Origin of the sequence: Nonomuraea mangrovi (assembly GCF_042681425.1) — a bacterium.
GTDB lineage: Bacteria > Actinomycetota > Actinomycetes > Streptosporangiales > Streptosporangiaceae > Nonomuraea > Nonomuraea mangrovi.
This window is the reverse complement of record NZ_JBHUFV010000061.1, coordinates 671,166-782,624: the sequence shown is the minus strand read 5'-3', so window position 1 is coordinate 782,624 and position 111,459 is coordinate 671,166. Positions and strand designations below refer to the sequence as shown.

Here is a 111,459-nt window from a genome sequence, read left to right as displayed (position 1 = left end):
GCCGGCCTCGGTGAGGAGCGGCCCGTACACCGGGTCGTTGTGCTTGCCGTTGAGGTCGAAGGCGCCGCCAGGGCCGCGCTGGGAGGTGTCCAGGTAGTTGACGTGCGAGTCGGAGTTGGCGCTGATCCACCACGCCTTGCCCTCGGCGAGGAGGCTGTCCCAGAGCCCGCCCACGGTGGCGGTCATCCAGTCGAAGCCTCCCCAGGTGCGGTAGCTCTCCAGCGGGTAGCCGGGAAACGACGCGGCGGACGGGTTGTTGTCGTAGTAGCCGCGGGCCCGACCTGCGCTCGCCCGTGGCAGGCCGGCGGCCTGGTGGCCGGGGGCGCCCTCCATACCGATCGCCACGGTGGGGTCGGCGTCGCGCCAGCCGCGCACCTCGTGCGGCGAGTCGATCCCACGCCGCGCCGGGTGGTTGGCCAGGAAGAGCGCGCCGTCGATGCGGCGTTTGCGCACCTGCTCGCCGAGGAACCTGATGCCGGCGACGGCGAGCGCCTCGTTGGCCGGCGTCGAGTCGCCGGCGCCCCTGACGGAGCCGTCGTAGGCGTTCTCGAACTCCTTGAGCACCGCCACCTCGTCGCGCCCGGGGTGGACGAAGACGGTGGCGTGCTCGGCGGCCGGGATGTTCCACTCCAGGCCCTGGTAGATCAGCAGGTCCTTGAGCTGCTCGCGGGCGGCGACGATGTCCGGGTTGACCTTCTCCACCCCGATCTTCGCGTGCGCGGCGCTGCCGTGGTCGGTGACGACCATCCAGTCCAGCCCATAGGCCTGCGCGTGCCTGGCCTGGTCCACGACCCGGTACTGGCCGTCCGAGCTGTACTGGGTGTGGATGTGGTGGTCGCCGGCGAGCCACAGGAACCCGCCCTTCTCGCCGCGGTCCCTGCCGCCGTCGCCACTCGATGTCCGCGCGTGCGCCGGATCCGGGGCCGACAGGACCGTCGCCGCGGCGCCGGCGCCGAGCAGGCCGGTACGGCGGAGGAATCCGCGGCGGGAGGAGTCGGCAGGGGACAGCTCGCTGTCCGGGACGGAAAGGTCGAGTGCCGGGGGAACGTCCGTACCGGTTCCACCCTGATCGGGGCCATGGTGGTGGTGGGGGTGGCCGTGGCCCATGTGTGCTCCCTTTGAGCGATAGCCCATGTGTTGCTCCGTCTGAGAGACGGAGACGCCCGGACCAATCTCACGGAGCATGAGGAACGGCACGTTTTCGGATCGCGACGCCGCCGCGAACAGGAGATTTCGGGCGTGCGCGGGGCCGACGCGGCCGGACGGCGTGCGGGGCGGCCGCCCGTGTCAGGTGAGGAGCCCGGCCAGGTGCTCGGTCGCCATGACCACCCACTCGGGGTCACCGTGGAGGCGGCCCCAGTGAGCGGCCGTCACGGCGCGGGCCTGCGTCCAGCGGCGAGCCCGCTCGCGGTCCACCTCCGCGGCGTCGGCGAAGAGGTCCAGGCGGCGCAGTACGGCGGCCCGCAGGTCATCGGCCGCGAGCAGGTCCTCGAAGCGGCCGCGCAGCAAGGTGATGGCATCGTAGGCGGGGTCGCCGACATACCCCTTCGCGTCGATGGCCAGCCAGGGTTCGCGACCGGCCTGGAGCACGTTCGCGTAGTGCAGATCGCCGTGGACGAGGGTGTCGGGCTGGTCGCGGCCGAGGTCACGGACCGTCGCGATCGCGGCGTCCAGCACATGTGCCGGTAGGGGCCGCCCCAGCAGCTCGGCGTCCTTGCGCAGTTCCTCCTCCCATTCCCCGGCCCGCTCGCTCAACCGCGGCAGCCCGGGCGGTGCCGGTACGGCCAGCCGCCTGGCCAGCCGCCCGGCGGCGGTGACGGCCGCGTCGACGTCGTCGAGATCGGCCAGGGTTCGCCGTCCGGCCCGCTCCAGCAGCATGGCGAAGACCGCGTCGTCCCGCTCGTACAGCCGCACGGCGCCGCGCCCGCCCCATGCCGCGAACGCGGCGGGCTCGTGAACGTTGCCTGGATGCGGGAAGGAGATCTTCACGACGGCGGGCGTGCCGTCGCTCCGCCGTACCGGCAGGACGACCCCGACCTGCCCGTGCATGACGGGTCCTGCGAGTGTGCAGCCCCACCGGGCCAGCAGGCCTTCGGCCAGGTCGGCCAGGGACGCGATCCAGACCTTGCCCGGCTCTCCTTCACGGTCGACGGTGTCACGCGCGAATCCCTCAGGTATCTCGATCATCCCGGTACCCTACGGCCGCCCAGGCCCGTCGCCGTCGGCGTTTTCGCGGCGGGACCGCCGCCAACAGCCTCGTTGCGCGCCCCTGCTGGTGGTCGGCCGAGGTCCCGGCGGGTCGCGTGCGCGGTCCCGGTGAGGGGCGGGCCGAACGGCGCGCCGGCCAGGAGGGCGACGAGGGGGTGCGTATGGCAGCAAAACCTACTGATCAACTTCGGATCGCTACGAACACCGGTGAAACGGCGCCGGCGTGATGGTCCCGACGGCGTTCGGGCCGGGGCGGACGGCACGGGTGATCGGCGGTGGACCGCTCTCCGCAAGTTCCTGGAGCGCCAAGACCTCCCGGAAGATGTGAAGGCCTCTCGTAAAGCGTTCTGACGTGCGAGAGTAAGCGCACTGTGATTGCTTCCCCTCCGCTTCCTGTTGACCTCGTCGCCATGCCCAACGGCGACGTCCTCGTGCTGCCCGCCGTCTGGCCGGTACGGCTGACGCCTGAGCAGAGGAAACAGCTGGGCGTGCTGCTCCTGGCCGGTGACGTGCCGGAAGACCGGACTCCGGCCGCCGGCGGAACGTGATCACGTCGCATCACCGCTCCGCGGCCACCGGACGCTCAGGGATGAAGATCACGTCGGTCGGCGTCAGCTCTTCCAGGCGTAGCATTCGACTTCGGCCCGGCGGAAGGTCAGCCCCTTCGAGACGGAGTCCTTGACACATGCGCGCTCGGCCGGGCCCAGCCTCAGCTCGCCGCACACGGTCACGCCGGAGTAGGTGCGGCAGTCCAGTGCGGGGTCGGCCTTCCCGACGCGGTACTGCTTCCTGACCTGTGAGCGGCACTGGGCCCGGGCGCTCGGCGTGTCCGCGTACCGGCACTGACCGATCAGGATCTGGTACTGCTGCTCGCTCACCTCGTGCCGTTGGTCCGTCCCGCCTCGGGCGGAGCCTGAGAACAGTCCGAGAGCGGCCACCATCCCGAGCCCGGCGACGACGATTTTCTTCATGGTTCCCCCTACATGCGAGGTACCGCCAAGAGTCACCGCCAAACATGACTCAGAGGAGGTTTGGCTCGCCTTCGACGGGCCAGGGCGACCCGCGTGACGCTGTGACGGCCGGGGCGGCTCCTCGGCTCGCCCGCACCGGCCCTTCGTTGGCCGCGGCTGGTCCGCCGAGGTCATCTCTGTGGCCTGATTCGTGAGCGCGCGGGTTGTTCGGCGTGAGACGGTTCTCGGCGCTCACCGGCGAGGACGCGGGCCAGGGCGTGCAGGGTCTCCGGGGGAGTGCCAGGCGGCGGGGAGACCCGCAGCACGGGTTCGCGCAGGTCCAGCGGCGCCCTGCCGGTCGGCACGACGCTGACCAGAAGGGACGCCGCGGCGGCCCTGGCAGCGGCGTTCTCGGCCGTGTCGCCCGGCGGGGGCGTGAGCGTGACCAGGGCGGACGGCTCGTCGAGCGGTTCGGCCACGCGCCAGCCCCCGGCCCCGTCGAGCAGGTCGCGGGCCGTGCGGCCCAGGTCGGCCAGGTGCTCGTGGACCCCTGACGGGCCGAGCGCGTGGTGCTCGAGGACGGCCACACCGAGGCCGACCCTGGCCGCGATCGCCCCCTCCGAACTCTCGTATCGGGCGGCGCCGGGCAGCGGCACCGGCAGGGTGTGCTCACTGCCCGATGGCGACGGTCCGTTCCAGACGTGCCCGCCGAGGGTGGGCGCCGCGGCGTCCATGGCGGTCGTGGGGCCGGGCACGATCAGGAAGCCGACGCCGCGCGGCCCCGCCAGCCACTTGCGGGAGGTGCCCACGTACGCGCTCGCGCCCGCGCCGCGTACCTCCACGTGCCCGAGCGACTGGCAGACGTCCAGCACGAGCGGGACCTGCGCCGCGCGGCACAGCGTCCCGATCTCGCTCGCCGGCTGCACGACGCCGCGATGGGAGCCGATATGAGAGACGACCACCAGGTCCAGGCCCGCCACCAGACCGGCTCGCAGGCCGTCCAGGTCGAGGCGCGCGTCGCCGTCCACGGGCAGTTCGACGAGACTCCAGCCGCGCAGGACCGCGAGGTGGCGCAGCAGCATCAGCGTGCCGCCGTACTCGGTGCGCGCGTGGCCGACCCGGCTGCCCTGCGCGAGGCGCCACCCGCCCAGCAGCGCCGCCATCGCCGCCGTCCCGCTCTCCAGGAACGCCACGTCCCCGGGGCCGGCGCCGACCAGCGCGGCCAGGGCCGCCTTCGGCGTGGTGAGGTCCGGGACGGCCGCGTAGCCGCCGCGCTCCCGTTCCAGCCGCAGGTGCGCCATGACCGCGTCGAGCACCCGGTCACTGGGCACGTTGCAGCCGGCCGCGTCGAGATACCCGGGCGGGACCACGCTCCGCGCACCCCGCCACGCCCCGGCGGCCCGTGCCGCCGGCCCGGTGTGCCGCTCGGCCTGCCCGGTGTGCCGCTCCGCTCGCTCCATGCGCGAGGAACCGGCTCCGGCGCTCACGCCTCGGCCAGGACCAGCGCGAAGTCCCCCGCGGGATCGGTGTAGCGGCGGCGCACCTCGAACCCCGCGGCGGCGAGCTCCTCCCGCAACCCCTCCGGCCGGAACTTGGCGCTGATCTCGGTGCGCATCTCCTCTCCCTGAGCGAAGTCCACGGCCAGCCCGAGCCCGCCGATCCGTACGCGCATGTCCCGGTTCGCCCGCAGCCGCATCTCGATCCAGTCGTGGCGCGCGTCGTACAGCGCCACGTGCCCGAACGCCTCCGGCTCGAAGTCCGCGCCGAGCTCCCGGTTGATCACCCGCAGCACGTTCCTGTTGAAGGCGGCCGTCACCCCCGCCGCGTCGTCGTAGGCCGCCACCAGCCGCCCGGTGTCCTTCACCAGGTCCGCTCCGAGCAGGAACGTGTCGCCTGGCCGGAGCGTGGCCCGCAGCTCCTTCATGAACACCTCGCGGGCGACCGGCTCGAGGTTCCCGATCGTGCCGCCGAGGAAGGCCACCATCCGCCGCCCGGCGCGCGGCAGCAACGCCAGATGCCGCTCGAAGTCGGCGCACACCGGCGTGACGGCCAGCCCGGGGAAGCGCTCGGCGAGTCGCCGTGCGGCCGATTCGAGGGTGACCGCGTCGACGTCCACCGGCGTGTAGGTGCGCAGCGTGCCCGCCGCGGCGAGCGCCTCCAGCAGCAGGACGGTCTTCTCGCTGGTGCCCGAGCCCAGCTCGACCAGCGTGTCCGCACCGGAAGCCGCAGCCAGTTCGGCGGCACGCGCCCGCAGGATGGCCAGCTCGCGCCGGGTCGGGTAGTACTCCGGCAGACGGGTGATGCGGGAGAACAGCTCGCTGCCTGCGGCGTCGTAGAACCACTTGGGCGGCAGCCACTTGGGCGACGACGTCAGCCCGGTCCTGACGTCGTGTTCGAGCGACTGGCGCAGGTAGTCGCGGTCGAGATGGTTGATCACATGCACGGTCGGCAGGCTGACGAACACGGGGCCTCCTGAGGTGAGATCACAACGGCTGGACGCATACGTCGTCGCGGGTGGCCGTCAGCAGGCTGCGCTCGGGAACGGCCTGCCATCCGGGCCGGTCGTCGAGCGGTTCGCTGGCCACGAGCACGCCGTCGTGGAGTCGGTGGTAGAAGAGCGTGTCGCCCCAGACGGTCGCGGCGATCGACGCGCCGTCGCAGGCGAGCAGGTTCAGGCGGGCGACGGGGTCCTTCTCCCCGGCGCGGACGACGACCTCGGCCATGGCCTCGCCCAGGCCGAATCCTGCGCGCCCGCGCAGGAACACGGCGGCGGCCACCCAGGCGGCGTCGCACGCGCTCTCCGCCCGGTCGGGCAGATCGTCGGCGAGATCGCGCAGCGCGTCCCTGATGACGCGCCCGTTGTGGCTGAGCAGCCACCCGCGGTCGGTGAACGGCGCCGTGGCGCTCTCCTCGATCGGCATGCCCACGGTGGCCGAGCGCACGGCCGCCAGCAGGCAGGTCGAGCGGGCGACCTGCGCGAGCGCGGGCAGGTTGGCGTCGGTCCAGATGGGCACGGCACGGCGGTACCGCACGGGCTCGGCACGCCCGGGGGCGTACCAGCCCATGCCGTACCCGTCGGCGTTGACCAGGCCTGCGCGCTGGCGCCGTGGTGCGTACGACTGCTTGAGCAGGCCGTACTCGGGTTCGTGGATGAGCCAGGTGAGCGGGCGGGCGGCGCCCAGCCACGCGGCGTGCCTGCACACCTCAGACCAGCTCCGAACGGGCGCAGCGGAAGCCGGTGAAGATCTGCCTGCGGATCGGGTAGTCCCAGTTCCTGAACGTGGTCCGCACCGCCGCAGGGTCGGCCGCCCACGAGCCGCCGCGCAGCACCCGGTACTGCTCGCCGAAGAACACCTCGCTGTACTCCTTGTACGGGAAGCTGCGGAAGCCGTCGTAAGGCTGGAACCAGGAGCCGGTCCACTCCCACACGTCTCCCACCATCTGCTCGGCCCCGTACGCGCTGGCCCCGGCCGGGTAGGCGCCCAGCGGGGCGGGGTGGGAGGCGCGGTGGCCCAGGTTGGCCCGCTCAGCGGCCGGGGCCTCCTCGCCCCACGGGTACCGGCGCGCCGTGCCGGTCCCCGGGTCCCAGCCGCAGGCCTTCTCCCATTCGGCCTCGGTGGGCAGCCGCTTGCCCGCCCAGCGCGCGTAGGCGTCGGCCTCGTACCAGGACACGTGCTGGACCGGCTCGTCCATCGGGACGGGTTCGGTACGGCCGAAGCGGGTGCGCCACCAGGCGTCGCCGTCCCTGACCCAGAACAGGGGGGCGAAGGCGCCGCTCCGCTGCTTCCACTGCCGGCCCTCCGCGGACCACCAGCGGGCGTCGTCGTAGCCGCCGTCCTCGATGAACGCCGCGTAGGCCCGGTTGCCGACGGGGAGCCGGTCGATCCAGTACGCGGGCAGGTCCACCCGGTGGGCGGGCCGTTCGTTGTCATACGCCCAGGGCAGGGTGCCGGTGCCCATGAGGAAGGGGCCGGCGGGCACGAACACCTCTTCGGGGCCCTCGCTCCGGCCCGGCGGCAGGTCGCCGTCGCGCACCAGGCCGACCTGCCCGGACAGCTGCAGCGTGGCGAGCATGGTCTCGTCGTGCTGGTGCTCGTGCTGGATCACCAGGCCGAACACGAAGCCGTCGCGGTGCAGCGGGTCGGGACCGTCCAGCTCGATCGTGTCGAGGACGTCGAGCACGCGCCCGCGCACGCCCTCGATGTAGCGGCGGGCCTCGGCCGGGCCCAGGATGGGCAGGCTCGGGCGGTCCTTGCGCGGAGTCTTGAACGCGTCGTAGATGTCGTCGATCTCGGGGCGCAGCGGGTCGATGCCGGCCGCCTCGCGCAGCACCCAGAGCTCCTCGTAGTTGCCCACGTGCGCCAGGTCCCACACCAGCGGAGACATCAGCGGCGAGTGCTGGCGGACCAGCAGGTCGTCGTCCGCCTCCGTGTAGGCGAGCGAGCGGTCGCGCACCGCGATGAGCTCGGCCGCGATACGTTCCTTGAAGTCGTTCATCCTCATCCCTCGTCGTTCAGCCAGGTCGGAACGCGCCCTTTCGACATCGGAGCCATCAGGTCGGCCGCGGGGGAGCGGCCGGTCGTCACATGTCGGTCGGCGAACGCGGCCACCTCGGCGACCAGGCCGTTCGTCACGCCGAGGCGAGGCAGCGCCTCCAACGCGGCGCGGAAGCACGCCTCGGCGGCCCGGTGAAGGCGCGGGTCGGCCAGCCCGCACCGCGCCGCCACCTCCCACAGCTGCCGGCACAGGAGCGGCTCCATGGCGGCCAGCGCCGCGTCGGCCGCCCGGTCGTCGGTGACGAGGGCGTGGGTCACGGCCACGCAGACCGGCCAGGTCGCCGGATGCTGGGCGTCGAGGTAGCGGATCTCGAGCCAGCCCCTGGGGCGCACCGGGGGGAAGAGCGTCGTGGCGTGATAGAGAAGATCCTCGGCTGTGGGCCGCCGCTCGCCGTCGGCGTCGAGCCAGTCGCGGAACGTCGAGCCGTCGCGGATCGGGCGATAGCGTTCCTCGTCCTCCCGCACCAGCATGAGCCGGGCGTCCAGCAGGTACTCGGCCCAGTCCGCGGCAGGATCGCCCGAGGTGGGCACGAGCGAGGTCCTGGTGCGGTCGAGGTGGTCCCATACGGCCTGGCGGCCCGACATCCAGCCGCACGGCCTGCCGCCGCTCAGCGGCGAGTTGGCGAAGGCGGCCATCAGCACGGGCCCGAACGCGTGCGCCCGTTCCCAGCGGGTCGCCGGCCGCGCGCCCAGGTCCAGGTTGACCTGGATCGACGCGGTCGAGCACATCATCAGCGGCCCGTACGGCACGCCGAGGAACTCGGCCATCGCCTCGTAGCGGGGCAGGCGCAGCTGGCGGAAGGCCGGCCGTACCGGGTCGAGGCCGACCCCAGCCAGCGCCAGCCCCGCCGCGCGGAGGGCCTCGCGCACGGCGGTTACGTCGGCGGACAGGAGAGCGATCGCGTCACGCAGCGGGCCGGGCGGGCCGGACAGCTCGAGCTGGCCGCCCGGCTCGAACGTCACGCGGCTGCCGCCCGGCAGCGCGGGCAGCGCACGCTCGACGCGGGCCAGCGGCACGTGGCCGGCCGTCGCCGCACGGTCGAAAACCAGGAACTCCAGCTCGACGCCCACGCGGTCCGCCGCGGCGGGACGGAAGCAGCGGCGCGCGAACTCCGCCACCTCCGAGGCCTCCCGCAGCGGCGTGCCCTCGGCGGTCAGCCCCGTCATCGTGTCCCCTTCGCACGGCGCATAGGTCTACAGACCCGCGAACCGCGCGAGCGTTACAGACGGATTCGGGTGCGGCGGAGTTCGGCGCGGCGGTCGGCTGTGAGGCGACCCGGTTCGGGGTGCGGCGGAGTTCGGTGTGGCGGTCGGCTGTGAGGCGACCCGGTTCGGGGTGCGGCGGAGTTCGGTGTGGCGGTCGGCTGTGAGGCCACCCGAGGGGAAGGGGCCTCGCCTACGACCGCTGCCGCTCGCGGAAGGAGGACATGAGCCGGTCGCGCACGTCGGCCTGCAGCTTCTCCGGAGGCGGGTCGCCGAGCACGCCGATGGTCGCCCGGAACTGCTCGACGTAGCGCTCGCATCCCTCGCAGCGGGCCAGATGCGCCCGCATGCCGTCGCGCGCCGACCGGTCGAGGGCGTCCTCAAGGTAGGCGGTGATGACTTCCACCAGTTCGTCGCAGGTGAACCGCTTCACGACGTGACCGCCCCTTACCGCATGGAGATGAACCGTTTCACTTATTGTGGCTCCTCCACGGCAGGAAAGAGCACGCGAAATTATTCTGGCTGCTTCACGAACTCGAAATAGTCCGCCAGCCGGTCGCGCACCGTGGCACGGGCGCGATGCAGCAGGACCCGCTGGTTGGCCGCCGAGATCTCCAGGATCTCGCACACCTCGTCGGAGGTGCACCCCTCGACGTCGCGCAGGGTGATCACGATCCGCTGCCGAGGAGGCAGCCTGGTCAGGGCCTCGGCGATCAGCTCGCGCACCTCCGAGGCCAGCGCCTCGCCCTCGGGCGTCGGCCACGCCGCCGGGACCTCCTTCCAGCCGCCCGGTGGCACGGGGCCCAGGCCCGCGGACCCGCCGTCCTGCTCGAAGGCGCTCCACGGCAGCGTACGGCTCTCGCGCACGCCCCGCTTCTTCGCGGTGTTGACCAGGATCCGGTACACCCACGTCTTGACCGAGGAACGACCCTCGAAGCAGTCGATCCCGCCGATCACCGCCAGCCACGTGTCCTGGACGACCTCCTCCGCCGAGTGGTCGGTGGACACATAGGACCTGGCCACCCGAAGCAAGCCCCCTGACCAGGTGTCCAGCAGCACCGCGAACATCGCCTCATCGCCCGCGCGCAGGGCCGTGACGACGACGTCATCCGGGGGCAGCCCTCCGCCCGCGAAAGACCCCACGATCGCTTCCCCCCCGGTCGAACGCTGGGACATCCATCACCTGGGGCCGAGCCGAAGCCCGGCGTCGCCCGCGGCAGGACGACACAGCCCAGGCTAATCTCTCCCACCGACGTTCTTCCCTCCCGGGCGGGTGCGAGCACCTTGTGCGTATTCTCGGAGAGGGAGGCGTCCGCCTCGGTGCGTGGTCTTGGGAGGCGTCCGCCTCGGCGCGTGGGCTCGGAGTGGGAGGCGTCCGCCTCGGTGCGTGGTCTCGGAGAGCAGGTCCCGGCGAATCGGTGAGGAGCATCCCATGCGACGGTCGGAAAGGCTGCTCTACGCGGCCAACGGGGTCGATCTTCGCGTCGTGGACGTCGCGCTGACCGACGGCGGGCATGTCGAGCGACCCTTCGTCCGCATGCCTCGCGCCGCTGGAGCGGTGGTCCTCCATGGCGGGCGCGTCCTGCTCCTGTGGCGGCACCATCTCGTCACCGACACGTGGGGTTGGGAGATCCCGCTCGGCGAGATCGGCGAGGGCGAGGAGCCAGAGGCGGCCGCGGCCCGTCACGTGGAGGAACAGACCGGCTGGCGGCCTGGGCCGCTGCTGCCGTTGATGCGGGTCCGTCCCGCCGAGGACGTCGCCGACTGCGACCACCTGATCTTCGTCGCCCACCAGGCGTCCTCCGGCACCGCGCCGGCCGGTGGCCAGGAGGACGGGCGGGCCGAGTGGTTGCCGATGCTGGGCGTCCGGCAACTGATCGAGGAGCAGGCCATCACCTCGGCGACCACGTCGGCCGCCCTGCTGCACTTCCTGACCGACCTCCTGCAGGCCCGCGCGTCACATTAGGCAAGCCGCCGCCCGTGCCCGCTCCCCAGGCTGCCTCGCCTGGCCGGCTTCCCCAGGCCGCCTTCCCCAGGCCGCCGCCCGTGCCCGCTCCCCAGGCTGCCTCGCCTGGCCGGCTTCCCCAGGCCGCCTTCCCCAGGCCGCCGCCCGTGCCCGCTCCCCAGGCTGCCTCGCCTGGCCGGCTTCCCCAGGCTGCCTCGCGTGGCCGGCACGCCTGGCCGGCTGCCTGCGGGCGTCCTGCCGCGCTCGTGGGCAGGTCCGGCCGCACTGCCTGCCACCACCCGGTGGACGCCGCCCCGACCGTCGCCGCTGATCGGGTCGGCGCGTCAGCCGAAGCGCTCGGCCGCCCAGGCGTCCCACGCGGCCTGCTCGTCGTGATCGGCGAAGTTCTGGTGGCCGAGCACGAGGGCGTCTCCGCGGGCGGTACCGGAGTGGATGAAACGGTACAGACCCTCGTCCGTCCGGACGCCCAGGTTGACGGGCAGGTTCGCGTAGTAGACGACCCCGGAGGAGCCGTCCGGGAGCCGGACGCCGTCGCCCTCGCCGACGTCGGGCGTGACGCCCAGCGACTCCGTGACGATCTTCCAGACGGTGTCAGGGCCGCCCGCTCCCGGCCGGACGACCGTGGCGACCGACGGGGTACGGCCGGCGAAGTACGTGAGGTACTGCTTGAGGGTCTCCAGGTAGATGGGCCAGCCGGCCTTCATCGCCTCGAACTCGGTCTCCCAGTCGTCGCCGAGCATGCCGCTCTGCACGAGCCGCAGCACGGTCGTGCCGCCGCCGCGTCCCTCGATCAGATACTCGAGCGCCATGAACCGCCCGTCGGGGGCCTCCTCTCCGCGGGTGGCGAGGCGTGCGCCCGGCTCGTAGGCGGTGATCGTGGACCGCTCGGTGTGGCCCATCATCGTGAGACCTGCGGGAGCGCCGACGGACGTGCCGAGCTCGGTGCGTCCCATGAACCACGAGTCGACGCCCGGCCCGGTCGCGATCGCGTCCCAGACCTGCTCAGGAGTGGCGTCGAGTTCGATCTCCTGGCTCAGTTCGAACGGGTGAGTCATCGGGCTTCCCTCGTACTCGGATGGACGGCGACGTCGGATGGCCGCTCCCTCACGCCGGCCAGTGTCTCGATGCTCTCACCGAAACCACCCCGTAGCTCCCGGAACGCGTCAACGCGGTCGAACCCAGCGACTTGCGGCCCTGTCAAGGCTTGTGTCGTGGCGGATCCCCGCCGATCATCAGAGGCAAACGGGAGGAACCCATGGTTCGCAGCAAGCCGGCGCAGTGCGTCGTCGTGGCTCTGGCCGCGACCACCCTCATCGCGTTACCCGCCGACGCCGCCACCGGATACACCCCCGAAGGGATCTGCGGCAACGGTTTCGGCAGGGTCGACGACGGCACCCGGGCCGTGGTCGACGGCCGCGGCATCGTCTTCGGCCATGTCTACCTGCTGTACAGCGCGCGGACCGGGGAGAACTGCGCCGTCACCATCAAGACCAAGTACGTCGGAGAGCCCACCTGGACCGGCGTGAGCCTGGCCCGCCGGGGTCTCGACAAGCGGCAGGACGCCAACTACTTCACGCACTACGCCGGCCCCGTGAAGGCGTACGCGAAGGGCAGGTGCGTCGCCTACCAGGGGGTGGTCACCGGACTGAGAGCCGGCGACCGTTTCGTCAGCAGCACGCCGCGGGCCCTCGGCGAGCGTACGGCCTGGGGCAACTGCGGCTGACACCCCACCGGCCAGCGGCTGACACCCCACCGGCCAGCGGCTGACACCCCACCGGCCAGGGAAACCTCCAGCGTGCCTCTCGTGAAAGGGGCGTGCCGTTCCTTTCACGAGAGCGACCCGGGAGGCTGGGAGCCCGAGCAGACGTGGAAGACCTCCCCTGGCCTGACTTGGGGGACGGATTCATCACCGATGTGCTCACCTCGGACGGCGTGACCCGCGTCCTCCGGACGGCATGACCCGCGTCCTCCGGACGGCCGGATCGCGTCTTCCGGGCGAGGGCGAGGAGGTCATCGTGGCGGTCTTCGTCCGCCTGGCCGAGGACGCGCCGTCCACCGTCCTGTGAGTGCGCGCGAGCGTGACCGGGCCGCGCGGAGGCGGTCACCCGCGCCCAGACTTTCGTGACATAAGTCATGAATTGACCACAAAAAGGGACGTAAGGTATACAAAAGGGCAAGACTCCTCCTCAAGGAAGGGGTCTCGTCCCAGCGCGCCTTCGAGTGATCGCAAAGACCCCCTCTCGGCCCTCGCCCTGAGCCCCTTCGCGGGCCCCCCAGGAGGCGCCTCCCACGATCATGCAGATGTCGCGCCCGTCATCCCACCGGAAAGCCGCGCCATGAGCCACCACAGCAACAGCGCACACGCCGTCTTCGAGTTCGACCTCACCACGGACGAGACTCGCCGGCGGGCCGCCGTCATGACGGCGCTCGGAGCGAACTGGGATCCTCCGGCGGTGATGCGAGGTGAGGAGGAGGCCTACGACCTCCTCTACTCGGGCCTCGACGAGCGGCAGCAGGAGGCCTACGACATGCTCGTGGCGGCCGGGGTGCTCCCGCGAAGGGGGCAGGGCCATGCTGCCGATTGATCCGCACGCCGATCTGGGGCGCAGGGCATGGGTGTCGTGCCCCGGCTGCTTCGACAACAGGGAGTGCGGGGAATGCAGCGGCGGCCGGAACTGCGGGGCGCACTGGCGCTACCTGCTCGGCACCACCGGAAGCAGGCTGCACCTCCAGTGCCCCGGATGCACCCACGTGTGGGACCACGAGACCCGCTTCGGCGCGGGCGGGACCACGCCGTTCTGACGAATCTTCGTCCGCGGACCCGGTAGAGGGCTCGGCCCCGCCCCCCGCTTCCCCTGGCGTCCCGCGCCTCGCCTGACGCCGTCCTTCGCCTCGCCTCACCAGCCGCGGACACTGGCCCGTGCACGCACCATCCGCGCACGCGCCATCCGTGCACGCGCCGTCCGCGTGGGGCCGTCCGTGCACGCACCATCCGCGCACGCGCCATCCGTGCACGCGCCGTCCGCGTGGGGCCGTCCGTGCACGCGCTGTCCGTGCACGCGCTGTCCGTGCACGCGCTGTCAGCGTGGGGTCGTCCGCGTGGGGGCGTCCGCGCGGGCCGCCTGCACGAGGCCGTCTGCGTGGGGTCGTCTGCGTGGGGCGTCCGCGTGGGCTATCCGTGCGGGATCGTTCGCTCGGGGTCAATGGTGGGCGGGGATGTCTCCGACGCCGATCCTGCGGCGGAAGACCCAGTAGGTCCAGCTCTGGTAGAGCAACACCAGCGGCAAGAAGATCACCGCGACCCAGGTCATGATGCCGAGCGTCTTCGGCGTCGCGGCCGCGTTCTCGACGGTCAGGCTGTAGGCCGGGTTGACGGTCGACGGCAGGACGTTGGGGTAGAGGACCGCGAACAGGCTGATCACGGTCACGCCGATGGCGACCGCCGACAGAAGGAACGCCCAGCCCTGGCGGCCCTTGGCGATGGCGCCGAGGGCGGCCGCGAAGGACAGGACGGCGACGGCGGACAGGATCACCGTGCCGAGCGTGCCGCCCTGGATCTGCGTCCAGGTCAGGAAGGCCACCGCGAGCACGGCCGCCGCCACGCCCGTCCTCAGCGCCAGCACGGCCGCGCGGCCGCTGATCTCCCCCGTGGTCTTCAACGCCAGGAAGACCGCGCCGTGCGTGGCGCACAGCGCCAGCGTCGTCAGCCCGCCGAGCAGCGCGTAGGGGTTGAGCAGGTCCCAGAACGTGCCGACGTACTCGTGCCGGGCGTCGAGCTTCACGCCCCGCACGATGTTCGCGAACGCGATCCCCCACAGCAGGGCGGGAGCGAACGAGCCGGCCACGATGCATGCGTCCCAGCGCCGCCGCCACGTCATGGAGTCTCGCTTGGCGCGGTACTCGAAGGCCACCCCGCGCACGATCAGCGCCAGCAGTATCAGCAGCAGGGGTAGGTAGAACCCGCTGAACAGCGAGGCGTACCACTCGGGGAAGGCGGCGAACGTGGCGCCTCCCGCGGTGATCAGCCACACCTCGTTGCCGTCCCAGACGGGGCCGATCGTGTTGATCATCACCCGGCGTTCGGTCTCGTTCCTGGCCATGACGGGCAGCAGCATGCCCACGCCGAAGTCGAACCCCTCCAGGACGAAATAGCCGACCCACAGGACGGTGATCGCCACGAACCAGATGTCGGTGAGCTCCACTGCGCGATCCTCCTAGTAGGCGAACGACATCTCGCCACCGTCGCGCGGCTCCGCCTGGTCGGCGGGCGGCGGGGCCACTCGGGCGTACTTGATCATGAGGCCGACCTCCACCAGGGCCAGCACGCCGTACAGGACGGTGAAGACGATCAGCGAGGTGAGCGCGGTGCCCGCGCCGACGGTGGGGGAGACGCCGTCGACGGTCTTCATCTGGCTGAAGACGATCCACGGCTGCCGGGCCATCTCGGTGAAGATCCACCCGAAGCTGTGCGCCAGGAAGGGCAGCACCACCGACCAGACCGCGGCCTTCCAGAGCAGGCTCTTGCCGCGGACCTGCCGCCCGCGGGTCATCCAGAGCAGGACGAGTGCGACCAGGGCGGCCAGCATGCCGAAGCCGATCATCAGCCGGAAACCCCAGTAGGCGATCGGGATGTAGGGGCGGTAGTCGCCGGGGCCGAACCTCTTCTGGTACTCCGCCTGGAGGTCGTTGATGCCCTGGACCTTCCCGTCGAACGAGCCGGTGGCCAACTGCGACAGCAGGCCGGGGATCTCCAGCTGGAAGATCGGCTCCGTGCCGTCGAGCGTCCCGATGGTGAACAGGGAGAACGGCGCGGGCTGCCGGGTCTCGTAGAGCGCCTCGGCGGCGGCCATCTTCATCGGCTGGGTCTGGGTCATCGTCTTGCCGAGGAGGTCGCCGGAGACGGTAACGCCGAGCGCGCCCACCAGCACCGCGATCACGCCGAGCCGGAGGGAGGGACGGAAGACGTCGAGATCCCTCCCCCTGGCCAGATGCCAGGAGGAGACCGCCATCAGGATCACGCCTCCGGCCAGCCAGCAGCCGAAGATCGTGTGCGGGAAGGTGGCCAGCAGGACCTTGTTGGTCAGCACGGCCCCGAAGTCGACCAGCTCCGCCCGCCCGTTGATCTTGAAGCCCACCGGCCACTGCATGAACGAGTTGGCGGCCAGGATGAAGTAGGCGGACAGCATCGTGCCGATCGCGACGATCCAGATGCAGGCGAGATGCACCCGCTTCGGCAGCCGGCCCCACCCGAAGATCCACAGGCCCAGGAACGTCGACTCCAGGAAGAAGGCGAGCAGCGCCTCCAGCGCGAGCGGGGCGCCGAAGATGTCGCCGACGAACCTGGAGTAGGAGCTCCAGTTCATCCCGAACTGGAACTCCTGAACGAGCCCCGTCACCACGCCCATGGCGAAGTTGATCAGGAAGAGCGTGCCGAAGAACTTGGTGGCGCGAAGGTAGGCGGGGTTGCCGGTGCGTACCCAGGCCGTGTTCAGGATCGCCACCAACAGTGACATCCCTATCGTGACGGGCACGAACAGGAAGTGGTACACCGTCGTAACCCCGAACTGCCAGCGTGCGAGATCCAAGGCGTCCATGGCGATGACTCTAAGTGTCCGATCATGCGCGTCTTGTCATGACGCGCCGGGTGATCGCGGACCGCGCGGCCACCCTCTGCTTCGGCTGACTGACGCCCCCGGCATCCGGCCGTCCTCGGGGCGAGTTCCCTCCAGGCTACGCCTCCTTCGCCCGGCCGGCAGGGACGCCCCCTGGGCACGGCCGATCAGCGCCGCGGTGTGGAATCGTCCGGGCAGAACTCCGCCTGCAGCACGTCGGTGAAGATGCCGATGGGGTCCTTCCAGCCGTCGCCGGCCCAGTCGCCGTTGATGTTGGTCGCGACCATGCGCCGGCCGTCACGGGTGCCGTAGGCGTACGACCACGATCCATGGATGGCGCCGCCCATGCCCCAGACCGTCGTGCCGCATGGCAGCTTCACCGAGGAGACGCCGAGGCCGTAGGTGGTGTCGGGGATCCAGTTCCTGTTCTCCACCGGGATCGCGCCCCTCGGGGTGATCGGGTGGGCGCCCGAACCGGCGCCTCAAGGGCCCTGCCGCACGAGCCCGGAACGTCGCGCAACGCGGCAAGGCGGACGAATCCACGTGAAACCCCTGCCGAGTCTTTGACACGGGCAGACCCAGGTGGGCATCACGCTTACCTAGGCTTTGGCCGTCGGACGAGTCGCAACAGCGGGAGGCTGAAGTGACCACAGAAGACTTCGGGACGGCCCCGCACGCCCGGTACCTGCCCATTTCGGACCATGGTCTGATCGGAGACCTGCGCACGACGGCGCTGGTGGGCACGAACGGCACGATCGACTGGTACTGCTGTCCGAGGTTCGACGCTCCGAGCGTGTTCGCTTCGCTGCTGGACTCCGACAAGGGCGGGTCGTTCGAACTGGCCGCCAATGTGCCCGCGAGGACCAAACAGTTCTACTTTCCCGACACCAACGTACTGATCACCCGCTTCTACTCCGAGGACGGACTGGGTGAGATCCAGGACTTCATGCCCGTCGCCGACGAATCGCTCGAGCCCGATCGCCACCGGCTGATCCGCCGGGTGTCCTGCGTCCGGGGATCGCTTCCGTTCCGGGTGCGGGTGGCGCCGCGGTTCGACTACGGCGCCCAGCCGCACACGGTACGCCTGGTGAACGGCCAGGCGGTCTTCGAGTCGGCGTCCCTCTCCCTCGCGTTGACCGCCACCGTGCCGCTGGAGGTCGACGGCATGGACGTGTGGGCGGAGTTCAAGGTCGAGGAGGGTGACTGCGTCGTCTTCGCTCTCGACAGGGTCGGCGAGGGGATCGCACCCCGGTCGTGCGTGAGCACCGAGGCCGAGGAGCAGTTCACCGCCACCGTGGCCTTCTGGCGGCGATGGCTGTCCGCGTCGCGGTACCGCGGCCGGTGGCGCGAGATGGTGCACCGTTCGGCGCTGGTCCTGAAGCTCCTCACCTACGCTCCGAGCGGCGGCATCGTCGCCGCGCCGACGACCAGCCTGCCGGAGGTGGTCGGTGGCGAGCGCAACTGGGACTACCGCTATGTGTGGGTCCGCGACGCCGCGTTCTGCGTGTACGCGCTGCTCAGGCTCGGCTTCACCGAGGAGGCCGACGCGTTCATTCGGTTCCTGACCAGGAGCGCCGCCACGGGCGCGCCTGGAGAGTCGGGACCCCTGCAGGTCATGTACGGCATCGACGGGCGCTGCCAGCTGCCCGAACGTCAGCTCGACCACCTCGAGGGCTTCGAGGGCTCCTGCCCCGTACGCGTCGGGAACGCCGCCGTCGGGCAACTGCAGCTCGACATCTACGGGGCCCTCATCGACGCCATCTACCTCTACGACCACTGGGGCAAGCCCATCTCCAGCGGCAGCTGGGACTATGTCGGCACCCTCGTGGACTGGGTCTGCGACAACTGGGACCAGCCCGACGAGGGCATCTGGGAGACCCGCGGCGGGCGCAAGAACTTCCTCTACTCGCGGCTCATGTGCTGGGTGGCCATCGAACGGGCCATGCGCATGGCCACCCGTCGCGGGCTGCCCGCCGACATGGCGCGCTGGCAGCACACACGCGACACGATCTACCGGCAGATCATGACGCGCGGCTGGTCGCCCAGGCTGGAGGCGTTCGTCCAGGACCTCGCCGGCGAGGTCCTGGACGCCTCGGTGCTGATGATGCCGCTGGCCAAGTTCATCTCGCCCACCGACCCCAAGTGGCTGTCCACGCTCACGGCGCTCGGCAACCACCTGGTGTCGGACTCGCTGGTCTACCGCTACGACCCGGAGGCGAGCCCGGACGGGCTGCAGGGCGCGGAGGGCACCTTCTCGATCTGCTCCTTCTGGTACGTCGAGGCGCTCGCCCGCGCCGGCCGGGTCGACGAGGCCAGGCTGGCCTTCGAGAAGATGCTCACCTACGCCAACCACGTCGGGCTCTTCGCCGAGGAGATCGGCGTCGCGGGTGAACAGCGCGGCAACTTCCCGCAGGCGTTCACCCACCTCGCGTTGATCAGCGCGGCGTTCAACCTCGACCGCGCCCTCGGCTAGCCGGCCGTACCGGCCCTGGCAGGTCAGGGACCCGGATCCGTCACCGCACGCGGGTCCTGGAGGCCGCCGTGCCTCCTGTTCGCGCCTGCCATCCGGCGACCACCACAGGGTGGGCGCCCGTGGCACGGCTCAGCGGCACGCGCACGGTCGTGGTACCCCCGCCGGAGACGGTGACGACGCGGCTGCCCGCTGTCCCCTGGGCGTCACGGACGAACAGGTGCGCCCTGCCGGCGGAGCCGGCGCGCAGCGTCACCTTCACGGCGTCCCGCGCGCCCGCGGCGAAGGTGACCGAGCCGCTCTCGGACGGCTTGGCCGCGGGACCGCCCGCGAGCGGCAGGCCGAGGAGGACCGCCTGCTCCAGCGACTGCGGCGAGTCCAGGCTGGACAGGCCGGTGTCGGGGATCACCGGGTCGGGCGGGGTGGTCGGCCGCCCGGCCGGAGGAAGGTAGCCCGGCAGCGTCGCGATGCCCCATCGATACGGGTCGCCCTGGACGCCGCCCCACGTCGACCAGCCGATCCTGGTCTGGCCGGTCCTGTCCTGGGTGTCGGAGTCATACACCAGGACGTTCAGCCCGAGGTGCGCGGGATCGACCGCGCCCGGCAGGACCTCCATCGGCACGGCCATCTCCACGGCGTACTCCCCGGTGGAGACCTTCGAGGCCACCCTCATCCCGGGGGCGGTCTCCGCGCCCGGTCCCTGATGGTTGTCGGCGTCCCGCTCGAAGCACGGCGGACCCTCCGCCGTCACCGGCAGCACCGCGGTCTTGAACGTCGTGGCGGTGTTCTCCGACGTGCCGCGCGGGTCGAGGGTCACCTCGACGGCGTCGGTGCGCCAGTGCCGCTTGCAGTCGGAGGCCGGCAGGCGGGTGCCGATCACGTCGTCCTTCACCTGGACCAGCAGGAACAGCGTGTCGTCACGCCAGGCGACCTTGGCCGTGCCCGAGCAGTCCGCCGCCGACGAGCACGCCGAGCCCTCCCAGAGGCGGGAGACGTCGAGGGAGGGGCCGGTGTACTCGCCCTCGCCCGCGACGCCGTCGACGACGGGCGCCGACGTGGCCCGCGGGATGGACGTCGCCGGGACGAGTTCGAGCGCGGGCCTGCTCAGGCTGGATCCGTCCCGGCCGGTGGTCGTGATGGTGTAGAAGTAGTCGCCGCCGTCGTTGGAGGTCTTCAGCGAGGTGTCGGTGTTGGTGACGGTGAACGGCACCGTCGTCGAGGCCCCGGCCCTCAGGCCGCTGTAGGGCGCTTCGGCGCGGTCGGCGGTGAAGCCCGCGGGCAGGTCCAGCCGTACGGATCCGGACTGGGTGGTGTCGCTCACGTTCGTGACCACGACGCCCACCTGGCGGGAGCCGCCGGACGGGAGGGTGAGCACGGGGGTGACCAGGCCGCGAAGCTGCGGCGCGTCGAGTTCCGCGGCCCACTTCTCGTACTGCTCGACCTGGGGAAGCAGCCGCTGCCCCCCGCGTACGGCCGGGCTCACCTCGACCTGCCGGTCGGTGTAGCCGCGGCCCCGTTCGGTGGTGAGCGCCGCCGCGAGGCGCGCCCGCTCGCCTGGTGCCGCGCCCTGGGGCGGCGTCACCGTGAACGTCGCCGATCCCGTGCGCCCGGGGGCGAGCCTGCCTAGCTCGCCGGACCCGCTGACCTGCCAGCCTTCGGGGACGCGCAGCGCCACGGCCGAGCGGCCGAGCGGCTCACGGGAAGGAGCGGCCGCGGTGACCTTGACGGTGAACGCCGTGCCTGGGCGGACGTCGAACGTGCTGGGACGCAGGTCGAGCATGGTGCCGAGCGGGACGGCACCCGCCGTCCTGACCAGCGCGCCGTCGAAGACCGCCGTCGGCGCCGCCGCGGCCGCGGTGCCGGGTCCGGGGAACGGCACGCGCGAGTCCACCAGGGTGAAGAAGTCGCAGCCGAGCTGGGCGGGGTCGGACGGCACGTCGGGGAAGACGGCCCAGCCCTGGGAGGCGTACACGCGCTGGGCGTCGCGCTCGATGGCGGCCCATGTCCTGCCCTGGCTCGGCGAGACGCGGCCGCTCCACACGCCGAACACGTTCTGCGCCGGGTTGGCGGGGCGGAACGTCGAGGCGCAGTCGGGGCCGTTCTGGGAGGTGCCGCGCGCCCTGCCGAGGAACAGGCGAGCGGGCGCGAAGGGGCGCAGCCCCTCGCGGGTGATCTGCTCGGGAAAGGCCAGGGGATCGGCTGCGGCGTAGAACGCCTCGGCGGCCAGCCGCGCCGCCTGCTGGTGGTTTCCGTGGTTGCCGGGGGACGGGGCCGGATCCATGGTCAGCAGGATCTCGGGCCGGGTCTGGCGGACGACCCGCACGACCTTCTCCAGTGTGTCCTCGCCCCAGATCCGGTGCGTCAGCGGGGCGCTCACCGTGTAGTAGAAGTCGACCTCGTCGAGGTTGAACACCTCGCGCACGCCGGCCTTGGCGACCGCCGCGCGCTCCTCGGCCTCTCTCAGCAGGCCGAGGGCGGGGCCCTCCTCCGGCCCGACGGCGTTGCCGCCGCCCTCACCCCTGGTGACCGTGAGGACGCCGGTGCGCAGGTCGTGGTCCTCGCTCCACTGCCCGAGCGTCGACAGCGTGAAGGCCTCGTCGTCGGGATGGGCGCCCACGAACAGCGCGTCGAGATCGGCGGGCGGGCCGGAGGAGGCCGCGAAGGAGGCGGGCGGGCCGGAGGAGCCCGAAAGGGTGGCGGAGGCGGCCGGGCCGGGCGGAGGAACGACCCCTGTCGGCGCGGGGGCGGAGGGCGCGAGGACGAGTACGGCCGCGGCGGCGAGCGACACCAGGCGTCCAGGAGGACCCGACGCAGGCGAGCCCGACAGAAGCGAACCCGGCACAGGCGAACCCGACAGAAGCATGGAACCTCCGGGAGTTATTCGCGCACCGCCCCTTGGAGCAGCCCGCGGATGAAGTGACGCTGGAGGAACAAGTAGAAGATCACGACCGGGGTCGCGACGATGACCGACCCGGCCGCGAGCAGGGTGAAGCCGGAGGTGTACTGGCCCTGGAAGAAGGCCAGCCCCAGCGGCGCGGTCCGCAGCGACTCGCTGGTCACCATGATCAGCGGGATGAGGAACTCGTTCCACGTCCACATGAAGACCAGGACGGTCAGGGTGACGACCGCGGGACGGGCGGGGGGCACCAGCACCTGCCACAGGATGCGCCACGTCGAGGCGCCGTCGATGCGGGCGGCCTCGACGATCGCGCGGCTGCTGGTGCGGAAGTAGGCCCGCATCCAGAAGGTGCCGAACGCCACCGACAGGGCGACCTGCGGCAGCGCGACCGCCCAGAACGTGTCGATCAGGCCGAGGGAACGCAGATCGAAGTAGAGGGGGACCGCGATCGCCTCGCTCGGCATCATGATCCCGAGCAGGAACAGGTAGAACAGCACTCCCTGGCCGCGGAAGCGCATGGTGCCGAACGCGTAGCCGCTCATGATCGACAGCACGACGCTGACCACCACGACGAACGACGACACCGCCAGGCTGGTTCGCAAGTACGTGCCGAACCGCCCGACCTCCCAGGCCTCGGCGAAGTTGCCGACGTGCAGCCCCGCGATGCTGAGCCCCTGCCCCGCCGAGCCTGCGGCGTCGTCGGGGCCGAGCGCGGCCGACAGGATCGTCAGGACGGGGAACAGCGCGAACGCGGCGAACACCGACAGGATGACGTAGTTGGCGAGCCGCTCACCACGAGAGATCACGAGAAACCCCTGTCGGCGAAGCGGTTGATCACGAACGAGATCGCGAAGATGACGACGGTGAGGGTGACGCCGATCGCCGCCGCCGAGCCGACCTGCCCGAGCTCGAAGGCCCGATGGTAGACCTCGTACGACGGAACCGACGTCGAGTCGCCCGGGCCGCCCCGCGTGGTGACGTACACCAGGTCGAACGTCCGCAACGCGGCGATCACGGTCAGCGTCAGCGCGACCGCGATCTCCCCTCGCACCGAGGGCAGGGTGACCGAGAAGAACTCTCTGAGGGCGCCCGCCCCGTCGAGCCGGGCCGCCTCGTACAGCTCCGCGGGGACGCGGCTCATGCCCGCCAGCAGCAGCACGGTCACCAGACCGGTCTCGAACCAGGTGCCGACCACGCCGACCGCCGGCAGCGCGAACGTGTAGTCGCCCAGCCACCCCCTGGTGAGCGAGTCGAGCCCGAGCGCGCCGAGCAGGCCGTTGAGCGTGCCGTCGGGCGAGTACACGCGCCGCCAGGCGACGGCCACCACGACCATCGCGACGACCTGCGGCAGGAACACCACCGTCCGGAAGAATCCGAGCCCGCGCACCTTGGCGTGGTTGAGTATCGCGGCCAGCGTCAGCCCGATGACCAGCGGCGCCAGGGCGTAGAACACGACGAGGACCAGGGCGTGGGCGAAGGCGGCCCTCAGCCTCTCGTCCGCGACGATCGCGGCGTAGTTGGCCGCGCCTGCCCACCGGCCGAGGCTCAGCCCGTCCCAGTCGTACAGCGAGAGCTGCACCGCGCGGCCGATGGGGTAAAGCAGGAACGCCGCGTAGACGGCGAACGCCGGCAACAGGTAGAGGTAGGCGACGCGGCTGGGCTCGCCTGGCGGGCGGCCCGCTCGGGCCCTCCCTGATGGGGTCACCTCTGCCTCCGCCCGCGGCCCGCGCGCCTGGGCCGTGCGCCCGTGCTCACTCGTTGCTTTCGACGAAGGTCTTGTAGTCCTTCTCCAGCGTGGCCAGGAACTCCTGCGGCGTCGACTTCTTCGCCAGCAGGTCCTGTACCGCCGCGCCGAGCGTGTCGGCGAAGGTGGGGGTGGCGTAGTCGAGGTAGGGAACCAGGCCGTCCTTCTTGGTGACGGTGCCGAAGGCGGTGAACATGTCCTGCTGCGAGCCTGCCTTCACGCTCTGCCGGTCGGTGTCGGCGATCGGCAGGAGGCCGTTGGCGGTGAGGACCTTCATGGCGTCGGCGTCGGTGATGAAGTCGATGTAGGCCGCCGCGGCGTCGGGGTTGGGGCTCTTGGCCGTGATGGCGAACGGCAGGCCCGTGCCGCCGGTCGCGAGGGGTGTGGCGCCTGGCGGGAGGAGGAAGCGCAGGTCCTCGTGCATGACCTTCTCCAGGTCGGCGATCAGCCACGTGCCTCCGATCAGGAAGACACCTTCGCCCTTGCCGAACGCCTGCCAGGCCGCGTCGTACCCCTGCCCGTTGAAGCCCTGGTTGAAGTAGCCCTTGTCCACCCAGTCGACGAGCTGCTGGGCGGCCTCGGCGTTGTCCGGCGTGGTCCACGAGGCGCCCTTGCGGCCGAATCCCAGCGTGGTGATCTGGTCGGCGGGGACGTGCCGTCCCTGTACGGTGCCGAACACGTGGACGCCCGGCCACTTGTCGAGGTTGCCCAGCTGGATCGGCACCTCACCGGCGGCCTTGGCCTTGGCCAGCGCGACCTCGAACTCCTCCCAGGTCGTCGGCGGACGCAGGCCGAGCTTGGTCAGCTTGGCGGCGTTGTAGAGGATGCCGACGACCTCGCCGACCTGGGGCAGGCCGTACACGTTGCCCTCGCCGAAGATCTTGCCGTCGGCGCTGTAGCTCACGTACTGCAGGACCGACTGCGGATAGCGCTCCTTCCACCCGTACGCGTCGGCGTAGGCGTTCAGCGGGCGGAGATAGCCGGCCTTCACGTAGGCGCCCATCTGGGGCCGGCCGTTGTTGGCCTGCACCACGTCCGGCGGCTCGTTGCCACTCAGCGCGAGGCGCAGGGTGGTGTTGAGGTCGTCGAAGGAACGGGACACCCGCTTGAGCTCGATGTTGGGGTACTTCGCCTCGAACGCGGCGTTGAGCTGCTTCATCTGGGCGGCCTGGCCGCCGCGCACCTCCTGGTCCCAGATGGTGAGGGTCACGTCGCCGAGGGCGGCGGCGTCGGTTCTCACCGCCGAGCCGCTCGGCTGCGCGGAGGATCCCGCGGGCGGAGCCGACGACCCCGGCGCGCACGCGGCGGCGGCGAGGGCCACGACACCGGCGGCGAGGACGGCGCGCACCCTGGCGCCGCGCGGGTTGCGCTTCTGGAGCTCGCTCGTCGAGGCGATCATGGTGTTACTCCTTCTGGGCAGGCACGCGAGGGGTCTCCGGGTCCTCGGGTTCGCCGTTCCCGCCCGGCGGGGCGGCGGCCTCGGACGCGGCGCGTGGCTCGTGCTTCCCTGGCTCTTCGTGCCCCCCGTACGGCTCGGTGGAGCGGGCCGGCGCGGCCTGTGTCTCCCCGGCGGAACGGGTGGTGGCGGCCGGGGACTCCGGGGCGGCCGTCGAAGCCATGCCCAGGTCGGCGTGCCGGGCGATGGTCGCGGCGGCCCGCCGTACCGCGCCGACGGGAGAGGTGGGCACCAGCCTGTCGAGGAAGGCGTACCTGCGCGCCAGCGAGTCGGCGTAGGCGCCGCTGTGACCGGCCGCCGCCCGCACGTCGTGCCACCAGTCGGCGATGTCCCCCCACCCGGGCGCGGCCAGCGATCCGCCGAACTGCTGCACGGCCAGCGCCGCGCAGACCCCCGCGAACGCGAGCCTGTCGGCCAGCGGCCAGTGGCACAGCGTGCCGAGCACGATGCCCGCGCCGAAGACGTCCCCCGCGCCGGTCGGATCGAGCGCGGTGACCCGCGGCGCGGGAACGTAGGCCTCCTCGCCGGTGATGGAGTCGATGGCCATGGCGCCGTTGGCCCCGTCGGTGACCACGGCGAGGGGAACCCGGTCGGCCAGCTCGTACAGCGCGTCGCGCGGGGTGTCGGCGCCGGTGTAGGCCATCGCCTCGACCGCGTTGGGCATGAACGCGTGGCAGGCGGAGAGCTGGTCCAGCAGGGCCGGCGACCAGTTGCCCGAGGGGTCCCAGCCCACGTCGGCGAAGATGAGCGCCCCGTTGCGGTGCGCCAGCTCGGCCCACGAGCACTTGTCGGGCACGCCGAGCGGCTCCTCGGCCGACAGCGCCACGATGACGGCCCTGGAGCGCAGCGGGGAGCCGATCATCTCCGACGCCGACATGGGGGCAGGGTGGCCGTGGGTGACCATGCTGCGGTCACGGTCGACGGCCATGGAGACCGTCACCGGTGAGTGCCAGTGCTCGAAGCGTCGTGACCTGGACAGGTCTACCGATTCCTGCTCCGCGAGGATGCGCCAGCAGAAGTCGCCGTAGTCGTCGTCGCCGAACGCGGCGGCCAGCGAGGTGCGCAGGCCCAGCCGGCTGGTCGCGATGGCGAGGTTGGCGATGCCGCCGGGGCACGATCCCATGCCCTCGGCCCACATCTCGGTGCCCGCTGCGGGCATCGCGGGCAGTCCGGTGAAGACGATGTCGAGGAACACGGTGCCCGCTAAGAAGACGTCGAACTGCGGCCCCTCCGGGGTTCGCTGATCGGCGAGAGGGTCGTACGCCTGGACAGACACGGGAAGAGTCCTCCTCGACAGACCGAGTTGTGCGCAATCTTGCACGTTTAATCGCGCATATCAAGTGCTTTGCGCGAATCTTTGACGCATCATGCTCGCTTCTGCACAGAAATGACTGATAGGATCCCAGCGTGCTCCAGCACCTCAGGCATGCGGAGATCATGCGGCGTGTCCGCCTCTCGGGGGCCACCAGTGTTCGCGACCTCGCCAGCCAGCTCGGTGTGAGCCCATCCACCATTCGCCGGGACCTTGAGGTGCTCGACCGCGACGGCACGCTGAAACGCGTGCGCGGGGGCGCGCTCGCCGACATGGACACCGACGACGGCCTGACCTTCGCCGAGGTGGCGGCGCTCGACGAGCAGGACAAGGAGGCCGTGGCCGCCCGCGCCGCCCGGATCGTGCGCGACGGCGACGTGGTCCTGCTCGACATCGGCACCACGACGATGCGCCTGGCCCGCCACCTTCGAGGCCGCCGCATCACCGTGGTCACCTCCAGCCTCGCCGTCCTCGACGTGCTCCGCGCCGACCCCGAGGTCGAGCTCCTGCTGCTCGGCGGCATGGTCCGCCGTACCTACCACTCGCTGGTCGGGGTCCTGACCGAGGAGGCGCTGAGCCAGGTGGTCGCCGACCGCGTGTTCCTGGGCGCGAGCGGCGTGCGGCCGGACGGCCAGCTCGTGGACACCACGCTGGCCGAGGTGCCGGTGAAGCGCGCCATGATCGCGGCGGCGGGCCAGGTGGTGCTGCTGGTCGACCGGCACAAGTTCCCCGGCACCGGAGCCCTGCGCGTGTGCGGCCCCGACGACATCGACGTGATCGTCACGAACGAGGGCGCCGACGAGAGGACCCTGCGCAACTGCGCCGCCGCGGGCGCGGAGGTGCTGCTCGCGTGATCGCCCGGATCCCGGCAGGTCCGATGAGTCATGTGGCAGGTGAGGAGTCGCGATGAAACTGGCCGTTCTCGGCGGCGGAGGCTTCAGGGTCCCGCTCGTGTACGGCGCGCTGCTGCGTGACACGGCCAAGCCCCGTGTCGAGGAGGTGGTGCTGTACGACGTGTCGGCGGAGCGGCTGGCGGCCGTGCGGCACGTCCTGGACGGGCTCGCCGCCGAGCACGACCACCCGCCGCTGGTGCGGACCACCACCGACCTGGACACCGCGCTGCGCGAGGCGGCCTTCGTCTTCTCCGCGATCCGCGTCGGCGGGCTGGCGGGCCGTACGGCGGACGAGCGGGTCGCGCTGGAGCTGGGCCTGCTCGGCCAGGAGACGACCGGGCCGGGTGGCGTCGCCTTCGGGTTGCGCACCGTCCCGGTGGCCGTGCGCATGGCCGAGCGGGTGGCCGCGCTCGCGCCCCACGCCTGGGTCATCAACTTCACCAACCCGGCAGGCATGATCACCGAGGCCATGCGGGCCGTGCTCGGCGACCGGGTGGTCGGCATCTGCGATTCGCCGATCGGGTTGGTCCGGCGGGCCGCCGCCGCCCTCGGGCTCGACCCGGCGCGCGTGTCACCGGACTACGTGGGGCTCAACCACCTCGGCTGGCTGCGCGGGCTCGTCCATGAGGGCCGCGACATGCTGCCGGGTCTGCTCGCCGACGACGCCGCGTTGCGGCAGGTGGAGGAGGCGCGGATCTTCGGCGGCGACTGGGTGCGGACCCTGGGCGCGCTGCCCAACGAGTACCTGTACTACTACTACTTCACCCGCGAATCCGTCGCGGCGCTCGACGGCGCCGGACACACGCGCGGTGAGTCCCTGGTCACGCAGCAGGACCGGTTCTACGCGGCGGTGCGGGAGCGGCCCGAGCACGCACTCACCGCATGGGTCAGGGCACGCAGGGAGCGTGACGCGACGTACATGGCCGAGACCCGCGACATCGCCGCCGCCGGCGAGCGGGACGCCGCCGACCTGGAGGCCGGAGGGTACGAAGGCATCGCGCTCGCCCTCATGGCCGCCCTCTCGCGCGGTGAGTCCTCCACCATGATCCTCAATGTCCGCAACGGCAGCGCGGTACCAGGACTGCCCGAGGAGGCGGTCGTCGAGATCCCCTGCGTCGTGGACGGGGCGGGGATCAGGCCTCTCGCCACCCGCCCGCTCCCCGGCCGGTTCCTGGGTCTCATGCAGCAGGTCAAGGCGGTCGAGCAGACGGCCATCGAGGCCGCCATGACGGGTTCGTCCCGCCTGGCGGTCGAGGCGTTCGCCCTGCATCCCCTCGTCGACTCGGTCGGCACGGCGCGTCGGCTGCTCGACGGCTACCGCGCCCGTATCCCCGAGCTGGCCGCCGTTCTGCCGGGCACCCCGTAGCCCCCGGCACGCACTACGTAGGTACCTAGCTCTACCTAATAGGTACTCATACGGGGGTTTATCCCGTCTCGCTTGTGCCCCCCCTCGGGGCAGGCTGACTGCTTAGACATGAGCTCAGCCGAACCACGGTCATGGGCAGAAGGGTAACGAGCCATGTGTCAGCACCAACCACCGTGTCCGCCGGCGGACGCTCCGCATCACGATTCGGCCCGTCTGGTGGCCTTTCACCCGGAACAGGGGTGGGGGCTGCTGTGCAACGGTGTCGTCATCTTCGATGACTCCGGTGAACTGCTGCCGGACGGCCGGAGCGTCTTCACCGGACCTGAGCGTGTGGGGAACGCGGCATGAAACTCCTGGCCCCCAACCGGCTCCTGGCCTTCGCCGACGGCCTGCTCGCCCGCGCGGTACCGGGCGGCGGCGACCGGACGGCGTCCTGGGTGCTCTCGTCCGCCCCCTCCGCCCTGCCGAGCGCGCGGCGGATGACCCGCACCCGTCTGGTGCAGTGGGGACTGCAGGACCAGGCCGATGTCGCGGACCTGCTGGTCAGCGAGCTGGTGAACAGCGCCCTACGCCACAGCAGCGACAGGATCAGGCTCACGCTCAGCGCCGAGGACGGGCTGTTGCGCTGCGAGGTGGAGCACGCGGAGCCGGTGTGGCCCCGGCGTCGCGGAGGGCGCGAACACCTCCTGCTCGCCGATCTGGCCTGCTGCTGGGGCACCGCCCATACCTGTGAGGGGAAGGTCGTCTGGTTCGAGCTTCCCGCGCCCGGACTCGTCTAAGTCCGGGACCCGTCCCGCCCGGGCCCACCAGGCCCGGGCTCATTCGAAGGAAACCGTCACCGTGCGAAAGATCCGGATCCGTAAGACGAGGACGCCGACCGGCCGCCCCGCCCCGGACCTGCGGACGCCGTCGGGGCGGCAGCTTCCCTATTGACGGCTTCCCTCCTGGCGGCCTCCCTCAGGCGGGAGGCTCATCGTCGGCCGTCCTGGCCTGCTCGCCGATCCATACCGCGACCTGGGCGCGCGAGTGGTAGCCGAGCTTGCTCAGGATGTGCTCGATATGCCCCTCGGCGGTCCGCTGCGAGATCACCAGGGTGGCGGCGATCTCCTTGTTGGTCATGCCCTGGGCGACCAGATGCGCGATCTCCGTCTCCCGTGGTGTCAGCGGCGCCGCCTTGGGCTCGGCCGGCTGCTCGTCGAGCTGCTTGTCGTCGCGGAGGGCGTAGGAGAGCGCCTCGTCGTAGGAGAGCTCGGTGCCCTGCTTGAACGCGGTGTCGAAGGCCGCGTCGCCGAGCGCCTGGCGAGTGTGCCGCACGCATTCGTCGTGATAGTGCGAAAGATGTCCGAATCCCGACAGCGGTGCTCCGATCGCCTGCCACAGCGTCTCCAGGATGCCCAGCAGCCGGCCGGCGCGCCGGTACTGCTTCTCGGTGGTGGCGATCCAGGCCAGCACCTCCAGGTTGATCCCGACCCCCAGCGGGTCGTCGAGCTCGCGATTGAAGGTCAGGCTTCTGGTCTCGAGCTCGGTCGCGCGCGCGAGGTCGCCCTGCCGCCAGACGGCCACGCCGACCGCCATCATCATGTACGCCTTGTGCCAGCCCTCCCCGTGGGCATCCGACAGGGCGAGGCAGTCGTCGCCCAGCGAGATGGCCAGCGGAGAGTCGCCGCTGAAGGAGTAGGCCATGGACAGCCGGATGAGGGTCAGCGCCGTGCCCACGGGGTCGCCGATGGCGCGGTGCCGGGTCAGAGCCTCCTTGTAGAGGGTGATGGCCGACTCGGCGTCGCCCTCGCACATGGCGATCATCCCGGAGTAGAGCGTGACGTAGGCGATGACCGGTTCCAGCCCCAGCCGCTCTCCGATGGACCGGCTCTCCTCGAGCATCGTCGTGGCGGAGGCGATGTCGCCCTGGATGATGGCGAGCCAGCTGGCGGACCACAGCGCCCTGGCACGGGCCTCGCTCGGTCCTGTGTCGGCGGCGAGCCCGCGGTCCAGCCAGCGGCGGCCCTCACCCACGTATCCACCGATCCAGTGGTAGAGCAGGTCGGCGGCCATGTCGAGGCCTCCGGTGACGTCCGAGGGATCGGCGAAGCTGTGCTCGAGAGCCGTGTGCAGGTTGCCGTGCTCGAGTCGCAGCCTGGCGAACCAGGCCATCTGCGACGGCCCGAACAAGTCCTCTCGCGCCTGCGCCGCCAGCGCGCGGTAGTAGTCGCGGTGCCGCCGTTGCAGCTCGGCCGACCGGCCTGTGGCGAGGAGTCTCTCCATGCCGTACTGACGGATGATCTCCAGCAACCGGTAGCGAACCTGCGGCCCGTGTTCCTCCCGGATCAGGATGGACTTGTCCACCAGGGCGCTGACCAGGTCGATGATCTCCTCGCGGGCGATGCCGTCGCCCGAGCAGACGGCCTCGGCCGCCTCCAGATCCAGGCCGCCGGCGAAGACCGACACGCGGGCCCACAGCAACTGCTCCTTCTCGGAGCAGAGGGCGTGGCTCCAGTCGATCAGCGCGCGGAGCGTCTGGTGACGCGGAAGTACGGCCCGCGAGCCGGCGGTCAGCAGCCGGAACCGGTCGTCCAGGCGCTCGTGCAACTGCTGGACGGACAGCGCGCGCAACCTGACGGCGGCCAGCTCGATGCCGAGCGGCAGGCCGTCCAGCCGCCGGCAGATCCGGACGACGACGTCCCTGTTGTCCTCGGTGACGGCGAACGAGGGAAGGACGGCCCTGGCCCGTTCGGTGAACAGGCACACGGCGTCGCACTTGGCGAGCGACTCGATCGGCACCCGCGCGCTGTCGCGGTCGGGCAACGGGAGGGTGGGCACGGTCAGCGTCTGCTCGCCCGCGAAGCCGAGCGCCTCGCGGCTGGTGGCCAGGATGCGCAGCTCGGGGGCGGCGCGCAGCAACGCCTCGGCCAGGACGGCGCACTCGTGCACCAGATGCTCGCAGTTGTCGAGGATCACCAGGGCCTGCTTGTCCCGCAGGTACTCGGTGAGCACCTCCACGGGCGAGCCGCGGCCGTGGTCGCGGATTCCCAGCGCCTCGACCACGACCTGGGCGAGCATGTCCGAGCTCTCCACCGCCGCCAGCTCGACGAACCACACCCCGCCGCGGAAGTCTCTGGCCACGTCGAGCGCGACCCTGAGGGCCAGCCGCGTCTTGCCGACGCCGCCGACGCCGGTCAGGGTCACCGCACGAGAGAGGGGCAGGCATCGTTTGACCTCCGCCACTTCGTGCCGGCGGCCTACGAAACTGGTCACCTCTGCCGGCAGCCTCGCCGTCCTCTGCCGTCTGGAGCCGCTCGTCAGCGCTGTCATCGATCGCCTTGCCTGCCTGGTCCCCGATGGAGCGGAGCCGAGCCGTCATCGTTCAGGTTTGCGCGAGTCCCCACACGCATCCAACCTCAGCATCCTTGTGACAATTCCTTACAAAACGGTAAAACCCATCAGAAACCACCCGGGCGTACTGTGGGTGTCATCGGCTCAGCCCCGGCGGCAGGGGGTGCCGGGAGGGGCTGCGCGGGTGGAGCAGTCATGGAGGTGGCGGCGAAGAGAGCGCAGATCTGTGGGCTGTCGGCCGAGCTGACCAGCTTCGTAGGCCGTCGGCGTGAGATAGCCGAGGTCAAGCGGATGCTGGCAGGTTCCAGGCTGGTGACCCTCGTCGGCGTGGGCGGTGTCGGCAAGACCCGCCTCGCCCAGCGGGTCGCGGCCGACGTGCGGCGCGCGTTCCGCGACGGCGTGTGCCTGGTCCAGCTCGCTGGGCTGGAGCGCCCCGACCTGCTCGTCCAGACGGTGATCGAGGCCCTGGAGATCGCGGACCTCTCCACCAGGCCCCCGCTCCAGGTGCTCACCGAGCACATGCGCGGCAAGCAGATGCTGGTGGTCCTCGACAACTGCGAGCACCTGCTGCAGGACTGCGCCATCGTGGCGGAGGCGCTGGTGCGCTCCGCCCCCGACCTGCGGATCCTCGCGACGAGCAGGCAGGCGCTCGGTGTCGCGGGCGAGCAGACGACGGTGGTGCCGCCGCTGCCGCTGCCGGACGGCGACCTGTCGCGGCTGTCCAGGGAGGCGTCGGAGGAGTCCGACGCCGTGCGGCTGTTCACCGAGCGGGCCATGGCCGTGCTGCCGGGTTTCCAGGTCACCGACGACAACAGGGAGGCCGTGGTCCGGATCTGCCGCAGCCTGGACGGCATTCCACTGGCGATCGAGCTGGCGGCCGTCCGGCTGCGCGCGATCTCCGTTCACCAGCTGCTGACCCGGCTGGAGGACCGGTTCCGGCTGCTCACGGGGGGATCACGGGTGGTGCTGCCCCGCCAGCGGACGCTGCGGGCCCTGATCGACTGGAGCTACACCCTGTGCACCGAGCACGAGCAGCTCCTCTGGGCGCGCGTGTCGGTGTTCTCCGGCAGCCTCGACCTCGAGGCGGTCGAGCACGTGTGCTCCGGCGACGGCATCGCCGCCGAGGAGACCGTCGACCTGGTGATCGGCCTCGTCGACAAGTCCATCCTCATCAGGGAGGAGCATCGCTCGGGGGTGCGATACCGGCTGCTGGAGACCATCCGCCAGTACGGCAGAGAGCGGCTGCGCGAGGCGGGCCAAGAGGAGAAGCTGAGGCGCCGGCATCGCGACTGGTATCTGGACCTGGTGCTGCGCATGCAGAAGGGCTGGTTCGGGCCGGAGCAGGTGGCCTGGTACGCGCGCCTGCGCACCGAGCACGGCAATCTCAGAACCGCCCTCGGCTTCTGTCTCGAGGTGCAGGGAGAGGCGGAACCTGGCCTGATCATCGCCTCGGCGCTGCGGTACTACTGGATCGCGTCCGACTCGCCGCACGAGGGCAGGAGCTGGTTCAACCGCCTGCTCGCAGGAGACGGCGAGCCGACGCCCGTGCGCGCCGTGGCCCTCTGTGTCAAGGCGCGGCTCGCCGTCCTGCAGAGCGACTTCACGATGGCCGCGACCCTGCTCGAGGAATGCGTGGAACTGGCCCGCCGGCTCGGCGACCCGGCGATCACCGGGGCTGCCCTGTACGTCGCCGGCTTCGCGGCCCTGCTCCAGCAGGACCTTCCCAGGTCGCGGGCCCTCCTCGGCGAGGCGCTGGAGCACAGCCGCACGGCGGGCGACCAGATCGGCGTGGTCAACTCGATGATCTATCTCGCCGCCACGCTCTCGGCCCTCGGCGAGTCCGCCCAGGCGGTGGAGACGTTCGAGGAGTGCCTGACGATCTGCGAGCCGCGCCGCGAGAACTGGTTCCGGTCGTACGCGCTGTGGACGTACGGGATCGAGGTGTGGAAGCAGGGCGACACCCAGCGGGCGCTCGAGATGGAACGCGAGGCCGTACGGCTCAAGGAGCCCTTCGACGACCACTTGGGCAACGCCCTGTGCATCGAGGTCCTGGCCTGGATGAGCTGCGGCGACGGTGACGGCGAGCGCGCGGCCACGCTTCTCGGCGCGCTGCGGGAGATCTGGCGCTCCTTCGGCGGCCCCCTGTTCGGCTACCTCGCCGGACATCATGAGGCCTGCGAGCAGTCTGCCAGGCAGAAGCTGGGCGACAGGGGGTTCGAGGCGGCCTTCCGCAAGGGCATGGAGCTCACCCCCGCCCAGGCTCTGGAGTACGCCATGCGGGAGGCCACGCCCGAGCCCGAGTCGTCGCCGAGATCTTCGCCGCTGACCCGCAGGGAGATGGAGATCGCCCGCCTGGTCGCCGAGGGCATGAGCAACAAGGCGATCGCGGCCGCGCTGGTGATCGCGCAGCGGACCGCCGAGGGACACGTCGAGCACATCCTCGGCAAGCTCGGGTTCAGCTCGCGCGTCCAGATCGCCGCCTGGGTCAGCCGGCAGGAGGAGCCGGGGAACGGCCAGAGCCTTTCCGGAGGTGCGCCGTGAGCAGGACCGAGCGAGGTCCCGCCGTAAGGACCGATCCGCCGGTGGAGGTGTCCAGGTTCGTCGGGCGTCGGCACGAGGTGTCGGAGGCCAGGCGGATGCTGTCCCGAACGCGGCTGCTGACCCTGACGGGAACGGGTGGTGTCGGCAAGACGCGGCTGGCGGCGAAGGTCGCCGAGACGGTCGCGCGCGCGTACAAGGGCAGGGTGGAGGTGGTCGAGCTGGCCACCCTGGAGGCCGGTGATCTGCTGGCGCCGACCGTCGCGGCGGCGCTGGGCCTGCGGGACGCGGGAAGCGACCCCATGACCGTGCTGGTGGACTACCTGTCGGACAAGCGGATGCTGCTCGTGCTGGACAACTGCGAGCACCTGCTCGACGACTGCGCCCGCCTCGTGGACCGGCTGCTGCGGGGCGCTCCCCGGCTGCGGATCCTCACGACCAGCCGGCAGATCCTGGGGGTGAGCGGCGAGCAGGTGCTGGCGGTCCCGTCGCTGTCCGTGCCGGACCAATGCCACCCGCCACGCGACATCGCCAGGCACGATTCGGTGCGGCTGTTCGTGGAACGCGCGGCGAGCGTGTGGCCCGGCTTCTCCCTCGACAGAGGCAACGCCGCGAGCGTGGCGCGGCTGGCCCAGCGCCTGGAGGGGATTCCCCTGGCGATCGAGCTGGCCGCGGTGCGGCTGCGCACGGTGCCGTTGGAGCAGCTCACCCGCGAGCTTGAGGAGCAGTTCGACGTGCCGGCCGGTGAGAGCCCCGCCGCGCTTCCACGCCACAGGACCCTGCGCGCGACCATGGACTGGAGCTTCGATCTCTGCTCGCCCGCCGAGCAGCGGCTGTGGGCTCGGCTGTCGCTGTTCCCTGGCGGGGTCGACCTCGACACCGCCGAGGCCGTGTGCGCGGGCGACGAGATCGACCACGGCGACGTCATCGACCTGCTGTCCGGGCTGGTGGACAAGTCGGTCCTGGTGGGCGAGCAGGCCGAGGCAGGCGTCAGGTACCGCATGCTGGAGAGCATCCGCGCGTACGGGTGCGAACGGCTCGGCTCCGCGGAGGCGACGGCACTACGCGGACGGTACGTCGACCACTTCAAGGACGTCGTCGAGGGGCACAGGATCGACCGGCTCGTACCGGATCAGCTCGAGCGCTACCGGTTCCTGCGGCAGGAGTTGCCCAACGTGCGGGCGGCGCTCGAGATGTGCCTGGCCGAGCCTGGCACCGCCGGCAAGGGGCTGGAGACCGCAACCGCGATGTGGTTGTACTGGCTCCTCGCCGGCTCGCTCACCGAGGGCAGGTACTGGCTGGAGCGCGGCCTGGACCTGGTGCCGGGAGCGGACGGCGCCCGGGCGATGGCGCTCTGGGTGGTCAGCATGCTCGCCCTCCGCCAGGGCGACCTGGCCGTGGCGATGCCGAAGCTGGAGGAGTGCCACACCATGGCGCGGCGACCGGGGAACGAGGGTGTCCTGCCGTTCGCCATCAGGACCGCAGGTGTCGCCGCGTTCTCCACGGGCGACCCCCAACGCGGCCTCGCGCTCCTGGAGGAGTCGCTCGCCCTCCACCGCGCCGCCGGCGACGTCGACAGCGTGGCCTTCAACCTCTACTACGCGGCTGCCTACGGCTCCATGCAGGACCCCGCGCGAGCGGTCGGGTTCGGCGAGGAACTGCTGGCGCTGTGCGAGAGCCATGACGCGCCGATGTCCCGCGGTCATGCCCAGCTCTCGCTCGGCATCGCCGTGTGGAACCTGGGCGACTGCCGCCGAGCCGAGGAGCTGGTGAGCGAGGCCGCCGAGTTCACCATGGAGATCAACGACCGCTGGTGTCTCACGCAGTGCATGGAGGTGCTGGCGTGGACGGCCTGCGACCGGGGGGACCACGAGAGGGCCGCATGGATGCTGGGAGCCGCCCACGCGTTGTGGCAGGCGGTGGAGGCCTCGCCCACCCGGCTGTGGTACCACGCGAGGTGGCATCAGCGCTGCGCGGAGAAGTCCCGCGAGGCGCTGGGAGATCGGGCGTTCACAGCGGCCTTCCGCGCCGGGGCGAAGTACGGCCTGGAACGCCGGATGTTCTCCACGGTCGGCGCATGACGGTTCCGCCCGGCAGGCCAGGGTCAGGCGCACTTGCCTGCGAGCCAGGCCCGGTAGTCCTTGGTGTAGTTGGTCATCACGCTCTTGGGAGACCGGTTCAGCACCGCCTGCCATCGGGCCGTGTTGCCGCTCCAGGCCGGTGGCGGCTCGTTCCATCCGACGCTGTCGGTCCACTGGGCCTGCGATCCCTTGAGGAGCCCCGGGTGCCTCCTGGCGAGCTCTCCCTGGATCCAGGAGTCCGTCGAGTAGACCATGATCCGCTGTGTGGCCTGCCGCTCGAGGATGGGGTCCGAGATCTCCTTCCACGCCTTCGCCGCGTGGCTGGAGCCGAGCACCCTCCTCGTCTCGGGTTTGACCTCCACCAGGGCGACCAGGCCCTTGGAACGCACGTAGTCCAGCCACTCGCGCAGCGTGTACACCCGCTCGCCGCTGTAGGGGCCGCGGAGGATGCGACGGTCCTGCAGGTTGTCGCTCCCGTAGGCCCACCAGATGTCGGTGATGTTCTGCCTGGGCCCGGTCAGCCCGTTGGTGGAGGTGTTGTGCCACATCACCGCCTTGGTGCCTTCCTTGGTGAGCTGGACGTCGCCCTCGACGCCCCCGGCGCCCCAGGACTTCTGGTCGTCGACGCCACGGCGGTTGTTGGGCTGGCGGACCTGGTCCTTCGCCATGTCGCTCGGGTCCTGCGGGTAGCCGCCGTGTCCGAAGACCAGCGGGCACGCCGGCGCGCCGGAGGCGGCGGTGGCCGGCGCGAGGCCGGCGAGCGAGCCTGCCGCGAAGGCGACGGCCGTCAACGTGACCCTGGTCCTGCGTGTCGTCATCGTGCGCCACCCCGGGGAGATTGCCGAACGGAAACGGATGATCTACCGGGGTGGAGCCTAGCCTGCGCAGCCGCGGGGGATGGCGGCCTCGCCGGGTCCGGCATCGGGGCCGGGGTCGGGGACGGGGCAGCGGGCTCGCGCAGTGCTCATCCGCGCGGCCGGCTCATGCGGAAGTCGTAGGCCGCGGGGAGCTCGGAGTCCCTGCCGTGATAGGCGAACCACAGGTCGTCCAGGGCGTCCTCGCCCTCTCGCAGATCGGGTACGACCAGGCCCTCCTCCAGGATCCGGCCGGTTCTGGCACGCTCGCCCGCGGCCAGGGCGGCCTGGGCCTCCAGCAGACGGGTGCGGCCGTGCGCGCGGTCATCCGGATCGAGGCCGTCGACGAGCGCCAGAGCGTCGGCGGGGCGGCCGGCGGCGATCAGGGCGGAGAGGGTCTCGACGGTGAGCGGGCGTACGGCGGGCGCCAGCGTGTGCGCCTCCAGGAGCAGGACGGCCGCGGCCGCGTCGTCGCCGCCGATCCGGTGGGACTCGGCGAGCGCACGCAGGACCAGCGGATGGCGCCGTTCGGCCAGCGCCCTGCCCCAGGCGGCCTGGGCGCCGGACCTGTCGCCCGTGGCCCACAGGTTGAGTCCCAGGTGGTAGAGGCCGTGCCAGTCCGCCGCCCCGCGCAGCAGGCTCAGCCAGCGGGGCCCGACCACGCACACCGCCTCGCCCGGCAGCCCGCCCTCTTCCAGCAGGGCCAGCCAGGGCGTCTGTTCCTCCCCGAGCGTGTCGTCGGGGAACGGGGTGGCCGACGATTCCGGCAGCCCTCCGGCCCTGCGCTCCAGCGCCCCCCATCCGGATCCGCGGTGGACCGCCTCGGCGACGGGGCGGTCGGTCCACGCGCCGGCCGCGTGCTCAGAAAGGGAGGGATGGGCCAGGGCGAGCGTTCCCGCCGCCGCTTCGACCGCCGCGCGGGCCCGGTCGTAGGGGGCGTCGGGGTGGGGGAGGGCCAGCGGGCTGTAGGTCTCCGTCCAGGTCCAGGTGGTGCCGCCAGGGAGGGGGAGATGCTGCAGCTGGGTGCGCGCCAGGCCTGCCTGGATCTCCAGGTAGGGGGCGCCGGGTCCGGACAGCCACTGCTGCCAGCGGGCGCCGCCGGGGGAGGTGCCCCAGCCGAACAGCTTGCGGCCCTTCAGGCGGGAGGTGGAGGTGTGCAGCAGGCCGTGGCCCTCGGCGTCGACGGCGGCTATCCAGGGGGTGTCCGAGGTGATGTGGAAGAAGTAGTCGGCGGCCTCGGACCAGGTGGCGGGGTAGCTGGAGTCCGGCTCGCCCGGATAGGCGACGGTGGTCAGGCGCTGGGCGTAGCCGAAGTGATCGGCCTGGGCGGCGGGGGCGAGGACGCGGGTGCCCGGCGTCTGCGGGACGGCGATGTTGGACCACCAGTAGACGGGTACGGTCTCCGGGCGCGGGTTGTGGACGGCGACGGACACGACCAGGGCGGGAGAGCCGGGCGGGAGGCTGGCGTCGATCTGGACCACCAGGCCCCGCAGCCGCTCGTACTCGTACAGCCGCAACACGGGGTACGGCGCGTCCACCCAGGCCGCGTGCAGCGGATCGCAGGTCAACGCCCAGTGGCCGGTCGTGCCGAGGTTCCACTCCACGCCGCCGGCGAACCACGCGTCGCGCAGGGCGAGGTTGGCCGGCTGGATCACCGGGTTGCGGTGCAGCAGCTCCCGGCCGGTGGCGAGGTCGACCAGCGACCACAGCCGGCCGCCGAGCCCCGGCAGGAACACCGCCCGCAGCCGCTCGTTCTCCAGCGTGACCGCAGGCACCTCCCGCTCGACGGGGTCGCGCCCGTAGGAGTCGCGCCTGCCGTAGGGGAGCATCGAGGGCGGGTGCCCGAAGTCGGCGATCGGCACGGCCGGGGGCCGCAGGATCGGGAGCGGGCTGACCGGCCCGGCGTCGGCGATGGTGAGCTTCATCCGGTGGTGACCCCTTCGCGCGGAACGTTTTAAGGAGATCCGGTGCGAACGCTAGGGACCTCCTGGCGCGTCTGTCAATGAGGCGACCGGTGCGTATAACAGTCCGAATACAAGTCATTGACGACAGCTCTGTGCACATCTACCGTCCAGTCCAGCAATTTGAAACGTTTTAGTGCATGCTCGGGGATCTCGTGAGGAGCCGTCCATGGCAATCAGATCCGCCCCGCTCGCCGCGTTATCCGTCCTGATCCTCTCCATGCTCGTGGCCGTGCCCGCCCATGCGGCGGCCCCCCTCTCCGCCTGGGTGCAGAGCGCGGCCGACCGCGCGTTCTCCTCCAGCACCCGCCCGTCCGGCGCCCCCGCGTCGATCGCGCTGCGGGCCGCCCGCGGCGAGACCGAGGCCGCCCAGATCCTGGTCAGGTCGACCACCCCGGTGACCGGCGTCCAGGTCGCCGCCGGCGCGCTGAGCAGCCAGTCGGGCGCGGTGATCCCCGCGTCGGCGATCACCGTCAGACGCGAGTACAACCACCCGCACATCTCCAAGATCGGCGTCCACCAGAACCCGCCCGACGGCGGCACCGCCTACTACGACGCGCTGGTGGAGAACACCCCGCAGTCCCTGGCCGCCGACCTCACCCTGCCCTACCACTACAGCGTCCGCGTCCCCGCGGCCCAGGCCCCCGGCACCTACACCGGGACCGCCACCGTCAGGAGCGACGCAGGCGATGTCGCGGTGAACGTCGCGGTCACCGTCTACGACGTCACGATCCCGCCCGCCGACCGGTCCACCTTCAAGATGAACAACTGGTTCACCTCCGCGGGCTGGGACTACAACGGCACGATCAGGTCCATACCCGCCCAGTACGGCGTGCAGATGTTCGACGCGAACTGGTGGCGGGTCATCGAGAACATCGCGGCCAACCACGCCAGGCACCGCAACAACGTGATCTTCGCCGACTTTCAGGCCCTGCTCATCCCCGACACGACCGTGGACGCCGCGGGCAACTACACCTTCGGCTGGGGGACCTTCGACAGGTTCGTCCAGACCTTCGTCGACGCCGGGGCGATGCAGTACATCTACACCCCCCACCTGCTGGAGGGCCTGCCGAACGACGTCGTCAAGCTGGACATGATCAAGAAGGTGAACGGCGTCGTCCAGCGAGTCCTGGCCGACCCCGACACCGCCGAGACCAACGCCTACCTCACCCGCCTCTTCCCCGCGCTCAAGGCCCACCTGGACGCCAAGGGCTGGACGAACCTCTTCTACATGAGCGCGCTGGACGAGCCGTCCACCGCCAACCAGGTCAACGCGGCCCGATGGCTCTACGCCAAGTACCGCCAGTACTTCCCCAACCCGCTGACCAACGAGGCGCACCTGGCCGTGCTGCCCGCGATGGAGGGCGACCTCACCACAGCGACGCCGTACACCGGCCTCTACGACGGGAACGTCGGCTACTACCAGCGCCGCCGTCTGAGCGGTGCGGATCTGTGGCTCTACAACTGCATCGTCCCGCAGGACAAGCGGATGAACCGATTCATCTCCTACCACCTGGCCTCCACCCGGCTCACTCCGTGGCTCACCTGGAAGATCGGCGGGACCGGCTACCTGCACTGGGGCTGGAACTTCTGGTGGGACTTCAGCGACCTCAACCGGCCGTCCGACACCTTCGACGACTGGCAGACCGGCGACAACTGGCTGGTCCGGCCGAACAAGGCCGCCTACGACATCTACGACAGCGTGCGCAGCGAGGCCCAACTGGACGGCCTGGAGGACGTGGAGCTGCTCAACCTGCTGGCGCGGACCAAGCCGGTCACCGCACGGGCCATCGCCAACACGCTCATCACCGACTCGGTCTCCTACGAGCAGAGCGGCCTTGAGGTCGACAACCGTCACCGGCAGATCCTCGACGCGCTCGTCACCCCCGGGCCCGACCTGAGCTTCCCCTACGCCGACGACTTCGCCGCGGGCGAGACCAGCTGGCGGCACAGCGCGGGCACCTGGTCGGTCAGCGGCGGCGAGTACGTCCAGTCCGACTCCTCCGCCAACTGGGGCGTCACGGCCGCGCTCGAGGGCCGGGCCTACCGCGACGTGGTGGCCGGTGTCGACCTGCGCATCACCGGGGTGAACGCGAGCGGCGGCAACACCAACTGGGCCGGGCTCATGGTGCGCAACCTCAACGCCACCGACATGGACACCGGCTACCTGGTCGCGCTGCGCGACAACGGTCAGGTCTTCGTCTACCGCAGCGGCGTGGCGCTCGGTTCCGCCTCCGTGCCCGGCTACGTCTCCGGCCAGTGGACCAGGCTGCGGGTGGCCGCGCGCGGCGGCACCATCACGGTGTACGCGGGGGCCAGGAAGGTCCTCACCGTCACCGACGACGCCTACCCGGTGGGCGGCCTGGCCCTGGTGACCGGCGGCGCGAGCGCCCGCTTCGACAACGTGCGGATCAACCCGGAGACCAACCCGGCCGAGGGCCGCACCGTGACCGCGTCCAGCTCCTACGAGGGCGACGGCTGGTCCGCCCCCGCCGCCGTGGACGGCACCCGCACCGGCGTCGGCTGGAGCAGCTCAGCGGCGAACATGGGCACCAACCACACCGAGTGGATCCAGGTCGACCTCGGCGGCTCCAGGCCGCTGAGCAGGATCGACCTCCACCCCCGCGCCGACGGCTCGAACACCGGCCTCGGCTTCCCCGTGGACTTCACGGTCCAGGTCTCGGCGGACGGCTCGTCCTGGACGACGGTCGCGACCAGGACGGGCTTCCCCCGGCCCGGCGCGGGCGCGCAGACGTTCCCGTTCCCCACCACCGGCGTCCGGTACATCAAGGTGACCGGCACGAACCTCAGCACCGACCAGCTCGGGCACTACCACATGCAGCTGGCCGAGATCGAGGCCGTCGGTGGCAACCTGGCCGCCGGACGGCCGGTGACCGCGTCCAGTTCGGTGGAGTACCTCAACGAGGGCTGGCTGCGGGCCGACCTCACCGACGGCTCGCGCTCGGCGCTCTGGCACTCGATGGGCTGGAGCAGCCTGCCCGGTGCGGCGAGCCGTACCGAATGGGCGGCCGTCGACCTCGGCGGCCCGAGCCTGGTCTCCCGCGTGGACCTCTACGCCAGGTCGGACGGCGAGAACACGGGCAACGGCTTCCCCGTGGACTTCACGATCCAGGTCTCGGCCGACGGCTCCTCCTGGACGTCGGTCGCCGCCAGGACCGGATATCCGCGGCCCGGTGCGACGGCGCAGAGCTTCTCCTTCGCGCCCATCACGGCGCGGCACGTCCGGGTCGTCGGCACCGCCCACCGCAACGACCCGTACCACATGCAGCTCGCCGAGCTGGAAGTTCACTAGGAGAAGCATGAAAAGGACATGTATGGCGGTCCTCGCGTTAGCCCTGACCGCCTGCGGCGCTCCGGCAGCCCCCGCCGAGGACGAATTCTCGCTCCCCACCGCAGCCGCGTACTTCACCACCGCCTGCCCCGAGGCCGGGACCAAACCCGCCGCGGACAAGGAGCTCACCTACTGGTCGATGTGGACCAAGGACGAGCCGCAGGGCAAGGTCCTGCGCCACGCCGCCGACTGCTTCACCAAGAAGACCGGCGTCAAGGTCACCATCCAGTGGCTGGGCCGCGCCTACCTGCGGCAGAACCTGCTGCCCGCGCTCAACACCGGCACCGTCCCCGACCTGTTCGACCAGGATCTCACCAACATCAGGGCCGCGATCGTCTCGGCCCGCGGCACCCGGCCCATGGACGACGTGCTGGACATGAAGACCGGCGACGGCACGGTGCGCGACGTGCTGCCCGCCGCCTACCGCGACACCCCGGCGATCAAGGACGACGCGGGGAAGCTGTTCGCGGTGCCGTACATCGTCATGGGCAACGCCTGGTGGTACGACAAGAAGAAGGTTCCCGGGTTCAAGGCGCCGCGGACCATGGACGAGCTGTACGCGCTGCTCGGAGACAGGTCCGTCGCGCTCGACGGGGACATCGGCTACTACGCCGCCTGGTACTTCGACCAGCTCGCCGCCCGGTACGTCGGCCCCGGCGGGCTGGCGAAGGCGGCGCAGGACCCGACCGGGCAGCTGTGGAAGAGCGAGCCTGGCTTCCTCAAGGCGGCCGAGCACACCGCCAGGATCGCGACGCACCTGGTCGACGGCTGGGACGCCGGCAAGTTCCCGCAGATCCAGCAGCGCTGGGCCGACGGTGACGCCGCCTACCTGTTCATGGGCAGCTGGGGCCCGACGGAGACCCGCGAGTACCTCGCCAAGCAGGGCGGCGGCCAGAGCATCGACTACGGCTCCTTCCAGTTCCCCCTGCCGGACGGCGCCGCCCACGACGTCATCGAGGTGCAGCAGATCGCGTTCGGCGTCACGGCCAAGGCGAAACACCCCGAGGCGGCCAAGGCGTTCATCGCCTACTTCCTCACCCGCGACCTGCTCGCCGGCATGCCCGCGGTCGCCGACAGCCTCACCCCGCGCAGCGACCTGCCGGTCCCGTCCGACCTGGCCGATCTCAAGGCGGCCCTGGAGGACCCGGCGAAGAAGCACACCCTCTTCATGGACGGGCTGGACGGCGTCGCCGACGGCAAGTTCGCCGAGCAGGTGTTCTTCCCGGCCGACAACGACCTGCTCAGGGGCAGGCTGACTCCCGCCGCGTTCGTGGACAGGCTCGCCACGGCGACCGCGGCGTTCTGGAAGACGCAGGGCTGATGGCACAGGCCGTGATGGCGGGCAGGCGCGCCCTGCCCGCCGCTGTCACCCCCCACCTGCGCAACCGGCGGCGGCTGTTCTGGCCGTTCACGCTGCCCGCGATCGCGCTCTACGTCGTCTTCCTCGTCGGCCCCGCCGTCGCGACCGTGGTGCTCGGCTTCACTCGCTGGTCGGGCGCGGGCCCGGTCACCTTCGTCGGCCTGGAGCAGTACGGCAGGCTGCTGGGCAGCGAGTCGTTCCGCGACGCCTTCGTCAACACGCTGGGCTACATCGTGGTGGGAGGGGCGGGCACGTTCGTGTTCGCCTTCCTGTTCACGATGGTGCTGAGGGGCATGCGGGCCTCGAAGACGGTCAGAGCGATCCTGTTCTTCCCCAACATCGTCGCGCCGGTGGCGCTGGGCATGTTCTTCGGGTTCGTCTTCAAGTACAACCCCGGACGGCAGGGCCTGGCCAACTTCCTGCTGGAGTCGCTCGGCCTGCCCGCGGCCGGATTCCTGCGCCCCGAGAACGTCACCTGGGTCGTGATCGGCGCGCTGGTCTGGTCCAGCGCGGGCTTCTACATCACCATCATGATGGCGGCGGTCGACCGCATCCCGCCCTACCTGTACGAGGACGCCGAGTTGTGCGGGGCCTCGCCCTGGCAGCAGTTCCGCGCCGTCACACTGCCGCTGACCTGGGACGTGGTGGGCATCGCAGGGGTGCTCTGGACGATCGGCGCCGTCAAGATCTTCGAGATGGTGTTCGTGCTCGCGGGACCCGGCACCTACCTGCCGCCCAGCAGGACCTGGACGCTGGCCATCTACGTCTACGACCGGTCCTTCGGCGCGCAGGGCACCCCGGAGTACGGCACGGCCTGCGCCTGCGCGGTCGTGATGATCGTCCTGGTGACCGTGCTCGTGACCGCGCTACGCCGGGTGATGCGCAGAGAGAGGCTCGAATACTGATGCTCAGACTCACGGGGAGGACGGCCGTCTGGCTGTTCACCGCGCTCAACGTGCTCCTGCTGTACTGGCTGGTCGCGGCGTCGTTCAAGACCCCGCTGGAGATCTTCCGTGACCCGTTCGGCCTGCCGTACACGTGGTTCGCCCGCGGCAATCCGTTCCGCAACTACCTGTACGCATGGAACCAGGCCGAGTTCGGCCACGCGTTCATGGTCACCGTGGTCCTGGTGGCGGCGGCCTCGGCCTCGATCGTGCTGGTCTCTGCTCCCGCCGCCTACGCGCTCAGCCGGTTCGGCGTGCGCGGGTCGGGGGCCCTGACCGGCTTCCTCGCGATCGGCATGGGCGTCCCCATGCAGACCGTGATCATTCCGCTGTTCGTCGGCCTGGCCGCGTTCGGGCTGACCAACAGCCTGTTCGGCCTCTACGTGCTCTACGTGGCCCTGTCGGTGCCCTTCACGGTGTTCCTCCTGACCGGCTTCTTCCGCACCCTTCCCGAGGAGACCGAGGAGGCCGCCGCCCTCGACGGCGCCTCACCCCTGCGCACGTTCGTCTCGATCACGCTGCCGCTGGCCCGCGGCGGCATGGTCACCGCGCTGATACTCAACGCGATCGGCCTGTGGAACGAGACCCTGCTGGCCATCGTGTTCATCCAGGAGAACTCGGGCTTCACCCTGGCCCGCGCGCTGTTCACCTTCTACGGCGCGGCGACCTACCAGTCGGAGTACGGCGGGCTGATCGCGGGCGTCGCGATCGTGGTGCTGCCCATGCTGGCCCTGTACCTCCTGCTGGCCCGCCGCATCATCACCGGCCTGACCCTGGGCGCGGGCAAGTAGGGACCGTCCCGCTCGGCTCCGGGCGGCCCACGCGACGTCCGCCTGGATCCTGGCGGGCGGGAGGCCGGTCTTCGCAGCGTGGGATGTCAACCGGCGGGCCGGGGTCGTACCGTGGGAGATGTCCGCATACGGCTCAGGCCGTGGCAACGCGCGATCGAGTAGAGACCATGTCCGACGACCCCGTCACTCCTCCCGAGGAGGAGCTCGCGACGCTCCGGATGCGCCGTGCCCATCTGCGTCGCGCGTGCGACGAGCTCGAACAAGCACTGGCCGCGCTGTCGGCGGGCCCTGCCGACGACAGGGCTCGGCGACTGGCGCCTGCCGTGGCCCAGGTGCGGGAGGCGTTCGCCGCGCACATCTCGATCGTCGAGGGCCCTGACGGCCTCTTCGACGAGATCCGGGCGGAGGCGCCGCGGCTGGAGGGCATGCTGCGGCGGCTGCATCGGGAGCACGACGACATCGCTGCCGGGCTCGCCGCCGCGGAGGAGGATCTCTCAGCGCCCGACGAGGCCGCCATGGCGCGCGTGAGAGAGCGGTTGACCGCGGTCCTGGTCGCGCTGGGCCGCCACCGGCAGCGAGGGACGGACCTGCTGTACCAGGCCTACGAGATCGACATCGGCGGGGAGTGACCGATCCCGCGGGTCTCCGGCGCTGCGTGCCGTACCCCAAGAAGCGAGGTACGGCACGCGGCCAGGCGCCGCCGGCATGGTCATCGGCATGGTCATCGGCTGGGTCGACGGGATGGTCGACGGCACTATCGTCGGCATGGCCGGGCATGGCGGGCGGCGTGAACCGGCTCAGCCGAGCCAGGTGGTGATCTGGTTCATGGCGTTCGTGGCCCAGCCGAGCTTGAGGTGGTTGAGTGCGAGCGTCGCGGCGGCGGACCGGTTGGCGACGCCGTCGGCGGCGGTGCAGCTGGCGACGAACACCGCGCCGTCGGAGGGGCCGGTGTGCTCGTTGTGCAGCAGCGCCATGTCGGGGGAGTTGCCGCAGAGCTGGTAGACCGGCACGCTCGCGGGGGTGCCCGCGGTGATGAGCGACCTGACCAGCGAGCCCCTGTCGATGGCGTACTGGATGCCGCGGCCGGCGGTGTAGAAGCCGGTGCCCCCGTAGTAGGTGGTGTACCAGTCCTGCTCGGCGGCGGGCAGCGGGTAGACGTCGTCCCAGCGGTAGAGCATGTCGTCAGAGCCCGGATAGGCGTCGCCCTCATAGCTCAGCTCGGGGTGGTCGCGCCAGAGGCCATAGCAGACCATCCGGGTGTGCGGGGCGGGAGCGTTCAACGAGCCCCCGCATTCAGGAAATATCGCGAAATCGTGGGTCCAGCCGTGCCGGTAGCCCCAGTCGAAGCCCTTGTTCGGCCCGCCGACGAGGACCAGTTTCCTGACGTCGCCCGCGTACGCCGTTCCCCAGGACCTGCGCAGGGACGAGACGTACATGCGGGCGTTGAACGCGCCCTTGGACCAGCCGATCACGTCCACCTGGGCCGCGCCGGTCTTGGCCCTGATCTGGGCGACGGCGTCGTGGATCTGCTCCGACCAGTAGTAGCCGTCCCCCGTGACGTGCGGGAAACCGATCGCGAACACCTTGTAGCCCTGCGCGTCGAGGTGCTGCATGAGCCCAGTCGTCGGGCAGCTCGCCTGGCCGCAGCCGTACGAGCCGCGCGCGTTGGGGTTCGCCCATGCCAGGTCCGCCGTCTGGTTGGCGCCGTGCACCAACAACACGGGGGTGGCCTTGGCGCCGGTCTGCCAGCCCGGCGCGTGATACAGCAGGAATCTCGACGAGTGCGGGCGGGCGACATCGCCGAACAGGCGTTTCGTCTGTCCCGTGTGGTCGCCGCGCCCGTCCGGGGGATAGGTCTCTGCCTGGAATCCGCTGGAGCCGTCCCTGTAGCGCTCGACCCGCGCCCAGCCGTTCTCGAGTCCCGTCGTGTAGGTGGCCTCCAGCGTGACCGGCCCCGCCGCGGCGGCGGGCGCGGCAGGCGTCGTGAACAGTGCACAGGCCGCCAGCGTTAAGGCGGCAGCCGCTCGTCCCCAAGGGCGTCGTCGCATCACATCTCCCAGAACCTGTTGCGCCGAGACAGATGTGTTCAGTTCGCCGGATCAGGGGCGCGGGGTCAATGTGGGCGGACGCCATGTCCGCGCCCGCGTGCGTGTCGACCGCGCGATCGGTGGCACCCGCCGGAGCGGAGCCGGGTATGGGCCATTCACAACGGACAAAATCCAGCGCTCTTCCTGCTCGGGTCGTGGTCCGACGCCCTCATGGCGGGCGCCGGATTCGCCCTCGGAAGGGCGGTGATGGTGCTCACCTTCCTGCTCGCGCGGGACAAGATGAGAGCCGACACCGCGTTCGACGTCGTTTCGAGGCCTTCCGCGGCAGCCTGGGCAGGCGCCGGTGTCCGCCACCTCCCTGGCGCGCGCGGCCGTGGTGCTGCTCGCCGGGCTGGTCCTGCTGCTGGCGGCGTGAGCCTGCCCGTCCTGAGCCCTTCGGGGGTGCGCGCGGACTACGGCAGGTCCAGCTCGAAGGCCTGGGCGATCAGCTCGTAGGAGCGCAGGCGGTTGGCGCCGCCGTACACGCCTGTGGTGATCATCAGCTCGTCCGCCTCCGTGCGGTCGCGCAGGGCGGTCAGGCCCGCGCGGACCTCGGCGCCCGTGCCCTTGACGACGTTGCGGAGATAGCCGTCGACGAAGGTCTGCTCGACCTCGGCGTAGGGGTGGGCCTCGGCCTCCTCGGGGGAGGGGATGGGGCTCGGCCGGCCGCGGCGCAGGCGCAGCATCGCCAGAGCGGTCGTGCGGGCCAGGCGCAGGGCCTGCTCGGAGGTGTCGGCGGCGACCGCATTGACGCCGATCATGGCGTACGGCTTGTCGAGCCACTGCGACGGCTGGAACCGCGTGCGGTAGAGCTCGAGCGCCGGCTCGGTGTTCTCGGCGCTGAAGTGGTGGGCGAAGGCGAAGGGAAGCCCGAGCATGCCCGCGAGCTGGGCACTGAAGCCGCTGGAGCCGAGCAGCCAGATGGGCGGCCGGTCGGCGTTGAGCGGGTAGGACTGCAGGCCTCCTGGCGCTTCGCCGTCCAGGAAGGCGGCCAGCGCGGCCACCTCCTCGGGGAAGGCGTCGGCGTCGCCCCTGCGCATCGCACTGGCCGTGGCGGGGTCGGTGCCAGGGGCGCGGCCCAGGCCGAGGTCGATGCGGCCGGGGTGGAGCGCGTGCAGGGTGGCGAACTGCTCGGCGACGATCAGCGGAGGATGGTTGGGCAGCATGACACCGCCCGAGCCGAGCCTGATCGTCTCGGAGTGGGCGGCGAGGTGGGCGATCAGTACCGCAGGGGAGGAACTGGCGACGCTCGGCATGCCGTGGTGCTCGGCGACCCAGTAGCGGTGGTAGCCCCAGCGCTCGGCCCGCCGTACGAGATCGGTGCTGGTCCTGAGCGCGTCGGTGGCGCTGCCGCCGGTGCTGACGGTGGCCAGGTCGAGGATGGAGAGCGGCACGTCGGCCCGGCCGCGCGCGACGCCCCTGATCTGATCGGTCATCTTTGGGCCAACCCGCGCGCACACGGGTCTATTCCAGGGCGCGGACCTGCGGGTTCTCCCTCCCCGTACGGCACGCATGGGTCGAGCCCACCCCCTGCGCGGGGTGGGCTCTGTCCAGGGGGACAGCCGGCGGGAGCGCGGCCGCGGGTGCGTGACGACGAAGGCGGTGCGGCGGCCACCAGGAGGCCGGTGGCCGCCGCACGGCTCACGGCCTGTTCACGCCCAGCGTGTAGGAGCCCGAACCGGAGTAGGAGTTGACGCGGTACCTGTAGTAGCCGGCGGTGCCGTTGTAGCTGATCGACTCGTCCGGGTTGGCGCTGTCGCTCTTGGCGACCTGCGCCCACGAGGAGCCGTTCCACTTCTCCAGGTAGAGGTCGAAGTCGACGCCGCTGGGCCCGTCGAGGCAGCCGGCGTGGGTTCCGGACACGGTCGACTGGTAGTAGGAGTTGTTCGGCTGGTACTGGTTCTGGCCGTTGCTCAGCGAGCCGTTGTAGATCTCGCGGTAGTTCTGGCAGCCGGTGGGCGGGTTGCTGCCGCCGGTGACCAGGGTGAGCCCGTAGACGGAGAGGATCTCGTTGACCGGCTGGAAGTAGGTGGTGCCGCCGGAACTGCAGTTGCCCGACCCGCCGGAGGTCACGCCCTGCGCCTGGTTGCCGGAGATGTAGGAGCCGCCGGAGTCGCCGGGCTCGGCGCAGACGCTCGTCCTGGTCACCTCGTAGACGGTGCCCTGGGAGTAGGTGACGCTGGTGTTGAGCTGCTGGACGGTGCCGCAGTGCCATCCGGTGGTGGAGCCGGCGCGGCAGATGGAGGAGCCGACGGGGGCGACGGTCGAGCCGTTGACCGGGATGATGCCCGCGCTGTAGCCGTTGACGACGCCGACGGGGGTCCAGCTGCTGTTGACCTCGACCCACGCGTAGTCGTTGCCGGGGAAGGAGGAGCCGCGGAAGGTGCCCTGGGCCTGCTGGTTGGCGCCGCGGGTGGTGGCGCCGGTGCTTCCGCAGTGTCCCGCGGTGACGAATCCGCCGTTGGTGCCCGGCTTGGTCACGGAGAAGCCGACCGAGCACCGGGAGCCGCTGCCGATGTAGTAGGCGTCGCCGCCGCGGACGTCGGCGTACGGCACGGGCTGCTCGCCCGACTGCTCGACCCTGACGAGCGCCTTGTCGGCGCCGCTGGCCGCGACGAACGCCTCGGCCTCGGCGGGGTTGGAGGAGAGGACCACGACGCTGTTGGTCCGCACGTCGACGTACCAGACGGGGGCGGTCTTGGGGGCGTTGGACGCGGTCTTGTCGAGGGCCTGCTTGGCCGCTTCGAGCTGGGCGAGGGAGTGCGCGACGACCTTGACCTGGGCGCCGGCCACGCGGCGCCTGGAGGCGTTGGTCGTGGCCACGATCAGCGTGCTCTCCGGGCCTTCGACCCAGCTGCCGGCGAACTCGCCACCGAGGTTCTTGGCGAGTCCCGGAGCGGTCTGCGCGGCCCGCTGCTCGTTGGCCAGGCGCTTGACGGCCTGTTCCTGGGTGAGGCCGAGGTCGCGCTGCATGGCCTCGAGGAGCCCCTTGGGCGGGTTGGTCTCGGCGGGAGCCGATGCGATGGCGGGGGTCGAGGACAGGGCTAACGCGCCGATCGCGATCGCGATCAGCGCTCGGGTGCGGCGAAGCATGGGAACTCCTTCGCTTGCTGGGGGTGCCGTCACCGTAACGGTGGGTCCACCAGCCGAGGAGCTACCACTTGCCCCCTATCACGGTGTTATGGGGAGGTGCCGAAACCTGGGTTGCGGATCAGCCAGTCGTGGTAGACGGGGCTGCGCCGTACGGCGTCGGCGTGGGCGGCCTTGGCGTGGGCGGCCACCCATGACGCGCCTGGGGCGCCCGGATGGTGGCCGAGCATCTGGCGCCAGCGCAGCGGCGCGCCCGCGACGGGCACCATGACGAGTCCGGGGGCGAAGGGATGGGTGGCCTGGCACAGGACCACCGCCCTGCCGACCTGGGCGAGGTGCACGCACGTGGCCACGTCCGTCTCGTACATCGTGCAGGGTGTGAATCCCGCGCGCGTGCAGGCGGCGGCGAAGCAGTCACCGAAGCAGCCGTCGCCCGGCGTGACGGCCCACTGCTCGTCGGCCAGGTCGGACAGCGCCACCTCCTTCTCGCCCGAGAGGCTGTGCGTCTCTGCGACCATGATGAAGACGGGGTCGATGCCGATGGTGTGCCACGCGATGTCGCCCTCGGGCACGCCGTCGCCGCACGCGCCCGCGAGCACGTAGTCGAGCCTGCCCTGGGCGACCATCAGGGCGAGCTCGCGCGACGACCACGAGGTGTAGGTGGAGACGGGGGCGGCGGCGGCCAGCCGGTCGACCAGCCCGCCGAGGACGGGTCCGTTGGTCGCGCCGATGCGGTAGCCGCCGGCGGTGGCGTTGGCGAAGCGGAGGGCTTCGTCCTGCAGCTCCTGCGCGGCGGGCAGGAGCACACGGGCGCGGGAGAGCACCAGTTCCCCGAGGGGAGTGGGTCTGGCGCCGTAGCGGTCGCGCTGGAAGAGGGCGCCGCCTAACGCGCGTTCGATGCGTTTGAGCTGGGCGGTCAGCGCCGGCTGGGCCACCCCTAGCCGGGTCGCTGCCTTGCTGACGCTGCCCGACTCCGCGACCGCTCGAACGATCTTGAGGTGCCGGAGCTCGAGGTCCATACGGGGAAGGTAAAACCGACACAACATCCCCGCAATCCCTATTGTCAGGAAAATTGACGGATGTTGTGGGGGCCAGGTAACGGGTAGCTGACGTCTTATGGGAATCGATCCAAGGGACCTGTCGGAAGAAGACCTGATCCGCGAACTGCGGCAGCTCTACCAGACACGCCTGGAGACGCTGCTGCACGGGCCCGACGACGCGCTCGCCCGCCACACCTCGCGCACCAACGAGCTGGAGAGCGAGTACCTGCGCCGCCATCCCGTGCGGGACATCGACCCCGGCCGGTTGCGTGAAGGAGCGAGGCAGCGCTGATGGAACCACACGACGTGCAGGCGCTGTCCGACGTCGATCTGGCCGTGTACGAGGCCGTCGCCGCCATCGCGGTCGGAGGCGACGAGGCGCGGGTGGCCGACGTGTCGAGGATGGCAGGGATGAGCGAGGACGAGACGAGGCGGAGCATCGCCACCCTCGTCGCGATGGGCCAGGTGGTGCCCAAAGGCGAGGGCTACACGCTGGGCCGCCACGACTTCGGCCTCGAATACTGAGACATCACCTACTGAGACATCACCCGTTCAGGGCTCGCAGCACCGCGGCCTGCTCGGCCGTCACCCCCCGGGCCCGCTGCGCCGCAGCCTCAGCCGGGGTCAGGCCCGCCGCGCACCAGGCGGCGACCTCGCCGACGGGCACCGCTCCCCACCAGTCCATGACGAGCGCCACCGCCTCCCTGCCGAGTGCCGCGGCCTCCGCGGCGGTGAAGCCCAGCGCGGCGAACAGCCGTGCGTCCCCCGGGTCGACCCGCCGCGCCGCCCACTGCTCGCCGGCCGCGCCGTCCCAGCCCGCGTCGGCGTAGGCGCGTGCCACGTCCGCGGGGACGCCCGCCCGCAGCAGGTGCCTGATCGGCCCCTCGGGCATGTCAGGCGCCTTGGCGAACCACGACACCCTCCTCGGCCGCTCGCCGCACAGATGCCGCCTGGCCGCGTCGTGCGGGGCGACGCCGAGCTCGTGCCAGCGGACCGCCTCGCCGGGCGTCATCCCCGCGCGCTGCCAGACGACGACCGTGCGGGGAGCGGCACCCGCCGTACGCCAGAGGCGGGCGTCGCCGGGGTCGAGCACGCCCGCCTCCCGCCACGCGGACGCCTCCACCCGGTCGAACCCCGCGTGCCGCCAGCGCCGCGTCTCGCCCAGGCTGAACCCCTCCCAGCCGCTCACGCCGCCACCCGCACCACGCTCGCCCACGGCGGGACGTCGGGCGTCCCCCGCGCGTCCACCAGGCAGACGATCACGTGCGCCCGCCGGCGGCGCTCGGGCCACGGCGTGTCGCCGTCGGTCAGCGCGACGACCACGTCAGGGCGGGGCGCGTCCGCCGCCTCGAAGCCCTTCCGCAGGTCGGTGCCCCCGCCGCCGACGAGCTCGACCTCGGCGGCCCTGGTGACCCGCTGTACAGGACGGGCGGCCGCGTCACAACAGATCACCTCGACGCCGCGGTGCCCGCAGGCGCGCAGCACCCCCTCGATCTCCCCCAGCACCCGCCGCAACGCGGGCTCGCCGAGGCTGCCGGAGGTGTCTGCCAGCACGACGACGCGCGGGCTCGGCCTGACCATGGCGGGCAGCACCACGTGCGGAAGGCCGCGCCTGGACGGGCGCCGGTAGCTGTAGTCGACCTGGCCGCGCGACAGGCCCCGCCGGACGAGGAAGGCGAGCGCGCGCCGCCAGTCCACTGATGGGCGCAGGACGGACTCGGCCCAGCGCCGCCAGCCGTACGGGGCCTCTCCTCTGATGCGTGAGGCCACCGCCCTGGCCAGCAGGTCGCGCTCCAGCGCCGACATGACGGCGGGCCCGGTGAACGGCGCGCCGCCGCAGGGCGTGAGCTCGGACGGCACGTCGATGAGATCGAGCAGCCGGTGGTAGTCCGCCGCCATCAGGCCGGACGGCAGCCCGAGCCGGTCGGGGGTGACCGCGGTGGCGGGGGCGGCGCCGAGGTCGTCGTTGATCTCCGCGTCGTTCGCCGTGTTCCATGTGACGCCGTCACGGCCGCTGACCAGATGGTCGCGCAGCAGGTGGCCGACCTGGTGCAGGAGCGACCACGCCAGCTCCTCCACGGGGATGGCCTGCGCGGTGGCGGGGGAGAGGTGGAGGTTCCAGTTGGCGTCGGCGCACGCCCCCACGGCGTCCTCGTGGACCAGCGGGGTGAGCGCGAACAGCGCCGAGGCCAGGTACGGCGCACGCGCCGCGGCCAGGAGCCTGGCCGCCGCGAAGCGGTCCATGACGCTCATCGCAGCAGTCCTGCCGCGCGCAGGATCGGTGCCAGCTCCATCATCGCGGTGGGCAGGTGCGCGCCGTAGGGACGGGCGGCCGCCAGCGAGCGCGCGGCGCCCGCCGCCACGTCGGGCGTGCGCCTGGCGACCCTGGCGATCAGCGGCCACGCCCGCTGCCAGGTCTCCGCGCTGCCGTCGGCCGACACGTGCGCCACGACAGAGCCGAGGACCGCGTGCACCCTGTCGATCCGGTCGGGCAGCGGCGCCCCCGGATCGGCCAGCAGCGTCTCCGGGTCGGGCAGATCGAGGTCACGCAGCCACGACAGCAGCTCGAAGCCCGCCGCGTCGCCCACCGCCCCTCGCACCAGCTCGGCGGCGACCTCGCCCTGCGCGCAGGCCACCGCTCGGGCCGCCAGCTCCCACGTGCGCGGGCTGGGCCACGCCCGCGCGGGCCCGTCTGGTACGGCGAGCACCAGCTCGGGCCGCACCCGCAGGAACGCCCCCACGAGCGCTTTGGCCCTCGCCACCGCCGCGGGGGAGGGCGGGGGCCCGCCCAGCGCGTCCGGTACGGCGAAGCCGCCGGTGAACCCCTCGGCCACCACGGCGGCGCTCGCCCGCCAGTCGAGGTGGATCAGCCGGTTGGCCAGCGGCGCCGACAGGTCCCAGCCGTCGGCCGCCTGCTCGGGCGGGTTGGCGGCGGCCACGATCCGCACCTCGTCCGGCAGCACCAGATCGCCGACGGTCCTCTCGAGCACCACGCGGAGCATCGCGGCCTGGACGGCGGGCGGCGCGGTGGTCAGCTCGTCGAGGAACAGGATGCCGCGCCCCGCCCTGGCCAGCCGTTCGGCCCAGCGGGGCGGGGCGAACCAGGTGCCGCCTTCGCGCAGGACCGGCAGCCCGGCGAAGTCGCTCGGCTCCCTGATCGAGCCGACGACGGCTTCGACGGGCAGGCCCAGGCCTGCGCCGAGCGCGAGGACGGCCGAGGTCTTGCCCGTCCCAGGCGCGCCCCACAGGATCACGGGGAGGTTCGCGGTCACGGCGACGGCGAGCGCTTCCATGCGGTAGCCCCTTCGTGCGTCAACTAATGTTGACGTCAACTCTGGTTGACGCGCCCGTGATTTGTCAACACCGGCCCGGCGGCGGGTGGGCCCGCACGGCCGCCTCTTGATCAGCAAGGAGAAGTGGAGGATCGTGTCGGTTGACATCGCTCCAGGGACGGAGACGACGACACATGCACCCTCCCTACGGGGACGACGAGCACCGTTACCTCCCCCGTCCGGCCACGGCGCCGACGTCGGGCGCCGCGGTGGCCAGCCTCATCTTCGGGATCTTCGGGTTGTTCGGCAGCTGGTGCCTGTTCGGCATCCCGTCGATCATCGCCGTGATCCTCGGCCACGTGGCCACCTCGCAGACCAGGCGCGGGCTGAGACCCGGTCACGGCATGGCGGTCGCCGGGCTCATCCTCGGCTACGCCGTCGTCATCCCCGCGCTGGTCGTCACGGTGTTCGTCTTCACCCACCCCACCGCGCTCGCCGAATGGGTCAACACCGTCTTCTCATGGGTCGACTCGTCCTGAATCCGTAGACTCCACGAAAAATCAGAACATCGCCTGGCAAAGCTGTGACAAGGCAGTCGCCATGTCGGATCCGCGAGGGTAAGGCCCCACCCGAGGGATCCGATCGGGGGACGCGGTGAGAGCACAAGTCATCGGCGGAGTTCTGGTAGTTCTCGGGCTGGCCGTCGCATGCGGTACGGCAGGGCAGTCGGGCCAGGCGGGAAACACTCAGGGCGGCACCGCCAGCGCGAGCGCCATCGGCACGGTCGAGCAGGGCTTCAAGATCGGCCTGCTGCTTCCCGAGTCGAAGACGGCCAGATACGAGAAGTTCGACCGGCCGTACATCACCAACGACATCAAGGCCCTGTGTCCCAAGTGCGAGGTCGTCTACAACAACGCCAACCAGGACCCCAACCAGCAGCAGCAACAGGTCGACTCCATGCTGACCAACGGGGTGAAGGTGCTGATCCTGGACGCGGTGGACGCCAAGGCCGTGGCCTCCTCCGTCGCCAAGGCCAAGAGCCAGGGCGCCATGGTGATCGCCTACGACCGGCTGGCAGGCGGACCGGTCGACGGCTACACCTCCTTCGACAACCTGCAGGTCGGCAAGGCGCAGGGACAGGCGCTCCTGGACGCGATCAAGGCGGGCGGCGACCCCAAGCGAGGGCCGATCGTCATGGTCAACGGCTCGCCGACCGACCCGAACGCGGCCGACTTCAAGAAGGGCGCGCACTCGGTGCTCGACGGCCAGGTCACGATCGGCAAGGAGTACGACACCCCTGACTGGAGCCCCGACCAGGCCAACACCGAGGCGGCCGGCGCGTTCACCGCGCTCGGCGCGAGCAACGTGATCGGCGTCTACGCGGCCAACGACGGCATGGCGGGCGGCATCGCCAGGGCCATGCAGAACGCGGGCGTCAAGCCCGGCACCCCGCTGACCGGCCAGGACGCCGAGCTGGCGGCCATCCAGCGGATCCTGCTCGGCACCCAGACGATGACGATCTACAAGCCGATCCAGCCCGAGGCCAAGAACGCCGCCCAGATGGCGATCGACGTCGGCACGGGTAAGTCGATCAAGGGTACGACCACCGTGGACAACGGATCGGGCAAGCCCGTCCCCGCGCAGATCATCGCGCCCATCGTCGTCACCAAGGACAACATCAAGGACACCGTGGTCAAGGACGGCTTCTGGAAGGCCGCCGAGATCTGCACCCCCGCCGTGAAGGCGGCGTGTGACGCGGCAGGGATCTCCTGAGATGGCCACCGTCCTCGCCCTCGAGGGCATCTCCAAGCGGTTCGGCGCCGTCCAGGCGCTGACGGACGTCGACCTCGAGGTCAACGAGGGCGAGGTCGTCGCGCTGGTCGGCGACAACGGCGCAGGCAAGTCCACGATGATCAAGGTGATCGCCGGCGTGGGCCCGCCCGACGAGGGGACGATCACGTGGGAGGGCAGGCGCGTCTCGATCACCAGCCCCTCCGACGCGCAGGCGCTCGGCATCGCGACCGTCTACCAGGACCTCGCGCTCTGCGACAACCTCGACGTGGTCGGGAACCTCTTCCTCGGCAACGAGCTCACGTCGACGGCCGTCCTCGACGAGGTCTCCATGGAGAAGCGCTCGCGCGACCTCCTCCACACGCTGTCGATCAAGATTCCCAGCGTGCGGATCCCCGTGGCCTCGCTGTCGGGAGGCCAGCGGCAGACGGTGGCGATCTCCCGCTCGCTGCTGGGCGAGCCGAAGGTCGTGCTGCTGGACGAGCCGACCGCCGCGCTCGGCGTCGAGCAGACCGCCCAGGTCCTCGACCTGGTCGAGCGGCTGCGCGCCCAGGGGCACGGCGTGATCCTGATCAGCCACAACATGGTCGACGTCATGGCGGTGGCCGACCGCATCGCGGTGCTCAGGCTCGGGCGTAACAACGGCTTCTTCGACGCCAAGGCGACCACCAGAGAAGAGATCATCGCGGCGATCACCGGGGCGACCGACAACGCCGCGTCACGCAGGGACAGGAGGCTCAGTGACTGAAACCCCGGTCGACCCGCGGCTGGTGGTCCGCGAACAGGGCCTCACCGGCTATCTGGAGGAGTTCAAGCAGAAGGTGAGGGGCGGCGAGCTCGGCCCGCTGCCGGTCATCGTCGGCCTCGTCGTCATCTGGCTCGTCTTCCAGAGCCTGAACAGCCAGTTCCTGTCCGCGCAGAACCTGTCCAACCTGAGTGTCGACATCGTCCCGACCGGGATGATCTCGGTGGGCATCGTGTTCGTGCTCCTGCTGGGCGAGATCGATCTGGCGGCGGGCGCGGTCAGCGGCGCCTGCGCGGCGGTGCTGGCCGTGCTCAACGTCAACCTGGGCATGAACCCGATCCTGGCCATCCTGCTCGCCGTCGTGGTCGGCGCCGTGCTCGGCCTCATCCACGGCTTCTTCTTCGCCAAGATCGGGGTGCCCTCCTTCGTGGTCACGCTGGCGGGCTTTCTCGCCTGGACCGGCTTCCAGCTGTGGGTGCTCGGGCCCAACGGCACCATCAACCTGCCGAGCGAAGGTTTCGTCGCCGGACTGACCAGCACCTACTTCGTCTACGTGATCGCCGCGTACGGCCTGGCGGCCCTGGCCGTCGCCGGCTTCTTCGTGGTGTCGGTCATGGGCAACAACCAGCGCCGCGAGGCGGGCATCCCGTCCAGGACGACGGGCGACATCGTCTTCCGGACGGTCGTGCTCGCGGTGGTGGCCTTCGGCGCGGCCTACATCCTCAACCTGTACAAGGGGCTCCCGCTCGCGCTGCTGATCTTCCTGGTGATCGTCGTCGGAACGGACTTCGTGCTGCGCCGCACCAAGTACGGGCGCAGCATCTTCGCCGTCGGCGGCAACATCGAGGCGGCCAGGCGCGCGGGCATCAGCGTGCCGTTCATCAGGATCTCCGTCTTCGTCATCTCGGGCTCGTTCGCCGCGATCGGCGGCATCTTCGCCGCCTCCCGCATCTCCAGCGCCAGCCAGGCGACGGGGCAGAGCAACGTGCTGCTCATGGCGATCGCGGCGGCGGTGATCGGCGGCACCTCGCTGTTCGGCGGGCGCGGCACCACGTACTCGGCGTTGCTGGGCATGCTCGTCATCCAGTCGATCGCCTCGGGAATGGCGTTGCAGGGCGTCAGCAACTCCATCCAGTTCATGGTGACCGGCGCGGTGCTGCTGGCAGCGGTCGTCATCGACTCGGTCTCGCGCAGGAGCCAGAAGGCGGCCGGCCGGGCGTAGCGTGGGTCCATGGAGGACGCCGCAGCACCTCTTCGCGAGAGAACCCTGACCCCTGCCCAGGCTCGGGCCCGCTTCAGGGCGGGGGAGCGCACCCCCACGGCCGGCTGGTGCGAGGGCTGGATCCAGGCCAACCTCATCGCCGTCCCCGAGCGGCTCGCAGGGGACCTGCGCCTCTTCGCCGAGCGCAACCCCCAGGCCTGTCCCGTGCTCGACGTCGGGGAGCCTGGCGCGACCAGCACCCGGATCTTCCCCGGCGACCTGCGCACCGACCTGCCCGGCTACCGGATCTACCGTGAGGGCGAACCGGTAGCCGACGCCGGCGATGTCGTCGAGCACTGGCGGCCCGACCTCGTCGCCTTCCTCATCGGCTGCAGCTTCACCTTCGAGGCCGCCCTCATCCGGGCAGGCGTACCCGTCAGGCACGTCGAGCTCGGCACCAACGTCCCGATGTACCGCACCGCCGTGGCGTGCGAGCCCGCGGGCGTGTTGCGGGGGCCGCTCGTGGTCTCCATGCGCCCGGTGCCCGAGCGTCTGGTGGCCACCGCCGTCGAGGTCAGCGGCCGCTACCCGGACGTGCACGGCGCCCCGGTGCACATCGGCGATCCCGCGGTGCTGGGCATCGCGGACCTGTCCCACCCCGACCACGGCGACTCCGTCCCCGTACGACCCGGCGAGGTTCCGGTCTTCTGGGCGTGCGGCGTCACCCCGCAGGAGGCCGTGATGGCAAGCGGCGTCGACTACGCCATCGGCCACCTGCCGGGCCACATGGCGATCACCGACCTCCGCGAGACCTAGCCAGGTGCCCGCCGCGGCGCCTTCACCCGGTCGGCCCCGCGGCGCCCGGCCGGGCTCGCGGCGGCATGCCCGCCGCGCTGAGCTGGTCTCCCAGGTCGGGCGCCCCCCGCCGGTTGTCGATCTCCAGATGCGGTACGGCGGGCGGCTCGTCCACCATGATCGCCTTCAGGTAGGCGTCGAAGGCCGCCAGCTTGCCCTCGTCCCTCGCCAGCCCTCTGGCGAGAAGCCGCTCGCGCAGGGTGGGCCCGTCGGAGCGGACCCACACCAGCCGGACCGGCGGCCCGCCGAGCCGCTCCACCCAGTCCTCCCACAGCGCCGCCGCATGCACCTGCGAGGTGAAGGGGCCGTCGAGCATCACCGGGCACCCGTGCGCGCGGATCTGCCGTGCCAGCCTGGTCAAACCGCCGTACTCGTGGTGTTTGACGTGCTCGTCGTACCAGGGGCCCTCGCGCTCGCCCCGCGGCCTGCCGTGCGCGGACAGCAGCTCGGCGACGAAGTCGCCGTAGACGGCGTCCTTGTCGAGCAGCGCGGGGACGGGGTCCAGGCGCGCCAGCAACGCGGCGGCGACGGTCGACTTGCCCGCGCCAGGCGGGCCGCTGATCACCCAGGCAGGAACCACAAGGTCAGAGCGTACGCGGATCTGCGTACGCCGATGCCGCCCGCCTGCGGACGCCCTTCCGCGCGATCATGGACAGACTCGGCGCATGCTCACCTTGGTCCTGCGCGCCTTCAAGATCCCCGACCTGCGCAAGAAGATCCTTTTCACGCTGGGCGTCATCGTGCTGTTCAGGCTGGGGCAGATCCTGCCCGCGCCCGGCGTCGACATGCTGGCGGTACGCCAGTGCCTCGGGGGAGCGCGCGGCGGGATCGTCGACATGGTGCAGCTGTTCAGCGGCGGGGCGATGCTGAAGCTGTCGGTGTTCGCGCTCGGTGTCATGCCGTACATCACGGCGAGCATCGTCATCCAGCTGATGGCGGTCCTGATCCCGCGCCTGGACCAGCTCCGCAAGGAGGGGCAGAACGGGCAAGCCAAGATCACGCAGTACACGAGGTACCTGACGGTGGGGCTGGCCGTGCTCAACGCCACCACCGTCGTCGCACTGGCCCGCTCGGGCCGGCTGCTGCCCGGCTGCACGCGTCCCGTGCTCTACGACACCGGCCTGCTCGCGGTCGTCGTGCTGGTGGCCGTGCTGGTCGCCGGCACGTGCGTGGTGATGTGGCTGGGAGAGCAGATCAGCGGCAAGGGGATCGGCACCGGCATGTCGATCCTCATGTTCACCCAGGTCATCGCGGTCTTCCCGTCCTACATGTCGACGATGTTCGTGATGAGCCCCTTCGCGGCGGTGACGATCCTCGTCGCAGGTCTGTTCCTGGTCGCGGCGGTGATCTTCATGGAGCAGGCGCAGCGGCGGGTTCCCGTGCAGTACACCAAGCGGATGGTCGGGCGGCGGATGTACGGCGGCAGCAGCACCTACATCCCGCTCAAGGTCAACCAGGCCAGCATCGTTCCGGTGATCTTCGCCTCGTCGCTGCTCTACATCCCCACGCTGCTCGGCGACGCCGTGCCGTGGATCAGCCGGTACATGGCAGGCGACCACCCGCTCTACATGCTGGTCTACTTCCTGCTGATCGTCGGCTTCGCCTACTTCTACGTCTCGATCACCTTCAACCCCGTCGAGGTGGCCGACAACATGAGGCGCTTCGGGGGATTCGTGCCGGGCATCAGGCCCGGCAGACCGACCGCCGAGTACCTGGGGTTCGTGCTGTCGCGGCTGACCGCGTCGGGCGCCGTCTACCTGGGCGTGCTCGCGCTGCTGCCGCTGGTGGCCTTCGCCCTGCTGCGCGACCCTTCCTCGGCGCAGAACTTCCCCTTCGGCGGCACGAGCGTGCTCATCATGGTCGGCGTCGGGCTGGAGACCGTGAAGCAGATCGAGGCCCAGCTCCAGCAGCGCAACTACGAGGGGCTGCTGAGGTAGCGCACGGGGGCGGCACGAGCCGTGCCCCAAGGGCCGCGACACGGCTCACGACGGCAGGGCGAGGCCCGCGCGCATGGCGAAGACCACGAGCTGCGCCCTGTCCCGGGCGCGCAGCTTCACCATGGCCCTGCTCACGTGCGTGCGCACGGTGTCAGGACTGATCACCAGCTCCCTGGCGATCTCGTCGTTCGACCTGCCGGTCGCCACCCAGGCGACCATCTCCCTCTCGCGCGGCGTCAGCGTCTCGACGCCGGCGACCGGCTCGGCGCCGCCCGTCCTGCCGAACAGGCCGATGACCTTGCGGGTGATGGCGGGCGACAGCAGAGCCTCGCCCGCCGCCACCACCCTGATCGCGCTGACCAGCTCGTCGGGGGCGCTGTCCTTGAGCAGGAACCCGCTCGCGCCCGCCTGCAGCGCGGCGAACACGTACTCGTCCACGGCGAACGTGGTCACCACGACGATCCTGGTGCCGTGGAGGGCGGGGTCGGCCGCGATGGCCCTCAGCACCTGCAGGCCGTCCATGCCGGGCATCCTGATGTCGAGCAGCAGCACATCGGGACGTCGTTCCCTGACCAGCGCCAGCGCCTGTCCGCCGTCGGCCGCCTCGCCCACCAACGCCATGCCGGACTCCCTGGCGATGAGCGCCTTGAGTCCCATCCGCACGACCGCCTGGTCATCGGCGATCCCGACTCTGATCACGGCTTCCCGCGTCGCGTCGCCCTCGGCCGGGATCACGCGCTGTCCAGGGGGAAGCGGGCCACCACCTGGAAGCCGCCGCCGTCCCTCGGACCGGCGCGGAACTCGCCTCCCGCGGCCAGCACCCGTTCCCGCATGCCCGACAGTCCCCGCCCCTCACCCGCGGCGGCGGGCCCGCGGCCTCTGTCGGCCACTTCGAGCACGAGCGCGTCCCGCTCGCCCGTCACCTTCACCAGCGCCCTGGTCGGACCCGCGTGCCTGATCACGTTCGTGAGCGACTCGCGCACCACCCCGTAGACGGCGCCGCGCAGGTGGGCGGGGACGTCGGGGTCGGCCGGCTCCATGTCGACGGGCAGACCCGCGGCGCGGACCCCGCCGACCAGGCCCGGAAGCCGGTCATCGGCGCCGCGTGGGTCCATCAGGTCGAGCGCGCCGCGCAGCCTGGCCAGCGCCTCCATGCTCGTCTCCCTGATCGCCCGCAGCGACTCCCTCGCCTGCTCGGGGTCCTCCTCCAGCACCAGCAGCGCGAGCCCCGCCTGCATCGCGATGGTCGAGAAGCCGTGGCCCGCCGCGTCGTGCACCTCGCCGGCGATCCTGGACCGCTCCCGCGCCAGCAGTTCCTCGGCCAGAGCGCTCGCGGCGGCACCGGAGTCGGCCGGTACGGCACCCGCCTGGAGCGAGGACTGCCACAGAGCCGCGGCCGGCGCCGCGCCCTTGGCCGCCCACTCGCCGACCGATCCTGCCCAGGGGTGGTACCGCGCAGGACGCGGGGCCGCGTCGGGACCCGTGAACGCGTCGGGGCCGGTGGGCATGTCGTGGCGGCCGGCGGCGGGCGCCGGCGGCGGGGTGTCGTGCTCGTAGGCGGCGGCCGCCGCGGCGCGGGCCTGGGCCAGACCGCTCAGCGACAGCGGGACCGCCAGCCAGCCCGCCCACACCAGCATGAGGACGGCGGGCATGTCGCCCATGCGGGCAGCACGTGACGCCGCCGCGGACATGGACTCCCACAGGCGGCGGACAGGGCGTCGTTCCCGTGTCACCATTCCGCCCAGATCCTAGCCAGTTTCAGACGTTGCGGTTCGACGCCCCGTCGCCCAGGCCCCAGGAAATGATCTTTCGCGGGACGATCCTGATGAGTTCGCCGCTGTAGCCGGGAAGGGGCGGCTCCTGCTCGGTGAGAGCCTCGGCCGTCCCTCTGATCTCGATGCCGCGCACGGTCCACGGCCGTGTCGATACCAGGTCGTCGACCACGAAGCCCACCGTGCTGCCCGCGGCCACGTTCCTGAACTTCTTGGAGCCGCCCATGCCGTGCCCCCCGATGTCGAGGGTGCCGTCGGCGTTGACGAAGAAACCGACAGGGCTGTTCTGCACCTGGCCGTCGGGCGCCACGGTGGCCAGCCTGCCGAGCCGCTGCGTGCCCAGGTAGTCGAGCTCCGCTTGGGTGAATGTCATGCGGTCAAGCCTGTGACGTCAAGCGTGGTTGAGGTCAAGCGTATTCGTCGTTGAGCCGCCACCACTGGTAGGGCTCGGTCTGCGGCCGGCCCTGGGGGGAGTCCTCCCAGGTCTCCTGCCTGCCGTACGGGGTCAGGTCGAGCAGGTTGAAGTCCATGCGCAGCCGGTCGGCGCCGCGCGCGGTGGTGAAGTAGGTGCGGAAGGCGCGCTCGCCTTCGCGCAGGAACACGCTGAGGCCGAAGCCGTCGCCCGCGCCGCAGTCGGTGTTGAACTCGGGGCCCGAGTAGAGCGGCAGGCGCCACCCAAGGCGCTGCCGTACCGGCTCCAGGTCGGCGTACGGCGAGCGGGAGATCACCGCCATCGTCGTGTCGCGGGCGCGCAGGTGCGCCAGGTTGGGGATGTTGTCGGTGAACGACGCGCATCCGGTGCAGGGCAGGCCGTCGTCGTGCAGCGGCATGAAGTGGTAGACCACGAGCTGGCGGCGGCCGTCGAACAGGTCGAGCAGCCCGAGCTTGCCCTCAGGCCCCTCGAAGACGTAGTCGGTGGCGAACTCCACCATCGGCAGGCGGCGGCGCTTGGCGGCCAGCGCGTCGAGCTGCCTGGTGGCCGCCTTCTCCTCGACAAGCAGCTCGTCTCGAGCAGCCTGCCATTCCTCGGCGGAGACGATCTTCGGTAGGTTCATACTCCTAATTTAGGAGTGCTCAGTTAGAAAACACAAGAGAGGCCGGTATGATGATCGCGTGCGTAGCTATCAGGACCCGTGCGGCGTGGCCCGCGCGCTCGATCTCGTCGGCGACAGGTGGGCGCTCCTGGTGGTCCGCGAGCTGATGCTCGGACCCAAACGCTTCACCGACCTCCACCGCGATCTGCCGGGCAGCAGCCAGAACGTGCTGTCACAGCGGCTGCGGGAGCTGGAGGAGGCGGGTGTGGTACGGCGGCGCAAGCTCCCTCCGCCCGCCGTGGTCTGGGTGTACGAGCTGACCGCATGGGGGCTCGGCCTCGAACCCGTCCTGCTGCACCTCGGGCGGTGGGGGAGCAGGGCACCCATCACGACCGCGAACAGGCTCGGGGTGACCTCGCTGGTGCTGGCGCTGAAGGCGATGTACCTGCCCGGCTTCGAGGGGAGCCTCGAGCTGCGGATGGGAGAGGAGGTCTTCTTCGTGGAGACCTCGCGGGAGGACATCGCGGTGGGGCGGGGGCCCGCGGCGCGCCCCGACGCGGTGCTGAAGGGCGAGGCGGGAGCCCTCGCCTCGGTCCTCTTCCAGGGCGCGGACCCGCGGGAGGCGGTGGCCGCGGGCGAACTGGAGATCGAGGGCGACGAGGCGGCCGTGAAGCGCCTGATCGGCCACCTCGCGTCCTCGGCGACCTGACCCCGAGGGGCGGTCGCAGGGACTCAGCGGAGGACGGTGCGGTCCACGGTGCCGGGATCCAGGACGTGCTCGATCACCATGACGGCCGCCCCCACGACGCCCGCCCGATCCCCCAGCTCGCTGGTACGGATGCTCAGGTGCTGGGTGGCCAGGGGGAGCGACCTGCTGTAGATGACCTCGCGCACGCCCGCCAGGACGTGCTCACCCGCCTCCGCGATGTCGCCGCCGATCACGATCACCGCGGGGTTGAAGAAGTTCACGATCGAGGCCAGTACGTCGCCGACCTCCCTGCCCGCCTGCCTGATCAGCTGGACGGCCTGCGTGTTGCCCTGCCGTACCAGGTTGACGACGTCGCGGCTGTGGGCCGCGGGCACGCCCGCCGCGGCCAGCTTGGCCGCCACGGCCGCGCCGCCCGCGACCGCCTCCAGGCAACCGGTGTTGCCGCACCTGCAGACCACGTCGGCCGCCGAGGAGACGCGCACGTGCCCGATGTCGCCCGCCGCGCCCTGGGCGCCCCTGTGCAGGCGGCGGTCGGAGATGATGCCGCACCCTATACCGGTGCCGATCTTGACGAACACGAGCTGGTCGGCCTCGGGCCTGGCCGCCCAGTGCTCGCCGAGCGCCATGATGTTCACGTCGTTGTCGACCAGCACGGCGGTGCCGAGCCGTTCGCCCAGCCACTCGGGGACGGGGAAGCCGTCCCAGCCCGGCATTATCGGTGGGTTGATCGGGCGTCCTGACGCGTGCTCGACGGGGCCCGGGAGGCCGACGCCGACGCCGCACACCTGCTCGACGCTGTGACCCGTCTCCGCGAGGAGTTCGAGGAAGGTCTCGAGGAGCCACTCGAGCGTCGGCTCGGGGCCGCGGTCGATCGCGAGGTCGGCGGTGCGTTCGGCCAGGACGGTGGTGGCGAGGTCGGTCACGGCGACCCTGGCGTGGGTGGCTCCGAGGTCCGCTGACAGGACGACGCGGGCCGAGCTGTTGAACGCGAACGCCACGGCCGGCCTGCCGCCCGAGGAGATGGCGTCCTCGGTGGGGACGATCCACTGGTGGGTCAGCAGCGCGTCGAGCCGCTGTGACACCGTGGACCTGGCCAGGCCGGTGAGCTGGACGAGCTCCGCCCTGGTGCGGGCCTGGCCGTCCCTCAGGATCGCCAGCAACGCGCCTGCTCCGGCGACCGTGCCGCCCGGTTCGTTCAGCATGTCCGGAGACAACACCGCTCCTCCCTGTCCCCCATCAAGCGATATGTCGAATTGAATCACACTTCTGCTTGACCATCGGCGGAAGAATCATGTCATCTTCGGGCGCCGAGATGGGCAGGTATTGCCACGCGCCTGACCGGCCGCCGGGGTCGCGCATGGGGAGGACGGCGTGCTCGGCCAGGATCCGGTGCGGCTATCCGTTGGTCAGCCAGCGGACGGGGTTGCCGTGCGTGATCGAGCGGATCGTCTCCTCGTCCACCCCCGCCTCCCGCAGGCGCGGGAGCAGCGTGCGGAACATGTGGGAGTACCCGGATCCGCCGTACCGCTGGAGCTGGGCCACGCGGGACACCCCGCTGCCGAGCAGCAGCCGGCCGGCGTGCCCCTCGGAGATCAACTCCAGTGCGACGGCGGCCGCGCGCTGGGCGCCGAGCACCACGGAGGAGAGGTTGACGTAGGCGCCCGCCTCGGCGACCTTGCGTGCCACGGCGGGGTCGTGTCCGGTGCAGGCGACGCTCACCCGGGAGGCGGGCAGCCCCTGCCCGAGCAGGATCTCCAGCGGTGCGAGCGGGTTCTGGCCGTGGACGGCGACGGGCAGGCGGGTGGAGAGCGAGGCGCGAGCGGCGGCGACCAGGCAGCGCTCCTCCGTGGGCGTGGGCTCGGCGCCCCACGCGCCGACCTCGCCGATGACGCCGGGCAGGACGCCCGTGCCGTCGATGCCGGAGGTGATCTCGTCCATCAGCCGTGCGGTGAGGGTGTCGACGTCGTCCTGCCGCACCTGGGTGAACGGCTCGGCGTACAGGCCGGTCGAGGCGACGACGGGCACCCTGCTGCCCGCGGCGACGCGGGCCAGGGAGGCGGCGTCCCTGCCCATGCCGATGCAGGAGAGTTCGACGGTGAGCCCGAGGCCGTCCGACTGGCGCAGCTCGCGGAGCTCCTCGGTGACGGTGCGCTCCTCGTCGAGCCAGCGGTGCGGGTCGGAGTCGATGCCCACCGCCCAGCGCAGGTCGCAGCGCAGGTGCTCGTGGGGGAGGACGGCACCGGTGACCGCGTCGGCGCGGATTTGACCGGTGACGGTGCGTATCAGAACCTCGGGCATGCACGACATTAACCGATATTTGGCGGTAAACGCCTAATGTCTGCCGAAAGCTTTACCTGACGAATGTTTCATGGCTGACCTGCGACGACGCGCGGACCCCGGCATGGCCCGCGTCACCGCGTTGACACGTCGCCGCGCATCCTGGCCCTCTCCCCGCGCGCGCGCGCCGAGAGGGGCCGGAGATGGAGTGGCGATCTACCGGGGAGCCTCATTCCGCCCATTACGCTGGATGCGTGGCAAACTCCGAAACCGGTGACGCCGACCAGCTCAAGGGCGAGGCGGCACGCCGCGCCGGCATACACGGCTGGCTCGACGGCATCAGGTCCACCAGGACCGGCGCCCTGACCCTCAAGATCGTCATTGGCGTGATCGGCGCGGTGATGGTCGTGGGGGGCCTCATCATGGTGCCCTTCCCCGGCCCTGGGTGGCTGGTCGTCTTCGCGGGCCTCGCCGTGCTGGCCACCGAGTTCCACTGGGCGCACAAGCTGCTCGAGTTCGGCAAGCACGTCCTGCACGCCTGGACCGAGTGGTACAAGCGGCAGGGCTGGCCCGTGCGGATCATCGTGCTGCTCGTCACGCTCGCCACCATGGGTGTGATCATCTGGGGCGTCACGAAGCTGAGCCTCGGCATCGATCTCATCGTGGAAGGCCGCAAGCTCCTCGGTATCTGACATTCATGCTCGTTCGGTCTGCCAGGCGGACGAAAGGGTGATCGCTGCCTAGGCTGCCGCCGTGCTCACCGTCCTCGTGGCTCTCGCCCTCATCCCGCTTCCCGGGACCTCCGTGGTGCTCCAGGAGAAACCAGGAGATCCCGTCCGGCTGACCGCCTACGGCCTGGGCACCAGGCAGGCCTACCTGCGCGGCGCTTCCACCTTCGTCAGGCAGCGCGGCGCCGCCGAGGTCGTCGTCTCGCCCGACGGCCGGATGGCGGCCGCCGTACCGGCCGCCTACCGGGGCGGGCGCGACGCGCTCGTCGTCACCGACCGCGCGACCGGCCGGGTGAAGCGCATCCCCACGGTCGCCCGGCCCCTGCTGGCCTCCTACGCCTCGTGGTCGCGCGACGGCAAGAAGGTTCTGCTCACGATGGAGCGGAAGACCTCCGGCAAGTGGGTCACGAGCGGCTACGTCACGGTCGACGTCGCCGCGGGCACCGCGCACCCCACCACCGTCGCGGGCGTGGACCCCGCGGCCACCTTCTGGTGGACCCCCGACGGCGGGGTGATCTCGCAGCACAAGGGGGACGCGATCGTCTACAAGGAGGGCAGAAGGCCCAGGATCCTCCAGGGCGTCGGCACCCTGACCGGGCCCGACCTCTTCTCGCCCTCCGGGGGGCGCATGACGACGTGGTGTCCCTCGAAGTTCGCCGAGCACGTGTGCCTCGACCCCGCGACGGGAAAGATCGTCTCGCGGTCCGGGCTGAGGCCCGAGACGGTGGTCGGCTGGTGGAACGACAGCAGGCTGATCGCCGTCGTGCCCCATCGCAAGGCCTACAGGCTGGTCGTGGCCGACACCTCGGGCACGGTCAGGCGGGTGCTGGCGGCGATTCCGTCGGGCACCTGGCAGGCCGAACTCTGGCTGAGCTTCACCCGTAAGTGAGAGGGTGCCTCCCGTGAGCTTAAGCACCCTCCTTCTCGCCGCCACGCTCGCCCTCACAGGGGCGGACGTGAGGCTGCCCGGACTCGACGTGACCCTGCACGAGCAGCCGGGCGACCCGAAAAGGGTCACCGCCTACACCACGGCCGGCTCGGCCTACCTGCGGACCAGGGGCGGCTTCGCGGGGCAGCGCTCCTACAACGACCTCGCCGTCTCGCCCGGAGGGGGATTCGTCGCCGCGATCCCCAGGAAGTTCGCCAAGGGCTACGACCGGATCGCGATCACCAACCGCGCGACCGGGAGGACCACCAAGATCCGCACCGTGAAGGCGCCCATGGTGGCGGGCACGCCGTACTGGTCGCCGGACGGGCGCAAGGTCGTGCTGACCGTCTCGAAGGGCGACGACGGAGGCGGCGGCTGGCGCAGCATCGGGTTCGTCGTCGTCGACGTGGCCGCCAAGCGCGCCCGGCTGGTCAAGGTGCGCGGCGCCTACCCCGACGCGCTGTTCCAGTGGTCGCCCGACGGCAGGCGTGTCGTCTCCGACTACTGGGACGGCGTGCGCTTCTACGTGCCGGACGGCAGGGTCGCCTGGACCCTCTGGCGTACTGGAGGGCTGGTCGGCGGCGAGAGCGCCTTCTCACCCGACGGCCGCAGGATGGCGACCTGGTGCCCGAAGCGGTACAAGGCCGCCCTGTGCACCTGGAACCCGTACAACGGCAAGCTGGACAAGAAGGTGAAGGTCCCCGCCGTCGCCTCCTATGGCTGGTGGGACCGCGAGCACCTGATCGCGGTCGGCAGGCACGGCAAGGGCTACCTCAGCGTCGTGGTCGACCTGAAGGGCAGGGCGGTGCGCCCGTTGGCCGACATCAGCCGCACCGCGTGGCGCGACTACGACCTCTATCTGAGCTACACGCGCAACTGAGAAGGCTAGAGGTAGAGCCCCGTGCCGTGGTCGGTTTCGTGTGTCGCCACGGCATGCAGGTCACGCTCGCGCATGACGAGGTAGACCTTGGTGTGGAGCTCGACCTCGTACTGGTCCTCGGGGTTGAGCAGCACCTTGTCGCCGACCTTCACCGAGCGCACGTTGGCCCCCACGCCGCAGACCTCGCCCCAGGCCAGCCTGTTGGCCATCTTGACCGTCGCGGGGATCACGATGCCGGCGCCGCTGCGCCGCTCCTCGCCGTCCTTCTCCAGCCGGATCATCACCCGGTCGTGAAGCATCTGGATCTCGAACTTGGGGTCTGCCACGAATGCCAGTCTACGCGGGCCCGTGAGGCCGAATTCCCTGACAGTGAGGTGGGCGGCCGATAACGTTCCCGGAGCCAGGGGGCGCGAGACGGCGGGGGAGGCGGCGCGCGGTGACCCGGTTGTGCGGCGGGGGGCCGCCCGGTGGGGCCGGGACCGGGCCCTTCACGCTCGTGCCCGCCTACTTCCACCCCGGCACCGCCGTCCACACCTGGCGGCGCCTGCTGGCCGATCCGCCGCGCATGGCGGTGGTGACGGTCGATCACGGCCCGGGTCAGGCCAGGGATCCAGGCTGCGCGGCCGCGGTGGCCGCGCTGCGGGCCGCGGGCACCGAGGTGCTCGGCTACGCCGAGACCGACTTCGGCCTGCGCCCCGCCACCGAGGTCCGCGCCGACCTGCGCCGCTATCTGGTCTGGTACGGCGTGCGGGGCGCTTTCCTCGACCAGGTCGCCGCCTGCGCCGACCGCGTGGCTCACTACAGGGCGCTGGTGGAGGAGGTGCGCGGGCCCGTCGTGCTCAATCCCGGCGTCTACCCCGACCCCGCCTACGCCTCGCTGGCCGACCTCCTGGTCACCTTCGAGGGGTCGCTGGCCGCCTACCGCTCCATGCGCGAACCGGCGTGGGCGCGGAGGCTGGCGAGGGGCAGGTTCTGCCACCTGGTCCACGGCGTGCCGTACGAGCAGGTGGAGCCGACCCTGCGCAGGGCGGTTCGGCACGCGGGAACCGTCCACGTGACGGACCGGACAGGCGCGGCCCCATGGCGGGATCTACCCACATATTTCGGGTGAGCATGGCAGGATGACCGCCATGATCATGGCCTTTGGCTCCTCCGACTGGCAATGGATCAACCCTCCCCGCGAGTGGACCGCCGACGACGGCCTGAGCCTGGTCTGCGATCCCGGTACGGATCTGTGGCGGAAGACCCATTACGGCTACACCTACGACACCGCCCACCTGTTCGGCCGGATCGTCTCCGGTGACTTCGCGCTCACGGTGACGTTCACGGGCGACTACGCCGAGCAGTACGACCAGGCGGGCGCCGTCCTGCGGATCGACGAGGAGAACTGGGTCAAGGCGGGCGTGGAGTACGTCGACGGCGCCTTCCACCTCAGCACCGTCGTGACGCGCGAGGTGTCGGACTGGTCGGTCCTGCCGCTGCCCCAGACCTCGGGCAGCGTCACGTTCGCGCTGGAGCGCAAGGGCGACGCGGTGACCGTCCGCTACGGCCTGGACGGTGCGGCGCCCGAGTCGATGCTGCGGCTGGCCTACTTTCCCGCGGCCGTTCCCACACTGGCGGGCGCGATGGCCGCCGCCCCTGTCGGCAAGGGCTTCCCCGTCCGCGTCGACGACCTGAGCATCACCGAGGACTGACGGGCGGCAGGCTCACGGCAGGGCTCACGGCAGGGCTCACGGGAGGGTGAGCTCGGCGAAGACGGGCCTGTGGTCGGTGCCGGCCAGCGGGTGGACGCTGAACGACCGCACCCCCATCCGCCGGTCGGCCAGCACGTGGTCGATCGTCACCCCCGGCAGGGGCCGCCATCCCTGCTGCGGCCAGGTCGCCGTGAACCCCTGTCCCCTCATGTCGGCCGCGTCCCTGTAGCCGGAGTCGAGCAGCTCCCGCACCGGCCAGTGGTCCAGCGTGGCGTTGAAGTCGCCCGCCAGCACCTTGAGCTGCCCTCCCGCCCTGGGCAGGGCCGCCAGCCCGGCTCTCCAGCAGCCCATCTTCGCGGCGTGACTCGGCGCGCACGGGTGCACGGAGACCACCTCGATCTCCGGCCCGCCCTTGACCTTGACCACCGCCCTGGCCTGCCGGAAGTTGCCGAGCGCGAGCAGCGGCTTCTCGGACAGCGGGTGCAGGGAGTAGATCCCCGAGCCCCAGACACCCGTGTGGGACCTGTCGACCGTGTACGGCATGCGCTCACGCAGGCCGAGCCCGTCGAGCCGCTCCCTGGCGACGGGGGTGAGCTCCTGGATGGTGAGGACGTCCGGCTTGAGCTGTTCGACCAGCTTCACCAGCTCCCCTGCGTCTCCCGCGCCGACGGCCAGGTTCGCCGCCAGGACCCTGAACGTCCTGCCGCCCGCCTGCGGGTCCCCGTCGGCGAAGTACCTCGGCAGGACGGACAGCGCCAGCGCGCCCGCCGTCACCACGGCCACCACCGTGGGGACCCAGCGCCTGAGCAGGCCGGCCGCCAGCAGCGGCACCACGGAGGCGGCGGCGACGTAGGGGGTGAACGCGACCAGCTGGATCCACCGGTCGGCGATGTCCACGCCCGTCACCCTGAGGGTCGCCCATGCGGCGAACGGCACGACGAGCAGCCAGGCGAGCACGGTCCGGATCATGGAGGGCAACCTATCCGGTGCGTGTGCAGAAACAGTGAAGGTCCCTGCCGCGCTTCGTGCAGCCCGGCCCTCGCCGGGTGGGCGAGCGGATGCGGCGGGTCAGACGGTGACCGAGGTCTCCACCGGCAGGCCCGCCTCCACCCAGTCCTGGATGCCTTCGCGGTACTTGCGCACGTTGGTGTACCCGAGGGCCGCCAGCCGGTTGGCGACGGCCTGGCTGTTGGGGCAGGCGGGGTTGGAGCAGTAGGTGACGATCGCCGCGTCCCTGTCGGGCAGCAGGGCCGCCGCGCGCGCGTCGACCTCGCTCTCGATCAGGGCGACGGCGCCGGGCAGGTGCTGCTGCGCGTAGTAGTCGCCGCCGAGCGCGTCGACCACGGTGACCTCTCCTGCGTCGATGGCGGCCTTGAGCTCGTCGCGGGTGATGAGGGCGGTCATTGCGACCTCCAGAGTAAATGGACTACAGTCCGGTTTGTGGATGGCATGGAAATTACCGGACCGCAGTCCGGTTCGTCAAGCGAGCTTCTGGAGATCCTGCGCGGCCGCCCGCCCCAGGAACGGGCGGACGCGGCCCGCAACCGTGAGAAGGTGCTGGCCGCGGCGGCGAGGCTGTTCGCCGAGAAGGGCGTGGAGTCGGTCTCCATGGACGCGATCGCCGCCGAGGCGGGCGTCGGCAAGGGGACGCTGTTCAGGAGGTTCGGCGACAAGTCGGGGCTGGCGGTGGCCCTGCTCGACGCCAGGGAGCGCGACCTGCAGGGGCGCATCCTGTCAGGACCGCCCCCACTGGGCCCGCCGGCCGCGGGCCAGGACGGCGCGCCTCATGACACCGCGCCACCTGGCGCCGGGGCTCATGGCGCCGGCGCTCATGACGTCGCGCCAGGCGAACGGCTCGCGGCCTTCGTCGAGGCCTATCTCGACTATCTGTTCGCCCACCTCGACCTGGTGCGGATGTCGGAGACCGCCAGTCCCGGGGCGCGTTACAGGATCGGCGCCTACCGGTTCTGGCATCGGCACGTGGCGATCCTGCTCGGCCAGGCGCTGCCGGACGCCGACGCCGAGGTGCTGTCGCATGCCGTCCTCGCGGGGCTGGCGGGCGAGCCGGCCGCCGCCCTCAAGGACAGGTACGGCGAGCAGCGCGCCCGCGCCGCGCTCACGCGGGCGGCGCTGGCGCTCTGCCAGGGCCGATGAGGCGTCAGCCGCGAGCGAGGCCCGGCGTGACGGGGTTGCGCGCCCTCCGCGCCTCGGGGACGATCAGCGGCGTCCCCGACTGGGGGTCGGCGATGATCTCGCACCGCAGGTCGAAGACCTGCTCGACCAGCGTGGGCGTCATCACGGAGGCGGGATCCCCCTCGGCCACGACCGCCCCGTCGCGCATGACGATCAGGTGGGTGGCGTACCTGCAGGCCTGGTTCAGGTCGTGCAGCACGGCCACCAGGGTCCGCCCCGCCTCGTGCAGGTCGGCGCAGAGGTCGAGCACCTCGATCTGGTGGGAGATGTCGAGATAGGTGGTCGGCTCGTCGAGGAGCAGGATGGGCGTCTCCTGCGCCAGCGCCATGGCCAGCCACACGCGCTGGCGCTGGCCGCCCGACAGCTCGTCCACGATCCGCTCCGACAGCGAGCCGACGTCGGTGGCCGCCATCGCCGCCGCCACGGCCACCTCGTCGGCCTTCGACCACTGCCGCATCAGCCGCTGGTGCGGGTAGCGCCCCCTGGCCACGAGATCCGCCACCGTGATCCCGTCGGGGACGACCGACGTCTGGGGAAGCAGCCCGAGCCGCCGTGCCACCTCCTTGGACGGCAGTGAGGTGATCACGCTCCCGTCCAGGCGCACCGCGCCCGCGCGCGGCTTGAGCATCCTGGCCAGCGCGCGCAGCAACGTCGATTTGCCGCAGGCGTTCGGGCCGATGATCACGGTGAACGACCCGTCGGGGATCTCCACGTTCAGCGACGTCGCCACCACCCGCTGTTCGTAGGCGAGGGTGAGGTCGGAGCCGGTCAGCCGAGCCATCAGCGGCGTTCCTTTCTCAGCAACAGGGCCAGGTAGGTGCCGCCGATGGCGGCGGTCAGCACGCCGACCGGGAGCTGGGTGGGGGCGAGCAGGCGCTGGGCCGCCAGGTCGGCCGCGGTCAGCAGGACGGCGCCGGTCAGGGCGGAGGCGGTCAGCGTCACGCCGGGGGACCGGGTCATCCTTCTGGCCAGCTGCGGCGCCGCCATCGCGACGAAGATCACCGGGCCCGCGGCGGCGGTGGCGGCCCCGCACAGCAGGACACCCGCGACGATCGCGGCCGCTCGCACGGGCTCCACCCTGATGCCGACGGCCCTGGCCGCGTCGTCGCCCATCTCCATCATCCGTAGCGGCCTGGAGACGTAGCAGCAGACGGGGACGAGCACGACGAGCGCGAGGGCGACGGGGATCGCGTGCTCCCAGCCCCGACCGCCGAGGCTGCCGGTGAGCCACGCGCCCGCGTTGGCCGCGTCGTTGATGTTCGCCTTGGTGAGGAGGTAGGAGTCGGCCGACAGCAGCAGGGCGTTGACGCCGATGCCGACCAGGACCAGCCGGTAGCCCTGCACGCCCCCGCGGAAGGCCAGCGCGTAGACCAGCGCCGCGGAGATCACGCAGCCGAGCATCGAGCCCGCGGCGATCTGCGCCGCCGTCCCGCCCATGACCACGGCGACGACGCCGCCGGTCGACGCGCCCGCGGTGAAGCCGATGAAGTCGGGGCTGCCCAGCGGATTGCGCGTGAGGGACTGGAAGATCGCCCCGCTCAGGCCGAAGGCGGCGCCCACGGCCAGGCCCGTGACCACGCGGGGCGCGCGCAGCTCGCTGACGATCAGCTCGGCCACCGGCGAGCCCTCGCCGAACAGGGCGGCGACGATGTCGCCGACAGGCACGGTGAACTCGCCCGTGCAGACCGCGACCAGCGCGAGCACGACCGCGGTCACCAGCAGCGCGAGGCTCACCAGGAAGGCGCGCGGCGCCAGCCGTACCGAGTAGGGGCCGACGCGAACGGGGGTGGTCATAGCGCGGCCACCCTCCTGCGCCTGGCCAGCAGGATGAAGACCGGAGCGCCGATCACCGCGCACATGATGCCGACCTGCACCTCTCCCGGCCGCGCGATGACCCGCCCGGCGATGTCGGCGACGAGCAGCACCACCGGCGCGAGGACCGCCGCGTACGGCAGCAGCCAGCGCTGGTCCGGCCCCACGACCGCGCGTACGGCATGCGGCACCGCGAGGCCGACGAACCAGAGCGGGCCCGCGCCCGCCGTGGCCGCGCCGCACAGCAGCGTGACCGCGACCGCGGTCAGCACCCTGGTGCGCCCGACGGCCACGCCGAGCGCCCTGCCCGCCTCCTCGCCCAGCGCCAGCGCGTTGAGCGGCCCGGCCAGCAGCAGCCCGAGCACGACGCCGGCCACCATGAACGGCACCAGTCGCACGGTCACGTCGGCGGTCTGGGCGGCAAGCGAGCCGGTCAGCCAGAACCGCATGCGGTCGAACGCCTGGGAGTCCATGCGCAGGATCGCCTGGGAGACGGCGGTGAACACCATGCCGAGCGCCACGCCCGCCAGCGCCAGCCGTACGGGGGAGGCGCCCGAGCGCGCGGCCGAGCCGAGCGCGTAGACCAGCGCCGAGGCCAGCGCGGCGCCGCCGAAGGCGAACCACACGTAGGCGGCGGGGTCGGTGAGCCCGAACACGCCGATCGCGACGGTCGCGCCGAGCGCCGCGCCCTGGTTGATGCCGAGCAGCCCCGGATCGGCAAGCGGGTTGCGGGTCAGGCTCTGCATGAGGGCTCCCGCCAGCCCGAGCGCCGCACCGACGCCGAGGCCGAGGATCGTGCGCGGCACTCTCAGCTCGCGGATGACGGTGTGGTCGCTGGAGCCGTCCGGCGCCACGAAGGCGCTGATGACCGTCGACAGCGGCACCGAGCGCGCGCCGAGGGCGACACTCAGCAAGGCCACCAGCACGAGCAGTCCGAACGCGGCCAGCAGCCCCGCCGCCAGTACGGCGGGGCGGCCTCGTCCGGCCGTACTGGCGGCGGCCGGTTCCGACTTGGCCGGGCCGGACAGTGGAGGCGCGGTCACGTTTCCCTCTCGTCGTAGCTGAGTTAGGCGAGGCTAATCTAACAACGCCTTTGTGGCGTTCGGTCACCCCCCGTGTGCTTCGTGAGGTAAGGCTAAGCTAATCTCCTTGTCCGGTTTAGGTAAGCCTCACCTTAGGAGTAGCACGATGTCGGTATCCCGCAGGGGTTTCGTCGCGGCGGCCACCGGCCTGGGCGCGGTGCTGGCCCTCGCCGCGTGCGGCGGGCAGTCGGCGCCCGCGCCTGCCACGCAGGCGGCGCAGGCCAGTGCCGCTGCCACCCCCTTCTCCTACACCGACGACCGAGGCAAGAAGATCGAGCTTCCCGGGACCCCGGGCAGGATCGTGGCTCAGGTCGGCTCGGCCGCCGCGCTCTGGGACTTCGGCGTCAAGCCGATCGCCGTCTTCGGCCCGCACAAGCTCGAAAGCGGCGAGCGCGACCCCCAGGTGGGCAACGTCGACATCACCCAGGTCAAGAGCCTGGGCAACGTCTGGGACGAGTTCAACGTCGAGCAGTACATCGGCCTGCAGCCCGAGCTGCTGGTCAGCAGCATGTACCTGAAGGACACGCTCTGGTACGTGCCGGAGAAGTCCAAGGACACGATCGAGAAGGTCGCTCCGAGCGCGGGCGTCATGCTCACCGGCAGGAACGCCACCGAGGTGATCGCCAAGTACGGTGACCTGGCGGCCAAGCTCGGAGCCGACATCAACGCACCAGAGATCACCCAGGCCAAGACCCGCTACGAGGCCGCGCTCCAGGAGCTGGAGAAGCTCTCCGCCAAGGGCCTGAAGATCGAGCTGGTCTCCGGCAGCCCCGACGCGATGTACGTATCGACGCCCGAGATGGTGCCCGACTTCAAGCTGCTGAGCGACGCCGGTCTCGACATCGTCAGGCCGAAGGTCGACGCCCAGGGCTACTTCGAGCCGCTGAGCTGGGAGAACGCCGACAAGTACGAGGCGGACGTCATCCTGTTCGACAGCAGGACCCAGGCTCTCGGCCTGGAGGAGATGAAGAAGAAGCCGACCTTCGCCAAGCTCCCGGCCGTCGCCAAGGGCCAGGTCTACCCGATGTGGGTCGAGACCCCCTACAGCTACCAGAAGTGGGCCGAGCTGCTCGAAGGCCTGGTGGCCGACCTGGGGAAGGCTAGTAAGCTCCCCTGACCTCGACGATCTCCGCCAGCGGGAACTCCAGGTAGTCGCCCGCCTCCTCGCACCAGGCGTCGAGCGCCCCTCCGCGCAGCTCGCCGTGGCTGATCGTCGCGGTCAGCCCGTCGGTCAGCGTGATGCCCGCCCGTACTCCCCGGTCGACGACGAAGCCCAGCAGCGACTGCTGGGCCGTCGGCAGCCTGGTCGCGTTCCGCCCGATGATCGCCCAGGTGCGGCCGCTCTGCTCGACGTCGTCCTGCGCCCCGAGCAGGCGGCGGGCGTGCTCGTGGGGGTCGGGCGGGGGCTCGGCGAGGACGTGCGCGGGCACCTCCACCTCGGCCACCTGGCCGCCGGGCAGCAGGATCAGCTTGCCGTTCTGCGGATCCTCGTTGCTCGCGATCCTGGTGCGCCTGATGGAGATCTCTCCCGTGTCGGCGATCGGCACGGGCGCGTAGCCGTTCTCCCTCAGCGCGGCCAGCGTGCGCTCGGTCGGCGTGGAGCTGACCAGCACGGTCGGGGCCAGCAGCCGCAGGCCCAGCCTGGCCAGGCGCCGGTGCTGGGAGATCTCGGCCAGCAGGGCGGGGTCGGAGGCCTGCACGATGCACGCCACCGTCGTCACCGTCACCTCACCGTGCCTGCGCGCCACGTCACGGATGAGGTACTCCAGCGGCTGAGGGATCGCGCCGACCTCGCCCAGCTCGCCCAGCAGTTCGTCGGCGTCATAGCCCTGGTCGAGCGCGCCGCGCACGCTCTCGGTGGTGAAGCGCCACACCGAGGCGGCGCCGCGGGTCTCCCGTTCGGCCACCCTGTCGAGCAGTTCGGCCAGCTCGGTGCTGGGCGGCCCGGTGACCACCGCGGTCAGGTCGGGGCCGAACAGCGCGCTCCTGCGCACGCTCGCCAGCGCCCTGGTCGAGGCCTCCGCCAGGACGGGGTCGTGCTCGACGAGCGGGACGGTGTCGTCGTTCTCGTCCCCCGCGTGGGCGCTCAGCCCGGCCAGCGCCCTGCCGAGATCGGTGAGCGCGCAGTTGGCCAGCAGGCCGAGCAGCCTGGCCTCCTCCAGCACGGCCGAGGCGCAGTCGGCGAGCAGGGCCTGGTCGAGCAGGGGTGCCTGCCAGTGGGCGCTGCGCACGAGGCTGCCCCTGTCGGCGAAGGCCGTACCCGAGGGCAGGTGGGACAGGACGCCCATCACCGCCCTGCGCACGCGGGCGATGGCCGCACCGCTCTGGTCGTCGCCGAGCACGGTGAGGTACTTGCCCTCGACCTTGCGCAGCGACGAACGCTCCATCCGCCACCAGGCCGACAGCAGCACGCGCAGCCTGGCCGAGCCCTCGTCGAGCCGCCACCGGTCGAAGCGGTCGGTGGGCACCATGCCCGCCGACTTCTCATCCCAGGCGAGCAGCCGGGCGACGGCGCAGATCTCCAGCAGCAGCCTGGTCTCGTCCTCGTCGCAGCCGGTCTCCTTGGCCACCCTGCGCACCTCACGCACGCCCACCCCGCCGGTCTTCAGCAACGGCAGCGGGGTCTTGGCGGTGTTGTCGAGCAGTGCCGCGCAGCGCTCGACCACGTGGGGAGCGGCCAGTGTCATCAGGTGGTCGACCTCTTCGGGATCGACGGGGATGGTCGGCACCTCGGGCGGCTCGGGGGTGAAGGGCGGGTGATAGCCGTCGCCGCGCAACGACAGCGCCACCTCCCGCGGCATCTCGGCCAGCTCCCAGCGGGGGCGGTAGAGCAGGCCGTGGTCGGCCGCCCACTTCTCCGGCGTGCCGAGCGTCACGAACCTGCCACCGTCGACGTCGCGGACCGGCCCGTCCCACGCGAAGTCGGCCAGCAGCCGTTCGGTGCCCTCGGGCGCGTTGCGCAGCAGCGCGGTCAGGCGGCCCCCGTCCGACAGCACCTCCGTCACCCTGACGATGGTGCGGCGCTTGTTGCCGTGGGGCGGCAACCCGAGATTGCGGGCCAGCGCGCGCAACGTGTCGTTGCTGATGGTCCAGGAGTTGAGGTAGTGGTCGAGCGGCTCGCCGAGGCCGAGCGGCGCCGCCCACCAGCGCGAGACCGCCGTGGCCAGATGCACGCCGCCGTCCTCGTCGGGCCAGGCGAGCGCGTGGTCGTAGACGACGTCGAGCCAGGGGACGACCCGTGCCACGGGCGCGTCGAGGAAACCGGCCAGCCGCTCGGGGCTGACGCCGTCACCGAGCACCAGGCAGGTCTGCGTGATCTCCAGACACGGCAGCGGCAGCGTCCGCATCGCCTCCATGACGGCGAAACCGTTGCCCAGCCGCTGGGCGAGCGTGTCGAGCCGGCGCGGCCACGGGGCCGCGATGGCATCCGGTCGGTTGGACAGGACGCGGGCGAGCCTCGCTTCGTCCAGTGTTCGCAGCCAGCCGAGCAGGTGATCATCCATCTGTCAGCACTCTCAGTGGGTCGCGCGCGGGGACTCGCCGTGAGCCTTGATCATCCACGTGGGCCTCACTACGAGGCAGACCTCAGCATACGCGCTCGGTGCCCGGGTGTCCGGGCCTTCGCGCGCACGGCGGACCGCCTGGAGTCAGGAGAGAACAGCCCAGACGATCTTCCCGTACGGCGACAGCGCGGACCAACCCCATCGATGGCTCAGCGACTCCACGATGTGCAGCCCGAGCCCGCCCACGTCGAGCGGTCCCGGATAGCGCAGCACGGGCACGGCGGCGGCGGGGTCGGTGAAGGCGCAGGTGACCAGCGAGCCCCTGCGCACCAGCGACATGCGCACGGGCTCGTGGTGCCGGACCTCGTCCAGCGTCAGGCCGTGGCGCAGCGCGTTGGTGGCGAGCTCCGACACCACCAGCTCCATGCTGTCGACCAGCTCGCCCATGCCCCAGCCGGCGAGTGTGCCGGAGGTGAAGCTGCGGGCGGAGTGAACGGATGAGGCCGCGGGGGGCAGGACGAACGTCGCGCTGGCGCCGATCGCCGTGCCGGGCACGAGGAGGTCGCGCGCCGCCTCAGGCCACCAGCCGACCGGGGGCCACCAGTCGAGCGTGGTCCACATGCCGAGGGGTTTGGTGGACTGCACGTTGATCATTCTGCGGCAGAGTCTCGTGCAGGTGCAAGAGCGAATGCACGTGCAGAAGCGATTGTCAGCCGCTACGGTTTGCCCTGTATCGGTGAATCAGGTGGCAAAGGGGGATCTTGCCGCGACCCATGATCTTTGGGGCGCGAAGTGACAGACTGTGTGGTACGGAAACGACCAAGGAGCAGCACGTGTCCATGGATCCGCCGGGTTCTGGCTCAACCGTTCGGCGCATCATGCTCGGCGCCAGCCTGCGTCGCCTGCGCGAGCAGCGCGGACTCACCCGCGATGTGGCCGGATTCCACATCAGGGCCTCCGAGTCCAAGATCAGCCGCATGGAGCTCGGCCGCGTCGGCTTCAAGACACGTGATGTGGAAGACCTGCTCACGCTGTACGGCGTCGTCGACGACGCCGAGCGGCGTGCCCTGCTGGAAATGGTCCGCGAGGCCAACACCCCCGGGTGGTGGCACAAGTACTCAGCCGTCCTGCCTCAGTGGTTCTCCACCTACGTGGGGTTGGAGGAGGCCGCCAGCCTGATCCGCACCTACGAGGTGCAGTTCGTGCCAGGCCTGTTGCAGACGGCGAACTACGCGAGGGCGGTCTACCAGCTCGGCAACCCCGACGCGACCTCTCAGGACATCGACCAGCGCGTGCATCTGCGCATGCAGCGACAGGAACGCTTCACCAGAAAGGACGGCCCTCGCCTGTGGGCCGTCATCGACGAGGCGACTCTGAGAAGGACCATCGGCGGGAGAGCGGTCATGTCCGAACAGCTTCAGCATCTGCTGCACGTGGCGACCTTCCCCAACATCACCATCCAGGTGATGCCCTTCAGGTACGGCATGCACGCCGCCGAAGGGGGCGCGTTCAGCATCATGCGGTTTCCCGAGTCCGACCTGTCGGACGTCGTCTACGTCGAACAGCTCTGGGGTGCCCTGTACCTGGACAAGCGTGAGGACATCGACCCGTACCTCACCGCCATGGAGCAGCTGTGCGTGGAGAGCACCACGCCGGGCGGCACCGTTGAGCTCATCGACGGTCTTCTCAGAAAGATGTAGATGGAGCACACCTACAACGGCATGCCCGCCACCGACCTGACCGAGGTCGCCTGGCGGAAGAGCCGCTACAGCAACTCGCAGGGCAACTGCGTGGAGCTCGCGGAGCTCCCCGACGGCGCGATCGCGGTACGCAACTCGCGCTTCCCCGAGGGCCCCGCGCTGATCTACACCCGCGACGAGATCCGGGCGCTGGTGCTCGGTGTGAAAGACGGGGAGTTCGACGGCCTCCTCGTTTAACACGGTGTTCACCTCCGGCGCACCCGCGTAACCCGGGTGCGCCGGAAGGGAAATCGCCAGGATTCATGCCTCAAGCAGGATCTGTGCATGCTCGACCAGATGACGCTCTACCCGATCGCCGACGACGTGCTCATCGCACCGGGCGGCAGGGTCGTGATCCGTACGTATGGTGTCTCCTCCGCCGTGCCCGACGGGGAGGTCTCCTACCGCACCTGGGTGACAGGGGTGCGCGACCAGCCGCGCTACTGGCACTGGGGCCACTTCGAGGACGCCGCCTCCGGACACCGGCGCGTCCTGGAGTGGCTGACGGGGCGCGGACCTCAGCCGGTTCCCGCCGTGGCCTGATATCATCCCGAGCAATCGCTTGGTTCGATCTCGGGAGGCCGTGGTGCGGCGAGGGATCCACCTGCTCGAGGAAGTCGACTTCCGGCCCATGAACTCCCGGCGGCCGCTGGAGTACCTCACCTGGCTGACGCGCTACAAGGAGGAGGACGCCACCCGCGACGCGCCCGAACTGACCGAGGGGATGTCCATCCGCTCCCGCGAGATCGACCTCGTCGGCGCCTTCTACGCCGTCGGCATCACCGGACACCCGCAGTTCAAGGCCGTCACGCTGTGGGACTGCCACGGCGGATGGGAGGGCGGCTGGCGGCAGATGATGGAGATCTACTCCGGCGTCGACTCGCGGCTGTTCCTGTCCGACATCGACGACCTGCGCTTCTCGGCGTTCTCCCGGCCGCTCGGCGCGGTCCACGGCAGCCCGCCGCTCGCCTCGGCGGCGCCCGCGCCGCTGTTCCTGTTCGAGAGCGCCACGGTACGGCCGGGCGCCGCCCTCGACTACCTGGAGGCCGTCCGCGCCGAACGCCTGCCCATCCTGCGCGACCACGGGCACACGCTCGTCGGGCTGTACGAGGTGCTGATGTGCGACACGGAGGTCGTCACCGTCTGGGGCGCCACACTCGACGCGCACCTGGCCCTCCAGCGGGCCAGGGACGCCGCCCTCGGGCTCGACGACGAGGTCTCACCCGACGAGCGGCTGCTGACCTGGGGCAAGAGGGCCCGCGACTACCTGTCGGGGCCCTGGAGGGAGACCATGCTGGTGCCCTTCCCCGGCAGCAGGCTCGCGCCTTAGGCGGCAGGCTCGCGCCTTGAAGGGTGGGGATCGCGGGCACGTGCCCTACTCGGAGGCGTTCCGGTGGGGATCGCGGGCGCGTGCCCTGCTTGGAGGCGTTCCGGTGGGGATCGCGGGCGCGTGCCTCAGGCCGGGGCGTTCCAGGTGAGGATCACCGGCTCGGCGTGCTCGAACCCGAGCCGCGAGTAGGTCCCCGTGTCCAGCCTGAAGAACCTTCCGTCCTGCGGTGACAGACCCAGCCACCTGGCCGTCAGCACCCGCAGGAAGTGGCCGTGAGCGACCAGGGCCACCTGGCCGGGCACGCCCTTCGCCCGCGCGATCACCCTGTCGGCCCTCGCCGCCACCTGCTCGGCGCTCTCGCCCGGATGCTCGGCGTCACCGGGGGGCACGCCGTCACGCCACAGGTACCAGCCGGGACGGCTCTCCCGGATCGTCGGCGTGGTGATGCCCTCGTAGCCGCCGTAGTCCCACTCCCACAGGTCGGGATCCACCTCGTAGTCGGACAGTCCGGCGAGCTCGGCCGTACGGCGCGCCCTGGCCGCGGGGCTGACCAGCACCAGGTCGAACGAGCGCGCCTTCACCAGCGGGGCCAGCGCCCTGGCCTGGTCCTCGCCGGCGGGGGTCAGGGGCAGGTCGGTACGGCCCGTGTGCCGCCCCGCCCTGCTCCACTCGGTCTCGCCGTGTCTCAAGAGCAACATTTCATCCATAGCAGGACCATCATCGCCGACCGGCGGCTTCCGGACCTCGCCGGGTCGCGCCTGCCCGGGACGGCGCCCCCACGGGCCACCCGTCCTGCTGCTCCGGAACCGCCCGGCCCGCCGATCCGCCCCGCCGTTCGGCCGCCCGGTTCGTTCCGTCCGGGCTGCGGTCCGGGCCGCGCCCGGTTGACCTCAACTCGACTTGAGGTTGCATCGTGGCGGTGAAGCCACCGAACGAACGGAGAACCTCATGCGCGCCGTCGTCCTGCACGCCTACGGGCCCGCGGAGAACCTGACCTACGAGACGGTCGACGACCCCGTCCCCGCCGCGGGCGAGGTGCGCATCGGGGTGAAGGCCGCGGGCGTGCACCTCATCGAGACCCTGTTGCGTACCGGCGTCACCATCGGACCGCCGGTCCCTGAGCTGCCGGCCGTCTTCGGCGGCGAGGTGGCGGGAGTGGTGGACGCCGTCGGCCCCGGCGTCGACGAGTCGTGGATCGGGCGCGGGGTGGTGACGGGCACGAGCAGACCCGGCGGGTACGCCGAGCTCAGCGTCGCCTCGGTGGACGCGCTGCACGTCGTACCCGAGGGGCTCGGGTTCGAGGAGGCGGTGGCCATGATCGTGACCGGCACCACCACCATGGCCCTGATCGACCTCGGCGCGCCCACCGCCGACGACGTCGTCCTGGTCAACTCGGCGGCCGGCGGCATCGGCCGGCTGCTGGTGCGGCACGCGCGCGACATCGGGGCCGAGGTCGTCGGCGCGGCGGGCGGCCCCGCGAAGGTGGCGACCGTCCAGGGCCGAGCGGTCGACTACGACGTGCCCGGCTGGAGCTCCCAGGTCGGCGAGGTGACGCTCGTCTTCGACGGTGTCGGCGGCACCCGTGGGCGTGAGGCGTTCTCGCTGCTGGCCCCCGGCGGGCGGCACATCGTGTACGGCAACGCCTCCCGCGAGGAGACGGACGGGCCCACGCCGGAGGAGGTGAAGGCCAAGGACATCACGTCGATCTACGCGATCGAGCGGATCCTCGCCTGGCCGGGCGGGCGGCGAGAGCTGGAGGAGCGGGCGCTCGCGCAGGCGGCGTCGGGCCGCCTGACGCCCGAGGTGCAGACGTTCCCGCTGGCGGAGGCGGCCGCGGCGCACGCGGCGCTGGAGAGCCGCGCCACGACAGGCAAGGTCGTCCTCATCCCCTGACCGTCTGGATCCCCTGACCGCCCCTTGGAGAGTCCCTGGCCGCCCGGGCCCGGGTGGCCGCCTCAAGGGGCGCCATCCGCCGTCCGTGGCGTGAGGTCAGCGGCCGGAGAGTTCCTCGACGACGGGGGTGAACGCGTCCAGGTCCCGTTCGTGGTGGAGGACGTAGTAGGAGACGTCGTGGGTGTCACGCCAGTGGCGGAGCTTGTCGACGACGTCCCGTCTGGTCCCGAGGAGCACCTGGGGTGTCTCGCGCTGCGGGGAGGAGTCGGCGGCGCTCCACGACTCCCTCGACCGTTCGGTCCCGAGTTGCTGGATGCTCGTCCCGAGCTCCACGTCGGAGTAGCGGCCGGCCGCCGACGTACGGACGAGGTCGATCTTGTCGAGGAACGCGGACAGCCCGCCGTCGGCGCCGTCGGGGCCGGTGCCGTCGGCGCGGACCCGCATGCCGAGGTTGATCACGTTCGCCTCGCGGGCGGCCAGGCCGAGCATGCGCGGGCCGCCGCCGCCGAGGAGCAGCCGAGGGTGGGGCCGCTGGACCGGCTTGGGCTGCTGGTCGAGCGCGTCGACGCGGTAGTGCGCGCCGCTGAAGGAGAACGGCGCGTCACCCCAGAGCCCCTTCAGCACGGTCACGGCCTCGGCCAGCCGGGAGACGCGCACGCCCGGTGGGTCGAGTCGCAGGCCGGCGGCGATGTAGTCCGCGGCCATCCAGCCGGTGCCGAGTCCGAGCTCCAGGCGTCCGTCGGACAGCAGGTCGAGGGTGGCCGACTCCTTGGCCAGCACGGCGGGGTGCCGGAAGTCGTTGGCGGCCACGAGGGTGCCCACCCTGAGCCGCGTGGTGGCGCACGCGGCCGCCGTCATCGCGGCGAAGGGGGCCAGGCGGGGGCCGACGAGGTGGTCGGGGACCAGGAGCACGTCGAATCCGGTGGCTTCCAGGCGCCTGGCCTTCTCCGCCCAGGCCTTGCCCGACTCGGCCTGCCGTACGACCGCCGCGAACCTGAACCGCCGCATCCCGCCTCCCGACCAAGCGTTTGGTCAGAACCCTAGATCGGGCGGGCCCCTTCCGCTAGGGCCGGGCCGTGCGGACGGCCCGGCCGGTGCCGTTCAGCGCTGGTTCAGCAGCCCGAGGGCGACGCCGCCCATCCCGGCGGTCATGATCAGCCAGGCGATTCCGGCGGCCGCGCTCCCCAGTCCGGCGAACCACGGGATCGGGATCGCCACCGGCCCGACGATCAGCGCGATGGCCGCCCACGGGGGCGCGGTCTTGCCGAGCAGCGCGGCGACGCCCAGCAGGAGGAAGCCCACCAGGCCGAGCAGGAACGCCATCCCGAAGATCGAGGTGGGCAGGCCCTCGTTGTAGGCGGTGTAGAGCGCGGTCAGCTTGGCGGGGTCCAGGCCGGCCTTGACGCCCGCGTACAGCACGTCGTCCGAGTTGCCGCTGACCGGGACGATCATGATGAAGGCGAGGATCGTGGCGACGAGGCCGAGCGTGGGCTTGCCGAGGCGCGCGACCCTGGACACGCCGAGCGCCGCGGGGATGATCGTGATGGCGCTGATCGCCGACAGCCAGGCGAGCACGGGGTAGGAGGAGGCGTTGGCGGCGAACTGCCGGACGTACGCCTCGCCCTCCGCGGTGATGTCGCCCGGCGCCAGCATGATGGACACGCCGATGGCCAGCGGTGCGATCACCGCAGCGGCGATCATGGCGTAGCGGGCGAAGGTGTCGGCTCCCGACCGGGGAGTCGTGTCGAGACTGGTCATGGCCCGAGCGTCCGCCCGGAGCGGATTCCGCGCATGAGTAGGTCCCTACTCATCTTGTTTTACCAAGCGCTTGCTCAGACACTGTGGGCATGGACGTGCGCGCGACGACCGACGACGAGGTCGCCTTCTTCCAAGCCAACGGGTGGGTGAGGCTGGCCCGCCTCGTCGATCCGGCCACCGTGGCCGACCTGCGCGAACGCGCTCTCGCCCGGCTCGGCGAGCGGTCGAGGGCCCGCGCCACCCTGGTCGACCGGGCCTTCGGCCAGTCGCGCGACATCGCGCGCGAGGACGAGCGGTTCGGCGAGCTGACCGCACGCCTGGCTCCCGCCGCCGTGCGGTTGCTGACCGGCGTCGCCGCGGTCCGGATGCAGGTCACCAACCTGCTGGTGAAGGAGGCGGGCCACGCGGGGGAGCACGGCGCGACGCCCTTCCACCAGGACTTCCCCTGGATGCCCATGGACCGCTCGGCCATGCTGACCGTCTGGCTCGCCCTGGCCCACGTGCCCGCCGACATGGGCGCGCTGCGCTTCTACAACGGCTCGCACCGCCACGGCCTGCTCGGCAGGAGCTTCACCACGGCGGGCGACGACCAGCTCACCCAGCATCCGTGGCTCAAGGAGCTGGAGCTGTCGCCGCCGCTCGACCTGGCGGCGGGCGACGCGACCGTCCACCACGCCCTGACCGTGCACGGCGCGCCCGCCAACCGGCACGACTCGCCGCGGCTGTCGTTCACCGTGACCTACTTCGACGCCGACACGCTCTACACCGGCATGCCGTACGGCCAGACGGACGGCCTCGGTCTGGAAGTGAACAAGCCCTTCGACCACCCGAGGTTCCCGTGCCTTGGACAGTGAGCGGCTTCAAGGACGACCTCGGCGCGACGCTCATGCACGAGCACGTCTTCGGGCTGAGCCCGGAGATCCTGTGGAACTGGCCCGACATCCCCGAGGGCTGGGACCTGGAGACACGCGCCAGGGAGGCGGCGGACAAGCTGGACGCGCTCAAGGCGGCGGGCATCGACACGATCGTCGACCTGACCGTGGTCGGCCTCGGCCGCTACGTGCCCGCCGTCCAGCGGGTGGCCGAGCTGACCGAGCTGACCATCGTCGCCGCCACGGGCCTCTACACCTATGACGCGCTGCCGCCGTACTTCGGCAACCGGGGGCCCGGCAGCCTGTTCGGCGGCCGGGACCGGCTGGCGGAGTTCTTCGTCAGGGACATCACCGAAGGCATCGGCAGGACGGGTGTGAAGGCGGCGATGCTCAAGTGCGCCTCCGACCATCTCGGCATGACGCCCAACTGCGAGCGGGTGTTCAGGGCGGTCGCCGAGGCGCACGTGGCCACGGGAGCGCCCATCACCACCCACAGCGCCCAGCCTGGCGGGCTGGAGCAGCAGCGGGTCCTGGCCAAGGCGGGCGTGGACCTGAGCAGGGTGGTCATCGGTCACGCGGGCGACTCCACCGACCTGGCCTACCTGGAGGAGCTCATCGCCAACGGCTCCTACCTCGGGATGGACCGCTTCGGGATCGAGTCGATCAGCTCCTTCGACGACCGGGTCGACGTGGTCGCCAGGCTGTGCGCGCGCGGCCACGCAGGACGGCTCGTCCTGTCGCACGACTCGTACTGCTTCAACGACAGGTTCGACCCCGACGTCGTACGGCGACGCCACCCCAACTACCACCTGCTCCACATCCCCACCGACGTCCTGCCGGAGCTGCGGAGACGAGGCGTCACCGAGGAGCAGATCCACCAGATGCTCGTCGACAACCCGCGGAGGATCTTCGGATGGACTTCGACGTCACCCAGGACTGGCACGTCGCCTCGCCGTACGACTTCCTGAGACGGCTGCGGCACGAGCGGCCGGTCTTCCGCAGCGAGCACCTCGGCGCCTACGTCCTGACCAGGTACGCCGACGTGCGAGCCGCCTACGGCGACGCCCGCAGGTTCTCCTCCAAGGGCTCGCTCACGATCTCGCGCAGCCTCACGGAGGAGACCAGGGCCAGGCTCGGCGAGCACGGCTCGTTCCTGTCGAGCTTCGTGGCCAACGTGGATCCGCCCGACCACACCCGCCTGCGCCGCTCGGTCTCGCGTGCCTTCACCCCCCGGGCGGTGGCGGCGCTGGAGCGGCGCTTCCGCGAGCTCAACGAGGACGTGCTCGACCGCGTGGCGGGTCGCGGCCGCGCCGACTTCGTCGAGGAGATCGCGCACGAGCCCTCGGTCAAGCTCACCGCCGCCTTCATCGGCGTGCCCGCCGCCGACGAGGAGTTCGTCCAGCGGAGGGTGAAGGAATGGTTCCAGCTGTTCCTGTCGCCGCAGCCGCCCGGCAGGCAGCTCGAGCTGGCCGACGGCTTCCTGACCTACCTCGACTACGTGGACCGGCTGGTCGTGGCCAGGGCCAAGGACCCGCAGGACGACTTCACCTCGCTCATGACCTCGCTCATCGGCGAGGAACTGTCCCACCGCGAGGTGGTGGAGCTGATCTCCACGATCCTGCTCGGCGGCAACGACACCGTGCCCAACCAGCTGGGCAACAGCGTCCTGCGCCTGCTCAGGGAGGGCCAGTGGCCGGTGCCGCCCGAGCGGGTGGCGAACGCGGTCGAGGAGTGCATGCGCATCGACGGCGCCGCGCTCGGCTCCTTCAGGTTCGCCACCACGGACGTCGAACTGCACGGCGTGACGATCCCCGCAGGGGAGCTCGTGCTGCTGTCCACCGACTCCGCCGCCCATGACGAAACCGTCTTCCCCGACCCCGAGAGGTTCGTGATCGACCGGCCCAACGCCGACGCGCACATGGTCTTCGGATACGGCATCCACTTCTGCGTCGGCGCCGCCCTCGGCCGCCTCCAGCTCCGCACCGCCCTCGACGTGCTCGGCGCCCGCCTGCCCGGACTGCGCCTGGCCGAGGGAGCCTCCGTCGCCTACCGCAGGTCGATCGTCGGCCGCGGCCTGCCGTCCCTGATGGTCGAATGGTGAGCCGCTTCGACGGCAGGGTGGCGCTGGTCACCGGAGCGGGTTCGGGCATCGGCGCGGCCTGCGCGACCAGGCTCGCCGCCGAGGGGGCCTGCGTCGGCGTCGCCGACCTGCGCTCGGCCTCGGCCAAGCGCACGGCGGCGGCCATCAGGGGGAGGGGCGGCACCGCCATGGCCATCACCTGCGACGTCTCGGACGAGAAACAGGTCGCCGCGGCCGTGGCCGACCTGGTGGCCGCCTTCGGCCGCCTGGACGTGCTGCACTCCAACGCCGCCTGCCTCGACCGCGACGTCTACGGCCGCGACGGCGACCTGGCCGACCTCGACGTCGCCGTGTGGGACAGGACGATGGCGGTCAACCTGCGCGGCGCCATGCTCATGGTCAAGTCCCCGCGATGGGGAGCGGCGCCGCGATCGTGATCACCTCCTCCCTGTCGGGCCTTCTCGGCGACGTCGACCACGCCGCCTACGGCACCTCCAAGGCGGCCATCGGCGGCTTCGTCCGCTACGTCGCCACCATGTACGGCGGGCGCGGCGTCCGCTGCAACGCCGTCGCCCCCGCGCTCGTCATGACCGAGGCCGCCAGGCTCGCGCTCGGCCCCGGCCGTCTGGCCGACAAGGCCGCCGAACGGCTGCTGCCGTGGCCGTGCGAGGTGGAGGACGTGGCCGCGCTGGTCGCCTTCCTCGCCTCCGACGAGGCGCGCTGCGTCACCGGCCAGACGCTGGTGATCGACTCGGGCACCTCGGCGCATCGGCCCGAGCACGCCATCCATACGTGGCAGGGCCTAGAGTGACGATCTATGGAGCCTTTGGCGGTAGGACTGGTGGGCGCGGGGCCGTGGGCGGAGATGGCGCACGCGCCGATGCTGGCCAGGGGGCCGCACACGAGGCTCGCGGGCGTGTGGGCCCGCCGTCCCGAGGCGGCGGCCAGGCTGGGCGCCCCGGTCTACGAGCGGATCGAGGAGCTGTTCGACGCGGTCGAGGCGGTGGCCTTCTGCGTGCCGCCGGCCGTCCAGGCCGAGCTCGGCGTGCTGGCCGCCAAGGCGGGCAAGGCGCTGCTGCTGGAGAAGCCGCTGGCGGCCGATCTCGACGGCGCGCGCAGGCTCGCCGCCGCGGTGGCGGAGGCGGGCGTGCCGTCCCAGATGCTGCTCACGCTGCGCTACTCGCCGCAGGCGCGGGAGTTCCTGTCCAGGTGCGCCGAGGTCGAGGCGTTCGGCGGCCATGCGGCGGCCATCTCGGGCACGCTCTCCGGCGGCGGCCCCTTCGCGACCCCGTGGCGGCTGGAGCGCGGCGCCCTCCTCGACGTGGGGCCGCACGTGATCGACCTGCTCGACGCGGCCCTCGGCAGGGTGGTCGGCGTCCGGGCCCACGGCGACCCGCTCACGTGGATGGGCCTGCTGCTCGACCACGAGGGCGGCGCCGTGAGCGAGGTGTCCCTGTCCATGTCCGCCGTGGGCGACGTGCCGCCCATGCGCGTCGAGGTGTACGGCGCCGCGGGCGGCGTCCAGCTGCCCGCCTTCGACGACGACCCGCTGGACGTCGTGGCCGAGGAGTTCGCGGCCACCGTACGGCGGGGCGGCGGTCACCCGCTCGACGCGGCGCGCGGCCTGCACCTTCAGGAGATCATCGCCGAGGCCGAGTCCCAGCTCACCACCCCTTGACTTCGGCCCCACGGGGAGAATTGATAGCGTTTGTCCGACGCGCAGCGTTGCAGCGAAGTCCGGTGTGAATCCGGCGCTGTCCCGCAACTGTCATAGCCAGGTCGCCTGCCGCCGCGCCGACGTCATCAACCCTCGTGGAAAAGGGTGATCCGTCGCGTATTCGCGGGTCTCTCGGTTCCGACAGTGTGAAAGGACTACTCGTGAGGCCCGTACGCACGGCCTTCGCGGGCGCGCTGCTGGGAACGGTCGTCCTGGCCGGCTGCGGCCAGACTCCCGCCCCCGCCGCCCCCTCGTCGAGCGCCCCCTCCTCCGCCCCTTCGTCGTCCGGCGCCGCCGCGCAGGACGCCGCCTTCCCCGCCACCGTCCAGGCGGGCAACGGCGCGGTCACCATCGCCGCCAAGCCCCAGCGCATCGTCTCGATCTCGCCGACCGCCACCGAGACGCTCTTCGCGATCGGCGCGGGACCCCAGGTCGTCGCGGTCGACGACATGTCGACCTACCCCGCCGAGGCCCCCAAGACGGACCTGTCGGGCTTCAACCCGAACGTCGAGGCGATCATCGCGCACAAGCCCGACCTCGTCGTCGCCTCCGACGACAAGGTCGCCGCCCAGCTCGCCAAGGTGAACGTGCCCGTCCTGGTGGAGCCGGCCGCCACCAAGATCGACGAGGCATATGACGAGATCATCGACCTCGGCACGGCCACGGGCAACAAGGCCAAGGCCGACGAGGTGGTCGCCGGCATGAAGGACAAGCTGGGCGCGCTCTCCTCGGCCGCGCCGCAGGCCAAGAAGCTCTCCTACTACCACGAGCTCGACACCACGCCCTACGCCGCGACGTCCACGACTTTCATCGGCCAGATCTACGGCATGTTCGGCCTGGTCAACGTGGCCGACAAGGCGCCCGAGGCGGCCGGCGGCTATCCCAAGCTCTCGGCGGAGTTCGTCGCCAGGGCCGACCCCGACCTGATCTTCCTTGCCGATGTGAAGTGCTGTCAGCAGAGCAGGGAGACGCTGGCCAAGCGGCCCGGATGGCAGAACCTCAAGGCCGTCAAAAACGACCGCGTCATCCAGCTCGACGACGACATCGCCTCCCGGTGGGGTCCGCGCATCGTGGACCTGGCCACCGCGATCGGCGAGGCCGTGCGCAAGGCCGACGCGAGCCAGTGAAGCCGCGCGTGCCCGCCAGGGCCAGACCGCTGTGGGTCGCCGCCGCCCTCGCCGTCCTCGCCATCTCGATGATCGCGGGACTGCTGGGCGGCGCGGCCGGCATCTCGCCCTGGCAGGTCGTGCTCCAGGCCGTCGACTGGCTGCCCGGCGTCCACGTCGATTCGGGTCTCGCTCCCATCGAGCGGGACCTGCTGTGGCAGATCAGGCTGCCCGGCGTGCTGGTGGCCGCCACCGTCGGTGGGCTGCTGGCCATCGCGGGCGGCGGCTACCAGGGCGTCTTCCGCAACCCGCTGGCCGACCCCTACCTGCTCGGCGCGGCCTCCGGCGCGGGCCTCACGGTCACGATGGTGATCGTGTTCCTGCCCGGCAGCGCCGCGAGCGTCCCCGTTGCCGCCTTCGTGGGCGCGGTCGGCGGCGTGTTCCTCGCCTACGCCCTCGGCAACACCGCGGGCCGCTCGGGCGGCACCGCGACCCTGGTGCTGGCGGGCGTGGCCGTCACGTCCTTCCTGACCGCCATCCAGACCTTCGTCCAGCAGCTCAAGGTGGAGGAGCTGCGGCGCATCTACTCGTGGATCCTCGGCGACGTCAGCGGCGGGTGGGACCAGCTCGCGCTGGTCGCGCCGTACGCGCTCGTCTCCACCGTCCTGCTCCTGCTGCACGGGCGCATGCTGGACGTGCTGTCCGTCGGCGACGAGGAGGCCACGGCCCTGGGCGTCAGGGCGGCGAGGGTACGGCTCGCCGTGCTCTTCGGCGCGTCCCTGGCCACCGCGGCGGCCGTCGCCGTCAGCGGGCTCATCGCCTTCGTCGGCATCGTCGTCCCGCACGTGGTGCGCCGGCTGGCGGGCGGCTCCTATCGCATCGTGCTGCCGCTCTCGCTGATCGGCGGGGGCGCGTTCCTCGTCCTGGCCGACCTCATCGCCCGCACCGTCATGGCCCCCGCCGAGCTGCCCATCGGCGTCGTCACCGCCTTCGTCGGCGCGCCCTTCTTCGTGGGCGTCCTGCGCATGACCAGGAGGGCGGAGATGTGATCGAGACCCGGGAGCTCTCGGTGGTCCTCGGCCGGAGGCAGGTGCTGTCCGAGGTCTCGCTGACGGTAGCGCGGGGCGAGTGGCTGGCGGTGATCGGGCCCAACGGCGCGGGCAAGTCCACGCTGCTGCGCGCGATCATGGGGCTGGTGCCCCGCGCAGGCTCGGTCCTGTTCGACGGCGCGCCGCTCGACCGGCCGAGAGAGCGGGCCAGGCGGGTGGCCTTCGCCCCCCAGACGCCCGCGCTCCCCGCCGACATGACCGTCTTCGACTACGCGCTGCTGGGCCGCACGCCGTACATCCCCTACCTCGGGCGGGAGAGCAGGCGGGACAGGGACGTGATCGCCTCGGTGCTCGACAGGCTCGACCTGACCGAGCTGGCAGGGCGGCGGGTGGAGAACCTGTCGGGCGGCGAGCGGCAGCGGGTGGTGCTGGCCAGGGCCCTGGCCCAGGAGGCCCCCGTCCTGCTGCTGGACGAGCCCACCACCGCCCTCGACCTCGGTCACCAGCAGCAGGTCCTCGAACTGCTGGACCGGCTCAGGCTCGGAGACGGGCTGACCGTCGTCACGACCCTGCACGACCTGAGCCTGGCAGGGCAGTACGCCGACAGGCTGCTCCTCGTCGCCGACGGCCGCGCGGTGGCCTCGGGCAAACCGGTCCAGGTGCTGACCGAGGAACTGGTGGGCAGGCACTTCGAGGCGCACGTCAAGATCGAGCCGGGCCCCGACGGGCGGCCCGTCGTCCACCTGGTGAGGGGCCGTTGAAGCTGTCGTACCGCGTGGAGGAGGGGGCCAGACTCGGCTCGCTGCTGTGGGAGTTCGGGCCCCGCTGGAGGATGATCTCCTCGGCGATGCTCGGCGGCGGCATCGGCCCGCGCTCGTGGGTGCTGAACGCGCAGGTCGTCGCCGGATACTCGCGCATGGACCCGGTCGACCACCTGACCTCGCTGGGGCCCGAGGGGGAGGGCGTCGGCATGATGACCGCGGCCTCCGTCGACCGCTACACGACCGGCTCGGACGGCGGCGTGCAGGCGGTCGCGACCGTCGGTCTGCGCGTGCCCACGTGGGCCGCCGCCCCTCCCGGCCACGTCGACCCCGAACTGGCGCCGCTGCGGGTCGGCACCATCAACCTCATGATCACCGTCCCTGTGGCGATGACCGACGCGGCCCTGGTCAACGCCGTCATGACCGCCACGGAGGCCAAGACCCAGGCGCTCATCGAGGCGGGCTTCCCCTGCACGGGCACCGCCTCCGACGCCGTCTGCGTCGCCGTGCCCTCGTCGGGGCCCGAGGAGGTGTTCGGCGGCCCGCGCTCCCTCTACGGCTCCAGGCTCGCCCGCGCCGTCCACGCGGCGGTACGGCGGGGCGCCACCGGGTGGCGCCCGCGCGGCACCGGCTGAACGCCCGCGGCGGCCCTCACAGGGACAGGCCGTAGTCCTCCGCGGCCGAACGCGCGCTCACCCGGCCCGCCCGGAGGTCGGCCTCGACCAGGGCTCTGTCCCTCAGCATCGGCGAGCCGAGCCCGCCGCCTCCCGTCGTCTCGACGACGAACGCCTCTCCGGCCTGGAACAGCACGTTGTTCGCCTTGTCGGGGAGCCGCTCGAGCGAACCGTCCGCGTGCCGTTTGAAGAAGCCGCCCAGCCTGCCGGGCAGCCCGCCGTCCCGCCCGGGAGGGGCGTTGCGCAGCCGGTCGCCGCGCGTCGTGACGTGGCACGGGGCGAGGAATCGCAGGACCGTGCGCGAGCCGAGGCCGCCCCTGAACGCGCCTGGTCCGCCAGAGTCGGGAACGGTCTCGATCGACTCCACCACCAGCGGGCAGCGGGTCTCCACCGGCTCGGCCTGGGGCACGGAGTTCCGGCCGATCCCGAAGTGCACGCCCGTCGCGTCGGGCCCGTCCAGCCCGCGCCGCGCGCCCACGCCGCCGAAGTCGTAGGAGAGGTGAATCCAGTAGGGCGCTCCGACGGCGGCGATCGAGAACGGCTGGAGGATGCCGCTGGCGGCGATCGCCCGCTCCGGCATCGCGTCGGACAGCGCCTGGAAGATCGCCTCCATGGCCGCGTAGATCGGCACGAATCTGCCTCCGCACGGGTGCGGGGGGCCGGCGTTCACCAGCGACCCCTCGGGCAGGCGCACGTCGATGGCGCGCAGGCAGCCGTCGTTCATGGGGATCGTCGGGTCGAGGAAGCAGCGCACGGCGAAGACGGCGGCGGCCAGCGACTGCGAGGAGGAGGAGTTGATCGCGGCCGGCACCTGCGGGTCGGTCCCCTCGAAGTCCACGACCACGTCGGCGGCGCCGGTCGTGACCGCGACCCTGACGGTGTGCGTCCTGCCGGGGTGGACGCCGTCGCCGTCGATCGGATAGGAGGCGGTGAAGCGGCCGTGCGGGAGGTCGGCCAGGGCGGCGCGGGTGCGGGACTCGGTGTGGTCGAGGTAGGCGTCGATCCCGCGCGCCAGGCCCTCGGCGCCGTACTCGCCGGCGAGGGAGGACATGCGCGAGGCGGCGACGGCGGTGCCCGCGACGAGCGCGCGCACGTCGCCCATCACCTTGTCGGGAGTGCGCGAGTTGGCGCGCAGGATGGCCTCGACGGCCGGTTCGAGACCCGCCGCGGTGGCGAGGCGCACGGGAGGGAGCTGGAGGCCTTCGAGGAAGATGTCGGTCGCCAGGGGCGCCATGCCGCCCGCCGACAGGCCGCCCAGGTCAGAGACGTGGATCATCGCCGCGGTGAAGTAGGCGGGGACTCCGGAGACGAAGACCGGCCGGTAGACGAGCAGGTCGTTGGTGTGCACCCCGCCGCGGTAGGCGTCGTTCAGGACGTAGACGTCGCCCTGCTCCATGGCGTCGAGGGGATGGTCGGCCAGCAGCGAGGGCAGGGCCACCTTGAGCGCCATGCTGTTCATGAGCGTGGTGGCCATGGACTGGGAGACCAGCCGGCCCCCCGCGTCCAGGACGGCGGCGGAGGCGTCGGAGCCCTCGACGATGAACGTGGAGTAGGCCGAGCGGACGACGACGATGCTCGCCTCCTCCGCCGCGACGACCAGGGCGTTGCGCAGGACCTCGGCGGTCAGGTCGTCGTTCACGCCTGGTCCTCCTCGCGCAGGGTCCTGGTGAGGACCACGGCGCCGTCGGGCGCGAGGGCGGCGCTCCAGCCAGGGGGGACGACGATGGTGGACTCGGGGTCCTCGACGACGGCGGGGCCCTCCACGCGGGTCAGGGCGGCGCGGGCGAGCACGGGCACCTCGACGTGGCCGCCGCGTTCGGGAAAGTAGGCGGTCCTGGTTCCCGCGCTCGCGGACGGCTCGCGGGCGAACCGGCGCGCCGGACCTTTCGCGGAGGCGACGCTCAGCCGGAGGCGGAAGCTGACCAGCTCGATCTCGCCCTCCTGCGCTATGCCGTACACCTGCCGGTACTTCGCGAAGAAGGCGCCGGCGACGGACGGTCCCCACGGAACGGTGAGCTCGTGCGCCTGGCCGCGGAAGCGGACGTCCACCGAGCGCTCGACGCGCACCCCGGTGGAGCCGGGCGCGATCGCGAGGTCCTCGCGGGCCGCGGCCTCCAGGGAGTCGAAGACGGCCGCGGGATCGGGGGCCGACGGCGCGGACAGCACGCGCTCGGTCGACAGCTCGCCCGCGAGCAGCCCGGCGGCCGAGGCGACGCCGCACAGGGCGGGCACGACGACCGTGCCGATGCCGAAGCGCTCGGCGACCCTGGCGGCGTGCATCGGGCCCGCGCCGCCGAAGGCGACCATGACGAAGCCTCTGGGGTCGATCCCGCGCTGCACGGTCACCACGTGCACCGCCGACCCCATGGCCGCGCACACGATCTCGTGGACGGCGTGGGCCGCCGCCTCGCGTGACACCCCCAGCGGCCCCGCCACCCTGTCCAGCGCCTTCTCCGCCAGCTCGGCGGAGAGCGGGAAGGCAGTGAAGGAGCCGGGGGAGAGGTAGCCGAGGACCAGGTTCGCGTCCGTGACGGTGGGGGCGGAGCCGCCCACCCCGTAGCAGGCGGGCCCGGGGGAGGATCCGGCCGAGCGGGGGCCCACTCGTAGGGCGCCCGCCGTGTCCACCCACGCGATGCTGCCGCCGCCCGCCCCCACCTCGGCCAGGTCGATGGCGGGCGTCTTGACCGGCACGCCGGTACCCGCCCTGCGGCCGCCGAAGCTGCCCTTGCCGCCCACGTGGAACTCGTGGGTGATCTCGGGCCTGCCGTCCCTGATGACGCACGTCTTGGCCGTGGTGCCGCCCATGTCGAAGGAGATCACCTCGGGATGGCCGGTGAGCGCGGCGGCCAGGACGCCCGCGGCGGGGCCCGACTCGATCGTCGCCACCGCCCTGCGCGCGGCCTGCGCGGCCGACATGACGCCGCCGCCCGACTCCATGACGTGCACGGGGGCGGTGATGCCGAGCGAGGCGAGCCCCTCGCGCAGCCGCGAGAGGTAGGACGACATGAGCGGCCCGACGTAGGCGGACATGATGGTGGTCGTGGCGCGTTCGTACTCCCTGAGCTCGGGCCACACCTCCGACGAGACCACCACGTCGGGCACGTGCTCCCTGAGGACGGCGGCCACCTGCCGCTCGTGCGCGGGGGCGGCGTAGGAGTGCAGGAGGCACACCGCGACCGAGGTGATGCCGCGGGCGGCGATCTCGCGGGCGGCCTGCCGTACGGACTCCAGGCGGAGCGGCACCAGCACCGAGCCGTCGGCGGCGACGCGCTCGTCGACCTCGAAGCAGTCCTCGGCGGCCACGGGCGGGAGCGGCGGGGTGAAGCGGAGGTCGTAGCGGTCCTCCTCCACCCGCGCGTAGCGGCCGAGCGGGATCACCGAACGGAATCCGCGCGTGGTCACGAAGGCGACGCGAGCGCCCGTGCGCTCCAGGACGGCGTTCGTGGCCAGGGTGGTGGCGTGCACCACCCTCGTGACCAGGGAGGGGGTGGCATCCGTGAGCAACTGAGAGATACTGAGCATGATGCCCGTGAGGGGGTCGTCGGGCGTGCTCAGGCATTTGGCGACCGACACCTCGCCGTGCGGACCGCGCAGCACGGCGTCCGTGAACGTGCCGCCGACGTCGACCCCGATCTGGTACTCCACGTCGATACGGTAGGACTCAAGCAAGCGCTTGTCACGATTGACTTTCGGTGGGCGGTTGGGACTCTGGTTCTGTCGTAGGGGAGGGAGCTCGTTATGAGGCGTCTCGCATTGCCTGGAGTAGCGGTCGGCCTCGTGCTGATGAGCATGCCCGCCGCGCTGGCCCACGAGCATCCCAGCGGCATCACCGACCTGGTCACTCCCGCGGTGACCAGGGTCGAGGCCAAGGCCCTGATCCACATCACCCTGCTCGACCACGTCGGCGAGCTGCTGCACATCGAGCGCAGTTACGAGGTGCCGATCGGCACCGGCACCGGCACCGTGGTCAATCCCGACGGCACGCTTGTCACACTCACCCAGGTGATCAGGACTGACAAGAACCTGGCGGTCTACGCGGCGAACAGGGTGTTCGCCGACTATCACAAGGCCGATATTCCCACCGACTTCAGCAAGCACAAGGTCGACGACGAGACGCTCAACCATCATCTGCAGCTTTGCTACGACCTCACGAGCAAGATGTCGACCTGCATCGTCGACATCAAGCAGGACATCACCGTCTTCCCGCACATCGCGCCCGCTGACGGGCGCGGGTTCAAGGCCGAGGTCGTGAAGTTCGGCGACGGCCCCGCGACCCCGGCCGTCCTGCGGCCGACGTCGAGGGCCGACGGCGGCGTCGGGCTGCCCACCGCGCCGCTGGCCGAGAAGGTGCCCGACAAGCCGGGTTCGCCCACCGCGGTCGCAGGGTTCCTCGGCAGGCCCGCTCCCAACCAGCCGATCAAGGTCGACATCGCCCACCTGGGGCCCGGCGGCGCGGCCGAGGGCGGCCGCACCTTCAGCGACCCGCAGAAGAAGGCGGACGAGCCCGTCAAGCTCGGCAAGCTGATCGACCAGGGCCTGCTCGGTGCGCCCGTCATCGGCGACAAGGACGGCCACGTCATCGGCCTGCTGGTCGGAGGCGGCAAGACGGCGAAGATGATCGGCGTCCGTGAGATCACCTCCGCGCTCGCCGTCGCCAAGACGCCCGCGCGCAGAGGTCAGCTCGACGCGGCCTTCGAGGCGGCGCTGACCCGCTTCCACACCAAGAACTACACCGACGCCGCGCCCGCCTTCCAGCGCGTGCTCGACCTCTACCCCGGCCAGCCCGTGGCCGCGGCGCACCTGAAGGAGTCGCTGGCCAAGAAGGGCACCGCGGCCGATCTGGGAGTCCGCAAGGCCGCGCCGCCGAAGGCCACCACGATCCCGTTGTGGCCGTTCATCGCCGGAGCGGCGCTCGTCCTGGCCCTGACCACGGGGCTCGGGCTGCTGCTGTGGCGGCGACGGCGAGGCGCGCGCGACGAAGAGGACAGAGAGGAGATGCCGCCGCAGGAGATGAACCTCGCCGCTCGTTCCCCCGATGACGGCGCCGACCCGACCGTGATGGTCAGGCGATCCCAGGCCTTCCCCATGATTCCGACGCAACAACCGCAACCGCAACCGCCGCAACCTGTGCTGACCGCACAGCAACAGGTCAAGTTCTGCACGTCATGCGGTATGAAACTGGGCCCCGCGCACCGGTTCTGTGGCTACTGCGGCCACCCGATCGAAACGTGATGCACTTGAACGAGAGATCCCTGATCGGCCAGGAGGTCGCGGGGTATTACATCGAGGACGTCATCGGCAAAGGCGGCATGGCGGTGGTCTACCTTGCCCTGGACCCCCGCCTGAGCCGCAAGGTGGCGCTGAAGATCCTCAATCCCATCCTGAGCGTGGACGACCGCTTCCGTCAGCGCTTCATCCTGGAATCGAGGACCGTCGCCAGCATCGAGCATCCCAACATCATCCCGATCTACGAGGCCAACTCCGACGAGCAGGGCGTGCTGTACATCTCGATGCGCTATGTGGACGGCCTCGACCTGCGCAGGTTCATCTACGACAGGGGCCCGATCGCCGTCGGGCAGGTCAACAGCATCGCCGCGCAGGTGGCCGCGGCCCTCGACGCCGCCCACGCGCACGACCTGATCCACCGCGACGTGAAGCCCGCCAACATCCTGCTCGCCGGCGACCACGTCTACCTGACGGACTTCGGCATCACCAAGCACCGGACCTCGATCTCCGGGCTGACACAGACCGACCAGTTCATCGGCACCCCTCGTTACATGTCGCCCGAGCAGATCAACAAGGAGCACATCGACGGCCGCGCCGACCAGTACGCGCTGGCCTGCGTCGTCTACGAGGCGCTCGCCGGCCGGATGCCCTTCGAACGTGACAACGACGTGGCTCTGCTGTGGGCCCATCTGGCCGAGTCACCGACGCCGCTGTCGCACCTGCGTCCCGAGCTGCCGCTCGAGGTCGACGGCGTGATGATGAAGGCGCTGGCGAAGTCGCCCGACCAGCGCTACCCCACCTGCACGGCGTTCGTGGGCGCGCTGCGCGACGCCATCAGCGGCGAGATCGCGCCCACCCGACCGCAGCAGCCGGTCCAGCCCAAGACCAAGCCGAAGGCCAAGCCCAAGACCAGAGCGAAGGCCCAGACCACCACGGCCAGGCCCGCGACCGCCAAGCCCCGCATGAGCGGGAGGCTGCCACTCATCCTGACGGGAGTGGTGGCCGCCATCGCCGCGATCGCCCTCGTGGTGGCGCTCATGCTGTCCAACAGGGGCGACGGCATGCTCGTCTACAAGCCGACCCCGGCCGTGCCGATGACCTTCGACTACCCGGACTCCTGGACGGCGCTGACGCACGTGGACCTGTTCGCGATCGCCTCACCGAGCGCCCCGCAGTTCGAGTCGCTGTTCCTCGCGGGGTCGGCCGCCGACTGGAGCGAGGTCAACAACCTGGAGCCGGGCGACGCCACCGGCCTGTACGTCCAGTTGGCCGACACCCTCGACCCCAAGGCGGACCTGCAGAGCATGCAGGAGACGCTCAGCACGATGCTCCCCGGCAAGATCACCTTCACCACCGACCCCAGCAGGGCGTTGATCGCGGGCCGGGAGGGGACCATGTTCGTGGGCATCATGCACGGCTCCGGCAACTCCGGCGAGCTCAACGTGACGGGCTACCTCGTCGACACCCCCACCAGGCCCGCGCTCGTCCTCTACTTCTGCGCGTCGAGCGCGTGCGACCCCTCGCTGCTGTCGAAGATCAGGACCAGCGTCGCGCTCACTTGAGCCTGACTTGGAGCCCGCTGTACCCCTATGGGCAACGGCGTCCTGAACGTCTACTCTCCGCGTGTGGGTATTCGAATCGTCATCGCGGACGACCAGGCGATGGTCAGAGTCGGCCTTCGCATGGTCGTCGACAGCGAGGAAGGCATGGAGGTCGTCGGCGAGGCCTCCGACGGCCACGAGGCGCTCGCCGTGGTCAGGCGGACCCGTCCCGACATCGTGCTGATGGACATCTCCATGCCCCGCATGGACGGCCTCACCGCGGCCAGGCAGATCTTCGAGGAGCCCTCGCCGCCGAAGGTCGTCATGCTGACGACGTTCGACACCGACGAGAACCTCTACGCGGCCCTGCGGGCGGGCACCAGCGGCTTCCTGCTCAAGGTGTCGCCGCCCGAGCAGCTGGTGGAGGCGATCAGGGTCGTCCACGCCGGTGACGCCCTGCTCGATCCCGCGGTGACGAGCCGGGTCATCGCCTCCTTCGCCGGGCGGCACGATCCCACGCCGCCGCCCCAGCTGGCCGACCTGACCCCGCGCGAGCTCGAGGTGCTGCGCCTGCTTGCCAGGGGGCTGACCAATGCCGAGATCGCCCGCGAGCTGTTCGTCGGCGAGGCCACGGTCAAGACGCACGTGGCCCGCGTGCTGATGAAGCTGCGGCTGCGCGACCGGGCTCAGGCCGTCGTGTTCGCGTACGAGTCGGGCGTGGTCAGGCCGGGCGCCGCCATCGGGTAGTAGGCGGCCCACGCGGCGTCGCCCATGCGCAGCACCTTCAGGCCCGTCCAGCCGAGGGCGAGCACGGGGGCGCTCCAGAAAGGCACGGTCAGCGGGCCGTACGGCACGGCGAACGAGCCCAGGTAGCCGACGGCGACCACCAGCGGCACCCACCAGCCGACGAATCCCGACCGCCACACCGCCACGGTCAGGAGCGGCAGCCCGATCATGCCCAGGAACATCCATGGCAGCTGGAACGCGCCGACCGTGATCGGCAGGTCGAGCATCTCGTCCATGATCTGCTGCGCGCGCTCCGGCGAGTAGTGCCTGCCCAGCCACCATTCGACCGGGTCGATGATCAGCATGCCGGACAGCGAGCTGTAGCCGACCACCGACATGGCGGCGGCCACGTGACCGAGCCTGGTGCCGGCCCTGCGGGTCAGGTGGGCCAGGCCGAGGGCGGCCACGGCCATCAGCAGCCAGCTCCAGTGGTAGAGGGCGGACTGGACCTGGGCGAGTGTGGGGTTGACCCCGAAGCTGACCGCCTCGCGGTCATCGCCCCACGTACCGGGATCGACGACGACGGCGACCGCCTGGAGCAGCGGTGCGGTGATGAGGAGCGTGCCCGCGGCGATCCTGCGGAAGGCGACCTGGTTGTTCAGCATGCCAGGGACGGTAGGTCGGGCCCGGAGGCCGGGTCGTCCGCCTGCTGACCGATCCGCCCTCACCCGGCCGGGGGACGGGACGCCCCCCTGTCTCGCGATTCGGGAGGGTCTGGCGTTGCATGCCCAGGTTGTGTGTATATTTTCCGTAAGAAGGCGTCCGAAACAGGAGATTTTTATGCGAGCGTTCCCCAGGGTGCTGTTCGACGAGGCGCACAGCGAGTCATGGACGATCCGGCGCGACGTCGCCGAGACCATCAACCCCGCGCACCCCGACGACAACAGTTACGCGCGCGCGGCCGACCTGCTGCGCCGCCTGGGGCATCAGGTGACCTCCGGCGGCCTGGAGAAGCTCGCCGAGCAGGACGTCCTGGTGATCGCCCACCCGTCACAGGAGCGCTGGGAGCGGACCACCGGCCAGGGCAGCCCGATCTTCACCGCCGACGAGCTGAACGCGATCGAGTCGTTCGTCGCCGACGGCGGCGGGCTGATCGTCCTGGCCGAGGAGGAGCAGGACAAGTACGGCAACAACCTCGCCGAACTGCTCGGCCGCTTCGGCATCGGCATCACCCACGCCACCGTCCGCGACCCCGGCAACGCCCACCGCGGCGTCGCCACCTGGGTGCTCGGCGCCCCGGCCAAGGGCGGCGTGCTCGCGGGCGTCGACAGCGCGTGCTTCTACCGCTCCGGCGTGCTCACCGCCCGCGACGACGCCACGGTCCTGTTCGCCACCTCCGCCACCGCCGACCCGGCGGGCGCGCCGCTGGCCGTCTCCGTCGAGTACGGCAAGGGCAAGGTCGTGGCCTTCGCCGACTCCGACCTGTTCGGCGACGACTCCATCGACGACTACGACCACCGCACCCTGTGGGGCAACGTGGTGACGTGGGCGGCCAGGGTACCCGCCGCCACCCGCTCGGCAGGCGCGCAGGACGACGCGAAGGCCCAGCTGTTCGCTCAGCTCAAGGCCGTCGTCGAGGAGCTGCGTCCGCTCCAGGTCAAGGACGGCTCCGTCCCCGAGGACAAGCCGCACGCCGCGGCGCTCGTCGGCTACGTCTCCGACCTCGTGGGCAGGCTGTCCGGCTGCTTCCCGCACGACGCGGCCTACCTCGCCGCGGTGCAGGCGGACCTGGCCAAGTGGATCAAGCAGGACCTGGGCGTGCCCGACTTCCTCGACTCGCTCAACCTCTTCCACCCCGACACCCAGCGCGTCGACGGCCTGGAGCACCTCGTGGTGTTCCCCATGTACACCCAGAACGGCAACCCCAACCGCAACCTCGAAGCGGTCTGGATCCGCACGATCTGGCCCGAGTGGCTGGCCGCGCTCGAGTCGGGCGGCTACGACAACCCGCTGTTCGTGCCCATCGCCTTCGAGGACTTCACCTCCGGCTACGACACGTTCTCGGCCGTCCTGTTCCCCGAGACCGTCGCCGTACGGCAGGCGCCCGAGCGCTTCACCTGGGGCGGCATCTTCGCCGACCGGGAGGCCGCGCGCTTCCGCAGGGTCAGCGCCGCCGCCGCCCAGACGCTCAAGCTCGACCTGCCGCCGGACGCGGGCAGGCTGCTGGAGTCGCAGGAACTGGCCCAGGACACCTTCGTCATGTGGGACCTCATCCACGACCGCACGCACAGCCACGGCGACCTGCCGTTCGACCCCTTCATGATCAAGCAGCGCATGCCGTACTGGCTGTACTCGCTGGAGGAGCTGCGCTGCGACCTGACCGCGTTCGGCGAGGCCGTCAAGCTGGAGGCGGCCGGCGTTCCGCACGCCAGGTACGTACAGCTGGCCATCCTGTTCGACCGGCTCTTCCGCTTCCCGATCACCGGTGAGCGGGTGCGCAACTACGACGGGCTCGGCGGGCAGCTGCTGTTCGCCTACCTGCACCGCAACGACATCATCAGGTGGACCGACAACCGCCTGTCCGTCGACTGGAACCGCGTCGCCGACGGCGTGGCCGACCTGCGCGGCGAGGTGGAGAAGCTCTACCGCGACAGCATCGACCGCTCCAAGCTGGCGCACTGGCTCGCCGCCTACGAGCTGGTCACCGCCTACGTCGAGCCGCACCCGCGCTCGGCGTGGAAGCGCGGCGACCTGCCCGAGGAGCAGAAGGCCATGGTCGACGCCGTCCTGCCCGACGAGTTCCCCCTGAGCATGTTCTACGAGGCCCTTCGCCGTAAGCTCGGTGACGTCGTCGAGTCCACGAAGGGAATCACGGGAGTGAGCCCGACGCAGTGAGCGGAGTGGAGAGGAAGCGGAGCGAGCTCTCCGCGGAGGGAATGAGGAGGGCGCACGACCAATGGAGCGCAGCATGATCATTCTGATTACGGGAGCGGCGGGGCCCACGGGGCAGGCCGTCGCCCGTCACTTCACCGAGAATGGTCACACGGTCATCGGCGTGGACAAGGACGACGTCGACCTGCTCGACCGCGCCGCCGTCCAGGAGCTGGTCGCGAGCATCGACAAGGAGCACGGCCGCCTCGACGGCGTCGTGCACCTGGTCGGCGGGTGGCGCGGCGGCAAGACCTTCGCCGACACCGACCTGGAGGACTGGAACGTCCTGCACGACCTGCTCGTCCGCACCCTTCAGCACGTGTCGCTCGCCGTCGAGCCGCTGCTCAGGAAGTCCGACAACGGCAGGTTCGTGATCGTGTCGGCCAAGGCGGCCGAGCGGCCCAGCGCCGGCGGCGCCTGCTACGCCGCGGCCAAGGCCGCAGCCGAGGCGTGGACGCTCTCGCTGGCCGACGCGCTGAAGGACACCGGCTCGGCGGCGACCATCCTCGTGGTCAAGGCCCTGCTGAACGAGGACATGAAGGCCGCCAAGCCGGACGCGAAGTTCGCCGGGTTCACCCACGTCGACGCCCTCGCCGAGGCGGTCGCGGGGCTCTACGAGCGGCCCGCCCACGAGATCAACGGCACGCGATTGGACCTCACCCAGTGATTCCCCGCCACGACCCCGCCCTCAAGGCGTTCGCCAGCGACAACTACGCCGGCGTGCACCCGGAGATCCTTCAGGCCATCGTCACGGCCAACGAGGGACACCAGATCTCCTACGGCGAGGACGTCTACACCGAGGCGCTGCAGGACCTGTTCAAGCGCCACTTCGGCGACAGCGCCCAGACCTATCCGGTCTTCAACGGCACCGCCGCCAACGTCGTCTCGCTGCGCGCCATGACCCGGCAGTGGGAGGCCGTGGTCTGCGCCGACACCGCGCACATCCACACCGACGAGGGCGGCGCGCCCGAGGTCGTGGGCGGCATCAAGCTGTTCACCGTCCCCACCCCCGACGGCAAGCTCACCCCCGCGCTGATCGACACCCAGGCGTGGGGCTTCGGCGACGTCCACCGGGCCCAGCCCAAGGTCGTCTCCATCTCCAACACCACCGAACTCGGCACGCTCTACACGCCCGACGAGATCGCGGCCATCTGCGACCACGCCCACGCCCTCGGCATGGCCGTCCACCTCGACGGCTCCAGGCTCACCAACGCCGCCGCCGCGCTGGACGTGCCGCTGCGCGCGCTGACCACCGACGCGGGCGTCGACGTGCTGTCCTTCGGCGGCACCAAGATCGGTCTCCTGTACGGCGAGGCCGTCGTCGTCCTCAACCCCGACGCGGCCACCGGCGTCGACTACCTGCGCAAGACGTTCATGCAACTGTCGTCCAAGATGCGCTTCGTCTCCGCGCAGTTCGAGGCGCTGCTGTCCGGCGACCTGTGGCTGCGCAACGCCAGGCAGGCCAACGCGATGGGCCGCAGGCTCGCCGCCGCCGTACGAGACATCCCGGGCGTCGAACTGTCGAGGGAGGCGCAGGCCAACGCGGTCTTCGTCCGCCTGCCCAAGGACGTCACCGAGCGCCTGCAGAAGCGCTTCCGGTTCTACACCTGGAACGCCGCCATCGGCGAGGTGCGCTGGATGTGCTCCTTCGACACCACCGAAGCCGACGTCGACGCCTTCGCCGCCGCCGTGGCGGAGGAACTTCAGGGAGAGCCGCCCGTCTCCTTCTCGTAGGCGCTCAACTGCTGCTCCAGCGCCTTCATCAACTCGAAGACCTGGCTCGGCGGAATTCTGATACGGCTGACGATCCTGGTCGGGACATGCACCACGGGCTGTCCCGACTCGGGCTCCTCCGCCAGTTGCGGCGGCCGCGTGATCACCGCGAAGTCGAGCACGAACCCGTCGCGGGTATGCCAGACCGAGGCGAAGTTGGCGTACTGTCCCGCCTCGACCTCCGGCGAGATGCTGACCTCCAGGCGGCTTTCGGGCTCTTCCATGCCGCCATCGTGCCCTAAATCACGATCAACAGGCATGCCCATCGCGCCGCGCCCGCCTCACCCGGCCTCGCCGTCGGTCCTTCGGGCGCGCGACCCACCCCGAAACCGAACCTTACTCGTTGAGGATCGAGGCGAGCGGTGTCGCCCCGCGCTGCTTCAGCAGGTCTGCCATCAGGTTGATCTCGCTGGTCTGGCTGTTGACGATCTGCTGGGCCATCCCCTTCACCTCGGCCCTGTCCGTCAGCTCCAGCAGTCCCTTGGACATGTCGACGCCGCCTTCGTGGTGGCGGATCATCAGCTGCAGGTAGAAGACCTCGGCCTCCTTGCCCTGCAGGCTCCTCAGCTTGGCCATCTCCGCATCCGTGGCCACACCCGGCATCGGCTCAGGCTTCTCCTGCGTGCCGCCGTGCCCCGCGTGCCCGACCATCCACGCCATCTCGGGGCGGTCCGTGGCCTGGCCGAGCCCCCACTGCTGCAGCCACCCCATGAACATGCCGCGCTGCGCGGTCTGGGTGACGATGATGTCCTCGCTCAGGTTCCTGACGTCGGGCGAGGTCGACCTGTCGCGCACGATGAACGACATCTCAGCCGCCTGCGCGTGGTGTTTGCCCATGTCGCGGGCGAACCCGGCCTCAGGGGACGAGTCGGTGGGCGTGCCGCTCCCGCCCACCACGAAGAACAGGACGGCGGCGACGGCGAGCACCACGAGGCCCGCGATCTGAAGAGGCTTTTTCGTCATCGTTTTCCAGAGTACTGACCGGTCCTTCCTTATTCGCCTCATACGCCCCGAGGGCATAAGGTGACCCGCAGTTGGTGAGCCCATGGAGGAGACTGATGACGAAGGAGAAGGCGCAGGCGCGGCGCGAGCATCTGGCGAAGATGCGCGCCGAGCAGCAGGCCAAGGAGCGCCGGACCGCCATGGTGATGTGGGGCATCGGTGGCCTCGTCATCCTCCTCGTGATCGGCGGAGTGGGCTTCTACATCGTCAAGGATCGGCAGGCGACCTCGCTCGACGCCGTGACCAGCGTGTCCTACGCGGGTGGCGAGCACGTCTGGACGCCGGTGACGTACAAGGAGGCCCCGCCGGTCGGCGGCAAGCACAACAACTACTGGCAGCAGTGCGCCATCTACGACAAGCCCATTCACAGCGAGCACGCGGTCCACTCGCTCGAGCACGGCGCGGTCTGGATCACCTACCGTCCCGACCTGCCCAAGGCCCAGATCGAGAAGCTGAAGTCGATCGCCGAGTCGACGGGCGACTCCGCCTACATGCTGGTCAGCCCGTACCCGAACCTGCCCGCGCCGATCGTGGCCAGCTCGTGGGGCCACCAGCTCACCTTCCAGAACGCGGACGACGCCAAGCTGCCCAAGTTCATCACCAAGTACCAGAACGGCGCCGGCACCCCTGAGCTCGGCGCCACCTGCGGCGGCGAGTACGCGATCACCACGACCGCCGACCAGCAGCCGCTGCCGCCCGAGCCCAAGGGCCAGGCGACGCCGGCGCCGAGCGAGTCGCTCGCCCCCTCGGCCACGCCGTCGCCCTCGAAGTCCTAGGCCAGCACCTCCGCGAGGGATGTCGACACGAGCCCGTGCGCTTCGGCCACGGGCTCGCTGGTCAGGCGCCCCTCGTGCGTGCTCAGGCCTCGGGCGAGCATGGGATCGGCCCTCAGCGCGGCCAGCCAGCCGCTGTGGGCGATGGCCAGCGCGTACGGCAGGGTGACATTGGTCAGCGCGAACGTCGAGGTGTGCGGCACCGCCCCTGGCATGTTGGCCACGCAGTAGAAGATCGACTCGTGAACCTTGTAGGTCGGCTCCGCATGGGTGGTGGGCCTGGAGTCCTCGAAGCAGCCGCCCTGGTCGATGGAGATGTCCACCAGGACGGATCCCGGCTTCATCCTGCTGACCAGCTCGTTGGTGACGAGCGTCGGCGCCTTCGCACCGGGCACCAGCACGGCGCCGATCACCAGGTCGGCCTCCATCACCGCCTTCTCGATCTCCAGCGTGTTCGACGCGATCGTCTGGCAGTGGCCCTGATAGATCACGTCGGCCTGCCGCAGCTTGTCGATGTTGCGGTCGAGCAGCAGCACCTCGGCCTGCATGCCCAACGCGATCGCCGCCGCGTTCATCCCCGACACACCCGCGCCGATCACGACGACGGTCGCCGCGCGCACTCCCGAGACGCCGCCCATCAGGACGCCCCTGCCGCCTTCAGGGCGCATCAGGTGGTAGGCGCCCACTTGCGGGGCGAGCCGCCCCGCAACCTCCGACATCGGGGCGAGCAGAGGCAGTGCGCCGTTGTCCGCCTGGACGGTCTCGTAGGCGATGCCGGTCACGCCCGAGTCGAGCATCGCTCGCGTGCACGGCTCGGAGGCGGCCAGGTGGAGGTAGGTGAACAGCACCTGCCCCTTGCGCATCCTGTGGTACTCCTCGGCGACCGGCTCCTTGACCTTCAGGATGAGGTCGCCCGTGCCCCACACCTCGTCGGGACCTTCGAGGACCACCGCGCCGACGGCGGCGAAGTCCTCGTCGGGGATCGCCGACCCCCTTCCGGCATCACGCTCGACGAAGACCTGATGCCCATGCCTGATCAGTTCGTGCGCGCCCGCGGGTGTGAGGGCCACGCGATACTCATGGTTCTTGACCTCGCGAGGAACTCCGACCTTCATAAGAGCAATGTTCCCCGGGCAGGGGGTGACACTGTGTATGGACCGTGCCAAGGTTCTTGGCAGTCTGTCGATGATTTCCGGGTTCTTGCCGTCCTCGCTAGGCTCTGCGGAAGCACCAGTCAGGATGGGGTTCACGGATGGAGAAACCGCCGCCGCCGGGGCAACCGCCCGGGGCGCAGCCCTCAACGGTCCCGGACGGGCCGAGGGCGAGCAGGCTCACCACCATCGTGCTCATCGTCTCCCTTGTCCTGGTCGTGCTGACCGCGGGCGTGCTCGGCACCGTCGCCGTGCTCATGACGAGGAACCCCGACTCGCCGCTGTTCGGGGGCAAGCCGCCGATCAGGCTCGGCCAGCCGATCTACTTCGCCCCCGTCGAGGATCAGAAGGCCTCGCCCTGTCCCGGCGAGAAGGTGGCGCTCTCGCTCGACGGGAAGATCTGCTACTTCCTGTCCGAGGCGGTGCCCGTCTCGGCCGTGCAGACGATCGAGACGGTCAAGGAGAAGGACAGCTACGGCGTCAGGATCGCCGTTGCCCCCGCCTTCCGCGACGCGCTCGCCGCGTTGATGAAGGAGCGCGTCGACGAGCAGATCGCCATCCTGGTCGGTCAGAACGAGACCGCCACCGTGCTGGCCGCGCCCACGGTCGCGCAGCAGATGAGCGGCGACAGCGTGAGCATCGCGGGCTTCACCAAGGAGAAGGCGGACGAGCTGGTGAAGGCGATGCTCGGAGCCGTGGCGCCGCCCGCCACTCCGAACGCGCCTGGAACGCCTGGCACGGGCACCACTCAGCCGGGGACGACGCCGGGGACGACGCCTGGGACGACGCCTGGGACGACGCCTGGGGCGACGCCTGGGGCGACCCAGCCCGGCTCCACTCAGCCCGGCACCGGGGCGGTGACGCCCGGGACGACGCAGCAG

106 protein-coding genes and 2 pseudogenes (2 of these 108 running past the window's edge) are annotated in these 111,459 nt (G+C 71.1%); 55 read left to right on the top strand and 53 right to left on the bottom strand.

Features of this window, described 5'->3' with window-relative positions:
- Together ACFSKW_RS42625 and ACFSKW_RS42620 are read right to left on the bottom strand one after the other, a co-directional pair.
- Positions 1-1,107: the 5' portion of a PHP domain-containing protein gene (locus ACFSKW_RS42625; protein WP_379580037.1), read on the bottom strand. The gene continues 597 nt to the left of window position 1, outside the view; 1,107 of the gene's 1,704 nt are visible here — the first part of the coding sequence; the start codon lies at positions 1,105-1,107; its stop codon lies beyond the left edge, outside the window.
- 180 nt (positions 1,108-1,287) lie between these two features.
- Complete coding sequence (locus ACFSKW_RS42620) at positions 1,288-2,187, bottom strand: aminoglycoside phosphotransferase family protein (protein ID WP_379580035.1); 900 nt, start codon at positions 2,185-2,187, stop codon at positions 1,288-1,290.
- 431 nt (positions 2,188-2,618) lie between these two features.
- Between ACFSKW_RS42620 and ACFSKW_RS42615 the strand changes: the two genes are divergently transcribed.
- On the top strand, positions 2,619-2,756 hold the full coding sequence (locus ACFSKW_RS42615) for a hypothetical protein (RefSeq protein ID WP_379580033.1): 138 nt from the start codon (positions 2,619-2,621) through the stop codon (positions 2,754-2,756).
- Between the two features lie 63 nt (positions 2,757-2,819).
- On the opposite strand, the gene ACFSKW_RS42610 is transcribed toward ACFSKW_RS42615, so the two are convergent.
- From ACFSKW_RS42610 to ACFSKW_RS42575, 8 genes are all read right to left on the bottom strand, one after another.
- Positions 2,820-3,179, bottom strand: coding sequence for a hypothetical protein (locus ACFSKW_RS42610; protein WP_379580031.1), 360 nt, complete (start codon positions 3,177-3,179; stop codon positions 2,820-2,822).
- Positions 3,180-3,349: 170 nt separating this feature from the next.
- The gene (gene egtE, locus ACFSKW_RS42605; RefSeq protein WP_379580029.1) at positions 3,350-4,618 is read right to left on the bottom strand and encodes an ergothioneine biosynthesis PLP-dependent enzyme EgtE; all 1,269 of its coding nucleotides are present in this window, start codon (positions 4,616-4,618) and stop codon (positions 3,350-3,352) included.
- Positions 4,619-4,641: 23 nt separating this feature from the next.
- Positions 4,642-5,622, bottom strand: coding sequence for an L-histidine N(alpha)-methyltransferase (egtD, locus tag ACFSKW_RS42600; protein ID WP_379580028.1), 981 nt, complete (start codon positions 5,620-5,622; stop codon positions 4,642-4,644).
- Positions 5,623-5,641: 19 nt separating this feature from the next.
- Complete coding sequence (gene egtC / locus ACFSKW_RS42595) at positions 5,642-6,361, bottom strand: ergothioneine biosynthesis protein EgtC (RefSeq protein WP_379580026.1); 720 nt, start codon at positions 6,359-6,361, stop codon at positions 5,642-5,644.
- Between the two features lies 1 nt (position 6,362).
- Positions 6,363-7,655, bottom strand: a complete 1,293-nt coding sequence (egtB, locus tag ACFSKW_RS42590) for an ergothioneine biosynthesis protein EgtB (RefSeq protein ID WP_379580024.1) — start codon at positions 7,653-7,655, stop codon at positions 6,363-6,365.
- 2 nt (positions 7,656-7,657) lie between these two features.
- Complete coding sequence (egtA, locus tag ACFSKW_RS42585; protein WP_379580022.1) at positions 7,658-8,881, bottom strand: ergothioneine biosynthesis glutamate--cysteine ligase EgtA; 1,224 nt, start codon at positions 8,879-8,881, stop codon at positions 7,658-7,660.
- A gap of 229 nt (positions 8,882-9,110) precedes the next feature.
- Positions 9,111-9,350 (bottom strand): anti-sigma factor family protein, encoded by a 240-nt coding sequence (locus ACFSKW_RS42580; protein WP_379580020.1) that lies wholly within the window; start codon positions 9,348-9,350, stop codon positions 9,111-9,113.
- A gap of 80 nt (positions 9,351-9,430) precedes the next feature.
- Positions 9,431-10,060, bottom strand: coding sequence for an RNA polymerase sigma factor (locus ACFSKW_RS42575; protein ID WP_379580018.1), 630 nt, complete (start codon positions 10,058-10,060; stop codon positions 9,431-9,433).
- 289 nt (positions 10,061-10,349) lie between these two features.
- Between ACFSKW_RS42575 and ACFSKW_RS42570 the strand changes: the two genes are divergently transcribed.
- On the top strand, positions 10,350-10,883 hold the full coding sequence (locus ACFSKW_RS42570) for an NUDIX domain-containing protein (RefSeq protein WP_379580016.1): 534 nt from the start codon (positions 10,350-10,352) through the stop codon (positions 10,881-10,883).
- Positions 10,884-11,206: 323 nt separating this feature from the next.
- On the opposite strand, the gene ACFSKW_RS42565 is transcribed toward ACFSKW_RS42570, so the two are convergent.
- Positions 11,207-11,938: an SRPBCC family protein gene (locus tag ACFSKW_RS42565; RefSeq protein ID WP_379580014.1), complete on the bottom strand. Its 732-nt coding sequence runs from the start codon at positions 11,936-11,938 to the stop codon at positions 11,207-11,209.
- 200 nt (positions 11,939-12,138) lie between these two features.
- Here ACFSKW_RS42565 and ACFSKW_RS42560 point away from each other — a divergent pair, with 200 nt between their 5' ends.
- From ACFSKW_RS42560 to ACFSKW_RS42550, 3 genes are all read left to right on the top strand, one after another.
- The gene (locus ACFSKW_RS42560; protein WP_379580013.1) at positions 12,139-12,606 is read left to right on the top strand and encodes a hypothetical protein; all 468 of its coding nucleotides are present in this window, start codon (positions 12,139-12,141) and stop codon (positions 12,604-12,606) included.
- 613 nt (positions 12,607-13,219) lie between these two features.
- Positions 13,220-13,468 carry a DUF6400 family protein gene (locus ACFSKW_RS42555; protein WP_379580012.1) on the top strand — a complete coding sequence of 83 codons (249 nt, stop codon included), beginning with the start codon at positions 13,220-13,222 and terminating at the stop codon, positions 13,466-13,468.
- Positions 13,455-13,685, top strand: coding sequence for a hypothetical protein (locus tag ACFSKW_RS42550; RefSeq protein WP_379580011.1), 231 nt, complete (start codon positions 13,455-13,457; stop codon positions 13,683-13,685). Before ACFSKW_RS42555 ends, ACFSKW_RS42550 begins: the two co-directional genes overlap by 14 nt.
- A 398-nt stretch (positions 13,686-14,083) precedes the next feature.
- Here ACFSKW_RS42550 and cydB read toward each other — a convergent pair whose 3' ends face one another.
- The 3 genes from cydB to ACFSKW_RS42535 all read right to left on the bottom strand — a co-directional run bounded on the left by cydB (position 14,084) and on the right by ACFSKW_RS42535 (position 16,929).
- Positions 14,084-15,085: a cytochrome d ubiquinol oxidase subunit II gene (gene cydB, locus ACFSKW_RS42545; RefSeq protein WP_379580010.1), complete on the bottom strand. Its 1,002-nt coding sequence runs from the start codon at positions 15,083-15,085 to the stop codon at positions 14,084-14,086.
- A gap of 12 nt (positions 15,086-15,097) precedes the next feature.
- Positions 15,098-16,477, bottom strand: coding sequence for a cytochrome ubiquinol oxidase subunit I (locus tag ACFSKW_RS42540; protein ID WP_379580008.1), 1,380 nt, complete (start codon positions 16,475-16,477; stop codon positions 15,098-15,100).
- A gap of 185 nt (positions 16,478-16,662) precedes the next feature.
- Positions 16,663-16,929: a hypothetical protein gene (locus ACFSKW_RS42535; protein WP_379580006.1), complete on the bottom strand. Its 267-nt coding sequence runs from the start codon at positions 16,927-16,929 to the stop codon at positions 16,663-16,665.
- A 209-nt stretch (positions 16,930-17,138) separates the two neighbouring features.
- Here ACFSKW_RS42535 and ACFSKW_RS42530 point away from each other — a divergent pair, with 209 nt between their 5' ends.
- Positions 17,139-18,968, top strand: a complete 1,830-nt coding sequence (locus ACFSKW_RS42530; protein ID WP_379580004.1) for a glycoside hydrolase family 15 protein — start codon at positions 17,139-17,141, stop codon at positions 18,966-18,968.
- A gap of 40 nt (positions 18,969-19,008) precedes the next feature.
- Here ACFSKW_RS42530 and ACFSKW_RS42525 read toward each other — a convergent pair whose 3' ends face one another.
- Genes ACFSKW_RS42525 through ACFSKW_RS42505 form a run of 5 tightly spaced genes read right to left on the bottom strand, consistent with a single transcriptional unit; the run spans position 19,009 to position 26,340 of the window.
- On the bottom strand, positions 19,009-21,807 hold the full coding sequence (locus tag ACFSKW_RS42525; RefSeq protein ID WP_379580002.1) for a sugar-binding protein: 2,799 nt from the start codon (positions 21,805-21,807) through the stop codon (positions 19,009-19,011).
- Between the two features lie 35 nt (positions 21,808-21,842).
- Positions 21,843-22,670, bottom strand: coding sequence for a carbohydrate ABC transporter permease (locus ACFSKW_RS42520; protein ID WP_379580000.1), 828 nt, complete (start codon positions 22,668-22,670; stop codon positions 21,843-21,845).
- The gene (locus tag ACFSKW_RS42515; RefSeq protein ID WP_379579998.1) at positions 22,667-23,569 is read right to left on the bottom strand and encodes a carbohydrate ABC transporter permease; all 903 of its coding nucleotides are present in this window, start codon (positions 23,567-23,569) and stop codon (positions 22,667-22,669) included. The genes ACFSKW_RS42520 and ACFSKW_RS42515 overlap by 4 nt, the downstream gene beginning before the upstream one ends.
- A 46-nt stretch (positions 23,570-23,615) precedes the next feature.
- A complete protein-coding gene (locus tag ACFSKW_RS42510; RefSeq protein ID WP_379579996.1) occupies positions 23,616-25,007 on the bottom strand; it encodes an extracellular solute-binding protein in 1,392 nt (463 codons plus the stop codon).
- Positions 25,008-25,011: 4 nt separating this feature from the next.
- Positions 25,012-26,340: a PfkB family carbohydrate kinase gene (locus tag ACFSKW_RS42505; protein WP_379579994.1), complete on the bottom strand. Its 1,329-nt coding sequence runs from the start codon at positions 26,338-26,340 to the stop codon at positions 25,012-25,014.
- Positions 26,341-26,471: 131 nt separating this feature from the next.
- Here ACFSKW_RS42505 and ACFSKW_RS42500 point away from each other — a divergent pair, with 131 nt between their 5' ends.
- From ACFSKW_RS42500 to ACFSKW_RS42485, 4 genes are all read left to right on the top strand, one after another.
- Entirely contained in the window at positions 26,472-27,230 is a 759-nt protein-coding gene (locus ACFSKW_RS42500; protein ID WP_379579992.1) for a DeoR/GlpR family DNA-binding transcription regulator, read from the top strand.
- A gap of 52 nt (positions 27,231-27,282) precedes the next feature.
- Positions 27,283-28,635 carry a 6-phospho-beta-glucosidase gene (locus tag ACFSKW_RS42495; protein WP_379579990.1) on the top strand — a complete coding sequence of 451 codons (1,353 nt, stop codon included), beginning with the start codon at positions 27,283-27,285 and terminating at the stop codon, positions 28,633-28,635.
- A gap of 153 nt (positions 28,636-28,788) precedes the next feature.
- Positions 28,789-28,983 carry a DUF5999 family protein gene (locus tag ACFSKW_RS42490; RefSeq protein ID WP_379579988.1) on the top strand — a complete coding sequence of 65 codons (195 nt, stop codon included), beginning with the start codon at positions 28,789-28,791 and terminating at the stop codon, positions 28,981-28,983.
- Complete coding sequence (locus tag ACFSKW_RS42485; RefSeq protein WP_379579986.1) at positions 28,980-29,414, top strand: ATP-binding protein; 435 nt, start codon at positions 28,980-28,982, stop codon at positions 29,412-29,414. The genes ACFSKW_RS42490 and ACFSKW_RS42485 overlap by 4 nt, the downstream gene beginning before the upstream one ends.
- A gap of 178 nt (positions 29,415-29,592) precedes the next feature.
- Here the strand turns inward: ACFSKW_RS42485 and ACFSKW_RS42480 are convergent, their stop codons facing one another.
- Positions 29,593-31,818, bottom strand: a complete 2,226-nt coding sequence (locus ACFSKW_RS42480; protein ID WP_379579984.1) for an ATP-binding protein — start codon at positions 31,816-31,818, stop codon at positions 29,593-29,595.
- A 342-nt stretch (positions 31,819-32,160) separates the two neighbouring features.
- Between ACFSKW_RS42480 and ACFSKW_RS42475 the strand changes: the two genes are divergently transcribed.
- Positions 32,161-34,506: an ATP-binding protein gene (locus ACFSKW_RS42475; protein ID WP_379579982.1), complete on the top strand. Its 2,346-nt coding sequence runs from the start codon at positions 32,161-32,163 to the stop codon at positions 34,504-34,506.
- Positions 34,503-36,584: an ATP-binding protein gene (locus tag ACFSKW_RS42470; RefSeq protein WP_379579980.1), complete on the top strand. Its 2,082-nt coding sequence runs from the start codon at positions 34,503-34,505 to the stop codon at positions 36,582-36,584. The genes ACFSKW_RS42475 and ACFSKW_RS42470 overlap by 4 nt, the downstream gene beginning before the upstream one ends.
- Positions 36,585-36,607: 23 nt before the next feature.
- Here ACFSKW_RS42470 and ACFSKW_RS42465 read toward each other — a convergent pair whose 3' ends face one another.
- Positions 36,608-37,402 carry a glycerophosphodiester phosphodiesterase family protein gene (locus ACFSKW_RS42465; protein ID WP_379579978.1) on the bottom strand — a complete coding sequence of 265 codons (795 nt, stop codon included), beginning with the start codon at positions 37,400-37,402 and terminating at the stop codon, positions 36,608-36,610.
- A 146-nt stretch (positions 37,403-37,548) separates the two neighbouring features.
- Positions 37,549-39,363 carry a DUF5107 domain-containing protein gene (locus tag ACFSKW_RS42460; RefSeq protein ID WP_379579976.1) on the bottom strand — a complete coding sequence of 605 codons (1,815 nt, stop codon included), beginning with the start codon at positions 39,361-39,363 and terminating at the stop codon, positions 37,549-37,551.
- 205 nt (positions 39,364-39,568) lie between these two features.
- Here ACFSKW_RS42460 and ACFSKW_RS42455 point away from each other — a divergent pair, with 205 nt between their 5' ends.
- From ACFSKW_RS42455 to ACFSKW_RS42435, 5 genes are all read left to right on the top strand, one after another.
- The gene (locus ACFSKW_RS42455; protein ID WP_379579974.1) at positions 39,569-42,712 is read left to right on the top strand and encodes a discoidin domain-containing protein; all 3,144 of its coding nucleotides are present in this window, start codon (positions 39,569-39,571) and stop codon (positions 42,710-42,712) included.
- Between the two features lie 7 nt (positions 42,713-42,719).
- The gene (locus tag ACFSKW_RS42450; protein ID WP_379579972.1) at positions 42,720-44,072 is read left to right on the top strand and encodes an ABC transporter substrate-binding protein; all 1,353 of its coding nucleotides are present in this window, start codon (positions 42,720-42,722) and stop codon (positions 44,070-44,072) included.
- Entirely contained in the window at positions 44,072-45,016 is a 945-nt protein-coding gene (locus ACFSKW_RS42445) for a carbohydrate ABC transporter permease (protein WP_379579970.1), read from the top strand. The genes ACFSKW_RS42450 and ACFSKW_RS42445 overlap by 1 nt, the downstream gene beginning before the upstream one ends.
- Complete coding sequence (locus tag ACFSKW_RS42440) at positions 45,016-45,846, top strand: carbohydrate ABC transporter permease (RefSeq protein WP_379579968.1); 831 nt, start codon at positions 45,016-45,018, stop codon at positions 45,844-45,846. The genes ACFSKW_RS42445 and ACFSKW_RS42440 overlap by 1 nt, the downstream gene beginning before the upstream one ends.
- A gap of 167 nt (positions 45,847-46,013) precedes the next feature.
- Positions 46,014-46,475, top strand: a complete 462-nt coding sequence (locus tag ACFSKW_RS42435) for a hemerythrin domain-containing protein (RefSeq protein WP_379579966.1) — start codon at positions 46,014-46,016, stop codon at positions 46,473-46,475.
- 168 nt (positions 46,476-46,643) lie between these two features.
- On the opposite strand, the gene ACFSKW_RS42430 is transcribed toward ACFSKW_RS42435, so the two are convergent.
- From ACFSKW_RS42430 to ACFSKW_RS42415, 4 genes are all read right to left on the bottom strand, one after another.
- Positions 46,644-47,894 (bottom strand): esterase/lipase family protein, encoded by a 1,251-nt coding sequence (locus ACFSKW_RS42430; protein ID WP_379579964.1) that lies wholly within the window; start codon positions 47,892-47,894, stop codon positions 46,644-46,646.
- Positions 47,895-48,346: 452 nt separating this feature from the next.
- Positions 48,347-49,369: an LLM class flavin-dependent oxidoreductase gene (locus ACFSKW_RS42425; RefSeq protein WP_379579962.1), complete on the bottom strand. Its 1,023-nt coding sequence runs from the start codon at positions 49,367-49,369 to the stop codon at positions 48,347-48,349.
- A 205-nt stretch (positions 49,370-49,574) separates the two neighbouring features.
- Positions 49,575-51,026 (bottom strand): alpha-lytic protease prodomain-containing protein, encoded by a 1,452-nt coding sequence (locus ACFSKW_RS42420; protein ID WP_379579961.1) that lies wholly within the window; start codon positions 51,024-51,026, stop codon positions 49,575-49,577.
- A gap of 86 nt (positions 51,027-51,112) precedes the next feature.
- Complete coding sequence (locus tag ACFSKW_RS42415; protein ID WP_379579959.1) at positions 51,113-52,042, bottom strand: LysR family transcriptional regulator; 930 nt, start codon at positions 52,040-52,042, stop codon at positions 51,113-51,115.
- Between the two features lie 97 nt (positions 52,043-52,139).
- Here ACFSKW_RS42415 and ACFSKW_RS42410 point away from each other — a divergent pair, with 97 nt between their 5' ends.
- Together ACFSKW_RS42410 and ACFSKW_RS42405 are read left to right on the top strand one after the other, a co-directional pair.
- Positions 52,140-52,355, top strand: coding sequence for a DUF6158 family protein (locus ACFSKW_RS42410; RefSeq protein ID WP_379579957.1), 216 nt, complete (start codon positions 52,140-52,142; stop codon positions 52,353-52,355).
- On the top strand, positions 52,355-52,588 hold the full coding sequence (locus ACFSKW_RS42405) for a hypothetical protein (protein ID WP_379579956.1): 234 nt from the start codon (positions 52,355-52,357) through the stop codon (positions 52,586-52,588). Before ACFSKW_RS42410 ends, ACFSKW_RS42405 begins: the two co-directional genes overlap by 1 nt.
- Before the next feature lie 19 nt (positions 52,589-52,607).
- Here the strand turns inward: ACFSKW_RS42405 and ACFSKW_RS42400 are convergent, their stop codons facing one another.
- From ACFSKW_RS42400 to ACFSKW_RS42390, 3 genes are read right to left on the bottom strand one after another with little or no spacing between them, the layout of a single operon-like run.
- Positions 52,608-53,252, bottom strand: a complete 645-nt coding sequence (locus tag ACFSKW_RS42400; RefSeq protein ID WP_379579954.1) for a hypothetical protein — start codon at positions 53,250-53,252, stop codon at positions 52,608-52,610.
- Positions 53,249-54,316 (bottom strand): vWA domain-containing protein, encoded by a 1,068-nt coding sequence (locus tag ACFSKW_RS42395; RefSeq protein WP_379579952.1) that lies wholly within the window; start codon positions 54,314-54,316, stop codon positions 53,249-53,251. Before ACFSKW_RS42395 ends, ACFSKW_RS42400 begins: the two co-directional genes overlap by 4 nt.
- Positions 54,313-55,356, bottom strand: coding sequence for an AAA family ATPase (locus tag ACFSKW_RS42390; RefSeq protein WP_379579950.1), 1,044 nt, complete (start codon positions 55,354-55,356; stop codon positions 54,313-54,315). Before ACFSKW_RS42390 ends, ACFSKW_RS42395 begins: the two co-directional genes overlap by 4 nt.
- 173 nt (positions 55,357-55,529) lie before the next feature.
- Between ACFSKW_RS42390 and ACFSKW_RS42385 the strand changes: the two genes are divergently transcribed.
- The 5 genes from ACFSKW_RS42385 to ACFSKW_RS42365 all read left to right on the top strand — a co-directional run bounded on the left by ACFSKW_RS42385 (position 55,530) and on the right by ACFSKW_RS42365 (position 59,888).
- Positions 55,530-55,874, top strand: coding sequence for a DUF4190 domain-containing protein (locus tag ACFSKW_RS42385; RefSeq protein WP_379579948.1), 345 nt, complete (start codon positions 55,530-55,532; stop codon positions 55,872-55,874).
- A gap of 115 nt (positions 55,875-55,989) precedes the next feature.
- On the top strand, positions 55,990-57,108 hold the full coding sequence (locus ACFSKW_RS42380; protein ID WP_379579946.1) for a sugar ABC transporter substrate-binding protein: 1,119 nt from the start codon (positions 55,990-55,992) through the stop codon (positions 57,106-57,108).
- Between the two features lies 1 nt (position 57,109).
- Positions 57,110-57,874 carry an ATP-binding cassette domain-containing protein gene (locus ACFSKW_RS42375; protein WP_379579944.1) on the top strand — a complete coding sequence of 255 codons (765 nt, stop codon included), beginning with the start codon at positions 57,110-57,112 and terminating at the stop codon, positions 57,872-57,874.
- Positions 57,867-59,093, top strand: a complete 1,227-nt coding sequence (locus ACFSKW_RS42370) for a sugar ABC transporter permease (RefSeq protein WP_379579942.1) — start codon at positions 57,867-57,869, stop codon at positions 59,091-59,093. Before ACFSKW_RS42375 ends, ACFSKW_RS42370 begins: the two co-directional genes overlap by 8 nt.
- A 9-nt stretch (positions 59,094-59,102) precedes the next feature.
- Complete coding sequence (locus ACFSKW_RS42365; RefSeq protein ID WP_379579940.1) at positions 59,103-59,888, top strand: putative hydro-lyase; 786 nt, start codon at positions 59,103-59,105, stop codon at positions 59,886-59,888.
- A 22-nt stretch (positions 59,889-59,910) separates the two neighbouring features.
- Here the strand turns inward: ACFSKW_RS42365 and ACFSKW_RS42360 are convergent, their stop codons facing one another.
- Complete coding sequence (locus ACFSKW_RS42360) at positions 59,911-60,507, bottom strand: P-loop nucleotide/nucleoside kinase family protein (protein ID WP_379579938.1); 597 nt, start codon at positions 60,505-60,507, stop codon at positions 59,911-59,913.
- 85 nt (positions 60,508-60,592) lie between these two features.
- Between ACFSKW_RS42360 and secY the strand changes: the two genes are divergently transcribed.
- Positions 60,593-61,864 (top strand): preprotein translocase subunit SecY, encoded by a 1,272-nt coding sequence (gene secY, locus ACFSKW_RS42355; protein ID WP_379579936.1) that lies wholly within the window; start codon positions 60,593-60,595, stop codon positions 61,862-61,864.
- Between the two features lie 45 nt (positions 61,865-61,909).
- Here the strand turns inward: secY and ACFSKW_RS42350 are convergent, their stop codons facing one another.
- The 4 genes from ACFSKW_RS42350 to ACFSKW_RS42335 all read right to left on the bottom strand — a co-directional run bounded on the left by ACFSKW_RS42350 (position 61,910) and on the right by ACFSKW_RS42335 (position 64,691).
- On the bottom strand, positions 61,910-62,563 hold the full coding sequence (locus tag ACFSKW_RS42350) for a response regulator (protein ID WP_379580274.1): 654 nt from the start codon (positions 62,561-62,563) through the stop codon (positions 61,910-61,912).
- 32 nt (positions 62,564-62,595) lie between these two features.
- Positions 62,596-63,525, bottom strand: coding sequence for a sensor histidine kinase (locus ACFSKW_RS42345; protein ID WP_379579934.1), 930 nt, complete (start codon positions 63,523-63,525; stop codon positions 62,596-62,598).
- A gap of 97 nt (positions 63,526-63,622) precedes the next feature.
- Positions 63,623-64,009, bottom strand: a complete 387-nt coding sequence (locus tag ACFSKW_RS42340) for a PPOX class F420-dependent oxidoreductase (protein WP_379579932.1) — start codon at positions 64,007-64,009, stop codon at positions 63,623-63,625.
- A 34-nt stretch (positions 64,010-64,043) separates the two neighbouring features.
- Entirely contained in the window at positions 64,044-64,691 is a 648-nt protein-coding gene (locus tag ACFSKW_RS42335; RefSeq protein WP_379579930.1) for a DUF899 domain-containing protein, read from the bottom strand.
- 58 nt (positions 64,692-64,749) lie between these two features.
- Between ACFSKW_RS42335 and ACFSKW_RS42330 the strand changes: the two genes are divergently transcribed.
- The gene (locus ACFSKW_RS42330) at positions 64,750-65,379 is read left to right on the top strand and encodes a winged helix-turn-helix transcriptional regulator (protein ID WP_379579928.1); all 630 of its coding nucleotides are present in this window, start codon (positions 64,750-64,752) and stop codon (positions 65,377-65,379) included.
- 23 nt (positions 65,380-65,402) lie between these two features.
- Here ACFSKW_RS42330 and ACFSKW_RS42325 read toward each other — a convergent pair whose 3' ends face one another.
- Together ACFSKW_RS42325 and ACFSKW_RS42320 are read right to left on the bottom strand one after the other, a co-directional pair.
- Positions 65,403-66,581, bottom strand: coding sequence for an ROK family protein (locus ACFSKW_RS42325; RefSeq protein WP_379579926.1), 1,179 nt, complete (start codon positions 66,579-66,581; stop codon positions 65,403-65,405).
- Between the two features lie 193 nt (positions 66,582-66,774).
- The gene (locus tag ACFSKW_RS42320; RefSeq protein WP_379579924.1) at positions 66,775-67,677 is read right to left on the bottom strand and encodes a phosphotriesterase family protein; all 903 of its coding nucleotides are present in this window, start codon (positions 67,675-67,677) and stop codon (positions 66,775-66,777) included.
- 233 nt (positions 67,678-67,910) lie between these two features.
- Between ACFSKW_RS42320 and ACFSKW_RS42315 the strand changes: the two genes are divergently transcribed.
- From ACFSKW_RS42315 to ACFSKW_RS42305, 3 genes are all read left to right on the top strand, one after another.
- The gene (locus tag ACFSKW_RS42315) at positions 67,911-68,348 is read left to right on the top strand and encodes a TIGR02611 family protein (RefSeq protein ID WP_379579922.1); all 438 of its coding nucleotides are present in this window, start codon (positions 67,911-67,913) and stop codon (positions 68,346-68,348) included.
- A 61-nt stretch (positions 68,349-68,409) separates the two neighbouring features.
- Positions 68,410-69,273, top strand: a complete 864-nt coding sequence (locus ACFSKW_RS42310) for a hypothetical protein (protein ID WP_379579920.1) — start codon at positions 68,410-68,412, stop codon at positions 69,271-69,273.
- Positions 69,274-69,286: 13 nt separating this feature from the next.
- Entirely contained in the window at positions 69,287-70,192 is a 906-nt protein-coding gene (locus ACFSKW_RS42305) for a TolB family protein (RefSeq protein WP_379579918.1), read from the top strand.
- Between the two features lie 5 nt (positions 70,193-70,197).
- Here ACFSKW_RS42305 and ACFSKW_RS42300 read toward each other — a convergent pair whose 3' ends face one another.
- Positions 70,198-70,518, bottom strand: a complete 321-nt coding sequence (locus tag ACFSKW_RS42300) for a GroES family chaperonin (RefSeq protein WP_354913060.1) — start codon at positions 70,516-70,518, stop codon at positions 70,198-70,200.
- A gap of 110 nt (positions 70,519-70,628) precedes the next feature.
- Between ACFSKW_RS42300 and ACFSKW_RS42295 the strand changes: the two genes are divergently transcribed.
- Both ACFSKW_RS42295 and ACFSKW_RS42290 read left to right on the top strand, forming a co-directional pair.
- Entirely contained in the window at positions 70,629-71,303 is a 675-nt protein-coding gene (locus tag ACFSKW_RS42295) for a spherulation-specific family 4 protein (protein ID WP_379579915.1), read from the top strand.
- Between the two features lie 19 nt (positions 71,304-71,322).
- Positions 71,323-71,886 (top strand): DUF1349 domain-containing protein, encoded by a 564-nt coding sequence (locus ACFSKW_RS42290; RefSeq protein WP_379579913.1) that lies wholly within the window; start codon positions 71,323-71,325, stop codon positions 71,884-71,886.
- Between the two features lie 36 nt (positions 71,887-71,922).
- On the opposite strand, the gene ACFSKW_RS42285 is transcribed toward ACFSKW_RS42290, so the two are convergent.
- Positions 71,923-72,855, bottom strand: a complete 933-nt coding sequence (locus ACFSKW_RS42285; RefSeq protein ID WP_379579911.1) for an endonuclease/exonuclease/phosphatase family protein — start codon at positions 72,853-72,855, stop codon at positions 71,923-71,925.
- 99 nt (positions 72,856-72,954) lie between these two features.
- Positions 72,955-73,290: a rhodanese-like domain-containing protein gene (locus tag ACFSKW_RS42280; protein WP_379579909.1), complete on the bottom strand. Its 336-nt coding sequence runs from the start codon at positions 73,288-73,290 to the stop codon at positions 72,955-72,957.
- A 45-nt stretch (positions 73,291-73,335) separates the two neighbouring features.
- Between ACFSKW_RS42280 and ACFSKW_RS42275 the strand changes: the two genes are divergently transcribed.
- Complete coding sequence (locus ACFSKW_RS42275; protein WP_379580272.1) at positions 73,336-74,040, top strand: TetR/AcrR family transcriptional regulator; 705 nt, start codon at positions 73,336-73,338, stop codon at positions 74,038-74,040.
- A 4-nt stretch (positions 74,041-74,044) separates the two neighbouring features.
- On the opposite strand, the gene ACFSKW_RS42270 is transcribed toward ACFSKW_RS42275, so the two are convergent.
- From ACFSKW_RS42270 to ACFSKW_RS42260, 3 genes are read right to left on the bottom strand one after another with little or no spacing between them, the layout of a single operon-like run.
- Positions 74,045-74,860 (bottom strand): ABC transporter ATP-binding protein, encoded by an 816-nt coding sequence (locus tag ACFSKW_RS42270; RefSeq protein ID WP_379579907.1) that lies wholly within the window; start codon positions 74,858-74,860, stop codon positions 74,045-74,047.
- Entirely contained in the window at positions 74,860-75,873 is a 1,014-nt protein-coding gene (locus ACFSKW_RS42265; RefSeq protein WP_379579905.1) for a FecCD family ABC transporter permease, read from the bottom strand. The genes ACFSKW_RS42270 and ACFSKW_RS42265 overlap by 1 nt, the downstream gene beginning before the upstream one ends.
- The gene (locus ACFSKW_RS42260) at positions 75,870-76,934 is read right to left on the bottom strand and encodes a FecCD family ABC transporter permease (protein ID WP_379579903.1); all 1,065 of its coding nucleotides are present in this window, start codon (positions 76,932-76,934) and stop codon (positions 75,870-75,872) included. The genes ACFSKW_RS42265 and ACFSKW_RS42260 overlap by 4 nt, the downstream gene beginning before the upstream one ends.
- Positions 76,935-77,079: 145 nt before the next feature.
- Between ACFSKW_RS42260 and ACFSKW_RS42255 the strand changes: the two genes are divergently transcribed.
- On the top strand, positions 77,080-78,090 hold the full coding sequence (locus tag ACFSKW_RS42255) for an ABC transporter substrate-binding protein (RefSeq protein ID WP_379579901.1): 1,011 nt from the start codon (positions 77,080-77,082) through the stop codon (positions 78,088-78,090).
- Here ACFSKW_RS42255 and ACFSKW_RS42250 read toward each other — a convergent pair.
- Positions 78,074-80,476 (bottom strand): helicase-associated domain-containing protein, encoded by a 2,403-nt coding sequence (locus ACFSKW_RS42250; protein WP_379579900.1) that lies wholly within the window; start codon positions 80,474-80,476, stop codon positions 78,074-78,076. The genes ACFSKW_RS42255 and ACFSKW_RS42250 overlap by 17 nt on opposite strands.
- A gap of 144 nt (positions 80,477-80,620) precedes the next feature.
- Positions 80,621-81,130 (bottom strand): ATP-binding protein, encoded by a 510-nt coding sequence (locus ACFSKW_RS42245; protein ID WP_379579898.1) that lies wholly within the window; start codon positions 81,128-81,130, stop codon positions 80,621-80,623.
- A gap of 224 nt (positions 81,131-81,354) precedes the next feature.
- Here ACFSKW_RS42245 and ACFSKW_RS42240 point away from each other — a divergent pair, with 224 nt between their 5' ends.
- From ACFSKW_RS42240 to ACFSKW_RS42225, 4 genes are all read left to right on the top strand, one after another.
- Positions 81,355-82,176: a helix-turn-helix domain-containing protein gene (locus tag ACFSKW_RS42240; protein ID WP_379580270.1), complete on the top strand. Its 822-nt coding sequence runs from the start codon at positions 81,355-81,357 to the stop codon at positions 82,174-82,176.
- Positions 82,177-82,413, top strand: coding sequence for a DUF397 domain-containing protein (locus ACFSKW_RS42235; RefSeq protein WP_379579896.1), 237 nt, complete (start codon positions 82,177-82,179; stop codon positions 82,411-82,413).
- Positions 82,414-82,500: 87 nt separating this feature from the next.
- On the top strand, positions 82,501-82,758 hold the full coding sequence (locus tag ACFSKW_RS42230; RefSeq protein WP_379579894.1) for a hypothetical protein: 258 nt from the start codon (positions 82,501-82,503) through the stop codon (positions 82,756-82,758).
- A gap of 43 nt (positions 82,759-82,801) precedes the next feature.
- The gene (locus ACFSKW_RS42225) at positions 82,802-83,545 is read left to right on the top strand and encodes a hypothetical protein (protein WP_379579892.1); all 744 of its coding nucleotides are present in this window, start codon (positions 82,802-82,804) and stop codon (positions 83,543-83,545) included.
- A gap of 125 nt (positions 83,546-83,670) precedes the next feature.
- Here the strand turns inward: ACFSKW_RS42225 and ACFSKW_RS42220 are convergent, their stop codons facing one another.
- Complete coding sequence (locus tag ACFSKW_RS42220) at positions 83,671-84,252, bottom strand: histidine phosphatase family protein (RefSeq protein WP_379579890.1); 582 nt, start codon at positions 84,250-84,252, stop codon at positions 83,671-83,673.
- Positions 84,253-84,493: 241 nt separating this feature from the next.
- On the opposite strand from ACFSKW_RS42220, the gene ACFSKW_RS42215 reads away from it, so the two are divergent.
- Positions 84,494-85,438, top strand: coding sequence for a zinc-binding dehydrogenase (locus ACFSKW_RS42215; protein ID WP_379579888.1), 945 nt, complete (start codon positions 84,494-84,496; stop codon positions 85,436-85,438).
- Positions 85,439-85,534: 96 nt separating this feature from the next.
- Here the strand turns inward: ACFSKW_RS42215 and ACFSKW_RS42210 are convergent, their stop codons facing one another.
- Complete coding sequence (locus ACFSKW_RS42210) at positions 85,535-86,446, bottom strand: TIGR03621 family F420-dependent LLM class oxidoreductase (RefSeq protein WP_379579887.1); 912 nt, start codon at positions 86,444-86,446, stop codon at positions 85,535-85,537.
- 93 nt (positions 86,447-86,539) lie between these two features.
- The gene (locus tag ACFSKW_RS42205) at positions 86,540-87,196 is read right to left on the bottom strand and encodes a hypothetical protein (protein WP_379579885.1); all 657 of its coding nucleotides are present in this window, start codon (positions 87,194-87,196) and stop codon (positions 86,540-86,542) included.
- 89 nt (positions 87,197-87,285) lie between these two features.
- On the opposite strand from ACFSKW_RS42205, the gene ACFSKW_RS42200 reads away from it, so the two are divergent.
- From ACFSKW_RS42200 to ACFSKW_RS42160, 9 genes and pseudogenes are all read left to right on the top strand, one after another.
- Positions 87,286-88,050: a phytanoyl-CoA dioxygenase family protein gene (locus ACFSKW_RS42200; protein ID WP_379579883.1), complete on the top strand. Its 765-nt coding sequence runs from the start codon at positions 87,286-87,288 to the stop codon at positions 88,048-88,050.
- Positions 88,035-89,036, top strand: coding sequence for a phosphotriesterase family protein (locus ACFSKW_RS42195; protein ID WP_379579881.1), 1,002 nt, complete (start codon positions 88,035-88,037; stop codon positions 89,034-89,036). Before ACFSKW_RS42200 ends, ACFSKW_RS42195 begins: the two co-directional genes overlap by 16 nt.
- On the top strand, positions 88,982-90,169 hold the full coding sequence (locus tag ACFSKW_RS42190; protein WP_379579879.1) for a cytochrome P450: 1,188 nt from the start codon (positions 88,982-88,984) through the stop codon (positions 90,167-90,169). The genes ACFSKW_RS42195 and ACFSKW_RS42190 overlap by 55 nt, the downstream gene beginning before the upstream one ends.
- Positions 90,163-90,959 (top strand): annotated as a pseudogene (locus ACFSKW_RS42185) (SDR family NAD(P)-dependent oxidoreductase). Before ACFSKW_RS42190 ends, ACFSKW_RS42185 begins: the two are co-directional and overlap by 7 nt.
- Positions 90,960-90,965: 6 nt before the next feature.
- Positions 90,966-91,826 (top strand): Gfo/Idh/MocA family protein, encoded by an 861-nt coding sequence (locus tag ACFSKW_RS42180; RefSeq protein ID WP_379579877.1) that lies wholly within the window; start codon positions 90,966-90,968, stop codon positions 91,824-91,826.
- A gap of 200 nt (positions 91,827-92,026) precedes the next feature.
- The gene (locus ACFSKW_RS42175) at positions 92,027-92,992 is read left to right on the top strand and encodes an ABC transporter substrate-binding protein (protein WP_379579875.1); all 966 of its coding nucleotides are present in this window, start codon (positions 92,027-92,029) and stop codon (positions 92,990-92,992) included.
- A gap of 68 nt (positions 92,993-93,060) precedes the next feature.
- Positions 93,061-94,020 (top strand): FecCD family ABC transporter permease, encoded by a 960-nt coding sequence (locus ACFSKW_RS42170; RefSeq protein ID WP_379580268.1) that lies wholly within the window; start codon positions 93,061-93,063, stop codon positions 94,018-94,020.
- A gap of 56 nt (positions 94,021-94,076) precedes the next feature.
- Positions 94,077-94,781: pseudogene (locus ACFSKW_RS42165) on the top strand (ABC transporter ATP-binding protein); the annotation flags it as partial.
- Positions 94,778-95,416, top strand: coding sequence for an adenosylcobinamide amidohydrolase (locus tag ACFSKW_RS42160; RefSeq protein WP_379579871.1), 639 nt, complete (start codon positions 94,778-94,780; stop codon positions 95,414-95,416). The pseudogene ACFSKW_RS42165 and the gene ACFSKW_RS42160, both read left to right, overlap by 4 nt.
- A gap of 16 nt (positions 95,417-95,432) precedes the next feature.
- Here ACFSKW_RS42160 and ACFSKW_RS42155 read toward each other — a convergent pair whose 3' ends face one another.
- Positions 95,433-97,094 carry a hydantoinase B/oxoprolinase family protein gene (locus ACFSKW_RS42155; protein WP_379579869.1) on the bottom strand — a complete coding sequence of 554 codons (1,662 nt, stop codon included), beginning with the start codon at positions 97,092-97,094 and terminating at the stop codon, positions 95,433-95,435.
- The gene (locus ACFSKW_RS42150; protein WP_379579867.1) at positions 97,091-99,100 is read right to left on the bottom strand and encodes a hydantoinase/oxoprolinase family protein; all 2,010 of its coding nucleotides are present in this window, start codon (positions 99,098-99,100) and stop codon (positions 97,091-97,093) included. The genes ACFSKW_RS42155 and ACFSKW_RS42150 overlap by 4 nt, the downstream gene beginning before the upstream one ends.
- 93 nt (positions 99,101-99,193) lie before the next feature.
- Here ACFSKW_RS42150 and ACFSKW_RS42145 point away from each other — a divergent pair, with 93 nt between their 5' ends.
- The 3 genes from ACFSKW_RS42145 to ACFSKW_RS42135 all read left to right on the top strand — a co-directional run bounded on the left by ACFSKW_RS42145 (position 99,194) and on the right by ACFSKW_RS42135 (position 102,969).
- Positions 99,194-100,687, top strand: coding sequence for a hypothetical protein (locus tag ACFSKW_RS42145; protein WP_379579865.1), 1,494 nt, complete (start codon positions 99,194-99,196; stop codon positions 100,685-100,687).
- Positions 100,687-102,243, top strand: a complete 1,557-nt coding sequence (locus tag ACFSKW_RS42140) for a serine/threonine protein kinase (RefSeq protein WP_379580266.1) — start codon at positions 100,687-100,689, stop codon at positions 102,241-102,243. Before ACFSKW_RS42145 ends, ACFSKW_RS42140 begins: the two co-directional genes overlap by 1 nt.
- Positions 102,244-102,306: 63 nt before the next feature.
- Positions 102,307-102,969 (top strand): response regulator, encoded by a 663-nt coding sequence (locus ACFSKW_RS42135; protein ID WP_379579863.1) that lies wholly within the window; start codon positions 102,307-102,309, stop codon positions 102,967-102,969.
- Here the strand turns inward: ACFSKW_RS42135 and ACFSKW_RS42130 are convergent.
- A complete protein-coding gene (locus tag ACFSKW_RS42130; protein ID WP_379579861.1) occupies positions 102,909-103,613 on the bottom strand; it encodes a hypothetical protein in 705 nt (234 codons plus the stop codon). The two genes, ACFSKW_RS42135 and ACFSKW_RS42130, sit on opposite strands and share 61 nt — an antisense overlap.
- A 175-nt stretch (positions 103,614-103,788) precedes the next feature.
- Here ACFSKW_RS42130 and ACFSKW_RS42125 point away from each other — a divergent pair, with 175 nt between their 5' ends.
- The 3 genes from ACFSKW_RS42125 to ACFSKW_RS42115 all read left to right on the top strand — a co-directional run bounded on the left by ACFSKW_RS42125 (position 103,789) and on the right by ACFSKW_RS42115 (position 107,613).
- The gene (locus ACFSKW_RS42125) at positions 103,789-105,843 is read left to right on the top strand and encodes a DUF6421 family protein (protein WP_379579859.1); all 2,055 of its coding nucleotides are present in this window, start codon (positions 103,789-103,791) and stop codon (positions 105,841-105,843) included.
- A gap of 73 nt (positions 105,844-105,916) precedes the next feature.
- Positions 105,917-106,546: an SDR family NAD(P)-dependent oxidoreductase gene (locus tag ACFSKW_RS42120; protein WP_379579857.1), complete on the top strand. Its 630-nt coding sequence runs from the start codon at positions 105,917-105,919 to the stop codon at positions 106,544-106,546.
- Positions 106,543-107,613, top strand: a complete 1,071-nt coding sequence (locus ACFSKW_RS42115; RefSeq protein ID WP_379579855.1) for a threonine aldolase family protein — start codon at positions 106,543-106,545, stop codon at positions 107,611-107,613. The genes ACFSKW_RS42120 and ACFSKW_RS42115 overlap by 4 nt, the downstream gene beginning before the upstream one ends.
- On the opposite strand, the gene ACFSKW_RS42110 is transcribed toward ACFSKW_RS42115, so the two are convergent.
- Positions 107,583-107,876, bottom strand: a complete 294-nt coding sequence (locus ACFSKW_RS42110; RefSeq protein WP_379579853.1) for a DUF3467 domain-containing protein — start codon at positions 107,874-107,876, stop codon at positions 107,583-107,585. The genes ACFSKW_RS42115 and ACFSKW_RS42110 overlap by 31 nt on opposite strands.
- A 112-nt stretch (positions 107,877-107,988) precedes the next feature.
- Positions 107,989-108,615, bottom strand: coding sequence for a DUF305 domain-containing protein (locus ACFSKW_RS42105; RefSeq protein WP_379579851.1), 627 nt, complete (start codon positions 108,613-108,615; stop codon positions 107,989-107,991).
- Positions 108,616-108,710: 95 nt separating this feature from the next.
- Between ACFSKW_RS42105 and ACFSKW_RS42100 the strand changes: the two genes are divergently transcribed.
- A complete protein-coding gene (locus ACFSKW_RS42100) occupies positions 108,711-109,430 on the top strand; it encodes a DUF3105 domain-containing protein (protein WP_379579849.1) in 720 nt (239 codons plus the stop codon).
- Here ACFSKW_RS42100 and ald read toward each other — a convergent pair.
- Positions 109,427-110,542 (bottom strand): alanine dehydrogenase, encoded by a 1,116-nt coding sequence (ald, locus tag ACFSKW_RS42095; RefSeq protein WP_379579847.1) that lies wholly within the window; start codon positions 110,540-110,542, stop codon positions 109,427-109,429. The genes ACFSKW_RS42100 and ald overlap by 4 nt on opposite strands.
- Before the next feature lie 137 nt (positions 110,543-110,679).
- On the opposite strand from ald, the gene ACFSKW_RS42090 reads away from it, so the two are divergent.
- Positions 110,680-111,459, top strand: partial view of an excalibur calcium-binding domain-containing protein gene (locus ACFSKW_RS42090; protein WP_379579845.1) — the 5' portion only. It continues 279 nt past the right edge of the window; 780 of the gene's 1,059 nt are visible here — the first part of the coding sequence; it begins with the start codon at positions 110,680-110,682; its stop codon lies beyond the right edge, outside the window.

Bases quoted from the DNA above. Each gene is read 5' to 3' on its own strand.
- ACFSKW_RS42290 (WP_379579913.1), top strand. From the start codon at position 71,323: ATGATCATGGCCTTTGGCTCCTCCGACTGGCAATGGATCAACCCTCCC.
- ACFSKW_RS42275 (WP_379580272.1), top strand. From the start codon at position 73,336: ATGGAAATTACCGGACCGCAGTCCGGTTCGTCAAGCGAGCTTCTGGAG.
- ACFSKW_RS42450 (WP_379579972.1), top strand. From the start codon at position 42,720: ATGAAAAGGACATGTATGGCGGTCCTCGCGTTAGCCCTGACCGCCTGC.
- ACFSKW_RS42465 (WP_379579978.1), bottom strand. From the start codon at position 37,402: ATGACGACACGCAGGACCAGGGTCACGTTGACGGCCGTCGCCTTCGCG.
- ACFSKW_RS42430 (WP_379579964.1), bottom strand. From the start codon at position 47,894: ATGCGACGACGCCCTTGGGGACGAGCGGCTGCCGCCTTAACGCTGGCG.
- ACFSKW_RS42345 (WP_379579934.1), bottom strand. From the start codon at position 63,525: ATGGGCGACATGCCCGCCGTCCTCATGCTGGTGTGGGCGGGCTGGCTG.
- ACFSKW_RS42215 (WP_379579888.1), top strand. From the start codon at position 84,494: ATGCGCGCCGTCGTCCTGCACGCCTACGGGCCCGCGGAGAACCTGACC.
- ACFSKW_RS42100 (WP_379579849.1), top strand. From the start codon at position 108,711: ATGACGAAGGAGAAGGCGCAGGCGCGGCGCGAGCATCTGGCGAAGATG.
- ACFSKW_RS42125 (WP_379579859.1), top strand. From the start codon at position 103,789: ATGCGAGCGTTCCCCAGGGTGCTGTTCGACGAGGCGCACAGCGAGTCA.
- egtE (WP_379580029.1), bottom strand. From the start codon at position 4,618: ATGGAGCGAGCGGAGCGGCACACCGGGCAGGCCGAGCGGCACACCGGG.
- ACFSKW_RS42405 (WP_379579956.1), top strand. From the start codon at position 52,355: ATGGAACCACACGACGTGCAGGCGCTGTCCGACGTCGATCTGGCCGTG.
- ACFSKW_RS42270 (WP_379579907.1), bottom strand. From the start codon at position 74,860: ATGGCTCGGCTGACCGGCTCCGACCTCACCCTCGCCTACGAACAGCGG.
- ACFSKW_RS42510 (WP_379579996.1), bottom strand. From the start codon at position 25,007: ATGATCGCCTCGACGAGCGAGCTCCAGAAGCGCAACCCGCGCGGCGCC.
- ACFSKW_RS42325 (WP_379579926.1), bottom strand. From the start codon at position 66,581: ATGCTGAACGAACCGGGCGGCACGGTCGCCGGAGCAGGCGCGTTGCTG.
- ACFSKW_RS42245 (WP_379579898.1), bottom strand. From the start codon at position 81,130: ATGATCAACGTGCAGTCCACCAAACCCCTCGGCATGTGGACCACGCTC.
- ACFSKW_RS42475 (WP_379579982.1), top strand. From the start codon at position 32,161: ATGGAGGTGGCGGCGAAGAGAGCGCAGATCTGTGGGCTGTCGGCCGAG.
- ACFSKW_RS42120 (WP_379579857.1), top strand. From the start codon at position 105,917: ATGATCATTCTGATTACGGGAGCGGCGGGGCCCACGGGGCAGGCCGTC.
- ACFSKW_RS42210 (WP_379579887.1), bottom strand. From the start codon at position 86,446: ATGCGGCGGTTCAGGTTCGCGGCGGTCGTACGGCAGGCCGAGTCGGGC.
- ACFSKW_RS42340 (WP_379579932.1), bottom strand. From the start codon at position 64,009: ATGACATTCACCCAAGCGGAGCTCGACTACCTGGGCACGCAGCGGCTC.
- ACFSKW_RS42460 (WP_379579976.1), bottom strand. From the start codon at position 39,363: ATGAAGCTCACCATCGCCGACGCCGGGCCGGTCAGCCCGCTCCCGATC.
- ACFSKW_RS42410 (WP_379579957.1), top strand. From the start codon at position 52,140: ATGGGAATCGATCCAAGGGACCTGTCGGAAGAAGACCTGATCCGCGAA.
- ACFSKW_RS42440 (WP_379579968.1), top strand. From the start codon at position 45,016: ATGCTCAGACTCACGGGGAGGACGGCCGTCTGGCTGTTCACCGCGCTC.
- ACFSKW_RS42130 (WP_379579861.1), bottom strand. From the start codon at position 103,613: ATGCTGAACAACCAGGTCGCCTTCCGCAGGATCGCCGCGGGCACGCTC.
- ACFSKW_RS42550 (WP_379580011.1), top strand. From the start codon at position 13,455: ATGCTGCCGATTGATCCGCACGCCGATCTGGGGCGCAGGGCATGGGTG.
- ACFSKW_RS42425 (WP_379579962.1), bottom strand. From the start codon at position 49,369: ATGACCGATCAGATCAGGGGCGTCGCGCGCGGCCGGGCCGACGTGCCG.
- ACFSKW_RS42620 (WP_379580035.1), bottom strand. From the start codon at position 2,187: ATGATCGAGATACCTGAGGGATTCGCGCGTGACACCGTCGACCGTGAA.
- ACFSKW_RS42375 (WP_379579944.1), top strand. From the start codon at position 57,110: ATGGCCACCGTCCTCGCCCTCGAGGGCATCTCCAAGCGGTTCGGCGCC.
- ACFSKW_RS42435 (WP_379579966.1), top strand. From the start codon at position 46,014: ATGTCCGACGACCCCGTCACTCCTCCCGAGGAGGAGCTCGCGACGCTC.
- ACFSKW_RS42265 (WP_379579905.1), bottom strand. From the start codon at position 75,873: ATGACCACCCCCGTTCGCGTCGGCCCCTACTCGGTACGGCTGGCGCCG.
- ACFSKW_RS42615 (WP_379580033.1), top strand. From the start codon at position 2,619: ATGCCCAACGGCGACGTCCTCGTGCTGCCCGCCGTCTGGCCGGTACGG.
- ACFSKW_RS42205 (WP_379579885.1), bottom strand. From the start codon at position 87,196: ATGACCAGTCTCGACACGACTCCCCGGTCGGGAGCCGACACCTTCGCC.
- ACFSKW_RS42255 (WP_379579901.1), top strand. From the start codon at position 77,080: ATGTCGGTATCCCGCAGGGGTTTCGTCGCGGCGGCCACCGGCCTGGGC.
- ACFSKW_RS42170 (WP_379580268.1), top strand. From the start codon at position 93,061: ATGATCGCGGGACTGCTGGGCGGCGCGGCCGGCATCTCGCCCTGGCAG.
- ACFSKW_RS42235 (WP_379579896.1), top strand. From the start codon at position 82,177: ATGGAGCACACCTACAACGGCATGCCCGCCACCGACCTGACCGAGGTC.
- ACFSKW_RS42190 (WP_379579879.1), top strand. From the start codon at position 88,982: ATGGACTTCGACGTCACCCAGGACTGGCACGTCGCCTCGCCGTACGAC.
- ACFSKW_RS42280 (WP_379579909.1), bottom strand. From the start codon at position 73,290: ATGACCGCCCTCATCACCCGCGACGAGCTCAAGGCCGCCATCGACGCA.
- ACFSKW_RS42180 (WP_379579877.1), top strand. From the start codon at position 90,966: ATGGAGCCTTTGGCGGTAGGACTGGTGGGCGCGGGGCCGTGGGCGGAG.
- ACFSKW_RS42335 (WP_379579930.1), bottom strand. From the start codon at position 64,691: ATGAACCTACCGAAGATCGTCTCCGCCGAGGAATGGCAGGCTGCTCGA.
- ACFSKW_RS42220 (WP_379579890.1), bottom strand. From the start codon at position 84,252: ATGGATGAAATGTTGCTCTTGAGACACGGCGAGACCGAGTGGAGCAGG.
- ACFSKW_RS42110 (WP_379579853.1), bottom strand. From the start codon at position 107,876: ATGGAAGAGCCCGAAAGCCGCCTGGAGGTCAGCATCTCGCCGGAGGTC.
- ACFSKW_RS42495 (WP_379579990.1), top strand. From the start codon at position 27,283: ATGAAACTGGCCGTTCTCGGCGGCGGAGGCTTCAGGGTCCCGCTCGTG.
- egtA (WP_379580022.1), bottom strand. From the start codon at position 8,881: ATGACGGGGCTGACCGCCGAGGGCACGCCGCTGCGGGAGGCCTCGGAG.
- ACFSKW_RS42320 (WP_379579924.1), bottom strand. From the start codon at position 67,677: ATGCCCGAGGTTCTGATACGCACCGTCACCGGTCAAATCCGCGCCGAC.
- ACFSKW_RS42610 (WP_379580031.1), bottom strand. From the start codon at position 3,179: ATGAAGAAAATCGTCGTCGCCGGGCTCGGGATGGTGGCCGCTCTCGGA.
- ACFSKW_RS42565 (WP_379580014.1), bottom strand. From the start codon at position 11,938: ATGACTCACCCGTTCGAACTGAGCCAGGAGATCGAACTCGACGCCACT.
- ACFSKW_RS42445 (WP_379579970.1), top strand. From the start codon at position 44,072: ATGGCACAGGCCGTGATGGCGGGCAGGCGCGCCCTGCCCGCCGCTGTC.
- ACFSKW_RS42390 (WP_379579950.1), bottom strand. From the start codon at position 55,356: ATGGAAGCGCTCGCCGTCGCCGTGACCGCGAACCTCCCCGTGATCCTG.
- ald (WP_379579847.1), bottom strand. From the start codon at position 110,542: ATGAAGGTCGGAGTTCCTCGCGAGGTCAAGAACCATGAGTATCGCGTG.
- ACFSKW_RS42395 (WP_379579952.1), bottom strand. From the start codon at position 54,316: ATGAGCGTCATGGACCGCTTCGCGGCGGCCAGGCTCCTGGCCGCGGCG.
- ACFSKW_RS42570 (WP_379580016.1), top strand. From the start codon at position 10,350: ATGCGACGGTCGGAAAGGCTGCTCTACGCGGCCAACGGGGTCGATCTT.
- ACFSKW_RS42365 (WP_379579940.1), top strand. From the start codon at position 59,103: ATGGAGGACGCCGCAGCACCTCTTCGCGAGAGAACCCTGACCCCTGCC.
- ACFSKW_RS42385 (WP_379579948.1), top strand. From the start codon at position 55,530: ATGCACCCTCCCTACGGGGACGACGAGCACCGTTACCTCCCCCGTCCG.
- ACFSKW_RS42555 (WP_379580012.1), top strand. From the start codon at position 13,220: ATGAGCCACCACAGCAACAGCGCACACGCCGTCTTCGAGTTCGACCTC.
- ACFSKW_RS42485 (WP_379579986.1), top strand. From the start codon at position 28,980: ATGAAACTCCTGGCCCCCAACCGGCTCCTGGCCTTCGCCGACGGCCTG.
- ACFSKW_RS42105 (WP_379579851.1), bottom strand. From the start codon at position 108,615: ATGACGAAAAAGCCTCTTCAGATCGCGGGCCTCGTGGTGCTCGCCGTC.
- ACFSKW_RS42490 (WP_379579988.1), top strand. From the start codon at position 28,789: ATGTGTCAGCACCAACCACCGTGTCCGCCGGCGGACGCTCCGCATCAC.
- ACFSKW_RS42560 (WP_379580013.1), top strand. From the start codon at position 12,139: ATGGTTCGCAGCAAGCCGGCGCAGTGCGTCGTCGTGGCTCTGGCCGCG.
- ACFSKW_RS42540 (WP_379580008.1), bottom strand. From the start codon at position 16,477: ATGGACGCCTTGGATCTCGCACGCTGGCAGTTCGGGGTTACGACGGTG.
- ACFSKW_RS42420 (WP_379579961.1), bottom strand. From the start codon at position 51,026: ATGCTTCGCCGCACCCGAGCGCTGATCGCGATCGCGATCGGCGCGTTA.
- egtB (WP_379580024.1), bottom strand. From the start codon at position 7,655: ATGAACGACTTCAAGGAACGTATCGCGGCCGAGCTCATCGCGGTGCGC.
- ACFSKW_RS42200 (WP_379579883.1), top strand. From the start codon at position 87,286: ATGGACGTGCGCGCGACGACCGACGACGAGGTCGCCTTCTTCCAAGCC.
- ACFSKW_RS42240 (WP_379580270.1), top strand. From the start codon at position 81,355: ATGCTCGGCGCCAGCCTGCGTCGCCTGCGCGAGCAGCGCGGACTCACC.
- secY (WP_379579936.1), top strand. From the start codon at position 60,593: ATGCTCACCTTGGTCCTGCGCGCCTTCAAGATCCCCGACCTGCGCAAG.
- ACFSKW_RS42455 (WP_379579974.1), top strand. From the start codon at position 39,569: ATGGCAATCAGATCCGCCCCGCTCGCCGCGTTATCCGTCCTGATCCTC.
- ACFSKW_RS42145 (WP_379579865.1), top strand. From the start codon at position 99,194: ATGAGGCGTCTCGCATTGCCTGGAGTAGCGGTCGGCCTCGTGCTGATG.
- ACFSKW_RS42415 (WP_379579959.1), bottom strand. From the start codon at position 52,042: ATGGACCTCGAGCTCCGGCACCTCAAGATCGTTCGAGCGGTCGCGGAG.
- ACFSKW_RS42230 (WP_379579894.1), top strand. From the start codon at position 82,501: ATGCTCGACCAGATGACGCTCTACCCGATCGCCGACGACGTGCTCATC.
- ACFSKW_RS42250 (WP_379579900.1), bottom strand. From the start codon at position 80,476: ATGGATGATCACCTGCTCGGCTGGCTGCGAACACTGGACGAAGCGAGG.
- ACFSKW_RS42285 (WP_379579911.1), bottom strand. From the start codon at position 72,855: ATGATCCGGACCGTGCTCGCCTGGCTGCTCGTCGTGCCGTTCGCCGCA.
- ACFSKW_RS42140 (WP_379580266.1), top strand. From the start codon at position 100,687: ATGCACTTGAACGAGAGATCCCTGATCGGCCAGGAGGTCGCGGGGTAT.